Source organism: Pseudomonas sp. 31 R 17, from assembly GCF_900004915.1.
In the GTDB taxonomy this organism is placed as follows: domain Bacteria; phylum Pseudomonadota; class Gammaproteobacteria; order Pseudomonadales; family Pseudomonadaceae; genus Aquipseudomonas; species Aquipseudomonas orientalis_A.
This window is the reverse complement of the sequence record NZ_CVTN01000065.1, coordinates 638,096-735,813: the sequence shown is the minus strand read 5'-3', so window position 1 is coordinate 735,813 and position 97,718 is coordinate 638,096. Positions and strand designations below refer to the sequence as shown.

General features: G+C 58.5%; 98 protein-coding genes and 1 pseudogene (1 of these 99 cut by a window edge). 38 read left to right on the top strand and 61 right to left on the bottom strand.

All coding sequences use genetic code 11. The features are described 5' to 3' along the window. Nucleotides 1-355: 355 nt before the first annotated feature. Entirely contained in the window at nt 356-2,122 is a 1,767-nt protein-coding gene (locus BFP89_RS15595) for an ABC transporter transmembrane domain-containing protein (protein WP_065886330.1), read from the bottom strand. 245 nt (nt 2,123-2,367) lie between these two features. Here BFP89_RS15595 and BFP89_RS28955 point away from each other — a divergent pair, with 245 nt between their 5' ends. Further along, a complete protein-coding gene (locus BFP89_RS28955; RefSeq protein ID WP_057722992.1) occupies nt 2,368-2,541 on the top strand; it encodes a PA1571 family protein in 174 nt (57 codons plus the stop codon). 54 nt (nt 2,542-2,595) lie between these two features. Here the strand turns inward: BFP89_RS28955 and pdxB are convergent, their stop codons facing one another. Beyond that, nucleotides 2,596-3,738 carry a 4-phosphoerythronate dehydrogenase PdxB gene (gene pdxB / locus BFP89_RS15590; protein WP_065886329.1) on the bottom strand — a complete coding sequence of 381 codons (1,143 nt, stop codon included), beginning with the start codon at nt 3,736-3,738 and terminating at the stop codon, nt 2,596-2,598. Between the two features lie 177 nt (nt 3,739-3,915). Between pdxB and BFP89_RS15585 the strand changes: the two genes are divergently transcribed. Further along, nucleotides 3,916-5,319, top strand: coding sequence for an MATE family efflux transporter (locus tag BFP89_RS15585; RefSeq protein ID WP_065886328.1), 1,404 nt, complete (start codon nt 3,916-3,918; stop codon nt 5,317-5,319). Nucleotides 5,320-5,409: 90 nt separating this feature from the next. On the opposite strand, the gene tusA is transcribed toward BFP89_RS15585, so the two are convergent. Further along, nucleotides 5,410-5,664: a sulfurtransferase TusA gene (tusA, locus tag BFP89_RS15580; RefSeq protein ID WP_065886327.1), complete on the bottom strand. Its 255-nt coding sequence runs from the start codon at nt 5,662-5,664 to the stop codon at nt 5,410-5,412. A gap of 126 nt (nt 5,665-5,790) precedes the next feature. Then, nucleotides 5,791-6,867 carry a 23S rRNA (cytidine(2498)-2'-O)-methyltransferase RlmM gene (gene rlmM, locus BFP89_RS15575; RefSeq protein ID WP_065886326.1) on the bottom strand — a complete coding sequence of 359 codons (1,077 nt, stop codon included), beginning with the start codon at nt 6,865-6,867 and terminating at the stop codon, nt 5,791-5,793. Between the two features lie 191 nt (nt 6,868-7,058). On the opposite strand from rlmM, the gene acnA reads away from it, so the two are divergent. Continuing rightward, nucleotides 7,059-9,800, top strand: a complete 2,742-nt coding sequence (gene acnA / locus BFP89_RS15570) for an aconitate hydratase AcnA (RefSeq protein WP_065886325.1) — start codon at nt 7,059-7,061, stop codon at nt 9,798-9,800. Nucleotides 9,801-9,930: 130 nt separating this feature from the next. Here acnA and BFP89_RS15565 read toward each other — a convergent pair whose 3' ends face one another. Both BFP89_RS15565 and cysK read right to left on the bottom strand, forming a co-directional pair. Next, complete coding sequence (locus BFP89_RS15565; RefSeq protein ID WP_065886324.1) at nt 9,931-10,869, bottom strand: aspartyl/asparaginyl beta-hydroxylase domain-containing protein; 939 nt, start codon at nt 10,867-10,869, stop codon at nt 9,931-9,933. Between the two features lie 250 nt (nt 10,870-11,119). Next, a complete protein-coding gene (gene cysK, locus BFP89_RS15560) occupies nt 11,120-12,094 on the bottom strand; it encodes a cysteine synthase A (protein ID WP_065886323.1) in 975 nt (324 codons plus the stop codon). A gap of 125 nt (nt 12,095-12,219) precedes the next feature. Between cysK and BFP89_RS15555 the strand changes: the two genes are divergently transcribed. The 3 genes from BFP89_RS15555 (at nt 12,220) to BFP89_RS15545 (ending at nt 15,469) form a co-directional block, all read left to right on the top strand. Continuing rightward, entirely contained in the window at nt 12,220-13,296 is a 1,077-nt protein-coding gene (locus tag BFP89_RS15555) for a DUF748 domain-containing protein (RefSeq protein ID WP_065886322.1), read from the top strand. Between the two features lie 149 nt (nt 13,297-13,445). Then, nucleotides 13,446-14,291 carry an AAA family ATPase gene (locus BFP89_RS15550; RefSeq protein ID WP_003189627.1) on the top strand — a complete coding sequence of 282 codons (846 nt, stop codon included), beginning with the start codon at nt 13,446-13,448 and terminating at the stop codon, nt 14,289-14,291. Next, the gene (locus BFP89_RS15545) at nt 14,291-15,469 is read left to right on the top strand and encodes a vWA domain-containing protein (RefSeq protein WP_065886321.1); all 1,179 of its coding nucleotides are present in this window, start codon (nt 14,291-14,293) and stop codon (nt 15,467-15,469) included. Before BFP89_RS15550 ends, BFP89_RS15545 begins: the two co-directional genes overlap by 1 nt. A 32-nt stretch (nt 15,470-15,501) precedes the next feature. Here BFP89_RS15545 and BFP89_RS15540 read toward each other — a convergent pair whose 3' ends face one another. From BFP89_RS15540 to BFP89_RS15525, 4 genes are all read right to left on the bottom strand, one after another. Further along, entirely contained in the window at nt 15,502-16,041 is a 540-nt protein-coding gene (locus tag BFP89_RS15540) for a hypothetical protein (RefSeq protein WP_065886320.1), read from the bottom strand. Between the two features lie 123 nt (nt 16,042-16,164). Next, on the bottom strand, nt 16,165-17,073 hold the full coding sequence (locus tag BFP89_RS15535; protein ID WP_065886319.1) for a 5-oxoprolinase subunit C family protein: 909 nt from the start codon (nt 17,071-17,073) through the stop codon (nt 16,165-16,167). Beyond that, complete coding sequence (locus tag BFP89_RS15530) at nt 17,070-17,774, bottom strand: 5-oxoprolinase subunit B family protein (protein WP_065886318.1); 705 nt, start codon at nt 17,772-17,774, stop codon at nt 17,070-17,072. The genes BFP89_RS15535 and BFP89_RS15530 overlap by 4 nt, the downstream gene beginning before the upstream one ends. Further along, nucleotides 17,771-18,511, bottom strand: a complete 741-nt coding sequence (locus tag BFP89_RS15525; RefSeq protein WP_065886317.1) for a 5-oxoprolinase subunit PxpA — start codon at nt 18,509-18,511, stop codon at nt 17,771-17,773. Before BFP89_RS15525 ends, BFP89_RS15530 begins: the two co-directional genes overlap by 4 nt. A gap of 177 nt (nt 18,512-18,688) precedes the next feature. On the opposite strand from BFP89_RS15525, the gene BFP89_RS15520 reads away from it, so the two are divergent. Beyond that, nucleotides 18,689-19,603: a LysR family transcriptional regulator gene (locus tag BFP89_RS15520; RefSeq protein ID WP_065886316.1), complete on the top strand. Its 915-nt coding sequence runs from the start codon at nt 18,689-18,691 to the stop codon at nt 19,601-19,603. A 123-nt stretch (nt 19,604-19,726) separates the two neighbouring features. Here BFP89_RS15520 and BFP89_RS15515 read toward each other — a convergent pair whose 3' ends face one another. From BFP89_RS15515 to BFP89_RS15505, 3 genes are read right to left on the bottom strand one after another with little or no spacing between them, the layout of a single operon-like run. Beyond that, nucleotides 19,727-20,269, bottom strand: coding sequence for a DUF2937 family protein (locus BFP89_RS15515; RefSeq protein ID WP_065886315.1), 543 nt, complete (start codon nt 20,267-20,269; stop codon nt 19,727-19,729). A gap of 10 nt (nt 20,270-20,279) precedes the next feature. Further along, nucleotides 20,280-21,056, bottom strand: a complete 777-nt coding sequence (locus BFP89_RS15510) for a class II glutamine amidotransferase (RefSeq protein ID WP_065886314.1) — start codon at nt 21,054-21,056, stop codon at nt 20,280-20,282. Between the two features lie 30 nt (nt 21,057-21,086). Further along, nucleotides 21,087-21,614, bottom strand: a complete 528-nt coding sequence (locus BFP89_RS15505; protein ID WP_065886313.1) for an MFS transporter — start codon at nt 21,612-21,614, stop codon at nt 21,087-21,089. A 24-nt stretch (nt 21,615-21,638) separates the two neighbouring features. Here BFP89_RS15505 and BFP89_RS15500 point away from each other — a divergent pair, with 24 nt between their 5' ends. Continuing rightward, nucleotides 21,639-23,681: a S9 family peptidase gene (locus BFP89_RS15500; RefSeq protein ID WP_065886312.1), complete on the top strand. Its 2,043-nt coding sequence runs from the start codon at nt 21,639-21,641 to the stop codon at nt 23,679-23,681. A gap of 65 nt (nt 23,682-23,746) precedes the next feature. Here the strand turns inward: BFP89_RS15500 and BFP89_RS15495 are convergent, their stop codons facing one another. Next, the gene (locus BFP89_RS15495) at nt 23,747-24,025 is read right to left on the bottom strand and encodes a hypothetical protein (protein WP_065886311.1); all 279 of its coding nucleotides are present in this window, start codon (nt 24,023-24,025) and stop codon (nt 23,747-23,749) included. 78 nt (nt 24,026-24,103) lie between these two features. Here BFP89_RS15495 and BFP89_RS15490 point away from each other — a divergent pair, with 78 nt between their 5' ends. The 4 genes from BFP89_RS15490 (at nt 24,104) to BFP89_RS15475 (ending at nt 26,299) form a co-directional block, all read left to right on the top strand. Next, nucleotides 24,104-24,790, top strand: coding sequence for a spermidine synthase (locus BFP89_RS15490; protein ID WP_065886310.1), 687 nt, complete (start codon nt 24,104-24,106; stop codon nt 24,788-24,790). Nucleotides 24,791-24,849: 59 nt separating this feature from the next. Continuing rightward, nucleotides 24,850-25,224, top strand: a complete 375-nt coding sequence (locus BFP89_RS15485; RefSeq protein WP_003210675.1) for a YajD family HNH nuclease — start codon at nt 24,850-24,852, stop codon at nt 25,222-25,224. A 175-nt stretch (nt 25,225-25,399) separates the two neighbouring features. Beyond that, nucleotides 25,400-25,867 carry an RNA methyltransferase gene (locus tag BFP89_RS15480; RefSeq protein WP_003189607.1) on the top strand — a complete coding sequence of 156 codons (468 nt, stop codon included), beginning with the start codon at nt 25,400-25,402 and terminating at the stop codon, nt 25,865-25,867. A gap of 81 nt (nt 25,868-25,948) precedes the next feature. Then, nucleotides 25,949-26,299, top strand: a complete 351-nt coding sequence (locus BFP89_RS15475) for a YgaP family membrane protein (protein ID WP_065886309.1) — start codon at nt 25,949-25,951, stop codon at nt 26,297-26,299. Nucleotides 26,300-26,442: 143 nt separating this feature from the next. On the opposite strand, the gene BFP89_RS15470 is transcribed toward BFP89_RS15475, so the two are convergent. Beyond that, a complete protein-coding gene (locus BFP89_RS15470; protein WP_065886308.1) occupies nt 26,443-27,663 on the bottom strand; it encodes a hypothetical protein in 1,221 nt (406 codons plus the stop codon). 12 nt (nt 27,664-27,675) lie between these two features. Beyond that, nucleotides 27,676-28,125 (bottom strand): YcgN family cysteine cluster protein, encoded by a 450-nt coding sequence (locus BFP89_RS15465; RefSeq protein ID WP_003172524.1) that lies wholly within the window; start codon nt 28,123-28,125, stop codon nt 27,676-27,678. 153 nt (nt 28,126-28,278) lie between these two features. Between BFP89_RS15465 and BFP89_RS15460 the strand changes: the two genes are divergently transcribed. Then, complete coding sequence (locus BFP89_RS15460; RefSeq protein ID WP_065886307.1) at nt 28,279-28,863, top strand: nitroreductase family protein; 585 nt, start codon at nt 28,279-28,281, stop codon at nt 28,861-28,863. 175 nt (nt 28,864-29,038) lie between these two features. On the opposite strand, the gene BFP89_RS15455 is transcribed toward BFP89_RS15460, so the two are convergent. The 4 genes from BFP89_RS15455 to BFP89_RS15440 all read right to left on the bottom strand — a co-directional run bounded on the left by BFP89_RS15455 (nt 29,039) and on the right by BFP89_RS15440 (nt 32,239). Further along, nucleotides 29,039-29,971: a D-2-hydroxyacid dehydrogenase gene (locus BFP89_RS15455; protein WP_065886306.1), complete on the bottom strand. Its 933-nt coding sequence runs from the start codon at nt 29,969-29,971 to the stop codon at nt 29,039-29,041. Between the two features lie 107 nt (nt 29,972-30,078). Further along, nucleotides 30,079-30,372, bottom strand: coding sequence for a YcgL domain-containing protein (locus tag BFP89_RS15450; protein ID WP_065886305.1), 294 nt, complete (start codon nt 30,370-30,372; stop codon nt 30,079-30,081). Further along, a complete protein-coding gene (gene rnd, locus BFP89_RS15445; protein WP_065886304.1) occupies nt 30,369-31,502 on the bottom strand; it encodes a ribonuclease D in 1,134 nt (377 codons plus the stop codon). The genes BFP89_RS15450 and rnd overlap by 4 nt, the downstream gene beginning before the upstream one ends. A 137-nt stretch (nt 31,503-31,639) precedes the next feature. Then, nucleotides 31,640-32,239, bottom strand: a complete 600-nt coding sequence (locus BFP89_RS15440; RefSeq protein WP_065886303.1) for a class I SAM-dependent methyltransferase — start codon at nt 32,237-32,239, stop codon at nt 31,640-31,642. Nucleotides 32,240-32,407: 168 nt separating this feature from the next. Here BFP89_RS15440 and BFP89_RS15435 point away from each other — a divergent pair, with 168 nt between their 5' ends. Continuing rightward, nucleotides 32,408-33,181 carry a transporter substrate-binding domain-containing protein gene (locus BFP89_RS15435; RefSeq protein WP_065886302.1) on the top strand — a complete coding sequence of 258 codons (774 nt, stop codon included), beginning with the start codon at nt 32,408-32,410 and terminating at the stop codon, nt 33,179-33,181. Here BFP89_RS15435 and cynR read toward each other — a convergent pair. Then, nucleotides 33,156-34,022, bottom strand: a complete 867-nt coding sequence (cynR, locus tag BFP89_RS15430) for a transcriptional regulator CynR (protein WP_065886301.1) — start codon at nt 34,020-34,022, stop codon at nt 33,156-33,158. The two genes, BFP89_RS15435 and cynR, sit on opposite strands and share 26 nt — an antisense overlap. A 113-nt stretch (nt 34,023-34,135) precedes the next feature. Here cynR and BFP89_RS15425 point away from each other — a divergent pair, with 113 nt between their 5' ends. The 3 genes from BFP89_RS15425 to BFP89_RS15415 are packed head-to-tail and all read left to right on the top strand — an operon-like array spanning nt 34,136 to nt 36,171. Continuing rightward, complete coding sequence (locus BFP89_RS15425) at nt 34,136-34,777, top strand: carbonic anhydrase (RefSeq protein ID WP_065886300.1); 642 nt, start codon at nt 34,136-34,138, stop codon at nt 34,775-34,777. A 27-nt stretch (nt 34,778-34,804) separates the two neighbouring features. Next, complete coding sequence (gene cynS / locus BFP89_RS15420) at nt 34,805-35,275, top strand: cyanase (protein ID WP_065886299.1); 471 nt, start codon at nt 34,805-34,807, stop codon at nt 35,273-35,275. 56 nt (nt 35,276-35,331) lie between these two features. After that, on the top strand, nt 35,332-36,171 hold the full coding sequence (locus BFP89_RS15415) for a cache domain-containing protein (RefSeq protein WP_065886298.1): 840 nt from the start codon (nt 35,332-35,334) through the stop codon (nt 36,169-36,171). Between the two features lie 429 nt (nt 36,172-36,600). Here the strand turns inward: BFP89_RS15415 and BFP89_RS15410 are convergent, their stop codons facing one another. Both BFP89_RS15410 and pobA read right to left on the bottom strand, forming a co-directional pair. Further along, nucleotides 36,601-38,103, bottom strand: coding sequence for an MDR family MFS transporter (locus BFP89_RS15410; protein WP_065886297.1), 1,503 nt, complete (start codon nt 38,101-38,103; stop codon nt 36,601-36,603). Nucleotides 38,104-38,169: 66 nt separating this feature from the next. After that, nucleotides 38,170-39,363, bottom strand: a complete 1,194-nt coding sequence (gene pobA / locus BFP89_RS15405; protein WP_065886296.1) for a 4-hydroxybenzoate 3-monooxygenase — start codon at nt 39,361-39,363, stop codon at nt 38,170-38,172. 180 nt (nt 39,364-39,543) lie between these two features. Here pobA and BFP89_RS15400 point away from each other — a divergent pair, with 180 nt between their 5' ends. Next, nucleotides 39,544-40,410 (top strand): helix-turn-helix domain-containing protein, encoded by an 867-nt coding sequence (locus BFP89_RS15400; RefSeq protein ID WP_065886295.1) that lies wholly within the window; start codon nt 39,544-39,546, stop codon nt 40,408-40,410. A 169-nt stretch (nt 40,411-40,579) separates the two neighbouring features. On the opposite strand, the gene BFP89_RS15395 is transcribed toward BFP89_RS15400, so the two are convergent. Both BFP89_RS15395 and BFP89_RS15390 read right to left on the bottom strand, forming a co-directional pair. Next, entirely contained in the window at nt 40,580-40,759 is a 180-nt protein-coding gene (locus tag BFP89_RS15395; protein ID WP_057723028.1) for a hypothetical protein, read from the bottom strand. Nucleotides 40,760-40,859: 100 nt separating this feature from the next. Next, nucleotides 40,860-41,765 (bottom strand): LysR family transcriptional regulator, encoded by a 906-nt coding sequence (locus tag BFP89_RS15390; RefSeq protein ID WP_065886294.1) that lies wholly within the window; start codon nt 41,763-41,765, stop codon nt 40,860-40,862. A gap of 106 nt (nt 41,766-41,871) precedes the next feature. Between BFP89_RS15390 and BFP89_RS15385 the strand changes: the two genes are divergently transcribed. From BFP89_RS15385 to BFP89_RS15370, 4 genes are all read left to right on the top strand, one after another. Beyond that, complete coding sequence (locus BFP89_RS15385) at nt 41,872-42,738, top strand: MBL fold metallo-hydrolase (RefSeq protein WP_065886293.1); 867 nt, start codon at nt 41,872-41,874, stop codon at nt 42,736-42,738. 35 nt (nt 42,739-42,773) lie between these two features. After that, nucleotides 42,774-43,388 (top strand): NAD(P)-dependent oxidoreductase, encoded by a 615-nt coding sequence (locus BFP89_RS15380; protein ID WP_065886292.1) that lies wholly within the window; start codon nt 42,774-42,776, stop codon nt 43,386-43,388. 283 nt (nt 43,389-43,671) lie between these two features. After that, nucleotides 43,672-44,859 (top strand): cyanate transporter, encoded by a 1,188-nt coding sequence (locus tag BFP89_RS15375; RefSeq protein ID WP_065886291.1) that lies wholly within the window; start codon nt 43,672-43,674, stop codon nt 44,857-44,859. A gap of 137 nt (nt 44,860-44,996) precedes the next feature. Beyond that, nucleotides 44,997-45,953, top strand: a complete 957-nt coding sequence (locus tag BFP89_RS15370) for a LysR family transcriptional regulator (RefSeq protein WP_065886290.1) — start codon at nt 44,997-44,999, stop codon at nt 45,951-45,953. A gap of 68 nt (nt 45,954-46,021) precedes the next feature. On the opposite strand, the gene BFP89_RS15365 is transcribed toward BFP89_RS15370, so the two are convergent. Then, nucleotides 46,022-46,945, bottom strand: a complete 924-nt coding sequence (locus BFP89_RS15365) for a LysR substrate-binding domain-containing protein (protein ID WP_065886289.1) — start codon at nt 46,943-46,945, stop codon at nt 46,022-46,024. 255 nt (nt 46,946-47,200) lie between these two features. On the opposite strand from BFP89_RS15365, the gene BFP89_RS15360 reads away from it, so the two are divergent. Then, nucleotides 47,201-48,508 (top strand): MFS transporter, encoded by a 1,308-nt coding sequence (locus BFP89_RS15360; RefSeq protein ID WP_065886288.1) that lies wholly within the window; start codon nt 47,201-47,203, stop codon nt 48,506-48,508. Beyond that, nucleotides 48,505-49,263, top strand: a complete 759-nt coding sequence (locus BFP89_RS15355) for a substrate-binding domain-containing protein (protein WP_065886287.1) — start codon at nt 48,505-48,507, stop codon at nt 49,261-49,263. The genes BFP89_RS15360 and BFP89_RS15355 overlap by 4 nt, the downstream gene beginning before the upstream one ends. On the opposite strand, the gene BFP89_RS15350 is transcribed toward BFP89_RS15355, so the two are convergent. Continuing rightward, complete coding sequence (locus BFP89_RS15350) at nt 49,255-50,157, bottom strand: LysR family transcriptional regulator (protein WP_065886461.1); 903 nt, start codon at nt 50,155-50,157, stop codon at nt 49,255-49,257. The genes BFP89_RS15355 and BFP89_RS15350 overlap by 9 nt on opposite strands. Before the next feature lie 471 nt (nt 50,158-50,628). Here BFP89_RS15350 and BFP89_RS15345 point away from each other — a divergent pair, with 471 nt between their 5' ends. The 10 genes and pseudogenes from BFP89_RS15345 (at nt 50,629) to BFP89_RS15300 (ending at nt 61,355) form a co-directional block, all read left to right on the top strand. Continuing rightward, on the top strand, nt 50,629-51,480 hold the full coding sequence (locus tag BFP89_RS15345; protein ID WP_065886286.1) for an STAS domain-containing protein: 852 nt from the start codon (nt 50,629-50,631) through the stop codon (nt 51,478-51,480). A gap of 2 nt (nt 51,481-51,482) precedes the next feature. Next, a complete protein-coding gene (locus BFP89_RS15340) occupies nt 51,483-51,845 on the top strand; it encodes an STAS domain-containing protein (RefSeq protein ID WP_017254285.1) in 363 nt (120 codons plus the stop codon). Further along, entirely contained in the window at nt 51,842-52,246 is a 405-nt protein-coding gene (locus tag BFP89_RS15335) for an anti-sigma regulatory factor (RefSeq protein ID WP_065886285.1), read from the top strand. Before BFP89_RS15340 ends, BFP89_RS15335 begins: the two co-directional genes overlap by 4 nt. Continuing rightward, nucleotides 52,237-53,244, top strand: a complete 1,008-nt coding sequence (locus BFP89_RS15330; protein ID WP_083208069.1) for an ATP-binding protein — start codon at nt 52,237-52,239, stop codon at nt 53,242-53,244. Before BFP89_RS15335 ends, BFP89_RS15330 begins: the two co-directional genes overlap by 10 nt. Beyond that, entirely contained in the window at nt 53,237-54,100 is an 864-nt protein-coding gene (locus tag BFP89_RS15325) for a sensor histidine kinase (RefSeq protein ID WP_065886284.1), read from the top strand. Before BFP89_RS15330 ends, BFP89_RS15325 begins: the two co-directional genes overlap by 8 nt. Then, entirely contained in the window at nt 54,090-56,015 is a 1,926-nt protein-coding gene (locus tag BFP89_RS15320; RefSeq protein ID WP_065886283.1) for a response regulator, read from the top strand. The genes BFP89_RS15325 and BFP89_RS15320 overlap by 11 nt, the downstream gene beginning before the upstream one ends. Before the next feature lie 245 nt (nt 56,016-56,260). Further along, nucleotides 56,261-57,487 (top strand): MFS transporter, encoded by a 1,227-nt coding sequence (locus BFP89_RS15315; RefSeq protein WP_065886282.1) that lies wholly within the window; start codon nt 56,261-56,263, stop codon nt 57,485-57,487. A gap of 519 nt (nt 57,488-58,006) precedes the next feature. Further along, nucleotides 58,007-58,246, top strand: coding sequence for a type II toxin-antitoxin system RelB/DinJ family antitoxin (locus BFP89_RS15310; RefSeq protein WP_065886281.1), 240 nt, complete (start codon nt 58,007-58,009; stop codon nt 58,244-58,246). Next, a pseudogene (locus tag BFP89_RS15305) lies at nt 58,236-58,522 on the top strand (type II toxin-antitoxin system RelE/ParE family toxin). The gene BFP89_RS15310 and the pseudogene BFP89_RS15305 overlap by 11 nt, the downstream one beginning before the upstream one ends. A gap of 409 nt (nt 58,523-58,931) precedes the next feature. Beyond that, entirely contained in the window at nt 58,932-61,355 is a 2,424-nt protein-coding gene (locus tag BFP89_RS15300; RefSeq protein ID WP_065886280.1) for an AAA family ATPase, read from the top strand. Between the two features lie 718 nt (nt 61,356-62,073). Here BFP89_RS15300 and BFP89_RS28580 read toward each other — a convergent pair. Genes BFP89_RS28580 through BFP89_RS15290 form a run of 3 tightly spaced genes read right to left on the bottom strand, consistent with a single transcriptional unit; the run spans nt 62,074 to nt 65,813 of the window. Next, on the bottom strand, nt 62,074-63,363 hold the full coding sequence (locus tag BFP89_RS28580) for a hypothetical protein (protein WP_141689093.1): 1,290 nt from the start codon (nt 63,361-63,363) through the stop codon (nt 62,074-62,076). Next, nucleotides 63,350-64,486, bottom strand: coding sequence for a UvrD-helicase domain-containing protein (locus BFP89_RS15295; protein ID WP_065886279.1), 1,137 nt, complete (start codon nt 64,484-64,486; stop codon nt 63,350-63,352). Before BFP89_RS15295 ends, BFP89_RS28580 begins: the two co-directional genes overlap by 14 nt. 10 nt (nt 64,487-64,496) lie before the next feature. Further along, nucleotides 64,497-65,813 carry a serine/threonine protein kinase gene (locus BFP89_RS15290; protein ID WP_065886278.1) on the bottom strand — a complete coding sequence of 439 codons (1,317 nt, stop codon included), beginning with the start codon at nt 65,811-65,813 and terminating at the stop codon, nt 64,497-64,499. Between the two features lie 858 nt (nt 65,814-66,671). On the opposite strand from BFP89_RS15290, the gene BFP89_RS15285 reads away from it, so the two are divergent. Then, entirely contained in the window at nt 66,672-66,920 is a 249-nt protein-coding gene (locus BFP89_RS15285; protein WP_065886277.1) for a DUF6124 family protein, read from the top strand. A gap of 59 nt (nt 66,921-66,979) precedes the next feature. Here BFP89_RS15285 and BFP89_RS15280 read toward each other — a convergent pair whose 3' ends face one another. After that, complete coding sequence (locus BFP89_RS15280) at nt 66,980-67,774, bottom strand: DNA adenine methylase (protein WP_065886276.1); 795 nt, start codon at nt 67,772-67,774, stop codon at nt 66,980-66,982. 270 nt (nt 67,775-68,044) lie between these two features. Here BFP89_RS15280 and BFP89_RS27545 point away from each other — a divergent pair, with 270 nt between their 5' ends. Further along, nucleotides 68,045-70,489, top strand: coding sequence for a nuclease-related domain-containing DEAD/DEAH box helicase (locus BFP89_RS27545; protein WP_083208068.1), 2,445 nt, complete (start codon nt 68,045-68,047; stop codon nt 70,487-70,489). A gap of 4 nt (nt 70,490-70,493) precedes the next feature. Here BFP89_RS27545 and BFP89_RS15270 read toward each other — a convergent pair whose 3' ends face one another. From BFP89_RS15270 to BFP89_RS15175, 20 genes are all read right to left on the bottom strand, one after another. Next, nucleotides 70,494-71,003, bottom strand: a complete 510-nt coding sequence (locus tag BFP89_RS15270; RefSeq protein ID WP_083208080.1) for a lysis system i-spanin subunit Rz — start codon at nt 71,001-71,003, stop codon at nt 70,494-70,496. Beyond that, nucleotides 71,000-71,551 (bottom strand): glycoside hydrolase family 19 protein, encoded by a 552-nt coding sequence (locus BFP89_RS15265; protein WP_065886274.1) that lies wholly within the window; start codon nt 71,549-71,551, stop codon nt 71,000-71,002. The genes BFP89_RS15270 and BFP89_RS15265 overlap by 4 nt, the downstream gene beginning before the upstream one ends. A gap of 11 nt (nt 71,552-71,562) precedes the next feature. Further along, nucleotides 71,563-72,237 (bottom strand): hypothetical protein, encoded by a 675-nt coding sequence (locus BFP89_RS15260; RefSeq protein ID WP_065886273.1) that lies wholly within the window; start codon nt 72,235-72,237, stop codon nt 71,563-71,565. Further along, the gene (locus tag BFP89_RS15255) at nt 72,237-72,530 is read right to left on the bottom strand and encodes a hypothetical protein (protein ID WP_065886272.1); all 294 of its coding nucleotides are present in this window, start codon (nt 72,528-72,530) and stop codon (nt 72,237-72,239) included. Before BFP89_RS15255 ends, BFP89_RS15260 begins: the two co-directional genes overlap by 1 nt. Before the next feature lie 3 nt (nt 72,531-72,533). After that, nucleotides 72,534-75,884, bottom strand: coding sequence for a host specificity protein J (locus BFP89_RS15250; protein WP_065886271.1), 3,351 nt, complete (start codon nt 75,882-75,884; stop codon nt 72,534-72,536). Between the two features lie 7 nt (nt 75,885-75,891). Further along, nucleotides 75,892-76,476, bottom strand: coding sequence for a tail assembly protein (locus BFP89_RS15245; RefSeq protein ID WP_065886270.1), 585 nt, complete (start codon nt 76,474-76,476; stop codon nt 75,892-75,894). After that, nucleotides 76,473-77,243 carry a C40 family peptidase gene (locus BFP89_RS15240; RefSeq protein WP_065886269.1) on the bottom strand — a complete coding sequence of 257 codons (771 nt, stop codon included), beginning with the start codon at nt 77,241-77,243 and terminating at the stop codon, nt 76,473-76,475. Before BFP89_RS15240 ends, BFP89_RS15245 begins: the two co-directional genes overlap by 4 nt. Before the next feature lie 2 nt (nt 77,244-77,245). Next, nucleotides 77,246-77,944, bottom strand: coding sequence for a phage minor tail protein L (locus tag BFP89_RS15235; RefSeq protein ID WP_065886268.1), 699 nt, complete (start codon nt 77,942-77,944; stop codon nt 77,246-77,248). 6 nt (nt 77,945-77,950) lie between these two features. Further along, a complete protein-coding gene (locus tag BFP89_RS15230) occupies nt 77,951-78,283 on the bottom strand; it encodes a phage tail protein (protein ID WP_065886267.1) in 333 nt (110 codons plus the stop codon). Next, a complete protein-coding gene (locus BFP89_RS15225; RefSeq protein ID WP_065886266.1) occupies nt 78,284-81,526 on the bottom strand; it encodes a tape measure protein in 3,243 nt (1,080 codons plus the stop codon). 46 nt (nt 81,527-81,572) lie between these two features. Further along, complete coding sequence (locus tag BFP89_RS15220; protein ID WP_065886265.1) at nt 81,573-81,896, bottom strand: hypothetical protein; 324 nt, start codon at nt 81,894-81,896, stop codon at nt 81,573-81,575. Between the two features lie 105 nt (nt 81,897-82,001). Beyond that, nucleotides 82,002-82,604 (bottom strand): hypothetical protein, encoded by a 603-nt coding sequence (locus BFP89_RS29370; protein WP_065886264.1) that lies wholly within the window; start codon nt 82,602-82,604, stop codon nt 82,002-82,004. Between the two features lie 43 nt (nt 82,605-82,647). Next, nucleotides 82,648-82,941, bottom strand: coding sequence for a phage tail assembly protein T (locus BFP89_RS15210; protein WP_065886263.1), 294 nt, complete (start codon nt 82,939-82,941; stop codon nt 82,648-82,650). Between the two features lie 26 nt (nt 82,942-82,967). Next, complete coding sequence (locus BFP89_RS15205) at nt 82,968-83,435, bottom strand: phage tail assembly chaperone (protein WP_065886262.1); 468 nt, start codon at nt 83,433-83,435, stop codon at nt 82,968-82,970. Continuing rightward, nucleotides 83,435-83,905, bottom strand: a complete 471-nt coding sequence (locus BFP89_RS15200; RefSeq protein ID WP_065886261.1) for a phage tail tube protein — start codon at nt 83,903-83,905, stop codon at nt 83,435-83,437. The genes BFP89_RS15205 and BFP89_RS15200 overlap by 1 nt, the downstream gene beginning before the upstream one ends. An 8-nt stretch (nt 83,906-83,913) precedes the next feature. Beyond that, on the bottom strand, nt 83,914-84,261 hold the full coding sequence (locus tag BFP89_RS15195) for a tail completion protein gp17 (RefSeq protein ID WP_065886260.1): 348 nt from the start codon (nt 84,259-84,261) through the stop codon (nt 83,914-83,916). Continuing rightward, nucleotides 84,258-84,674: an HK97-gp10 family putative phage morphogenesis protein gene (locus BFP89_RS15190; protein WP_065886259.1), complete on the bottom strand. Its 417-nt coding sequence runs from the start codon at nt 84,672-84,674 to the stop codon at nt 84,258-84,260. The genes BFP89_RS15195 and BFP89_RS15190 overlap by 4 nt, the downstream gene beginning before the upstream one ends. Next, nucleotides 84,667-84,990 (bottom strand): phage head closure protein, encoded by a 324-nt coding sequence (locus tag BFP89_RS15185; RefSeq protein WP_065886258.1) that lies wholly within the window; start codon nt 84,988-84,990, stop codon nt 84,667-84,669. The genes BFP89_RS15190 and BFP89_RS15185 overlap by 8 nt, the downstream gene beginning before the upstream one ends. Then, a complete protein-coding gene (locus tag BFP89_RS15180) occupies nt 84,990-85,331 on the bottom strand; it encodes a head-tail connector protein (RefSeq protein WP_065886257.1) in 342 nt (113 codons plus the stop codon). Before BFP89_RS15180 ends, BFP89_RS15185 begins: the two co-directional genes overlap by 1 nt. Nucleotides 85,332-85,333: 2 nt before the next feature. Next, complete coding sequence (locus BFP89_RS15175; protein WP_065886256.1) at nt 85,334-86,578, bottom strand: phage major capsid protein; 1,245 nt, start codon at nt 86,576-86,578, stop codon at nt 85,334-85,336. Nucleotides 86,579-86,762: 184 nt separating this feature from the next. Here BFP89_RS15175 and BFP89_RS27535 point away from each other — a divergent pair, with 184 nt between their 5' ends. Then, nucleotides 86,763-87,596: a DUF6216 family protein gene (locus tag BFP89_RS27535; RefSeq protein ID WP_083208067.1), complete on the top strand. Its 834-nt coding sequence runs from the start codon at nt 86,763-86,765 to the stop codon at nt 87,594-87,596. A gap of 17 nt (nt 87,597-87,613) precedes the next feature. On the opposite strand, the gene BFP89_RS15170 is transcribed toward BFP89_RS27535, so the two are convergent. After that, nucleotides 87,614-88,414 carry a head maturation protease, ClpP-related gene (locus BFP89_RS15170; RefSeq protein WP_256097355.1) on the bottom strand — a complete coding sequence of 267 codons (801 nt, stop codon included), beginning with the start codon at nt 88,412-88,414 and terminating at the stop codon, nt 87,614-87,616. 106 nt (nt 88,415-88,520) lie between these two features. Between BFP89_RS15170 and BFP89_RS15165 the strand changes: the two genes are divergently transcribed. After that, the gene (locus tag BFP89_RS15165) at nt 88,521-90,059 is read left to right on the top strand and encodes a protein kinase domain-containing protein (protein WP_065886255.1); all 1,539 of its coding nucleotides are present in this window, start codon (nt 88,521-88,523) and stop codon (nt 90,057-90,059) included. A gap of 35 nt (nt 90,060-90,094) precedes the next feature. On the opposite strand, the gene BFP89_RS15160 is transcribed toward BFP89_RS15165, so the two are convergent. From BFP89_RS15160 to BFP89_RS15130, 9 genes are all read right to left on the bottom strand, one after another. Further along, the gene (locus tag BFP89_RS15160; RefSeq protein WP_083208065.1) at nt 90,095-91,339 is read right to left on the bottom strand and encodes a phage portal protein; all 1,245 of its coding nucleotides are present in this window, start codon (nt 91,337-91,339) and stop codon (nt 90,095-90,097) included. Nucleotides 91,340-91,478: 139 nt separating this feature from the next. After that, complete coding sequence (locus BFP89_RS15155; protein ID WP_065886254.1) at nt 91,479-91,850, bottom strand: helix-turn-helix domain-containing protein; 372 nt, start codon at nt 91,848-91,850, stop codon at nt 91,479-91,481. Between the two features lie 3 nt (nt 91,851-91,853). Further along, entirely contained in the window at nt 91,854-92,156 is a 303-nt protein-coding gene (locus BFP89_RS15150) for a type II toxin-antitoxin system HigB family toxin (RefSeq protein ID WP_057701155.1), read from the bottom strand. A 116-nt stretch (nt 92,157-92,272) separates the two neighbouring features. Beyond that, nucleotides 92,273-94,033: a terminase large subunit gene (locus BFP89_RS15145; RefSeq protein WP_065886253.1), complete on the bottom strand. Its 1,761-nt coding sequence runs from the start codon at nt 94,031-94,033 to the stop codon at nt 92,273-92,275. Beyond that, a complete protein-coding gene (locus BFP89_RS15140; RefSeq protein WP_065886252.1) occupies nt 93,999-94,520 on the bottom strand; it encodes a phage terminase small subunit P27 family in 522 nt (173 codons plus the stop codon). The genes BFP89_RS15145 and BFP89_RS15140 overlap by 35 nt, the downstream gene beginning before the upstream one ends. 117 nt (nt 94,521-94,637) lie before the next feature. Continuing rightward, the gene (locus BFP89_RS27530) at nt 94,638-94,952 is read right to left on the bottom strand and encodes an HNH endonuclease (protein WP_083208064.1); all 315 of its coding nucleotides are present in this window, start codon (nt 94,950-94,952) and stop codon (nt 94,638-94,640) included. Further along, nucleotides 94,949-95,278: a phage holin, lambda family gene (locus tag BFP89_RS27525; RefSeq protein WP_083208079.1), complete on the bottom strand. Its 330-nt coding sequence runs from the start codon at nt 95,276-95,278 to the stop codon at nt 94,949-94,951. Before BFP89_RS27525 ends, BFP89_RS27530 begins: the two co-directional genes overlap by 4 nt. Nucleotides 95,279-96,018: 740 nt before the next feature. Continuing rightward, entirely contained in the window at nt 96,019-96,429 is a 411-nt protein-coding gene (locus tag BFP89_RS15135) for a hypothetical protein (protein WP_065886251.1), read from the bottom strand. Between the two features lie 255 nt (nt 96,430-96,684). Beyond that, nucleotides 96,685-97,718, bottom strand: the final stretch of a protein-coding gene (locus BFP89_RS15130; protein WP_065886250.1) for a VapE domain-containing protein. The gene runs 1,309 nt beyond the window's last position; the window shows 1,034 of its 2,343 coding nt (coding positions 1,310-2,343); the start codon falls outside the window, past its right edge — the gene reads right to left on this strand; its stop codon occupies nt 96,685-96,687.

Here is a 97,718-nt window from a genome sequence, read left to right as displayed (position 1 = left end):
GCAAGAGCGTTTTGCTTACTTTTGCGCTTTTCAAAAGTGAGCCGCTGTAAAAGCGGAACCCTAAGTAGCCGTTACCGCAGAAACGGATATGTACCCGGTCTGATCCAACATCCCGGCCAGCCTAGAGACCGCCATCGGGGGCAAGTCGAATCGTCGCACCGCCCCTCCCACATTTGGATTGTGGAGCACCAGTAAGATACCTATAGGCTGCAGGGCCGCCACGGGAGCCAGCTCCCTCGCCACAGGTGCGGTGTCGCACCAAATTTGTGTAGATACCTATGCCCCGATAGCAGAATGTCAGTCAGCAGTTTCGTTGCTGACCCACCGCTATCGGGGGCAAGCCCCCTCCCACATGCTATTGGCGCGAGTGATCTGCACTGAACTGCAACGCCGCCAACCGCGCATACAGCGGATTGCTCGCAATCAACTGCTGATGCGTGCCCACGGCCACCAGTTTGCCCTGGTCCATCACCGCAATCCGGTCGGCGTTTTTCACCGTGGCCAGGCGATGCGCGATCACCAGGGTGGTACGGCCCTGCATCAATTGCGGCAGGGCTTGCTGGATCAGGTGTTCGCTCTGGGCATCGAGGGCGCTGGTGGCTTCGTCGAGCAGCAGGATAGGCGCATCCACCAGCAAGGCCCGGGCGATGGCCAGGCGTTGCCGCTGACCACCGGAGAGGCCCAGGCCACCGTCGCCCAGGTGGGTCTGGTAGCCGTCGGGCATTTGCAGGATGAAGTCATGGGCATGGGCGATACGCGCAGCGGCCTCGACCTGTTCGCGGGTGGCGGTGGGGTTGCCGTAGCGGAGGTTGTCTTCGATGCTGCCAAAAAACAGCGCCGGGCTCTGGGAGACCAGGGCAAAGTGGCGGCGCAGGTCCAGCGGGTCGAGTTCGGTCAGCGGCCTGCCTTCGAGCAGGATGCGGCCTTGCTGGGGGTCGTAGAAGCGCAGCAGCAGGTCAAAGAGCGTCGATTTGCCCGCGCCGGAAGGGCCCACCAGCGCGAGAGTTTCGCCGGGGTTGATCGTCAGGTTCAGGCCATCGATGGCGTAGCTGTCTGGCCGCGACGGGTAGCAAAAGCGCAGGTCCTCAAGCGTCATGCGCCCGCTGACACGCTCCGGCAAGCGTACGCTGCCGCTGGCCGGCGCCTGGATGTCGTTGCTCGACTGCAACAGCTCGCCAATTCGCTCCGCCGCACCGGCGGCCCGCTGCAATTCGCCAAGCACTTCGCTCAAGGTGCCGACGGCGCTGCCGACGATCAGGCTGTAGAACACGAACGCCGCCAGCTCACCGCCGGAAATGCGCCCGCTGATCACGTCCATGCCGCCCACCCACAACATCACGCCCACGGCGCCGAGCACCAGCATGATCACCAGGGTAATCAGCCAGGACCGCTGCAGGATGCGTTTGCGCGCGGTGGCAAACGCCTCTTCCACGGTCAGGGCAAAACGCTGTTCGTCCTGCGCCTGATGGTTATAGGCCTGCACGGTCTTGATCTGGCCAAGGGTCTCGGCCACGTAGCTGCCGACATCGGCGATGCGGTCCTGGCTCTGCCGCGACAGGCTGCGCACACGCCGGCCGAAGATCAGGATCGGCGCCAGCACCAGCGGCAACGCCACCACCACAATGCTGGTGAGCTTGGGGTTGGTGATGAACAGCAGCACGATACCGCCAATGACCATCAAGGCATTGCGCAGGAACAACGACAGCGATGAGCCGATCACCGATTGCAGCAAGGTGGTGTCGGTGGTCAGGCGTGACTGGATTTCCGAGCTGCGGTTGTTCTCGTAGAAACCGGGATGCAGGTAGATCAGGTGGTTGAACACTTGCCGGCGAATGTCCGCCACTACGCGCTCGCCGATCCACGACACCAGGTAGAAGCGCGTGAATGTGCCCACCGCCAGGCCCAGCACCAGCAGCATGAACAGGCCGATGGACTGGTTGAGCAGATGCGGTGACTGGGTCATGAAACCCTGGTCGACCAGCAGGCGAATGCCTTGCCCCATGGACAAGGTAATACCGGCGGTGACGATCAGCGCCAACAGGGCGCCCAGCGCCTGCCAGCGGTAGGGCGCGATAAAGCGGCTGGCCAGGCGGATCGCGCGGCGTTGACGGGTTGAGAACATACGGGCTTCACCACTGACGGAGTCTAACCCTCAACATTGGGGGAACTTGCGCAAATAACAATGAGTCAGGTTAATTATGCCCGCCGACAGAGGCCGCTAGAGGCTATCGGTCTAAGACTGATCTGGAAATATGTGCCGGTTTCTGGTGGACTGGGTGTCCGAACCGGTGAACGTGTATGGAGTTGTAACAGCTCGGTCACGCGGGGGAATTAAAGTAGGTACACAACCTGATGAGGAGACAGGCCATGACCTTGCAAAACAGCAGCAATGCCAAGATTGAAGTGATCCGCCAACCGCAGGAGCTGCCTTGCTCTTACATCGATGCCAAGGGCCGCGAAGTGCAGATTACCGAAGAAATGATCCAGCAAGCATGCAGCGAACTGGAACAGCGCCTGGTCAAGCCTGCGCAGCAAGGCTGAAACGCCCATGCTCTTTCAAACCCGGCCCAGGTGGCCGGGTTTTTTATCGGCTGTCTAAACGCAGACCGCTCCCAGTGCGGTCATGATGTTGGACAACACGGCCGACTCGCCGTTGATGCGCACCTTCAGGCCATCAATCTCGCGGCGCTCCGGGTAGTGCTTGCGCAATAAGTCAAAGGCCTTGCGCTGCTCGTCCACCGTTCCCACAAGGCTGCGACGCAAATCCGCATCATCGCGGCGCGGGTCGTACACGCTGCGGCACAGGGTCGCCAACGCCCAGGCCGGGTCGGTCGACGCGTTCAGGTGCACCTCGGCCAGCCACGGTTGCGGCAGCAGGTCGCTCAAGTGGATGCTCGGCTCCTGGCCCAGGTGGGCACAGAACGCCTGATAGACCTGCGCCGTGCCGCGCTGCTTGCCGTCGAGGCTGTAGCCGGCGATATGCGGGGTGGCCAGTACGCACAGGTCAGCCAGGTCGGCATCCACCTGCGGCTCGCCCTCCCACACATCCAGCACCGCTTGCAGATCTTCGCGCTCAAGTAATACGTCGCGCAGGGCGGCGTTATCCACCACCGCGCCTCGACTGGCGTTGATCAGCCAAGTGCCGGGCTTGAGTTGTTCCAGGCGCTGGCGATCAAACAGATGCCAGGTGGCGCCATTGCCGGACTTGATCAGCGGCGTGTGCAGGCTGATCACGTCGCATTGCTCGATGATCTGTTGCAGGCTCACGTAGTCGCCGTCTTCGGCGATCTGTCGTGGCGGGTCGCAGACCAGCACGTTCCAACCCAGGCCCTTGAGCACCTGGACCAGCCGCCCGCCGACCTCACCGGCGCCCACGATGCCATAGGTACGCCGGGTGAGGTCGGCTCCTTCGATTTCGGCCAGGGTCTGCAAGCTGCCCAGTACATAATCCACCACGCCCCGCGCATTGCAGCCGGGTGCGCTGGACCACTGGATACCGGCCTGGCGGAAATAATCAAGGTCCAGGTGATCGGTGCCGATGGTGCAGGTGCCGACAAAACCCACCTTCGAGCCCTCAAGCAGGGCGCGGTTGACGTTGGTCACCGAACGCACCAGCAGCACATCGGCCTGCTCCACTGTGGCGCGGTCAATCGAACGGCCGGGTACGCGGCGAATCTCGCCAAATCCCTGGAAAAATGCATCGAGCAGCGGAATATTTTCGTCGGCAACAATCAGCATGGCGGGCTCCTTTGGCGGATCAGCAGTGTACAGGCATGGGATTGAAGTGACACATGGGTTATGGGGGTGCCTGTGTAGTCGCATTACAAATCAGCAACACAGGTTTTTTCCTGACCGTTGCGTCAAGGCGTAGAATCCGCCGCCCTTGCGACTGCCTTTTTGATTGGACACCTGTACGTGAACACCGTGACCGCTACCCTCACCCGCCCCGCCCGCATCCGTCGGGAAGTGCGCGGCCTGCTGACACTGGCCCTGCCGATCATGATCGGCCAACTGGCAACCACCGCGATGAGCTTTGTCGACGCGGTGATGGCCGGTCGGGTCAGCCCCAAGGACCTGGCGGCAGTGGGCCTGGGTAACTCGATCTGGATCCCGGTGTACCTGCTGATGACTGGCACCCTGCTGGCCACCACGCCGAAAGTCGCGCAGCGCTACGGCGCGGGCAAGCTCAACGAAATCGGGCCTTTGGTGCGTCAGTCATTGTGGCTGGCCGTGGTGGTCGGCCTGTGCGGCGGCCTGTTGTTGCTGTGCGCCGAGCCGATACTGCATGCGATGAAGGTCGAGCCCGACCTGATCGAGCCGTCCATGGGCTATCTGCATGGCATCGCGGCCGGGATGCCGGCCATTGCGCTGTATTACGTGTTTCGCTGCTTCAGTGACGGCCTGGGCCGTACGCGGCCGAGCATGGTCATGGGCCTGATTGGCCTGGCGCTGAACATTCCGCTGAACTACATCTTCATCTACGGCCATCTCGGCCTGCCGGCCATGGGCGGCGTGGGGTGCGGCTGGGCCACGGCGATTGCAATGTGGGTAATGATGCTCGGCCTGGCCGGATGGACGCGCTGGGGCGCGGCGTATCAGAGCAGCGAATTGTTCAAGCGCTTCGACTGGCCACAATGGGCGGTGATCAAGCGCGTACTGGGGATCGGCCTGCCGATTGGCGTGGCGATCTTTGCCGAATCGAGCATCTTCGCGGTCATCGCCCTGCTGCTGGGCAACCTGGGCGCCACGGTGGTCTCCGGCCATCAGATCGCGCTGAATGTCAGCTCCCTGGTGTTCATGATTCCCTACTCCCTGAGCATGGCCGTCACCGTGCGCGTCGGCCAGGCCCTGGGCCGTGGCGAACCGCGTGAAGCACGCTTTGCCGCAGGCGTCGGCATGGGTACGGCGCTGGCCTATGCCTGCCTGTCCTGCAGCCTGATGCTGGTGTTTCGCGAACAGATTGCGGCGATCTACACCCCCGACCCGGTGGTGATCCACCTGGCATCGATGCTGATCGTGTTCTCGGCGCTGTTCCAGTTCTCCGACTCGATCCAGGTCACCGCCGCCGGTGCGCTGCGCGGCTATCAGGACACGCGGGTGACCATGCTGCTGACCTTGCTCGCCTACTGGGGCGTGGGGTTGCCGGTGGGTTACGCCCTGGGGCTGACCGACTGGCTGGGCGAACCCAGCGGCCCAAGCGGTTTGTGGCAGGGCCTGATCGTGGGCCTGAGTTGCGCGGCGGGCATGCTGCTGGTGCGCCTGGCGCGCAGTGCACGCCGACGCATCCGGGCAGGCAACGCGCTCACGCGCGCCCTGTAGGAGCGAGCTTGCTCGCGAAAAACCTGAGAACGCCGCGTTAAACCAGAAGCGCTGCGTGATCGTCAGCGTTTTTCGCGAGCAAGCTCGCTCCTACAGGGGTTCGGCGGCTTTCTTGCGGATCCAGTACAGGTACGTGCCGGCCTCTTCTTGTTGACTGACCAGTTCATGGTCAAGGAACACACAGAACTTGGGAATATCGCGGCGGGTCGACGGGTCGGTCGCGATCACCTTGAGCAAGCCGCCAGGCGGCAGGTCACGGATGTGCTGGTGCAGCATCATCACCGGCTCCGGGCAGTTGAGGCCGGTGGCGTCGAGGGTGCCGTCGACGGGCAATTCAAGACTCATACTTCACTCCTAAAACCAACCCGATCTCCTGTGGGAGGGGGCTTGCCCCCGATGACGGGGGCACATTCAACATCAATTTCGACAGTGATACCACTATCGCTGGCAAGCCAGTTCCCACATTGGATATCAGTGTCTCTTGGGTTTCTTTACGTCCACAAACCGGCGCAAGTGGCACGTCACTTCCTCACGGTCGTGGTACAGCTGCTTGCAGCCGATTTCCACACGAATGCCGCGGGCCTTGAAGCCCTCTTCGATGCGCTCAAGCAAACGCTTCACTTCGGCATAACGCTGCTTCATCGGCAACTTCAAGTTGACCACCGCCTCGCGGCAATGTCCCTCGCCGATCCAGGTTTCCAGCAACGCGGCGTTGCGCGCGGGCTTCTCGACGATGTCGCACACCATCCAGTCCACCGGCTGCTTGGGCACGAAGGTGAAGCCGTCGGCCATCAAGTGCTGCACCAGGCCAGTGTCCATCAGGCTTTCGGCCATGGGGCCGTTGTCGATGGCGGTCACCAGCATGCCCCGGTTGACCAGCTGCCAGGTCCAGCCGCCGGGGGCCGCGCCGAGGTCGACACCGGTCATGTCGCCGTGCAGGCGTTCGTCCCATTGCTCGCGGGGGATGAAGTGGTGCCAGGCCTCTTCCAGCTTCAAGGTCGAGCGGCTGGGCGCGTCACGCGGGAATTTCAAGCGCGGGATGCCCATGGGCCACATAGCCGAGTTGTTCGACTCGGCCAGGCCCATGAACACTTCGCGGCCGCTCTTGAACGTCAGCAGCAGGCGCGGCTTGCTCGGGTCGTCCACCAGCCGGCCGGCGTTAAGCAAGGCTTTGCGCAGGTGCACTTCGAATTTCTTGCAGAAGTTCGACAGTTCCTTGCCATCGTTGGTATCGACCATCTCCAGCCACAGGCTGCCGCACACCGGAAACGCGCGCAGGTGGGCGAGGATCACGCTGATGCGGTCGGTTTCCGGCAGGTCGATAAACACCCCGCGCGCCCACTGCCTTGGGAAGATCAGCTCGGCGAAGCGCTGGCCGTGCATCAGGCGCTGCGCGCCGTCTTCTTCAGTGCAGACAAATTCGGCGCAAGCGCTGCCGGTCTTGGCCTTGGCGTAGCCGGACACGTTCAGGCGCGCGGCGTGTTCCGCGATCTCGGAACAGACTTCGCCTTCAAAACCCGGGCGGCAGTGCATAAAAAGGGTGTTCAATTGAATCTCCTGGCAACTGGATTGCTCTATCGCAATACCTGTCATGAAAACGCGCGCATGATAGCCGAGTTCGGAACCTTGGACTCAGCGATAGAGTCCAGTTATTAGCCTGCTAATGAAAACAGCGCTAAGTTGAACGCTCTGTTCGTCCCGTCAGGTCCGTGGCCGTGCGGATCAAAAGGAGTCATGTAATGTCATCCCTCGATAGCCTGAGAACCCTTAAGACACTGCAAATAGACAGCAAGACCTACCACTACTTCAGCCTGCCCGAAGCCGCCAAGAGCCTGGGTGACCTGGACAAGCTGCCGATGTCGCTCAAAGTGCTGCTGGAAAACCTGCTGCGCTGGGAGGACAACAAAACCGTCACCGGCACCGACCTCAAGGCCATCGCGGCCTGGCTCAAGGAACGCCAGTCCGACCGCGAAATCCAATACCGCCCCGCCCGCGTGCTGATGCAGGACTTCACCGGCGTGCCCGCCGTGGTCGACCTGGCCGCCATGCGCGCCGCCGTAGCCAAGGCCGGGGGCGATCCGCAGCGCATCAACCCGCTGTCGCCGGTGGACCTGGTGATCGACCACTCAGTGATGGTCGACAAGTTCGGCAACGCCGACGCCTTCGAGCAGAACGTCGATATCGAAATGCAGCGTAACGGCGAACGCTACGCCTTCCTGCGCTGGGGCCAGAGCGCCTTCGATAACTTCAGCGTGGTGCCACCGGGCACCGGCATCTGCCATCAGGTCAACCTGGAATACCTGGGCCGCACCGTGTGGACCAAGGAGGAAGATGGCCGCACCTACGCCTTCCCCGATACCCTGGTAGGCACCGATTCCCACACCACCATGATCAACGGCCTCGGCGTACTCGGCTGGGGCGTGGGCGGGATCGAAGCGGAAGCGGCGATGCTCGGCCAGCCGGTGTCGATGCTGATCCCGGAAGTGATCGGTTTCAAGCTCACCGGCAAATTGAAGGAAGGTATCACCGCCACCGACCTGGTGCTGACCGTGACCCAGATGCTGCGCAAAAAAGGCGTGGTCGGTAAATTCGTCGAATTCTATGGCGACGGCCTGGCCGATCTGCCCCTGGCCGACCGTGCCACCATCGCCAATATGGCGCCGGAATACGGCGCCACCTGCGGCTTTTTCCCGGTCGACGAGGTAACGCTGGACTACCTGCGCCTGTCCGGTCGCCCCGCGGAAACCGTCAAGCTGGTCGAGGCCTACACCAAGGCCCAGGGTCTGTGGCGCAACGCCGGCCAGGAGCCGATCTTCACCGACACCCTGGCCCTGGACATGGGCAGCGTCGAAGCCAGCCTCGCCGGGCCGAAACGCCCGCAGGACCGCGTCGCCCTGCCCAATGTGGGCCAGGCGTTCAGTGATTTCCTCGACCTGCAATTCAAACCCACCAGCAAGGAAGAAGGCCGCCTGGAAAGTGAAGGCGGCGGTGGCGTCGCCGTGGGCAATGCCGACCTGGTGGGCGAAGCCGACTACGAATATGAAGGCAACACCTATCGCCTGAAAAACGGTGCCGTGGTCATCGCCGCCATTACGTCGTGCACCAACACCTCCAACCCCAGCGTGATGATGGCGGCCGGGCTGCTCGCGAAGAAGGCCGTGGAAAAAGGCCTGACGCGCAAACCGTGGGTCAAGAGTTCGCTGGCGCCGGGCTCGAAAGTGGTCACCGACTACTACAACGCGGCCGGCCTCACTCACTACCTGGACACACTCGGTTTCGACCTGGTGGGCTACGGCTGCACCACCTGCATCGGCAACTCCGGGCCGCTGCCCGAGCCGATTGAAAAAGCCATCCAGAAAGCCGACCTCACCGTGGCATCGGTGCTGTCCGGCAACCGCAACTTCGAAGGCCGTGTGCATCCGCTGGTGAAAACCAACTGGCTGGCCTCGCCGCCCCTGGTGGTGGCCTACGCGCTGGCCGGTACAGTGCGTATCGACATCAGCAGCGAACCACTGGGTAACGACCGGCAGGGCAACCCGGTGTACCTGAGGGACATCTGGCCCAGCAGCCAGGAGATCGCCGACGCGGTGGCCCAGGTCACCACGGGGATGTTTCACAAGGAATACGCCGAAGTCTTTGCCGGCGACGAACAGTGGCAGGCGATCGAGGTACCGCAGGCGGCGACCTACGTGTGGCAAGCGGATTCCACCTATATCCAGCACCCGCCGTTCTTCGACGATATTGCCGGCCCGCTGCCGGTGATCGAGGACGTCAAGGGCGCCAACGTGCTGGCCCTGCTCGGCGACTCGGTGACCACCGACCACATCTCCCCCGCCGGCAACATCAAGACCGACAGCCCGGCCGGGCGCTACCTGCGCGAGCAAGGCGTGGAGCCACGGGACTTCAACTCCTACGGCTCACGTCGCGGCAACCATGAAGTGATGATGCGCGGCACCTTTGCCAACATCCGTATCCGCAATGAAATGCTCGGTGGTGAAGAAGGCGGCAACACGCTGTATATCCCCACCGGCGAGAAGATGGCGATCTACGATGCCGCCATGAAGTACCAGGCATCGGGCACACCGTTGGTGGTGATCGCCGGCCAGGAATACGGCACCGGTTCGAGCCGCGACTGGGCGGCCAAGGGCACCAACCTGCTGGGGGTCAAGGCGGTGATCGCCGAGAGCTTCGAACGTATCCACCGCTCCAACCTGGTGGGCATGGGCGTGCTGCCGCTGCAGTTCAAGCTGGACCAGAACCGCAAGGCGCTCAAGCTTACCGGCAAGGAGAAGATCGATATCCTCGGGCTGACCGATGCCGAGATCGAGCCACGGATGAGCCTGACGCTGGTGATTACTCGGGAGGATGGCAGCAGCGAGAAGGTTGAGGTGCTGTGCCGGATTGATACCTTGAATGAAGTGGAATACTTCAAGGCGGGTGGGATTCTGCACTATGTATTGCGCCAGTTGATCGCCAGCTGAAGATCGCTGCAGATCAAATGTGGGAGGGGGCTTGCCCCCGATGGCAGTGGGTCAGCCAAAGATAAGCTGACTGATACACCGCTATCGGGGGCAAGCCCCCTCCCACATTGATGGCATTCCAGATTTCAGATCAGCCGAACAGCCACTTCCACAGCAGTACCAGAACAACCACCGCCAGCACCGGCCGCGCAATGCGGTAGGCCTTGGGATGCTTGCGCTTCCACTGCTTGACCTGGCCGCTGAACTTGTCGCTGAAGGTCTTGCTCCAGGCATACGCCTGGTTGATCCCGCCCACGCGCTCGTCGTCGAGATTCTGCGGCGCGGTCGCGCGTCCCAGTTGCTTGCTGACCCAACGGTTGATGCGGGTCATCAGGCGATTGCTCAACGGTCGCTCGATGTCACAGAACAGGATCACACGGGTCTTTTCAGTCTCGTTCTTCACCCAGTGCACGTAGGTTTCGTCGAACATCACGTCTTCGCCGTCGCGCCAGGCATACACCTGGCCGTCGACAAAGATGCGGCAGTCGTCGGAGTTCGGCGTGGACAGCCCCAGGTGATAACGCAAGGAGCCGGCGAAGGGGTCGCGGTGCGGGTTCAGGTGGCTGCCGCCCGGCAACAACGCGAACATTGCGCCCTTGACGTTGGGGATGCTGCTGACCAGCGCCACGGTTTTCGGGCACAGGGCCTCGGCCGATGGCAGCGGTTTGTCGTACCACTTGAGGTAGAAACGCTTCCAGCCCTTCTTGAAGAACGAACCGAAACCGGCATCGTTGTTCTTTTCGGCGGCGCGGATGTAGCCCTCGTCGAACAGGTGCATGGCCTCTTCGCGGATCACTTCCCAGTTGTCCTTGAGCACGTCCAGTTCCGGGAACTTGCTGCGGTCCAGGTAGGGCTTGGACGGCACTGCGGAAAACAGGTACATCAAGGCGTTATACGGGGCGAACAGCGCCGAATGGTTGACGAACTGACGCAACATCGGCAAACGGGCCTTGCCGCGCAGGTGCACATACAGCGTACTGCCGATAAACAGCAGCAACACCGACAGTTTGGCGGCCAAAGAAAAGGTCATGCAGCAACTCCTGAAAATAAGCGCCTGGCCAACAGCTTCCCGTCGCGGGGAAACCAGACGTAGCAGCCGGCCATGATAAACACTTGGCGCATTATGCAGAAGGCCCCTGCCGACCGGCTGACCTGGATCAACACGCCTTCCCCCTGTAGGAGCGAGCTTGCTCGCGAAGAACCTGAGAACGCCACGTTGAATCAGTAAACCCGCGTTATCGTTGACGTTCTTCGCGAGCAAGCTCGCTCCTACAGCCGATTCACGCCTGGTTTTCCTGGTCGGTGAACAGGTCACTGAACAGCATGCTCGACAGGTAACGCTCGCCCGAGTCCGGCAGAATCACCACGATGGTCTTGCCCTGCATTTCCGGTTTCTCGGCCAGGCGCACCGCCACGGCCATGGCGGCGCCGCAGGAAATGCCGCACAAAATGCCCTCTTCCTGCATCAAGCGCCGGGCCATGGCCTTGGATTCGTCGTCGGTGACCAGTTCCACACGGTCGACCATCGACAAATCGAGGTTTTTCGGCACAAAACCGGCGCCAATGCCCTGGATCTTGTGCGGGCTGGGCTTGATCTCTTCACCGGCCAGCGCCTGGGTAATCACCGGCGACACGGCGGGTTCCACCGCCACCGACAGGATCGGCTTGCCTGCGGTGTGCTTGATATAGCGCGACACACCGGTGATCGTGCCGCCGGTGCCCACGCCCGCCACCAGCACGTCCACGGCGCCGTCGGTGTCGTTCCAGATTTCCGGGCCGGTGGTTTTCTCGTGAATGGCAGGGTTGGCCGGGTTTTCGAACTGGGCCGGCATAAAGTAGGTGCTCGGGTCGCCGGCGACGATTTCGCCCGCTTTGTCGATGGCGCCCTTCATGCCCTTGGCCGGTTCAGTCAACACCAGCTCGGCGCCGAGGGCCTTGAGCACTTTACGGCGCTCGATGCTCATGGACGCGGGCATGGTCAGCAGCAGTTTGTAGCCCCGTGCCGCCGCCACGAACGCCAGGCCGATGCCGGTGTTGCCGGAAGTGGGTTCGACAATGGTCATGCCCGGCTTGAGCTTGCCGCTGCTTTCCGCGTCCCAGATCATGTTGGCGCCAATGCGGCACTTGACCGAGTAGCCGGGGTTACGCCCCTCGATCTTGGCCAGGATGGTGACCCCGCGCGGTGCGATGCGGTTGATCTGCACCAGGGGCGTATTACCGATGGAGTGCGCGTTGTCTGCAAAAATGCGGCTCATGACGGGTCCTGTTTGGCAATGTCGGAAAGGCCCCAAGGGTATGCCTCGTGCCACTATGCGTCCAGTCGCAGGAACGTTGCGCCGCTTGCAGCAGTCCATCTCCTACGAGCAAGGAGAACTGCCCCATGAAACGTCGCTACAGTTGGCCGCTCTGGACCGTCGCCGGGCTGGTGCTGGTCCTGGTTGCCGCAAACATCGCGCTGCCTTACCTGGTGCGCAACTACCTGAATGAAAAGCTCGCCGACATGGGCGATTACCGTGGCGAAATTGCCGATGTGGACCTGGCCTTGTGGCGAGGCGCCTACCGGATCAACGGGCTGCAAATCGTCAAGGTGGACGGCAAGGTGCCGGTGCCGTTCGTCAAGGCACCGCTGATCGAGTTCGCGGTGAGCTGGCATTCACTGTGGTACGACCATGCCGTCGTAGCCGAAGGGCATTTCGTACGCCCGGAAATCAACTTCGTCGACGGCGGCGCCAACAAGCAGGCGTCCCAGACCGGTAAGGGCACCGACTGGCAGGAACAACTGAGCAAGTTGTTGCCGATCACCCTCAACGAAGTGCGCATCGAAGACGGCAAGATCGCCTTTCATAACTTCAGTTCCAAGCCTGAGGTGAATATCAACGCCACCGGGGTCAATGCCAGTCTCTACAACCTGACCAACGTGGTGGACGTTGAGGGCAAGCGCGACGCGCGCTTCGAGGGCAAGGCGCTGCTGCAAGGCCAGGCGCCGCTGGAAGCCAGCGCGACCTTTGATCCGCTGAGTGATTTCGAAGAGTTCGAGTTCCGCTTTCGTGCCCGCGACCTGCAACTCAAGCGCATGAATGACTTCGCCTCGGCTTACGGCAAATTCGACTTCAAGGCCGGTACCGGCGACGTGGTCATCGAAGCCCAGGCCGAAAAAGGCCAATTGCGCGGCTACATCAAGCCACTGCTGCGCGATGTCGAAGTCTTCGACTGGCAGCAGGATGTGGAAAACAAAGACAAGAACATCTTCCGCTCGATCTGGGAGGCTGTGGTCGGCGCCAGCGAGACGGTATTGAAGAACCAGCGCAAGAACCAGTTCGCGACCCGGGTTGAACTGAGCGGCAGCGTGCACCAGCAGAATGTCAGTGCGTTTTCAGCAGTTATTGCCATTCTGCGCAACGGCTTTATCCAGGCCTTCAATGCCCGCTATGAACAACCCAAGCCCAGTGCCGATTAGAACTGTGGGAGCAAGCCCCCTCCCACATTTACCCCATTGGCCGGGAGATTGAAGTGACCGGCCATTCAGAGACTGAATAACCCGTCTGCGTTCACAGTCGCCGGGGCTGCGCGGTATAGTCGGGCATTGATGAATTCGAGGAATGACCGATGAAGTTCGAAGGCACCCAGGCCTATGTGGCTACCGATGACCTGAAACTGGCCGTCAACGCCGCCATCACCCTGGAGCGGCCGCTGCTGGTCAAGGGCGAACCGGGCACCGGCAAGACCATGCTTGCCGAGCAACTGGCCGAGTCCTTCGGCGCCAGGTTGATCACCTGGCACATCAAGTCCACCACCAAGGCCCACCAGGGTCTCTACGAGTACGACGCGGTCAGCCGCCTGCGCGACTCGCAACTGGGCGTGGACAAAGTGCATGACGTGCGCAACTACCTGAAAAAGGGCAAGCTCTGGGAGGCTTTCGAGTCCGAAGAGCGAGTGATCCTGCTGATCGATGAAATCGACAAGGCCGACATCGAGTTCCCCAACGACCTGTTGCAGGAACTCGACAAGATGGAGTTCTACGTCTACGAAATCGACGAGACCATCAAGGCCAAAAAACGCCCGATCATCATCATTACCTCCAACAACGAGAAAGAGCTGCCGGACGCCTTCCTGCGCCGCTGCTTCTTCCATTACATCGCCTTTCCCGACCGCACGACCCTGCAGAAAATCGTCGATGTGCACTATCCGGACATCAAGAAAGACCTGGTCAGCGAAGCGCTGGATGTGTTCTTTGACGTGCGCAAGGTGCCGGGCCTGAAGAAAAAGCCCTCCACGTCCGAACTGGTCGACTGGCTGAAGCTGCTGATGGCCGACAACATCGGCGAAGCGGTGCTGCGCGAACGCGACCCGACCAAGGCCATCCCGCCGCTGGCCGGTGCGCTGGTGAAGAACGAGCAGGACGTGCAGTTGCTGGAACGTCTGGCATTCATGAGCCGTCGCGGTAATCGATAATGTTGCTCAACCTGTTCAATGAAATGCGTGCCGCCAAGGTGCCCGTGTCGGTGCGAGAGCTGCTCGACCTGATCAATGCGCTCAAACAGCGCGTGACCTTCGCCGACATGGACGAGTTCTACTACCTGGCCCGGGCGATCCTGGTCAAGGACGAGCGGCATTTCGACAAGTTCGACCGGGCCTTCGGTGCGTACTTCAACGGCCTGGAAAAGCTCGATGACCACTTGCAGGCGCTGATCCCCGAAGACTGGCTGCGCAAGGAGTTCGAACGCTCGCTGAGCGATGAGGAGCGCGCGCATATCCAGTCCCTCGGCGGCCTCGACAAACTGATCGAGGAATTCAAAAAGCGCCTGGAAGAACAGAAGGAACGTCACGCCGGCGGCAACAAGTGGATTGGCACCGGCGGCACCAGCCCCTTCGGTTCCGGTGGCTACAACCCCGAAGGCATCCGCGTGGGCGATGCCGGCAAGCGCCAGGGCAAGGCGGTCAAGGTCTGGGACCAGCGCGAGTACAAGAACCTCGACGACCAGGTTGAGTTGGGCACGCGCAATATCAAGATCGCCCTGCGCCGCCTGCGCAAGTTTGCCCGCCAGGGCGCGGCCGAAGAGCTGGACATCGACGGCACCATCGACCACACCGCACGCGACGCCGGGCTGCTGAATATCCAGATGCGTCCTGAGCGGCGCAATACCATCAAGCTGTTGTTGCTGTTCGACATCGGCGGCTCGATGGACGCCCACGTGAAAATCTGCGAAGAACTGTTCTCGGCGTGCAAAACCGAGTTCAAGCACCTGGAGTACTTCTACTTCCACAACTTCGTCTACGAGTCGGTGTGGAAGAACAACCAGCGGCGCACCTCGGAACGCACCTCCACCCAGGATGTGCTGCACAAATACGGCGCCGATTACAAAGTGATTTTCATCGGCGATGCGTCCATGGCGCCCTATGAGATCACCCAGGCCGGCGGCAGCGTCGAGCACTGGAACGAGGAGCCTGGGTATGTGTGGATGCAGCGGTTCATGGCCAAGTACAAGAAACTGATCTGGATAAACCCCTATCCCAAGGATACTTGGGGCTACACGGCATCGACGGCGATTGTGCGGGAGTTGGTGGAGGATCAGATGTATCCGCTGACACTTCGCGGGTTGGAAGAAGGCATGCGCTTTCTGTCGAAGTAGCTTGTAGCCGCACAGCGGCTACAGGCTCGCCATCAGCAGCGCCCGGCGTCGATCCAGCCGAACTTCAGAAACAGCGCGCAGAACTGTTTGACCAACTCAGCGTCCTGCCTGTTGGTCTTACCGTCGTTATTGACGTCCTGATTGATCACACTCCCGCCAAGGCCATTACCATCGGCATAAATGGCTGCGGTGTAGGCGATGCTTTCATCGGTCGGTGCCCCCTCGCCTTGATGAAAATGCAGCCGCACGGTGTCAGGCACGCCGTTGTCATCAAAATCCTGGGCAAATACCTTCAAATATTTATCGAACGGTGCATCGAGACTGAACCAGTTGAACGCAAGGAACAGCTGGGCCAACTCAATCGCCTGTGCACGGTCGAGAGCATCGACGACGCCGTCCTGGTTCACATCATCGGCGATCACCCAGTCCAACTTCCCATCATCGGTGATATCGAATGTCGTGGCCTGATGAACGAGTGTCGGCGCGCGGGTATCGTCGTGAAACTCAAGCGTCACCACATCAGGCACGTCGTTATCGTATACGTCCTGTGCGTAGATCTTCATGTAGCGCATGTTGAATCCTGATAGCAAATGAACCACCAAGCCTTTCATGCGCCTGCTTGTGAACCAATACGGCGATGGATTTAAGTCACGTGGGATAAATCCTGTACTGTCGTTGCCGCACGGCCTCAGCGATCAACTGAGCCGGCGTAGAAAGTCGAGGTGCTGGCGATGCGCCGTCTCTTGCACCACGGGCGCCAACCGTACCTTCTCGCCTGGAAGACACTGCGCCAGTCGTGCCAGCGCCAAGGGCGTCAACGCCCCCAGACGCGGATAGCCGCCAATGGTCTGCCGATCATTGAGCAACACAATCGGCTGCCCGTCCGGCGGTACCTGGATGGCGCCCAAGGGAATACCTTCGGAAATCAACGATGGCCCCTGGTACTGCAGCGGCGTGCCCAGCAAGCGCATGCCCATGCGGTCGGCGCGGCTGTCCAGGGCCCATTCGGTGTTGAACGCATCGAACAGGCTTTGGCCGCTGAACCGACCGATCTGAGCGCCGACGATCACGTCCAGTGATGCACCGGATTGCAAATCCGGCTTGGCCAGCACCTTCATTGCGCCGCCCGTACCGGAATAAGCCAGGCGCCCGCCTTCAGCCAACGCCTTGCCGAAACCGTCTACGCCACCCAGTTCCTCACGTACTACGGTGGCGCAACTGCCCAACACATCCGGCGCGTCGAACCCGCCCGGTGCCGCCAGGTAAGCCCGCGCGCCTTTGAACGGCTGGGTGAAGCGCAGCCGCTGGCCCTTTTGCAGGATAAAGCTGCGCCCCGGGCTGATCGCACGTTCATCAATGAAGGCGCCCAGGTCCGCACCGGCCAGGGCCAACAAACAGTAGTCCTCGGCCTGCACGGTAAAACCGCCCAGGGTAATTTCTATTACCGGCGCATCCAGGGCATTGTCCAGCAGCCAATTGGCCCATGACATCGACACCCAATCCAGCGCCCCGCCCTGGGTCACGCCAAGGTGGCGTACGCCGAAACGACCGGCGTCCTGCAACAGGCACAGCGGTGTGCTGGCCTCAATGATCAAGCGGCTCATGCGTGCGCCTCCAGAGGCGTGTCATCGCCGCCCAGGTTGACGAACTCAGCGTGGCCGACCGCCTCGAAACGCACCGTATCGCCGGGCTGCATCAGGCTGTAGCCGTCGCGTTCGCGGTCGAACAGTGTGACCGGGGTGCGCCCGATCAGGTTCCAGCCGCCGGGGGATACGACCGGATAGGCGGCGGTTTGCCGCTCGGCGATGCCCACGCTGCCGGCTGACACGCGTTTGCGCGGGGTGTTGAGACGCGGCGTGGCGAGGATCTCGTCCACCAGTCCCATAAAGGCAAAACCGGGGGCGAAACCCAGGGCGAACACTTGATACAGGTGGTCGCTGTGGCGACGAATCACCTCATCCACAGCCAGTCCGCTGCGCCGGGACAGCAAGGTCAACTCCGGGCCGACACTGAGGTCGTACCACACCGGCAGCACATGGCACCGGCCAGCGCCCTGCGCCTGGGGTTGCAGGTCGGTCAGGGCATGCTCGATCAACGCCCGGGCCTGGGTCGGGGTCAACGCCGTGAGGTCGTAATGCACCATCAAGGTGGTGTAGGACGGCACCAGGTCCACCAACGCTGCGCCGAACCCGCTGCGCAGACGCTCGGTGGCGGCGAGCATCCACGGCATGTTGGCTTCGGCAATCGCGTCAAACAGGCGCACCATCAGGCAGTCGATGGCCACCACTTCAATCCGTGGTTTCATGCTGGCTTCAACGCTTGGCGAATACGCTGCACCGCCGCGACCGAGCTGGCGTTGTCGCCATGCACGCATAAGGTATTGGCCTGCAGCACCAACGCGCTGCCATCGCTGGCGACCAGCGGCTCACCACGGGAAAGGGTCAGGGCCTGCCGGACGATGGTCTCGGCGTCATGATGCACCGCGCCCGGCAACTGGCGCGAAACCAGATGGCCCCGGCTGTCATAGGCGCGGTCGGCGAAGGCCTCGAACCACAGGGTCACGCCGTATTCATCGCCCAGGGCCTGGGCCGCGCTGTTGTCGCGCGTGGCCAGCAGCATCAGCGGCAGGTCGCCATAGGCCGCCACGGCCTGGATCACCGCACGCAGTTGGGCGGGGTTGGCCATCATGTCGTTGTACATCGCACCATGGGGTTTCACGTAGCTGACGCGCCCGCCTTGTGCGCGGCAGATGCCGTCCAGCGCACCGATCTGGTAGTGCATCAGGTCCTGGATTTCCTGGGGGGTGTACTGCATGGAGCGGCGGCCGAAACCTTGCAGGTCCTGATAGGCCGGGTGCGCGCCCACTTGCACGCCATGCTTGAGTGCCAGGCGGACGGTCTTGCGCATGATGCTCGGGTCGCCGGCATGGAAGCCGCACGCCACGTTGGCGCAGTCGATGAACGGCATGACTTGGGCGTCCAGACCCAGGGTCCAGTTGCCGAAGCTTTCGCCGATGTCGCAATTCAATAGCAGGCGGCTCACGGGGTCGCTCCTGTAGGCTTTGTTTTTTTGTAGTGTGGGATCTTTTACCAACATCTCGCAACGATGTTGTCCTGAACCCCAACGACGCTTATCGTGGAACGGCTCGATTTTTGGCGCCGGCACGCCGCGGCGTCCAACTAATAAAAACCGATCCATGCATAAGAAAAAGTTGATCCCATGAATTTGAAGTTCCTCGAAACCTTCGTCTGGGTGGCCAAGCTCAAGAGTTTCCGCCTGACCGCCGAAAAGCTGTTCACCACCCAGGCGTCGATCTCCAGCCGCATTGCGGTGCTGGAGAGCGAGTTGGGGGTGAAGCTGTTTCTGCGCGATTCGCGAGGCGTGAGCCTGACCCCGGAAGGCTTGAAGGTGCTCGATTATGCCGAGCAGATGATGGTGACCCTGCAGGGCTTGAAGCAGTCCCTGGAAACCACCAGCAGCAAGGTCGGACGGATTCGGATCGGCGCAATGGACACCGTGATCCACACCTGGCTCAGCCCGTTGGTCGCTGAACTGATGACCCTGTTCCCGCGGGTTGAAATCGAATTGGTCGCCGATACTGCGCTGAACCTTAGCGATCAGCTGCAAAAAGGCTTCCTGGACCTGATCCTGCAAACCGACCTGCTGCGCCTTGAGAGCGTGCGCAGCCTGGAACTGGGCAGCCACCCCATGGCCTGGATTGTCGCCAGCCAGTCGATCTATAACCGCGATTACGCCTCCCTCGCCGAACTGGCCCAGGAACGCATCATCACCTACTCGAAAAACTCCTGTCCCCATCAGGATGTATTGAGTTTGATGCAGGCCAACGGCGTCGCCGCACCGCGCATGAACTGCGTCAACTCGGTATCAGCCATTACCCGGCTACTACGCGATGGCTTCGGCATTGGCGCGCTGCCGCCGGTGCTGGTCAGCGAAGAGCTGGCACGGGGGGAACTGGTAATGCTGGCGATGGCGCAGCAACTGCCGAACCTGCAGGTGGTGGTGTCGTGGCGCGTGGGGGTGGAGTTGGTGGAGGAGATTGTGGGGTTGTGCCAGAAGGTCGTCGCCCGCTATGCCGAGGAAGTCGGTAAAGAGCGGATGGTACTGAGCAACTGACTGAACCGGGTCCAAATGTGGGAGGGGGCTTGCCCCCGATCGCGGTGAGTCAGCTAAACATATGTTGGCTGACACACTGCCATCGGGGGCAAGCCCCCTCCCACACTGGATTTTTGTCAGGACTTAGAGCCCTTTCAAATCCCGCTCTTCAATCGGCCGGCTCTGGCGCAGGCGCCGGCCGCCCAGCACCACCCAGTCGATCAGGCGATACAGACATTCGATACCGAACGACAGCAGCATCGCCCCGCCCAGGCCCCAGCCCATGGCCTCGGGCGTCAGCAGGATCTGGTAGCTGTAGCCATTCCAGGTTTCCAGGCGAATATCCGGATCAGCCGCCACCGCCACCTGCAGGGCGCGGATGTACCAGGGGCCCTGCATGGCCTGGAATTGCTTGTCCAACGCCAACTGACGGTCAAGCATCGCGCCCAGGCTGCTGGCGTCGCTTTGGAAGACCGGGTCATCGCTGGCACGGTAATGCGCCACCAGGGCTTGCATGTCACCGTTGAAGAACTGCTGCGCGGTGGACTCGAACCCGCGCAGGCCCGTCTGGGCCTCGATCAGGTGGGCTTCGACGCGCTTGGCGTAATCGTTGATGAACCCCGGCACTTGCACGCCGACCAACAAGCCTATGGCAAACAGCACCAACCGCAGATAGCTGAGCAACATGGTCGATTCCTTATTCGGTAACGCCCTGGCTGACGCATTCTCCGCGTCGCCACAGGCTCCATTGGCCCGGTTCGTAGCGGGTCCAGTTTTCGTTGTCGGTCAGCGGTTCGGTGGCGATGACCGTTACCACGTCGTTGGGGGTGGTTTCGGCCTGAAAATCGACGATCACGTCGACATCTTTCAAGCGAGCCGGGCCGAAGGGCGCGCGCCGGGTAATCTGCGCCAGTTTGGTCGAGCAATAGCAAAACAGCCAGTCGCCATCGCTGAGCAGGCAGTTGAACACGCCTTTGCTGCGGTATTCGGCGCAGGCGGCGATCAGGTCCGGCAGCATCTGCTCGATATCCACCGGCTCCGGGAAGGCTTCGCGCACGCGGTTGAGCAAGTCGCAGAACGCCGCTTCACTGTCGGTGTCGCCCACCGGCCGGTAGAAGGTGGCGCGGGGGCTGAAGTCGGCCAGTTGGCCATTGTGCGCAAAACACCAGTTGCGCCCCCACAGTTCGCGCACGAACGGGTGGGTATTGGCCAGGCTCACCTTGCCCACATTGGCCTGGCGGATATGGCCGATCACCACTTCGCTCTTGATGGGATAGCGCTGCACCAGCAGGGCGACTTCCGACTCGCTGCTCGCGGCCGGGTCCTGGAACAGCCGCAGGCCACGGCCTTCGTAGAAGGCGATGCCCCAACCGTCGCGGTGCGGGCCGGTTCGCCCGCCCCGCTGCATCAGCCCGGTGAAGCTGAACACGATATCGGTGGGGACGTTGGCACTCATGCCCAATAATTCACACATGCCGGGGCTCTCGCTGCAGGGCGGACAACGTTAAAGGCGCGGTTCGACCCGCATGCCGGGGGCGGGAGCCGGGCGACGGAACGGTTCGTCTTCCTCCGGCTCCGCGGCCAGCGCGGCATCCGTGGCGGCCTTGCGCTCACGGCGGGCGTTGGCGGCGCGCTCGATGGGCCAGCGGATCAGCACGAACACGATGTACAGCGCAAACACGATCATGGTGTACATGAACAGGTCGGAGATGGCGCGCCAGGCGTTATTGCCGACCTTGAGCAGCAGGTCCAGGGCAGTGATCGCCACGGCCGGGGCGAACTGGGTCTTGATCGGGTCGACGATGGTGGGGCTGAGCAACAGCACTGCCATCAGTAACTGCAACGGCTCACGCAACCAGCGCCAGATCCAGCGGGTCATGCGCCACCACACCAACAGGCAGCCCAAAGCGGCGAAGGCGTAAAGGCCCCAAGCGGTCAGATAGTCGTTCTCGGTCATGGTGTCCATGGCAAGGCTGGCAAAGAGGCGGCTATGATAACGGCTTTTGCGTGTCGCGGCTGCAATGCCGGCCACCGTCCGCCCGATAGAGAATTATCCATGCCTATTTCGACCGCACCGATTGCCCGCAAAGCCCCAGGTTCAGACCCGTACGCCTGGCTGCAGGAACGTGACAGCCCTGAGGTGCTCGATTACCTCAAGGCGGAAAACGCCTGGCAGGAGACCCAACTGGCCGACCAGCAGGCACTGCGCGACACTCTGTTCGAAGAGATCAAGGGCCGTATCCTGGAAACCGACTTGTCCCTGCCCTCCCCTTGGGGCCCGTACCTGTACTACACGCGCACCACCGCCGGTGACGAATACGCGCGTCACTACCGCTGCCGGCGCCCGGCCGATGACAGCAACCAGGTGGATGAGCGCAGCGAAGAACTGCTGCTGGACCCGAACGTGCTGGCCAATGGCGGCTTTTTCTCCCTCGGCGCGTTCAGCATCAGCCCCGACCATCAGCGCCTGGCCTACAGCCTCGACACCACCGGTGAAGAGATCTACACCCTGTACGTGAAGGAATTGGCGACCGACAAGGTCAGTGAGCTGGCATTCGACGACTGCGACGGCAGCATGACCTGGGCCAACGACAGCATCACGCTGTTTTTCGGCGAACTGGACGACACTCATCGGCCGCACAAGCTTTACCGCTACCGCCTGGACGGCACTGCGGCGCAGGAAGTGTTCCACGAACCCGACGGACGCTTCTTCTTGCATTGCTACCGCTCCAGCTCCGAGCGCCAGTTGCTGTTGGCCCTGGGCAGCAAGACCACCAGCGAGATCTGGGCCCTCGACGCCGACCAGCCGCACCTGGACTTCACCTGCCTGGCGCCGCGGGTGGAAGATCACGAATACGATGTCGACCACGGCCAGTTGAACGGCCAGTGGACCTGGTTTATCCGCAGCAACCGCGACGGTATCAACTACGCGCTGTTCGTCGCGCCTGACACCGGCACGCCCCCGACCGAAGCCGACTGGCAGAACCTGATCCCCCACAGCGACGAGGTAATGCTCGACGGCGTCAGCCTCAACGCCAGCGCCATGACCCTGAGCCTGCGCATCGGCGGCCTGCCGGTGATCGAAGTGCACCCCGAGGGCGTACCGGCCTATCGCGTGGAACTGCCTGACGCGGCTTACAGCCTTTACGTACAGAACAGCCTGGAATTTGCCAGCGACAGGATTCGCCTGCGCTATGAAGCGCTGAACCGTCCGGCCCAGGTGCGCCAGTTGGAACTGGCCAGCGGGGCACAGCAGGTGCTCAAGGAAACCCCGGTACTCGGTGAGTTCAACGCCGACGATTACGTCAGCCAGCGTCTGTGGGCCACGTCCGCCGACGGTACCCAGGTGCCGATCAGCCTGGTGGTCAAGCGTGACCAGCTCGGCCAGCCGACGCCGCTGTACCTGTATGGCTACGGCGCGTATGGATCAAGCCTGGACCCATGGTTCTCCCATGCACGCCTGAGCCTGCTGGACCGAGGCGTGGCGTTTGCCATCGCGCATGTGCGCGGCGGTGGCGAGCTGGGTGAAGCCTGGTACCGCAACGGCAAGCAGGAACACAAACAGAACACCTTCAGCGATTTCATCGCCTGCGCCGAACACCTCATCGCCCAGGGCCTGACCACCTCCAGGCAATTGGCGATCAGCGGCGGCAGCGCCGGCGGCCTGTTGATCGGTGCGGTGCTCAACCAACGCCCGGAGCTGTTCCAGGCGGCGATCGCCGAAGTGCCGTTTGTCGATGTGCTCAACACCATGCTCGACCCGGAACTGCCGCTGACCGTCACCGAGTACGACGAATGGGGCAACCCGCAGGAGCCCGAGGTGTATGCGCGCATCAAGGCCTATGCGCCGTACGAAAACGTGCGTGCCCAGGCCTACCCGCACATGCTGGTGATTGCCGGTTACAACGACAGTCGCGTGCAGTACTGGGAAGCGGCCAAGTGGGTGGCCAAACTGCGCGACACGAAGACGGACGACAACCTGCTGCTGCTCAAGACCGAGCTGGGCGCCGGTCACGGCGGCATGAGCGGTCGTTACCAGGGATTACGTGACGTAGCGCTCGAATATGCCTTCGTGTTCAAGGCCCTCGAGCTGATTTAGGAACGTATGATTGAAGAGCTTGGTCGGGCGGCCCTGTCTGAACACAGGACGCCCTCGCAACAGTTTTAACCGCCGGGCGTCTTCGGCTTGCTGTCGTTCTGCTGCAGGCCCGGGACCGTCTGGTCCTTGGGCGGCGCCGGCAGCACGATCGGCGCCAGGGGCGGCGATCCGTTGGTTTTCGGCACGGCGGGCGGCGTGACCTGCGGGTACAACGTGGGCGTTGGCGTGCCCGGCGCGCCAGGGGTTGGCGCGGGTGCGACCGGTACGGTTTGCAACTCCTGCGCCTGCGCCGTACCCAATGTGAGCGCGCCAAGCACAATGACCGTTAGAATGCTGCACTTCATCGATGGCTCCATGGCCTGACCGGAATGTCACAAGGCTACTCCCAACCGCGCAAGAATGCCCTTCCCAATGAGATTTCCATGAAACGTTTCGTTCTGCTGGACACCACTCCGATCCCCGACAACGGCGGTGCCTTGTGCCTGTTCGAATACGGTGAGGACTTCGTCATCAAGATCCAGGGCGGTGACGGCGGCCAGTTGATGAACACGCGCATGCACGGTTCCGAAGATGCCCTGGCGGAAATTCCGTGCCGCAAGGTCGCCGGTCGTCCGGGTTCACGGGTGCTGATCGGTGGCCTGGGCATGGGGTTTACCCTGGCTTCGGCGCTCAAGCACCTGGGCAAGAGCGCCGAAGTGGTGGTGGCCGAATTAGTGCCGGGCGTGGTGGAGTGGAACCGTGGGCCGCTCGGCGAAAAGTCCGGCCGCCCTTTGCTTGACCCGCGCACGGTGGTGCGCATGGAAGACGTGGCCAAGGTGCTGCAGGCCGAGCCCCAGGGGTTTGATGCGATCATGCTTGACGTCGATAACGGCCCTGAAGGCCTCACGCAAAAAGCCAACAGCTGGCTGTATTCCGCCGGTGGCCTGGCCGCCTGCGCCAAGGCCCTGCGCCCCAAGGGCGTGCTTGCCGTGTGGTCGGCCAGCGCCGACAGACTGTTCAGCGACAAACTGCGCAAGGCCGGTTTCAAGGCCGAAGAAGTGCAGGTGTTTGCCCATGGCAACAAAGGCACGCGACACACCATCTGGATTGCGGAAAAGCTCAAGGGCTAATTGCGCTGTGATTAGCTAGAATCAACCTGTCCGTGACCACCCAATAGCCAGGAGCCATGATGAGCTCGACCAACCCGCCCTCCCACACCGCCAAGCTGGACCGCATCCTCGCCGATGCCCAGCGCGACCGGGAAATGGGCTACCGCGACAAAGCCCTGAAAATGTACCCCCACGTGTGCGGCCGCTGCGCCCGTGAATTCGCCGGCAAGCGCCTGAGCGAACTGACCGTGCACCACCGCAACCACAATCATGACGACAATCCCCAGGACGGCTCCAATTGGGAACTGCTGTGCCTGTACTGCCATGACAACGAGCACTCGCGCTACACCGACCAGCAGTACTTCGGCGAAGGCTCCACCAGCAGCCCGACGATTGCCAAGGCGACGCACAACCCGTTTGCGGCGTTGGCGGGGTTGATGAAGAAAGACGACTGAGATCATCGTTGGCTGTACCGGCCTCATCGGGGGCAAGTCGAATCGTCGCACCGCCCCTCCCACATTTTGGAATGCATTCCCCTGTGGGAGGGGCTTGCCGCCGATAGCGATCGCCCAAGCACCACACTGCCCAAGACCGTATAATCGCGGTTTTTCCTGCAAGGCACCCTTCCCCGTGGGCAATAAACGCTACAGCTGCATCGGTCTGTATAACCCCAAATCCCCGGAAAATGTCGGCTCGGTGATGCGCGCCGCCGGCTGCTACGGCGTGGCTTCGGTGTTCTATACCGGCGTGCGTTACGAGCGCGCGCGGGATTTCATCACCGACACCAAGAAGGTGCATCACGACATTCCGCTGATCGGCATCGATGACCTGAAGAAGATCCTGCCTCTGGGCTGCATCCCCGTCGCCGTGGAGTTGGTGGAAGGCGCCCGACCGCTGCCCGAATACACCCACCCCGACCGCGCGCTGTACATCTTCGGCCCCGAAGACGGCTCGCTGGACAAAGAGATTCGCGACTGGTGCGAGGACGTGGTCTACATCCCGACCACCGGCTGCATGAACCTCGCCGCCACCGTCAACGTGGTGCTCTACGACCGCCTGGCCAAGGGCAATAACACCCGCTCGGGACCCAAATACTGAAAGCCGGCGACGCAAATAGCGGGAACATCCGGCCATCGCCAACAGTCAGCTAATGACACTTATCTTTGTTGGAGACGGATCATGAGCGACAGCAAAACCCTGCGACCTGTGATTGAACACCTGCAGCCGGACGAGCAGCGCCCCCAGAATGTGCACGGCTGGGAACGCATCGGCTCGGTAGCCGGTGGCGTGATGTTGGTCGGCAAAGGCCTGCGCCGTGGCGGGCTCTTCGGGCTGATCCAGGTGGCGATTGGCGGCGTGGCGCTGGCACGCGGTTTCACCGGCCACAGTTCGCTCAAGGACAAGCTCGAGCAAGGCCGCCAGGAAATGAACAGCGTACGTACCAAGATCGAGCGAGCGGGCGCGGAGCTGAAGAACCTGAAGACCAAGGCTGAAGTGGCGGCTGAAAAAGCGGTGAAAACCACGGGCTGAGCCGAGTAATCGGGCCGCTGGAGATTTAAATGTGGGAGGGGGCTTGCCCCCGATAGCGGTGGGTCAGCGGAAGAGTTGCTGGCTGACACTCTGCTATCGGGGGCAAGCCCCCTCCCACATTTGTTTTGTGCAGGATTTTAAGATTACTCCAGCAGCTTGCTGTCGAGTACGGCGGATGAACCGTCGATGATGCGCTCGGCCAGTTGCACAAACTCCTTCGTGGTCACGCTGCCCGCGCGCATCACCGCTTGCGCCAGGTCATCCAGCGAGCGCTTGTTATGGGTTTTCACGCGGATCTCGCGGTCCAGTTCCTGCAACACCACCACCGCCCGTGACACTGTTGCGCCACTGACGTGTTCGCCACGCAGGCTGGTCACAGCCTTGCCCTCCTTCGTCAGGCGCGTCTGTATCGCCTGATACCGCTCATCGGTGATTCCCCCGGCGCGACGGACCAGTTCAATGGCGTAGTACCCGGCCAGGCCTTCGCTGATCCAGTCACTGCTGTCGTGGTCATTGAAACGGGCGATGGCCTGCACCACTTCGCGGACCAACGGGCTGCTGCCGTCTTCACTGATCAGCGGCGTGCGGCTGTTGAGGTAGACCGAGTCACGCGCCGAAAAGGCGCCACGGCGCATCGGGTCGCTGGCGCCCACCACCAACAGTTTGGCCGGATGGCGCGGGAACGCGGCTTCCACTTGCGGCCACACGAAGGTCAGCAGCGTCAGCACATCCATGCGCCGCATGCCCTGCCTCTTGGGCGACGTCACGGTGACGTCGGTCTGCCCCAGGCGCATGCGCCGGCTGCCCAGGCTACCGGCGAGCATCCAGCCGGTGGGGCGGTCGAACAGGCGGGACACGTTGTCGATGCGAAACCTGTTCTTGCCGATACGCGGCCAGGCGGTCTCGATGCTGTTCCAACCCGGCGGCAGGTCGAAGATCAGGCGCGCGACCAGCTCGACACCCTCCTGCTGGTCCAGCCGTGCGGCGGGCACCAGGTCGTCGCCGCGAAACAGCGCCCAGGCCGGCGTCATGCGCGCTTCGTAGGTGCCGGGTTTGTGCGCGTGGCCCAGACGTACGCGGTAGGTCAGGCTGGCCTTGTCGGCGCTGGGTTGCCAGTGACCCCGACGACCATCGACCTTCCATTGCCCATCGGCCTTGAAATCGCTGTAGTCGCCGTCGCGGCCAAGGTCGAAATCCAGGCTGCGCACCGCAGAGCCCTGGGACAGGCTCACGCGCACCTCGGCCTGATCGCTCTGGGGCAGAAGTTTGACGTGGTAATCCAGGTCGACTTTTTTGGCGCACCACGCCGGCATGCTCAGCGCCAGCAACAGCGCCACTGTCGCCAGCTTGAATCCCACCTTCATACGCACTCCTGGTTAACCCGCGCGGAAGATCAGGTAATCCTCCCAGTCGTCCTCTGGCACGCTGCCTTCGCTGAGCATGCGCCCGGACTGGGAAATGCGCTCGTGGTGCACGGCGTCGCGGTCGCCGCAGACCAGGTGGTGCCACAATGGCAAATCCTTGCGCTCGCTGACCAGGCGATAACCGCAGGTGGGCGGCAGCCACTTGAACTGGTCGGCCTGCCCGGGCGTGAGCTGGATGCAATCCGGCACCGACGCCCGACGATTGGGATAGTCGGTGCACTGGCAGGTTTTCAGGTCCAGCAGTTTGCAGGCGATGCGCGTGTAATAGACGCTGTTGTCGTCTTCATCCTCAAGCTTTTGCAGGCAGCACAGGCCACAGCCGTCGCACAGCGATTCCCATTCCTCCTGGTCGAGGTGTTCGAGGGTTTTGCGTATCCAGAAAGGTTCGACTTTGGCGGCCATGGCTCTGCATCAGTATCGGTAGGTTCAAAGGCCGCCAGTCTAGTGCCCAAGCCCCTCGGGGCCAAGCGCTTGCGACTGGCGGTGTAACAACACTTGTCAGTCTAGTGGCCGCGCAGTAGTTTTGAGCGCCGAATTGACGATCAGGAACTGCTCATGACCCGTGTTGCCGACTATCCGATCCACACCCAGTTCACCGAACGCTGGTCGCCTCGCGCCTTTACCGGCGAGAGCATCTCCAAAGAAACCCTGCTGAGCTTCTTCGAGGCGGCGCGCTGGGCACCTTCGGCCTACAACTCGCAGCCCTGGCGCTTTCTCTACGCCCGCCGCGACACGCCGGACTGGGAGCGCTTCCTGGGTTTGCTCAACGAGTTCAACCGGGGCTGGGCGCAGCATGCGTCGGCACTGGTGATCATCGCCTCGAAGACCGACTTCATCGCCCCCGGCGCCACGGAAGAAACCCCGGCCCTGTGGCACACCTTCGACACCGGCGCCGCCTGGGCTCACCTGGCCTTGCAAGCCAGCCTCGCCGGCTGGCACACCCATGGAATGGCCGGCTTCGATCAGGAACTGACCCGCCAGGCGCTGAAGATCCCCGCAGGCTATGCGCTGCACGCCGCCGTGGCAGTGGGCAAGCTGGGCGACAAGTCGAGCCTGCCCGAGTACCTGCAAGGCCGCGAAGCGCCGAGCCCGCGCAAGCCGCTGAGCGAGCTGGTTTCGGAAGGTGACTTCACTCTCTGAGTTATGCGCAGAACCCATGAATGCCAGTTTGTAGGAGCGAGCTTGCTCGCGAAAAACGTCAACGATAACGCGTGCTTTCTGCATGAACGCGGTGCCTATGAGTTTTTCGCGAGCAAGCTCGCTCCTACAGGCTGGCATTAGGGCTTGCCCCTCCCACATTTTTTACCGTGTCGTATCAGTAGCCGCGCTCGAAATCCACTTCCCCGCGCAGGGCTTGTTTAGCCTGGTACGCACGCACGTTCTGCACGAACAACTCCACCATCATTGCCGGCGAGGTCGGGGCCGAGCTGTGCCCGGTCAACAGCAAGCCCCACGCCGTCCAGAACGGGTGTCGTTGCGGCAGCGGCTCCTGGCGACAGACGTCGATCACCGCTCCGGCAAGATGGCCCTCCTTGAGGGCTTCGACCAGATCGGCATCCACCACCGCCACACCGCGCCCGACGTTGATGAACAAGGCGGTCGGCTTGAATTGCTTGAACAGTGCGGCGTCGTACAGGTCATGGGTGTCAGGGGTGTTGGGCAGCAGGTTGATCACATAATCCACCTCCCCCACCAGCTGGCCCAATTGATCGAGCCCGGCGACTTCGATAAACGGCGCCTGCTCGCGGGCCTGGCTGGCGATGCCATACAGCTTGACGCCAAATGGCAGCAGGAACTGCGCCACACGCTGGCCAATGTCGCCGGTGCCGACCACCAGCACCTTGCGCCCGGCCAGGCTCTGGCCCTGGCGGCTGTCCCACTTGCGCTCGACCTGGCTGACCAGCCGCGCCAGCACTTCACGCTCGTGGCCGAGCATGTAGGTCAGGACGAATTCAGCCATGACCTGGCCAAAGACGCCGACCGCGCGGGTCAGGCGATAATCACGCGGCAGGCCTTCGGCCAACAGGGGCGTAATGCCGGCCCAGGTCGACTGCAACCATTGCGGATGGTGGCCCTGGCGCAACAGCGTCGCCAGCAGGTCCGGCTGGCCCAGCCATACCGGGGAATCGGCGGCCAGGCGCGAGAGTTCGGCCGAGTTGCCGCTGGTCAGCACCTCAAGGTCCGGCGCGGCTTCGCGAAGCAATTGGGCGTAGAGCGGGTGATCCTGTTCAGCAATCAGAACACGCATGGTTCAAACCTTTCAAAAACAGTGCTGACGGCCGCCCGCATCCTTACGGCCACCGTCCTCTAATACAATTCCATTCAAGCCTGCGCCCTGAGACGGGCGCTGATCGATCACATCGGGTCGTTGCGGCGCAGCAGCTCTTCAGGCAGGTGCTCGATGTACTCGTCCTCGGCGGGCGGCATTTGCAGGTGATAGCCCTGCTGGTCGAGGTTTTCCAGGACCACGGCGATGTCCTCGCGCGACAGTTTGCGCTCGGGCGTCAGCACCATGTCGAAGGCGTGATGCGGCTTGCCGAAGGCGACCATCAATGGCTCCGGCACCCGCTCCAGGGCGTCGCTCTTGAGGACATAAAGGTACATGCCGTCTTTTTTCAGGCTGCGATAAATCGAGCAAATACGTTTCAAGGCTGTTCTCCGGCATTGGCCAGGCTGTCGAGCAGCGCCTGGCCCATCAATTCGCGACGCCAGCCACGCAGCGAATCGGGTAATTGGTAAGGCCCATCGGGATAGCCACTTTTAACCAGGGCTTCGAGGGTTTTCTTGCGCAGCATCAGTTCCGGCGCCATGTCCAGGCGCTCGGCGAACGCCTGGCCCAGGGCGCGCAGTTGCTTGATCAGCGCGGCGGCGTCGACCGGCAGCGGTTCAGGCACGGCAGGCGGCCATTGGTCCATGGGCACGCTGCCCGCACGTTTGATCAGGTCGAGCAGGAACTGGCCGTCCTGACGCACGGTGCGCGGGTGCATGTCTTCGATCTTGCCCAGGGCGGCGAGGTTATCCGGCTGGGATTTGGCCAGGGGCCATAACGAGTGCTCACGCACGATGCGATTGCGCGGCAGGTCACGGGCGCGGGCTTGCTGCTCGCGCCAGGCGCACAGTTCACGCAATACGGCGAGCTGGGCGCGGGACAGTTTCCACGCCAGCTTGGCGTCGCGGTACACCTCGTACGGGTCGACTTCGCGGCGCAGGTTGGCCACCAGTTCGGCGCCGTCTTCCAGTACCCAGGCGTATTTGTCATCGCTCAATCGCGGACGCAGGCGGATGTAGACTTCGGCCAGGTGCACGGCGTCTTCGGCGGCATAGCTCACCTGGGTTTCGGACAAGGGCCGCTGCAGCCAGTCCGAGCGCGTCTCGCCCTTGGGCAGGTCGATATCGAGCACCGCCTGCACCAGCCGCGAGTACCCCATGGAGAACCCGAGGTTCAGGTAAGCCGCAGCCAACTGGGTGTCGAACAACGGCGCCGGCAGGCTGCCGGTCAGGCGCAACAGCACTTCCAGGTCTTCGCTGCAGGCATGTACCACCTTGATCACGCCCGGGTTTTCCAGCAAGGCGGCCAAGGGTTGCCAGTTGTCGATGGTCAGGGGATCGATCAGATACGCGCGCACGCCATCACCGATCTGGATCAGCCCGGCAATGGGGTAGAAGGTGTCGACCCGCATGAATTCGGTGTCGAGGGCGACGAATGGCAACTGCTGCCATTGGGCGCAATGCTGGCCGAGGCTATCGTTGTCGCAGATCCAGTGAATATCGATGGCCACACGGCTCTCCCTTGAAGAATGGCGCGCAGTATATATCGCGAAAGGGACTTGCGAGCATCCGCAGTGCACAGGCAACCGCGAAAACTCAGACAGAAGAGGAAGAATAATCCGACAGGCGGAAGCTATCACCTCTGAAGCTATCCCCTCTTACGCAGGACGTAGACACACCAGAGTTTGGAGCCGGGCAGGAACTCCCGCTGATTCAAGACTTTGAAGCCGGCCTGGCGAAACTCCTCCTCAACCGGGATACGCGCGTCCACGGAGACAATCACCGTATCGCGGCTGACTCGGTGGAATTCCCGCAGCAAGGCCAGGCGCACCTCGGTATCGGGCGCATGGCGAAACAACTCCAGGCAGAAGATGCAATCCACCGCATTCGCCGACAGACCAATGGAAAACGCTGAGCCCGGGAATGTCTTGACGCGTTTGAGCAACGCCGCCGAGTGATGGGTGCGGGCGTGGTCGAGCATGTCCTGGGAAGGGTCCGACGCCAGGATCACCCGATTGACGTGCTCAGCCAGCACCGGCCAGAACCGCCCGGAGCCGCAGGCCAGGTCGAGGATCAACCCGGGCTCCCCGGCGACCTTCAACGCATGGCGCACCAACCGTGCATCGCGCCACGCGGCCAGACGCTGCAACAGCCCGGGCGGATCGGTATCACCACAGACCCTGGCATGCTCACGGTCATAGCGCTCGGTGAATTCGGTCTCGATGGAGGATGGAGGTTGTGGCGACATCGCGGGCTCATGGTGGACAAAACGGAAGTAAAACGACCTTGATCGGCAGCTTAACCACTGCAACGTGAAAAAAAGGTCGAAAGCCGCAACGCCGTCAATCCCGCACCTTGCCACCCTGCCCCGCGCTGGAAATAATGTGCGCCCGACCTGCCCCAAGGACTCGACCGCATGAAAGCTCCTCTAGCCCTGTGTGTACTGGCGAGCGTGGCCACCACCGCCCTGGCCGATACCAGCCCGTCACGCCTGGACGAGGTCATCGAGCGTGGCACGCTGACGGTGTGCACCACCGGCGACTACATGCCCTACACCTCGTTGCGTGCCGATGGCCGCTACCAGGGCATTGATATCGCCATGGCCGAGTCCCTGGCCAAGAGCCTCAACGCGACGGTCACCTGGGTGCCGACCACCTGGAAAACCCTGATGCCGGACTTTCTGGCGCAACGGTGCGACATCGCCGTCGGCGGGATTTCGGTGTCACTGGAGCGCCAGAAAAAAGCCTTCTTCAGCCAGCCGCTCGGTGTCGACGGCAAAATCCCCCTGGTACGTTGCGCCGACGTGCAGCGCTACCAGAGCGTCGAGCAAATCAACCAGCCCCAGGTGCGCGTGATCGAACCGGCGGGCGGCACCAATGAAGCGTTTGCCCGCGCCCGGCTGGGCAAGGCGCAGATACGCCTGCACGACAACGTGAGCATTTTTGACGAACTGCTGGCGGGCAAGGCCGACGTGATGATCACCGACGCCAGCGAAGCGCGTTACCAGCAAAAACAAAAACCGGGACTGTGCGCGGTCAACCCCGATCGGCAGATGCAATACAGCCAGAAAGCCTTCCTGCTGCCGCGCGACGATGTGGCCTGGAAAAGCTACGTCGACCAATGGTTGCACTTGAGCGTGGCGACCGGCGTGTATGACGGCATTGTCAGTCAGTGGCTGGCGGCGCCTTGATCAACTCGACAAAAGCCGCGCACGCGGCGCTGCGATAGGCGCCCCTGCGGCTGAGCAGCCCTACGGTGCGGTGCGGCAACGGCGGCTCGATGGCCACGGCGTGCAACCCGGCCTGGGCCAGGGCCAGTGCGCGGGGCAGGATGGTCGCCAGTGAAGTGTTACGCACGATTTCAATGATCGCGCCGATGGAGTTGGCCTCCATGACGATGCGCGGTGTCACGCCCTGCCGGCGGCAGTAGTCATCGATATAACGGCGCGTGGCAAACCCCGCATCGAGCAGGACCAGCGGCTGCTCGAACCCTGCCGACCGATTCACCGCGGGCGAATCCGCCCGCACCACCAGGCTCAAGGCCTCGGCAAACAATGCCTCACACTCGATATCCGGCCCGTGCTCGCCGGCAAAGCCGATGCCGATATCCAGCAAATCCTCGCCCAGCGCGGCTTCGATGCGGTCCTGGGTCAACTCTTCGACGCTCAAGGTGATGCCTGGGTACAGCCCATGGAACCGCGCCAGCAACGGGCCGATCAGGTAAGCGGTAAAGGTCGGCGTCATCGCCAGGCGCAGATGCCCGCGGCTCAAGTCCTGTACGTCATGCATCGCACGGGTGCCGGCCTCCAGGTCCTGCAAGGCCAGCCGGGCAAAGCGTACATAAGCCTGCCCCGCATCCGTCAGGCTGACGCTGCGCCCGGAACGATCGAGCAGCGGCGCGCCCAGGGTGTCTTCAAGTTGCTTGATCTGTTGCGACAAGGTCGGCTGCGACACATGCAGTGCCTGTGCCGCGCGGGTGAAATTGCGATGCTCGGCAACGGCCAGCAAGTAACGGATATGGCGCAACAGCATCAACGACGCTCCAACTATAGGCAGGGCTTATAGAAACTATAATAAGCCGGTCTTGGACGCTATAGACGAAAACTTCCATCCTTGCCCCATCAGTCACGCAAGGAGAACCCCTCATGCAGCACCTCATCGACGGCTTTCGCAAATTCCAGCGCGAAGCCTTTGCCCAACGCAGCGACCTGTTCAAACACCTGGCCACCACGCAAAACCCCGGCACGCTGTTCGTGTCGTGCTCCGACAGCCGTGTCGTCCCGGAACTGCTGACCCAGCAGGAACCCGGCGACCTGTTCGTCATCCGCAACGCCGGCAATATCGTGCCGTCCTACGGGCCGGAACCGGGCGGCGTATCGGCCACGGTCGAATATGCGGTGGCGGTACTGGGCGTAAGCGACATCGTGATCTGCGGCCACTCCGACTGCGGCGCAATGACCGCCATCTCCACCTGCACCTGCCTGGACCACCTGCCTGCGGTAGCCAACTGGTTGCGCCATGCCGAGTCGGCCAAGGTGATCAACGCCGCCCGCCAGCACGTCTCGGACGCGGCGCGCCTGGATGCGCTGGTGCGTGAAAACGTGGTCGCTCAATTGGCTAACCTCAAGACTCACCCATCCGTCGCCCTGGCGCTGGAGCAAGGCCGGCTGAACCTGCACGGCTGGGTATACGACATCGAAACCGGTGGCATCGACGCACTGGACGGACGCAGCGCACGCTTCGTGTCCCTGCTCGAACACCCGACCACCCGCGCTCACGCCGCCTGAACCTATTCAACCCAAGAGGACTTCATCATGCTGCAATCGAACTTTTCCCAAACCCCTCGCCTGGCCCTGGCCGACACCGTCATCGACCTCAAGGCGCGCAAGGACCTGTCCTGGCAGGACCTCGCCGACGGCACCGGCCTGAGCCTGGCCTTCGTCACCGCCGCCCTGCTCGGCCAGCATCCGCTGCCCAGGGACGCCGCCAACGTGGTGTGCGCGAAACTCGGCCTGGACGAGGACGCCAGCCGCCTGCTGCAAAGCGTGCCCCTGCGCGGCAGCTTCCCCGGCGGCGTGCCGACCGATCCGACGATGTACCGGTTCTACGAAATGCTGCAGGTCTACGGCTCCACCCTCAAGGCCCTGGTGCATGAGCAGTTTGGCGACGGCATCATCAGCGCGATCAACTTCAAGCTCGACATCAAGAAAGTCGAAGACCCGGACGGAGGTTCGCGCGCGGTGATCACCCTGGACGGTAAATATCTGCCAACCAAACCCTTCTGATCGTTCGCCGAACCGTCTACGCTCTTGTCATTCCAACAAGACCGAGGGACGGGTAGATGAACGCACTGCTACGACTCGCCTGGCTGCTGCTGTTGTGCGGCAGCCAGGTGCACGCCGACACGGCCAATGACGCCGACGCTCAAGCGGCCAAGGCGTTGCTGGACAAGGCCCTGGTTTACTACCAGAACAATGGCGACAAGGCGTTGGCCGCTTTCAGCCGCCAGGGCGAATTCATCGACCAGGACCGCTACGTCTTCGTGGTCGACACCAAAGGCGTGCTGCTGGCCAGCGGCGGCCCCTCCTCGGCCTTGATCGGTCGCGACGTGTCCGAAGTCCTCGGGCCTGACCTGCAAGCCTCGTTCAAACACGCCATCAGCGCACCCGAAGGCCAGGGTATCCAGCAGGCCGATTATCGCTGGCAGAACTGGAATGACGGCAAGGTCGAACACAAGCACGTGTTTTACCAGCGGGTGGGCGAGCGCATCCTGGCGGTCGGCTATTACCTGCCACGGGCCACGCCGGAGCAGGCGCGGGCGCTGCGCAACAAGGCGGTGAACGCGCTGGTGAAGGACGAAGCGGGGACGCTCAAGGCGATCAACTCATTGCAGGGTGGTTTCCTGCAGGATGATCTCTACGTGTTCGTGGTTGACCTGGATACCCGGCGCTATGTGGCGCACGGCACCAACCTGCGTTTGATCAATACCGATTTCGCCAAGGTCAACGACCCGGATGGCCGGCCTGTCGGGGAGCCGATCCTTGCGTTGATGGGGGAACAGGATCAGGGCGAATATAAATACCGCTGGAAGAACCCGGTGACCGGGAAGATTGAGAATAAGCACGCTTATGTGCGCAAGGCCGGGCATTTGATGGTGGCGGTGGGATATTACAGTCCCTGATGCGTCTGGCGAGTACCTATCCTGCCGCGGTAACGGATATGTACGCTGTTGGCTTTGTGTGGGAGGGGGCTTGCCCCCGATGAGCATAGGTATCTACACAACTCAGCAGCGCCCAACCGCAACCACGATGCGAAGCGAGCCGCTCTTGATCTTGATCTGCTTTTGATCTTAGGCGCCCCGTTAAACCACGCTGGCCGAACGCAGGCGAGGTGCCGAGTGGTGGGGCAAGAGCGTTTTGCTTACTTTTGCGCTTTTCAAAAGTGAGCCGCTGTAAAAGCGGAACCATTAGCAGCCGTTACCACAGAAACGGATATGTACTCGCCCTGATCCGAATCCTGGTCGGCTTTCAGACCGCCATCGGGGGCAAGCCCCCTCCCACATTTGGATCGCGATCGGCACAAAATACCGGTCGGCTCCAAGGCCGCCGCGCTAACGCCCCCGCAACACCCGATCAGGCATCGCAATAGCCGCCGCCAACCCCAACACCGACACCCCCGCACTCACCATCAGCAAATGCCGAAACGTCATCGCCAACTCCCCCCGCAATGCATCCCGTGCCTCACCCGGCGCAGCATTGAGCCCATCGAGCAGCACATTACCGGAGCTGCCCTCGGTCAGCAGCGCGCCACTGGCCAAGTGGGCAAAACTGGCATCGCGCAAAAACGCCAACAGCAATGCCGACATACACGCCACCCCCACCGCCCCGCCCAGGGAGCGGAACAGGTTGGTGGTGCTGGTCGCCACACCAATATCGCGCTGCTCCACCGAGTTCTGCGTGCCCACCAGCGAGGTCGGGAACTGCATGCCCGCCGCGATGCCGCACAACAGCATGAACAGCGATGTCAGCCCGACCGCCTGGGGCGCGCTGAAGGCCATGCCGAGAATCGCCAGCGGGCTCAACACGGCGCCACTGAGGATCATCGGTTTATATCGGCCGGTCACTGAGGTCATGCGCCCGGCGAAATAAGCGCCCATCGGCAAGCCCATCGCCAGGGGCAGCAGGTGCAAGGCCGCGCTGTCGGCGCCGGCACCGGTCACGGTCTGGTAACGCAGGGGCATCAGCACGGTCAGGGAAATCGCCTGGAAGCTGGTGATGAAAATCGTGCACCAGCACAACACCGCGCTGCGGTTGACGAACAGGTGCATGGGCAACAACGGCTCGCGCGCGCGGCGTTCATGCCAGACGAACACGCTCAACGCCAACAACGCACAGACCAGCAGCCCGAGCACTTGATCGTCACGCCACGCACGACCCTGGCCGATTTGGGTGATGCCGAGCAACAAGGCGCTCAGGCCGATGATCATCAGCACGGTGCCGAGGTAATCGATAACCGGCTTGCGCTGCGGCACCGGCAACCCCACCAGGGTGCGATGGGCCACATACCAGGCGAGCGCGCCCAACGGCAGGTTGATCAAAAATACCCAGCGCCAGGACAGGAACTCGGTCATGTAGCCGCCCAGCACCGGCCCGGCGACGCTGGCCACCGCGTACATGCTGCTGAAGTAGCCCTGGTAACGCCCGCGTTCACGGGGCGCGATGATGTCGCCGATGATCGCCTGGCTCACCGAAATCATGCCGCCGGCACCGATGCCCTGGATAATCCGCGCCAGCACCAGTTGCTCCATGTTCTGCGCCAGGCCGCAGAACAGCGAGGCGACGGTGAACACACCCATGCCGATCAGCATCATGGGGCGTCGCCCATACAGGTCACCGAGCTTGCCGTAGATCGGCACCGCCACCGTCATCGCCACCATGTAGCCGGAGATCACCCAGGCCAGCAGGTTGACGTCATGGAACTGCGCGGAAATGGCCGGCATCGATACGGCGACAATGGTCTGGTCCAGGGCGCCAAGAAAGATCGCCAGCATCAGCGCGGCAAGAATGCTGCGCACGGCGGGAACAGCGGGAGCGGACTGATTGAGAGGGGTCACGGCACAACCTTCGAGCAAGGCACGCAGGCAACGGCAGCCTGCGCAAATGCTGAATACGATAGCAGGCTATTCGATAGCCTCGTAAGGAAGCCCGACGTAATTTTCAGCGATGGTTGTGCGCCCGGCCTCGGAGTTCATGAAGTAGTCCAGCTCACTCTCGGCAATGCGCCGGGTGAAGTCATCCGCCTGGGGAAACTGATGCAGCATCGACGTCATCCACCAGGAAAACCGTTCGGCCTTCCACACCCGCCGCAGGCAGATGGCGGAGTAGCGCTCAAGCAATTCCACACGCCCCTCGCCATACACCTTGAGCAGGATGCGAAACAATGTGCTCACATCACTGGCCGCCAGGTTCAAGCCCTTGGCCCCGGTAGGCGGCACAATATGCGCAGCATCGCCGAGCAGGAACAGGCGCCCGTACTGCATCGGCTCCACCACGAAACTGCGCAGCGGCGCGATGCTTTTTTCAATCGACGGGCCGGTGACCAGTTGTTCAGCCAGGTCGACCGGCAGACGGGTTTTGAGCTCGGCCCAGAAGCGCTCATCCGACCAGTCGGCCAACGGCTCCTGTGCCGGAACCTGCAAGTAGTAACGGCTGCGGGTCAGCGAACGCATGCTGCACAGCGCAAAGCCACGCGGGTGCGTGGCGTACACCAGTTCCGGGTGCACCGGCGGCGTATCGGCAAGCATGCCCAGCCAGCCGAAGGGGTAGACGCGCTCGAACACCTGCAACGCCTCCGGCGGAATCGACTGACGGGCCACACCGTGAAAGCCGTCACAGCCCGCGACATAATCACATTCCAGGCGAAAGGCCTGGCCTTGATGCTCGAAGGTCAGCCAGGGCTGATCACTTTTGAGGTCATGGGGCTGTACGTTCGAGGCTTCATAGAAGGTCGTGGCGCCGACAGCCGCACGGGCCGCCATCAGGTCGCGGGTGACTTCAGTCTGGCCGTAGATCATCACCGACTGGCCACCGGTGAGGGTCTTGAGGTCGATGTGGGTGAGCCGGCCATCGCGCGCCAGGGCGAAACCGTCATGCACCAGGCCCTCGGTGTCCATGCGTCGGCTGACGCCCGCCTCGCGCAGCAGGTCGACCATGCCTGGCTCCAGCACCCCGGCGCGGATGCGGCCCTGCACGTGGTCGGCGCTCTGGCGCTCCAGGACGAGGGTCTGAATGCCAGCGTTGTGCAGCAATTGTCCGAGCAGCAATCCTGACGGACCGGCGCCAATAATGGCGACTTGGGTTTTCAGCGTTTTCATTATTTTTATGGCCTGCTGGCTTCACCCGAACCGAACGAGTGAAAGAGTTGTCATTGGACGTGTAGCTGACATTTTTCACCTGAGCGAGCAGCATAAGAAGGTGAAAACTGCTTTAAAGCCTGCGCTTTTTGCCAATCGGGGCGATTACCGCACCACTATCCTGAGTATCGGATTGAAAACATGACCAACACCGCGATTCCGGTCTTCAAGCTTTACGGGGAAAGCCAACAGTGGCCGACGCCCGATTTGTTGCACTGTGAAACCATTTCCCGGCGCAGCCGGGAATACCAGTGGGAGATCCAGCCCCACCGGCACGCGGACCTGTGCCAGCTGCTCTACGTGCATAAAGGCCAGGCACACCTGGAAATCGAAGGCCAGCGCACCACACTCGACGAAGCCAGCCTGCAAGTGCTGCCGCCGCTGTGTGTGCACGGTTTTCGCTTTTGCGAAGATGTCGAAGGTTATGTGGTGACCCTGTCGGCGCCCCTGGTCAGCCATTTACAAGCGCAACTGGGCAGCACGGTCGATGGCCTGCACACCCTCGGCAGTTACCCCGCGGGCAAGGACAGCGACTACCTCAATAGCCTGTTCGTGCGTTTGCAGGACGAATACGCCGGCGAACAACCGGCACGGGACATGATGATGCACGCCCTGGTCAGCGTGCTGCTGGTGTGGGTCAGCCGCCAGGCGATCCAGCGCCGCCACCCCAGGACACCGCGTAACCGTGAGTATTTCCGACGTTTCACCCAACTGGTCGAACAGCATTACCGCGAGCACCCCAAGATTGAAGACCTGGCCCACAAACTGGGCATCTCGGTCTCCCATCTCAATGGCACATGTCGGGAGTTGGGCGGGCAGCCGGCCCTGCAGATCATGCATGACCGCCAGTTGCTGGAAGCCAAGCGCTTACTGACCTACACCAGCATGACCATCAATGAAATGTCCGAGGTGCTGGGGTTTTCCGACCCGACCAACTTTTCGCGACTGTTTCGCCGCCGGGTGGGATTTTCGCCAAAGGCTTTTCGCGAGCAGTTGAAGCAGAGCTGAATGTGCGAGGGAGCAAGCCCTGATGCTGTAGGAGCGAGCTTGCTCGCGAAAAATGGCAACGATAACGCGTGCTTCCTGAATGAACGCGGTGCCTGTGAGTTTTTCGCGAGCAAGCTCGCTCCTACAGGCGTTGGCCCACTCACACAGTGGATTTGCAGTGCTTTGAGAATCAACGCAGGGCGCTGAAACTGCCGGTGTGCGGGACACATTGGTTTTGGTGGCAACTGATGGCAAACGCCGCCGGCTGCATTCGCGTCTGCTCGACGCGGTAGGCGGCTGTGCCATACAGCGCAGTAGCCAAGGCGCACAGGCTGAAAATCGTCAGGTACTTTCTGGTTTTAATGCTCATGGCACAGACCTCTGCACGGATCTACAAGGTGCTGTTTAAAGCATAGGTCACTCAGGGCAAGTTGCCATGATTGCAGGCCATTCAGCGCGCTTATGCCGCTTCAGAGACCGACATCCCACTCAGGCTCTTCGGGAAACCGCTGCACCAGGAAATCCAACAGGCTGCGCAACGCCAAGGGCATGTGTTTGCGCGAGGCGTATACCGCGTAGATATTCATCTGCCGTGGCTGCGCATCCGGCAGCAGGCGCACCAGTTTGCCGCTGCGAATCAACTCACCGGCCTCATAGCTGGGAAGCATCGCCACCCCGGCGCCGGCCAGAGTGATGCGCAATAACGTGCCGGCCTCGTTGGCGGTGATATTGCCGTGCACCGCCACCGACACATGTTCACCACGCTCTTCGAAATGCCACAGGCTCTTGCCAAAGTAGGAATGGGTCAGGCAGTTGTGCCGGGCCAGGTCTTCGACTTTCTGCGGTGCCGGATGCTCGCGCAAATAGGCTGGCGTGGCGCACACCACCGAGCGGCATACGGTCAAACGCCGGGCGATCAGGTTCGGGTCCAGGTCGTTACTGGTGCGGATCGCCAGGTCGATGCGCTCGTCCACCAGGTTCACCGTGCGGTCGAGCATTTGCAGGTCGACTGTCACCAGCGGGTAGCGTCTGACGTACTCGGCAATCGCGGCGCCCAACTGCGCCTGGCCGAACGAGGTGCTGACACTCAAGCGCAACAGCCCACGCGGGGCATCATCGGGCTCGCTGACGGCAGCCTGCATATCGCCACAGAGTTCCAGCAATTGCCGGCAACGCGGCAGGGTTTCACTGCCGGCAGCGGTGAGGCTGAGCTTGCGCGTGGTGCGGTGCAGCAGGCGTGCGCCGACCCAATCCTCCAGCTCGGCCAGGTAACGCGAGACCACTGGGCGCGACAGGTCCAGGTGGTCGGCGGCGGCGGATTGGCTGCCCAGGTCCACCACGGTGACAAACACGCGCATTGCTTGAAGACGATCCATGATTTGCCCGATTTCAGAAACAAACTATGTTCCAGCATCGCATTTTTTGTGGTGTTTTATGCAACTAAGCTCTGTTCACCCCTTACCGAAGGCAGGAGCTGCCCCGATGTTCTCGACGTTCAAACGCTTGACCCTGGCGACTGCCGCCCTGGCCTTCACTGCTCATGCCATGGCGGCAGACTTGAAACTTGACGTGTACAACCCGGGCGAAGCCGCCATCTTCCCGGTCAGCTCGGTACTGGTCAGCGGCGCCCGGGACGCGATCCTGGTGGACGCGCAATTCGGCAAGGGCCAGGCCGAGCAACTGGTGCAGAAAATCCGCGCCAGCGGCAAGCACCTGACCACCATCTACATCAGCCACGGCGACCCGGACTACTACTTCGGCCTCGACACCCTGACCGCCGCCTTTCCCGACGCGAAAGTGCTGGCGCCACAGCCGGTGGTCGACCATATCAACGCCACCGTCGCCGGCAAGCTGGCGTTCTGGGGCCCGAAAATGGGCGCCGACAAACCGGCCAGGACCCTCGTACCGCAAGTGCTCGAGGGCCACAGCCTGACGCTGGAAGGGCAGCAACTGGACGTCATCGGCCTGGACGGCCCGCAGCCGGACCGCAGCTTTGTGTGGATTCCGTCGATCAAGGCCGTGGTCGGGGGCGTGGTGGTCGCGCAAAACATCCACGTCTGGATGGCCGATACCCAGACTGCACAGTCCCACAAGGATTGGCTGGCCACCCTGCAACGCATTGAAGACTTGAAGCCGACCACCGTGATCCCGGGCCACTACCTGGGCACCCCATCGCCCGCTTCGGTCACGTTCACCGCCGACTACATCAAGGCCTTCGACATCGAAACCGCCCAGGCCAAGGATTCCGCCGCCCTGATCGCGGCCATGAAAAAGCGTTACCCGAACCTCGCCGACGAGAGCTCGCTGGAATTGAGCGCCAAAGTCGCCAAGGGCGAAATGAAGTGGTGACTGGTTTTAAACCCTGACCTTTACTGGAGAACCTCATGAGCAAGATCGCAATCATTGGTGCCACCGGCCGTGCCGGTAGCCAACTGCTGGAAGAAGCGCTGCGCCGTGGGCATACCGTCACCGCCATCGCACGCAATACCGACAAACTGGCCGCACGCCCAGGTGTCACGGTCAAACAAGTGGACGCTTTGGAGGCCGATGCCCTGCAACAGGCCGTGAGCGGCAGCGACGTGGTGATCAGTGCCGCACACTTCGCCACTTTGCCCGCCAGCGCCGTGCTCGGCCCGGTGAAAAAAGCCGGAGTGAAACGCCTGTTGGTGGTGGGTGGCGCCGGTTCGTTGCTGTTGCCCGACGGCAGCCGCGTGATCGACAGCCCGGGCTTCCCGGCGGAATACAAAACTGAAGCCAGCGCAGGCGCGGCGTTTCTCGACGTGCTGCGTCAAGAGCAGGAACTGGATTGGACCTTCCTGTCGCCGTCGGCCCTGTTCGATGGCACCGAGCGCACCGGTCAATTCCGCCTGGGCCAGGATCATTTGCTGGTGAGCGACGACGGTCAAAGCTCGATCAGTTTCGCCGACTTCGCCATCGCCATGATCGATGAAGTGGAAACGCCGAAGCACTCGCGTCAGCGCTTCACGGTGGGCTACTGATACACCGGATCTGCACTGTGGGAGCGTACACCGCCGTCTGTAGGAGCGAGCTTGCTCGCGAAAAACTCACAGGCACCGCGTTCATTCAGAAAGTACGCGTTATCGTTGACGTTTTTCGCGAGCAAGCTCGCTCCTACAAAAAGCCTTAGGCAAGCCCCCTTCCTACATTCGAACGGTGGCATATCCGGCGCCTGCAATTTTTCAATAGGGCCAGTGACTTTCTCATTTGCCCAGCCTCCCCCACCCGTGGCCTGATTCGCCCTTGTTCACCCAAGGCAGGCCCATGCAAAACGTTCAGGCAAAACCCACCACCGCCGTGTGGCTGATGATCAGTGTGGTGCTGGTCGCCCTTAACCTGCGCCCGTCGATGGCGGCCGTGGGGCCCTTGTTGTCGTCGATCCGCGCTGATGTGCCGCTCAATTTCAGCAGCGCCGCATTGCTGACCATGTTGCCCGTGATGAGCATGGGCCTGGCGATGTTCTTTGGCATGGGCCTGGCCCGGCGCTTTGGCGAATACCGCAGTATCGTGGTGTCGCTGCTGGTGATTGGCGCAGCGACACTGTCGCGGTTGTGGCTGGATTCGGCGTTCGAGCTGATTGTCAGCGCCATGGCGGCAGGCGTTGGGATTGCGCTGATCCAGGCGTTGCTGCCGGCGCTGATCAAGTCGCGCCCCGGTGACAACGTTTCAGTGTTCATGGGCCTGTATGTCACCGCGATCATGGGCGGCGCCGCACTGGCCGCATCGTTTGCGCCGTTTGTGCAAGTACACACCGGCAGTTGGCGCATCGGCCTGGCGATGTGGGCCGGGCTGGCGCTGCCGGCGCTGGTGTTCTGGTACGCCCAGCGCTCGGCGTTACCCGCTTTGCCTCAGGTCGACAGCGGCCCGCAGGCATCGTTTTTCGGCAATCGCCGGGCCTGGTTGCTCGCCCTGTTCTTCGGCTTCGGCACGGCGTGCTACACCTGCGTGCTGGCGTGGCTGGCGCCGTATTACGTCGAGCAGGGCTTGCGTGAGCAGCATGCCGGTTTGCTGCTGGGTTTGCTCACCGCCATGGAAGTGGTCTCCGGCCTGGTAACGCCCGCCATCGCCAATCGCCGCCGGGACAAGCGCGGCGTGGTGGCGGTATTGCTGGTGCTGATCCTGATCGGCTTCGCCGGCCTGATCCTCAGCCCCCGGCACCTGAGCCTGCTGTGGCCGTGCCTGCTCGGCCTGGGTATCGGCGGCTTGTTTCCCATGAGCCTGATCCTGTCCCTGGACCATCTCGATAACCCGCGCCGCGCCGGTGGCCTGACCGCGTTCGTGCAGGGTATCGGCTACCTGATCGCGGGCCTGTCGCCGCTGATTGCCGGGATGATCCGCGACCGGTTGGGCAGCTTCGAGGGGGCCTGGTGGTCATTGGCGGCGGTAGTGGCAGTGATGCTGCTGATGGTCATGCGTTTTAATCCGGCGCATTACGCGCGACATATCCGCTGAGGTCGTGTTGTAAACAGTATTTGTCTCACCCAAAACATAGAAGAGTCCTACAGAGCTTTCTATTGGTACGAGCGTTCCGTTAACATTTTGCTCAGTCTTGTACTGAATTCGGTACAAAGGGTTTACGGACGAAACCGATGCTAAACAGCAACTTGCTCAGAAAGCTCGATATGCAGGACTTGATGGTGTTTATCGCTGTCTACGACCAGAGCAGCGTTACCGACGTGTCTGAAACGCTGTTCGTCAGTCAGTCCACCGTCAGCTACAGCCTGAAGAAACTGCGCACCAGTTTCGAAGACGAGTTGTTTATCAACACGCGAGCGGGCATGCGTCCTACGTACAAGGCCACCACGATGTACGGCCACGTCCAGAAAATCCTCGAAAGCATCAACCTGTGCCACGCCGGAGGCCAGGCCTTCGACCCGACCCGCGAGGCCGTGACTTTCAATGTGTGCGCCCCGGAATACTTCGAACACCTGATCCTGCCGCGCCTGCTGAAAAACTTCGACCGCGCCGACCTGCCGGTGATCGTCAATGTGCAAAAGCTGGAAGCCGACATTCCCGCCGACGACTTGCGCGAAGGCCGCCTGGACCTGGTGATCGGCTTCGGCCCGAACTTTCACCGCGTCCATAAAGACTTCAAGCGCCAAATGCTGCTCGAAGACGACCTGGTGTGCGTCTTCGACAAACGCTCGGCGCCGCGGGAAGCGACGTTCAGCCTGCAAGCCTTCGTCGAGCGGCGCCACGTGTTTCCCACGCCGTGGACCTCCGCCACCAACATGATCGACGGCTGGCTGGCGCGCCAGGCGCACAAACGCCAGGTGATCGCGCGGGCCAACAGCTACAGCGCGGCGTTGAAGATGATCAGCGGCACCGACTTTATCGTGACCCTGCCACGCCGCGTGCAAAAGCTGCTGGCGCCGACCTCGGCGTACGGGTGTTGCGAAGCCCCGCAGGGTTTGCCGGGCTTCACCCTGGACATGCAATGGAACCAGGCCAGCGAACAGGACAGCGCCAATACCTGGTTTCGCGAGCAGGTGGTCAAGGTGTGTGAGGATGAAGCGGCAAGCGGCAAGCTGAAAGCGGCAAGCTGAAAAAGCGGCAAGCGGTGCGGTCGCCTTGACTTGGCGCTTGCAGCTTGCCGCTGCTTCTTTCCTGCGCGTTACCCCGGGAGCGCAAGCCCGCGATCACTCATGAACGCCTCCAGCCGTGAGCGCATCCAGCGCTCCGCCGGGTCGGTGTCGACGTGGCTGAGCCAGACCATCGACAAGTCCAGGGTCGGCGTTTCAAACGGAAACGCCTCGCAGAACAGATTCCCGCCGGCGGCCATGGCCTGGGCCGCGTAGTCCGGCAGGCTGGCAATCATATCAGTGCCGGCAAGCAATGCCGGCAGCGAACTGTATTGCGGCACCGACAGCACCACGTGCCGCTTGCGACCGATTTCGGCCAGCCACTCATCGGCAAACCCGGCGACGTTGGCGGTGTGGGACACCAGCACATGGGGCCGTGCGCAATATTCGTCCAGGGTCAGCGGTGTGTCGGACGCATCGGCGCGCAACAGGCACGGGCGGATATGCCGCAGCAGCTTGCGCTTGGCATTCGCCGGCAGGCCGCGGGTCTGGGTGATGCCGACAGTGATATCGCCGGAGGCCAGCAGGTCGGGAATGCGCCAGTAATCCACATGCTGCACCACGAACACCACCTGCGGCGCTTCATGGCGCAGCGCTCGCAGCAACGGCGGCAACAGGCCGAACTCGACGTCATCGGACAAGCCGATACGAAAGGTCATGGTGCTGATGGACGGGTCAAAATCGTGGGTCAGGCTCAAGGCCGACGACAGTGAGTCCAGGGCCGGCGACAAGTGCTGAATGATCTGCTCGGCGCGCGCGGTGGGCTCCATGCGGTGGCCGACGCGAATGAACAAGGGGTCATTGAACAACGTACGCAGACGGTTCAGGGCCGAACTGATGGTCGGCTGGCCGAGAAACAGCTTCTCCGCCACCCGCGTCACGTTGCGCTCGAGCATCAGCGCTTCGAAGACCACCATCAGGTTGATATCGGCCTTGCGTAATTCATTGCGATTCATCGGCGCCTGCCCCTTCCCCACGACAAGCCGCAGTTTAGAAAGGCAACGGGGCGGCGTCTATGTCGGTCGATGCATCGGTTTCTATGGGGGTCGTATCGCAGAACAGGACCAACCCTCCAGACGATCGGTTGAATTGATAGCCCACGCGCATCAATCTATCCAAATTTGTCACTTATCATTTCTAAATGTGTCAGCCACTATCCCTAGTCTTAAGCGAAACAAGCACTTTAAAAAGAACGCTGGAGACACAAAACCATGACTAGCCCTTCCCGGCCTGCGGCTGCCCCTTCGAAAGTAGGCGCCGTACTGCGCGTTACTTCGGGCAACTTCCTCGAACAGTTCGATTTTTTCCTGTTCGGGTTCTATGCCACCTACATCGCTGCCGCCTTCTTCCCTGCCGCGAATGAATTCGCATCATTAATGATGACCTTTGCCGTGTTCGGCGCAGGTTTCCTGATGCGGCCCCTGGGGGCGATCATTCTGGGTGCCTATATCGATGACGTGGGCCGCCGCAAAGGCTTGATCGTGACGCTGTCGATCATGGCCAGCGGCACATTGTTGATCGTGCTGGTGCCGGGTTATCACACCATTGGCCTGTGGGCACCGTTGCTGGTGCTGCTGGGTCGTCTGCTGCAAGGCTTTTCGGCCGGTGCGGAGCTGGGTGGTGTGTCGGTGTACCTTTCCGAGATGGCCACACCGGGCCGCAAGGGTTTCTACACCAGCTGGCAGTCGGGCAGCCAGCAGATCTCCATCGTGGTTGCCGCCGCGCTGGGCTATGGCTTGAACGTGTGGATGGAGCCGGCGGTGGTTGCAGACTGGGGCTGGCGCATTCCGTTCGCCGTCGGTTGCGTGATCATTCCGTTTATCTTCGTGCTGCGGCGTAACCTGCAGGAAACCGAAGAGTTCGCCAAGCGCAAGCACCGCCCGACCATGCGTGAAGTGATGGCCACCCTGGTGAAAAACTGGACCGTGGTGATTGGCGGCATGCTGATGGTGGCCATGACCACCACCGCGTTCTACCTGATTACCGTATACGCGCCGACCTTCGGCAAGACCGTGCTGCAATTGAGCACCTCCGACGCGCTGCTGGTGACGTTGCTGGTGGCGGTGTCGAACTTTTTCTGGCTACCGATCGGCGGCACTCTGAGCGACCGTTTTGGCCGCAAGCCGGTACTGCTCGCCATGACTGTGCTGACCGTTCTGACGGCTTATCCAGCGCTGTCCTACGTGGTCAACGCACCAAGCTTTGCACACATGCTGGAAACCCTGCTGTGGTTCTCCTTCCTCTACGGTATGTACAACGGCGCAATGATCCCGGCGCTGACTGAAATCATGCCGGTGGAAGTGCGCGTGGCAGGTTTCTCCCTGGCCTACAGCCTGGCAACCGCCGTCTTCGGCGGCTTCACTCCCGCCATCTCGACCTGGTTCATCCACATCACCGCAGACAAGGCTTCGCCCGCCTACTGGATGATGTTCGCTGCACTGTGCGCCCTGTGTTCCACCCTGGCGCTGTATCGCCGCGCCAACACCCGTGGCCAGGTCATGCAGGGGGCTGCGCAATGAAGCCGCTGTTCAACACCCTCACAGCCCTGGTCCTCGCCGCTCTGGCGCTGTCAGCCCAGGCTGAAGAACTCAAAGTGATGACCTCCGGCGGCTTCACGGCCGCCTATAAACTGCTCGGCCCGCAATACGCCAAGCAAAGCGGTGACACCCTGGACACGGTCCTGGGACCGTCCATGGGCAAGGCGCCGGAAGCGATTCCCAACCGCCTGGCCCGTGGCGAACACGCTGATGTCGTGATCATGGTCGGCTACGCCCTGGATGAGCTGATCAAACAAGGCAAGGTCGACCCTGCGTCCCGCGTGGAACTGGCCGACTCACGGATCGGGTTGGTGGTGAAGGAAGGCGCGGCAAAACCTGCGATCAATACTGACGCCGAGCTCAAGGCCGTGCTGAGCAAGGCCAAATCCGTTGCCTATTCGGACAGCGCCAGCGGCGTGTATGTCGAGAAGGAACTGTTCAAGAAGCTCGGCATGCCGGCCAAGGGCACCATGATCGAACGCGTACCGGTGGGCGAACAGGTGGCCAAGGGTGACTACGAAGTCGGCTTGCAGCAGGTGGCGGAATTGTTGCCGGTCAAGGGCGTGACGTTTGTCGGCAAGATCCCGGAAGACGTGCAGTCCGTCACGCGTTTTGCGGCGGGCATCCCGGTCAACGCCGAACACCCGGAAGAGGCCAAGGCATTGCTGCAGTTCATGGCATCGCCCGAGGCACAACCGGTGGTGCGATCCACCGGACTGGACTCGGTGTCACGCTGACCGAAACGGCATCTCCCGCACCAACCGCTCCAACTCCAGTGCCGCCGGCGGCAATGTCCGCCCGCGGCGCTTGATCAAGCCCACATTGCGCATCACCTGCGGTTCCACCAGCGGCACACTCACCAGAATCGGGTGCTCACACGCCGGCATCGCAATCGACGGCACCATCGCCACGCCCAGCCCCGCCTCCACCAGCCCGATCATCGTGGTCACGTGGTGGGTCTCGCAGATACTCGGCTTTTTCACCCGCACACCGCGCAGGGCCTGGTCCAGCAGGAAGCGGTTGCCCGAGGTTTTGTCCACGGTGATGTAGTCATGCTCGTAGGCTTCGGTCCAGGTCACGCTTTCACGCGCGGCCAACGGATGATCACGACGACAGGCCAGCACATAGCGCTCCTGCAGCAACAGCTCGAACTCCACTTCATCGGCCAGGCTGCCGCTGAAACTCACGCCAAAATCCGCCTCGCCACTTTCCACCGCATTGCACACTTCACCGGCACTGGCATCCAGCACCCGCAGGCGAATCTTCGGATACAGCTTGTGGAATTCGGAGATGACGTGGGGCATGAAGTAATACGCGGTGGACGGCACACAGGCGATGGTGACATTGCCCATACGCGTGGACGCGACGTTACTGATACCCATCAAGGCGATGTCCAGGTCGTCGAGCATGCGTTCGACCTGAGGCAGGAATGCACGGCCAACCATGGTCAGGCTGACCCGCCGCGTGGTGCGTTCGAACAGCTTTACATCCAGGGCCGACTCGAGCTTTTCGATGCGCCGGCTGAGCGCGGGTTGCGAGATTCGGATGGCCTCGGCGGCCCCCCGGAAACTGCCCTTGTCTACCACGGCGCGGAAGGCTTGGAGGTCATTGAGGTCGAAGTTGATGATCACGGAAGGCAAGCCAGGATGGACGATGTGGCGGGCATTATCGTATGGGAGCGGGCAGGACGCCATGCGGACCGTGGCGGGTCTGCGGACATATTCCAGTTACACATATGACGTTATACATATCAGCAGGTTATCGACTGCCTGCCGCCACGCAATTGCCGAAACGGGTCAATACTTGCTGCCTGCCGGCGACTCGTCGTCTGCCCAAAAGTGATAGGTTTGCGACACAGCACCGTCATTGCCTTTACGGTAAACACCGCGAACAAAACAGTGTCGATCCTCGGCGTGTTTTATGGAGGGCAACGCTATGCAGGGTTGCTTTAGCTTCGGCAGGGTTGATGTCCACGGGTCCAATGCGTTCGGAATAGGCGAAACCTGCGCAACTTCGATACGAAAGCACTCGAAATACTTCTAAATCCTGCGGTTTAGTATAAATTGCGTGCAGCTTATTCAAGGCACTCAAGGAGGTTACCCGTGGCAACTCTGCAAACGAACACAATCCAGGCGCTGCATGAAAACCGTAACGCTCTCCTTGACGAATGGAACACCAGCCTTGAGGCTTCGGGTGCCACGCGTAACGTAAAGGGTGACGATGTCAAACAGCAGACCCGCGAATTCCTCGAACTGCTGAGCGCCGCCTTGCACCAGGGCGGCTCGCAAAATACCAACCACGAAAACTGGGCGCAAACGCGAGTATTCCTGGAGAAGCTGTCCCACAGCCGTGCCCTGGCCGGGCAGGACTCGCAACAGACCGCCAGCTTCATTTTCGCCCTCAAGGGCCCCCTGTTTGCGTTGCTGCAACGCGAGTACGCCGAACAACCGGCGCAACTGGGCGAACAACTCTGGGAAATGTCCGAGCTGCTCGATGCACTGGGCATGCACACCATCCGCACCTTCCAGAAATCCCGTGAGTCGGTGATCAAGCGCCAGCAGGAAGAACTGCTGGAACTCTCCACTCCGGTGGTCAAGCTGTGGGATGGCGTACTCGCCCTGCCGATGATCGGCACCCTGGATTCGCAACGCACCCAGGTCGTAATGGAATCGCTGCTGCAGCGGATCGTCGACACCGGCGCGGAGATCGCCATTATCGACATCACCGGCGTGCCAACCGTGGATACCCTGGTGGCCCAGCATCTGTTGAAAACCGTTACCGCCATCCGCTTGATGGGTGCCGATTGCATTATCAGCGGCGTGCGTCCGCAGATCGCCCAGACCATCGTGCACCTGGGCCTGGACCTTCAGGGTGTGGTGACCAAAGCCAACCTCGCCGATGCATTGGCCCTGGCGCTCAAACGCCTGGGTGTCAATATCACCAAGGCTGTTTAAGCATGGAACGCATCCCTATTTTGCAGATGGGCGAGTTTTTGCTCGTGACCATCCAGGTGGACATGCACGACCAACTCGCGCTGACCTTGCAGGACGACCTGTCCGAGCGTATCAGCCGCACCTCGGCGCGCGGCGTGCTTATCGATATCTCGGCGCTGGACATGGTCGACTCCTTCATCGGCCGCATGATCGGCACCATCTCCGGGTTGTCCCGGATCATGGATGCACAAACCGTACTGGTCGGCATGCAGCCTGCGGTCGCCATTACCCTGGTGGAGTTAGGCATGACCCTGCCCGGCGTCGCGACCGCACTCAACGTCGAGCGCGGCATGAAGCTGTTGCGCGACCGGGTAGAACACTCATGAACCAAGCCAGCAGCGGCACACACCCTGTGCTGATAGAACAGGACGTTGTGCTGGCTCGACAATTGGTACGCAGACTGGCCCAGGACTGCGGCATGCGCTTGATCGACCTGACCAAACTGGTCACGGCGGTCAGCGAGTTGGCGCGTAACACCGTGGTCTATGGCGGTGGTGGCTACATGGACTGGGCAGTGCTCGAGAAAGACCACCGCCCCGGCGTACGCCTCACGTTTCGCGACGAAGGGCCGGGCATTCCCGACCTCAAGCTGGCGATGACCGACGGCTGGACCTCCGGCGGCGGCCTGGGCCTTGGGCTCACCGGAGCCAAGCGCCTGGTGGACGAGTTCGAACTGGACACCGAGCCTGGCAAGGGTACCCGCGTGACGATCACCCGATGGGCCTGAATATTCCCAGCGCGCTCACGCACGTGCTGTTGATTGAAGATACCAGCCAGATCGGCCACGCCCGGCGCACGGCCCAGCACTTATCCGAGTCGCTGGGCTTCGATGAGACCGATGCGGGGCGCGTAGCGCTGGTCGCCACCGAGCTTGCCAGCAATATCCTCAAACATGCCACGCACGGTGAGTTGCACCTGCGCGCCACCGGCAACGGCGGCGTCGAAATGATCGCCATCGACCGTGGGCAGGGCTTTGATATCGACAGCGGGCTGGTGGACGGTTTTTCCACCGGGGGCACCCAGGGAATCGGGCTGGGGGCAATATCGCGCCTGGCGCAGGTGTTCGATGCCCATGCCGATCAGCGTGGCGCAGCGATACTGGCCAGGCTGATGCCGCGTGCCGCAACGACCCGCGATATTCGCTATGGCGTCAGCCAGCACTCGCTGCATAACGACCCCCATTGCGGTGATGCCTGGCACCTGGCGATCGAGCCTGGGCGGTTCAGCGTAATGATGGCCGACGGGCTCGGCCATGGCGAATACGCCGAGCAGGCAGCCCGAGCGGGAGAGGAGGTGTTTGCACAGAATGCCTTCATGGATTCGACGGTATTGATGAGCGATATGCACATCGGCATGAACGGCACCCGTGGCGCCGCCATGGCGGTGGCCCAGTACGATGCCGTGGCCGAGACGCTCAGGTTTACCGGCATCGGCAATATCGGCGGCAGCCTGATCGGGCCTGGCAAGCCGCGCGGCCTGGCCTCCCACCCGGGTATCATCGGCGTGCAGTTTCGCAAGGCCCAACCCTTCGACTATGCTCAGGTGGCCGATCAGTTGCTGATCCTGTACAGCGACGGCCTGCAATCACGCTGGAATCTTTCGGACTATCCGGGGCTCGTCCATCGCCACCCCGCCCTGATTGCCGCCATCCTGCACCGTGACTTCTGCCGCGGCCGGGACGACGTTACTGTCTTCGTGATTGCCCTGGAGGCCATCGATGGCTGAAACCACCGCCTCGCTCGCCGCTGAAATCCAACGTCTGCGCCAGGAAGCGGATGCCCTGCGCGCGGAGTTGGACGAAACCAACCAGGGCGTGCTGGCACTGTATGCCGAACTGGACATGCAAGCCGACCAACTGCGAGAGGCGTCAGACCTCAAGAGCCGTTTCCTGTCGTACATGAGCCATGAGTTCCGCACGCCCCTGGGCTCGATCCTGAGTATCACCAGCCTGCTTGCCGACGAACTGGACGGCCCGTTGAGCCCGGAGCAACACACCCAGGTCGGGTTTATCGCCAGCTCGGCGCGCGAATTGCGCGAGATGGTCGACGACTTGCTTGACCTGGCCAAGATCGAGGCCGGGCGCATCACTATTTCTCCCGCCTGGTTCGATATGTTCGACATGTTCTCGGCGCTGCGCGGAATGTTTCGCCCCATCGTGGACGCATCATCGGTCGACCTGATCTTCGAGAAGCCTTCCGGCCTGCCCAAGCTCTATACCGATGACAAAAAACTTGCGCAAATACTGCGCAATTTCATTTCCAACGCCCTGAAATTCACCCTGCAGGGCGAAGTGCGGGTCTCGGCGCGCATGGAGAGCGAACACGAGATCCGTTTTGCGGTGCAGGACACCGGCCTGGGCATACCCGCCGAGTTGCACAACAACCTGTTCGAAGACTTTTCCCAGATCGACTCTCCGCTGCAGAAACGCCTGCGCGGCACCGGCCTGGGCCTGTCACTGTGCAAGCGTTTTGCCCAGTTGCTGGGCGGCAGGGTCGGTGTTGAAAGCACGCCCGGCGTAGGCTCGCTGTTCTTTGTAGTTATCCCTCTCTCCATTGCCAGCGAGAACGTCGATGAAACGTGACATCCAGCTGCTGATCGTCGACGACAATGCCGCCACGCGCTACGCCCTGCGCCGACGTCTCGAGCGCCATCACTACCTGGTGCTTGAAGCCGGCACGGGCCAGGAGGGGCTGGACCTGATCGCCACGGGAAAAATCGATGCGCTGATTCTCGACGTCAACCTGCCGGACATGAGTGGCTTCGACATCGTGCGCCGTTTGCGTACCGACCCGAACACCGCCTTGCTGCCGGTGGTGCACGTGTCGGCGGCGTCCATCGAGACCGGCGACATCATCACCGGCCTGGACGCCGGGGCCGACGCCTACCTGATCCACCCGATCGACCCCGAGGTCCTGCTGGCGACGCTGCGCACCCTTTTGCGCGTGCGCGACACCGAATACGCGTTAAGGCAAAGCGAGGCACGCTTTCGAGAAATCTTCTTTAATATCAGCGCGCCGATTGCGGTGCTGGATGCGCAACTGAAGGTTCACGAGTGCAACCACGCGTTCGCCCAGTTGATTCACGACAACCTCAACCCCGATGCCCTGCTTGAATGCTTCGCCGGCGACCAGTATGCAGTGATCCAGGAGCTGTGCCTGCGCCTCGCGGCCGGCGAACGCTGGAAAGGCACGTTGCAGATGAAAGTCGACGGCCAACTGCGCGAAACCGAATGGCAGATCTCGCCCTATGACCGTGCCGAGCTGAGCCTGGTATTTGTCGAGGACGTGACTGAATACCGCCATCGCGAGCGTCATCAACAGGCCGAACTCGCCAACGCGGCGACCCGTCTGGCACGCACCGAGGCGCAACTGCTCCAGGCCCAGAAAATGGACGCCCTGGGCAAACTCACCGGCGGCATCGCCCACGATTTCAACAACCTGCTCACCGGTATCATCACCAGCCTGGAGTTGATCAAGAAGCGTATCGAAAGCCAGCGCACCGATAAGGTCCTGGGCTATGCCGACGCCGCACTCAGTTCAGCCCTGAGCGCCGCCGGCCTGACCAACCGCCTGCTCGCCTTCGCCCGCCAGCAGCCGTTGGACACGCGGCCCATCGATATCAACGCGCATATCCGCTCCCTGGAAGAGTTGCTGGTGCGCACCATCGGCGAACACATCACCTTGAAACTGGAGCTGACCAACAACGCTGCCGTGGCGATGGTCGACCCGATCCAGCTGGAAAGTGCAGTGCTGAACCTGGTAATCAACGCCCGCGATGCGCTGCCCAAAGGCGGCAACATCTGGGTGACCACCTACCCTGCCTACTCCAACGGCAACCTCAAGCTGGAAGACGGTCCCTACATTGCGCTGTCGGTACGCGATAACGGCGTGGGCATCGAGCACAGCGTCATCGACAAGGTGTTCGATCCCTTCTTCACCACCAAGCCAGTGGGCCAGGGCACCGGCCTGGGCCTGTCGACCATCTACGGTTTCGCCCGCCAGTCCGGCGGCGATGCGCAGATCCGCAGCGTCACCCGCCAGGGCACTGAAGTGACGATCATGCTTCCGGCCGCAGAAGGTCCTGCCTCGGTGACCACCAGGACGTTGGCAAAACCGGGCAAGAGCAACGGTGAACACATACTCATCGTCGAAGACATGCCTTCAGTGCGCAGCTTTGTCGCCGAAGTACTGGCAGACGCCGGTTACCGCTGCAGCCTGGCCGCCGACGGTGACGAAGCGCTTGCCCGCTTGAAGACTGACCTGACAATCAATCTGCTGCTCACCGATGTCGGCCTGCCCTACATGACCGGCCGCGAACTGGCTGACTTCGCCCGTGGCCTGCGCAACGATTTGCCGATCCTGTTCATGACCGGCTACGCCGAGAATGCAGCCAATCGGCAAAACTTCCTGGGTGAGCGCATGGACCTGATAACCAAGCCGTTTCATATCGATGAACTGCTCGAGAAGATTCGCCAGGGCCTGGAGGCAAAGCCTTAGCGCTGCTGACTGCACCTGAAACGCGCCATTACTTGGTTCAGCGAAACCGCCAACTGCACCAGCTCGCGACTGCCAGCTGGCTTTCGCTGTTTTCGCAGCGCCTCCCAGAGCGACGCATCGATTGCACTGATGATTACTATCGAACCGAGCGCCTGCTCAATTACCACAACTGGTTTCTATAATCGGCTCCAAATTCCCTCCCCCTCGCCTGACTTCAGGCGACGCTCACCCCGGAACTGAACGCCATGCCAAATGCCAGCCAGGCCCCTCGCGGCCTTCCCGAACATAATCAACAGAGTGTCAAACAGCAGTGGTTGGCGATTCTTTCGGTCGCCGTGGGCGCGTTCGCCCTGGTAACCAGCGAGTTCCTGCCGGTGGGCGTGCTCAACGACGTTGCCAGCGACCTCGGCATCAGCGCCGGCCACGCGGGCCTGATGGTGACCCTGCCGGGCATCATGGCCGCCCTCGCGGCGCCGCTGCTGTCGGTGATCATTGGCAAGATGGATCGCCGCTACCTGCTGATCGGCCTGACATTGGTCATGATCATCGCCAACCTGGTGGTGTCCCTGGCCAGTGACTTCAGTTTGCTGCTGTTCGGCCGTGTGTTGCTGGGCATCAGCATCGGTGGTTTCTGGGCGACGGCCATCGCCCTCAGCGGCCGCCTGGCCCCCAGGGGAGTGGACGTCGCGAAAGCCACCTCAATCATCATGATGGGCGTGACCCTGGCCACCGTACTGGGCGTGCCGGTCGGTACCTGGTTGAGTGGCCTGATGGGCTGGCGCATGACCTTCCTGGTCACCGCGCTGCTGGGCGTACCGGTACTGCTGGCGCAGGTCTTCCTGTTGCCTCGACTCTACCCGGAGAAGGCCATCCTCGTGCGTGACTTGCCGGCGTTGTTTATCAACCCGCGTGCCCGAGTCGGACTGATCGCCGTGTTGCTGATCGGCCTCGCGCACTTTGCCGCCTACACCTATGTCGCGCCGTTTTTCAAGAACAGCGCCGGCTTCGACGGGCCGACGATCGGTTCGCTGTTGCTGATGTTTGGCGTGGCCGGTGTGGCAGGTAACATTTTTGCCGGTTTCGCCGCCAATCGCAGCGTGCGTCACACCCTGCTGCTGGTCGCGCTGATGATCGGCACCAGCACCGCCCTGTTCCCCTTCTTCGCCACCGGCATGATCGGCGCCACGATGCTTATCGCACTGTGGGGCTTCGCCTTCGGCGCCTTCCCGGCATGCGCCAGTATCTGGATGTTCGTGGTCGCGCCCAAGGACGTGGAACGTGGCATGCCGCTATTCGTTGCGCTGTTCCAGGTGATCATTGCGCTGGGGTCCTTCTTCGGTGGACAGATCGTTGACCACCTGGGCACTTCGGTGTTGTTGAGCCTGGCCACAGCCTTGGTGGGAGTAGGCTTCGTCACCGTGTTGGTGCTGGGGCGTAACATCAGCAATCGTCTGGCGGCGCAACCGGCCTGACCAGACCACACACTGAAAAGCCTGCTGAGCATTGAGCTTGGCAGGCTTTTTTTGTTTCAGTGTCCCGTCCTGAATAAGGTGTAAGCCTTATGACCTATCTTCAGGAGGACTCAATGGATACGGGAAAAGACGTAGTCGGCGTGATTACACGCTCGCTTTTAAAGTCGTAAGCGGCTATTTCGGAAAGGCTTGGTAACGAGAATTCCCGCAGTGAGACTTGAGCATCCAGGCCGCTAAGCTAGCCTCAAAAGAGTCGCCGGTTTGGCGACGTACTTGCCAGGGAGCTTATATGCCAACGAGATATCGCGACGCGGTCACAGGAGAATACGTGACAGAAGGTGAGGCAAAAAAAAGGCCACGGGAGACGGTCAAGGAAACGGATAAAAAGCCGCCAGCCAAACCGAAGGGTAAAAAGTAGGATCAAAGAATGAGAGCGATTGCCGTATGTCCAGACAGACTTGCCAAAGGGACGCACCTGATCCAATGTAATGACCAACGTCATTACAGGAGACTTTTCCCATGGCTTCTATCAACGTTCGTATTGATGACGACCTGAAAGCGCGCGCCTATCTCGAATTGGAGAAGCTCGGCGTCACGCCCTCCGAGCTGATGCGTCAGGCGCTGCAGTACGTCGCCGAGCGTGGTCAGCTGCCATTCAAGCCCGTGCTGATGACGCAGGAGGATGAGGCCTTGATGGCCACGGTACGTGAACGCTTGGCATCTCCCCAGCGAGTGAAGGTTTCGTTGGATGACCTATAGCCTTGATTTTGATGCACGCGCATTGAAGGAATGGCAAAACTCGGCGACACCCTCCGTCAGCAATTCAAGAAGAAGCTGGCGGAGATTCTTAACAATCCCCGCAACGAAGCCAATCGCCTGCATGGACTCCCTGACTGCTACAAGATCAAATTACGCAGTAGCGGCTACAGACTGATCTATCAAGTGATCGATCAGGAAATTACAGTCGTCGTGGTGGCCGTGGATAAGCGGGAGCACGATCAGGCCTATCGCAAGGCGAATGAGCGCTTGAGCTAACCGTGGGTTGATAGCCCAAGAGACACCCCAAACGGAAAAGCCCCGTAGCTTATGCAGCTACGGGGCTTTTTCATGTAATGGCGGAGAGATAGGGATTCGAACGCTTTGAAGCGGCCCCCGAGGCCGCTTCAGGCCGTCTATCTCGGTGGTTTTGGATTTTAGCATGGCGTGGGAATGCCTAGAAAGGCCTTGGGTTTGCCCTAGAAATGCCCTAAGGCTTCGTTGGCACGACTGTCTTTCAATTAATGGGGACATGCCGCCTGAACGGCCCCGTTTCTTGTAAATGGCTGGCAGCAAAATTTACGGCCAGCAGCGGCCACGTGCAAAATCTGGTATAGAACGCTCTTCGGAAAATGAAGCATCAATCTGTCGTACGCATCTGAAAGTCCACCGAGGTAGGAATGGATCAATGATCAATCAGATAGACATCGCAAACTTTGGCAGCTTTTCCGGACTTGAGTGGAAGAAAGCCGTTAGGGACAACGGGAAGAACGTGAAGATCTTCCAGCGTCTGAATATTCTCTACGGGCGCAACTACTCGGGAAAGACGACCCTTTCTCGTGTCTTTCGCGCACTGGAGACTCATAGACTGCCATTGAACTACGTTGGCTCGTCCTTCACCGTTACGGGCGACAAAGGCGTAGTCACATGCTCGGACCTACTGACTCACAACTACGACGTAAGAGTCTACAACCGCGATTTTGTGACTGATAACCTCAGCTTTTTGGTCAATCAGGATGGCGGCGAGATCAAGACCTTCGCCATAGTCGGTGAGCAGAACAAAGAGATCGACGATACCATTGCTGCCATCGAGGCTAAGCTGGGAAGCGTTGAATCCAAGACTGGTCTTTACTTCGACCTTGAGGCAACGAGAAAACAGCGCGACCTCACCAAGATCAACCACGACACCACTGTCACTGCATTGGAAGGCAAGCTGCGCACGCATGCGGCTGACAAAATCAAGAAGAACTTCCAGTACGGGGTTCCCGTTTACAACATCGACCACATCAGACGTGACATTGCTGCCACTAAAAAAACTGAATTCGTTCCGCTGACGCTTCAGGAGCAAGCTGGAAAGCTTGCGCTGCTCAAGCAAGAAGCTTTGCCTGACATTACTGACACACTTGGCATTGCCCTACAGTTTGATTCCCTGAGAGGCCAAGCCGAGCCAATTCTGTCCAAAGTGATCACGCCGACCAAACCCATTCAAGAACTCCTCAACGACAGTGTATTGCAACTCTGGGTCAAAGAAGGTATCGCCCACCATCGCGATAAACGCGAAACCTGCGCCTTCTGCCGCCAGAGCTTGCCTCATGACGTCTGGCAGAAGCTCGACGAGCATTTCAGCAAAGAATCCAGTGTTCTTGAAACCGCGTTGGAAAAGGCCATCGTCTCGGTCAATGGCGAGATTACCGCCATCTATGCTTTCGTCTCGTTGAGAAGCGATCAATTTTACACCGAGGAACGTTCTGCGTTTAACGTGAGCAACCAGGCGCTTGCCGAAGCATTGAGTGTCTATAAGAGTGACGTGGAAGCGCTCAAGAGATCGCTGGAATCACGTAAAAACAATCCATTCCTTTCTGTGAAGCTGCCTCAGTCACTGCACGACCCGAAAGAAATCCAGAAACATGTGGATGCCATCAATATTTTGATTGCAACAAACAATGGCAAAACAAAGACACTGGAAAAAGACAAGGCTGCCGCGAGAGATGCACTTCGGCTAACGGACGTATTTGCATTTGCGGACGCGATAACCTATGAACAGGAACTCACCCGTATAGCGACCTTCAAGGCAAAAGCTGATACTGCAAGCACAGCATATACATCCGCAGAAAAAGAGATTCGTGACGCCCAGGCAGAAGTTCAAATATTAAGAGCCAAGCAGAAAGATGAGCGAAAAGGGGCAGAGCGAGTCAACTCCCTGCTCAACAACTTCTTCGGCCATGACGGCCTCAAGCTCGAACCCCGTGACCATGCTGACAAGGTAACCGTTAAATTTGAGATTACACGCGACGGCAAAGCTGCGTACAACTTAAGCGAAGGCGAGTGCAGCTTGATTGCATTCTGCTATTTTATTGCAAAACTAGACGAACCAGAAAGCAAGGGCAAAGAACTAATAATTTACATTGACGACCCAATCTCAAGCTTGGACAGCAACCATATATTTTTCATGTTCAGCCTAATTGAAAGCTTGATCACCAAGCCAATAAAAAAGGCAGACAGCTCGAACAGCTATCGTTATAAGCAACTTTTTATTTCTACGCACAACTTAGACTTTTTAAAATATCTTAAGCGACTATCCATTCCAACAAAGAAAATACCTGCGGGCGAAGGTAAGACCAAGAGCGTCTCCGATCATGAGCACTTCATGATCGAGCGCAACGGCGCAGCAAGCAATATCCTTCTCATGCCCTCTTACCTCAAAGACTATATTACTGAGTTTCATTACTTATTTCACCAGATCTATAAGTGCAAAGACCAAGCCGCCGCGCAAACTAGCCATGAACCGTTTTTTGGCTTCGCCAATAATTTGCGAAAATTTCTTGAAGCTTTCCTATTCTTCAAGTACCCGCATCATGACGATAGAAGCGACGCATTTGAGCGGATAAGGAAATTTTTTGGGGAGGATGAAGATACAGCTATTGCTCTTGTCAATCGATTAAACAATGAGTTCTCTCACTTGGAAGCTGTTCCAGACAGAAGCTTTAAGCCAGTAGAAATCCCCGAGATTGCCAAAGTGGCAACCTATGTATTGGATAAGATATATTCCGCCGATGCCGTTCAATACAACGCCCTATTGAAAAGCATTGGTGAACCGGAGCGAGTAGTCTGATTTAAACATTTCAGAGCACCCGCCACTTTAGGAGTGGCAGATCCTCTGAAATATTAGACCGCGGTCAGTCATCGGCTCAAAAGTCATACTGGATGACGCGAAATTTCCAACATTGACAAAAAGTAGAAACTCATAAAAAAGTGCCTGACCAAATCGAAAACCTCGCCCAAGGTTCCCCCCATAAAAACCTTCCAAACAACCTTATCATACAAATAATTACCAGCGATCACTGATGCAGCTGAGCGATGCAATTAGTTGGAATGCACACATAAGACTCACAAAACAGCATTACCTCATGCCCCGAATGATAGGCCTCCTCAATGCCGTCTTCTTTATAGCTAGAACATTTAAGATCATCTTTAAACGTATCAATATCGGGTCTACACATGCAGAGCTGAAGTAGATCACTAAGTTGACTCGACCAGCAATATCGATATGTGCCTACAGGGATGATCCTAACGATATGATTCGGTGTTGCAGCATAAGCTGCTGCAACATTGATATTAGAAGACAAGAATATTGACTGACTCCGATAACGCACTCCAAAGCTCTCGTAAAACCAATCATCGGCCGTATTGTGCAAGTCAACACTCATATCTCTTGGGCACCTATTTTTTCGCGTAGCATGCAATGTCGGATGAGCTATCTCATAATGCTCAGATAGCCCTCTGTAAAATGCAAACGTCTCAAATGAAGACACTGATAAAATCCTTGTTTCTTATTTAGGGTTTCTTCCAGAACGACTATCTGGGCGGCTGGTGCCATTCAAAATATCAATTGCTTCAAAAAGAAGCGACTTTAACTTTTTATTACTTATAAAATCAGCATCCGGCAGGGATACTTTTTTTACTGGCGCGATAACACCTAGACGCAACTCAACATCTACCCCAGGCAAAAGAGATACTACCAATACTCTCGACCTTTTAGGCTTCAACGTTGAAGCCTTCATTGAAACACGGGATATAACTTCTAGCTCATCAATAGAGACATCACAGGTAGGCCGCTCCTCAACCGAAAAGGGCCTAACGATATCCCTTATCAGCTTATAACATATTCCAGACATCGAGTTTTTCACATCAAACTCTGATGACAAACAGGCAAATGCCATATACCAAAATACGATGTCATAGTACTTTGATAGATAGGGCTTTAGTGAAGCCACGTGGCTCATCGACCCAGGAAGGATCTTGTTGCAAAAGAAAGCAATGCACGCAGACTTAATTTCTGCTGACCCCGTTGAAGCTTCCACCTTTCCTACAATACTGTTGAATACAGACATTCTCGAATTGTAAGTTTCTTTGAGCTTTGTTGCGTCATCCTGAAGGCCAAATAAATGTGTCAATTCAAAGAAAAGCTCGTTCTCTGAAACCTGACCGTTCAAAAAAAGACTTGTAAATGATAAATCATTTTCTTTTATCTCGATTTTACTTAAAAAAGCCAAAACAGCCTCTGAGGACACAACACTATCCTCTTGGTTAGTAAGTTTCCGTGCGAGCTCCCATCGCTCGAATATAATTTTTGAATTCAACTTTGGGTAAAGGTTCGCTGCCCGAGTAATAGACGCAGCTAACGTTTGAGTACACGCTGCATATCCGACATTCGCCGTTAGGAGATCCTTCTGAGCAAGAAATGCACCGGTTACGGCTTCGCCGAGAATCAAGGCTACATTGAGCCGTAATTTTCTATCATCCGCTTTCGCTTTCGTTCTAACCTTCTTTTGCTCTAAAAATAGTTGCTCAGCGACTATTTCATGACATATGTGTGCATATGCAGACAAGGGAGAAATACTTTGATGGAAAGTAGATACATCTGCAAACAACGTATCTATCTCACGTGCATCCGGCACTATAAATATCGGCAGATTAATAAAGTCATCTTGCTTCTGCCAAAAGCATTTATACATTGGATTTTGTTTGCTTATCGTTGATGAAAATAAATCACCAGAAGTAGCATGCTTCTTTTCTGAGGATAGCATCTCATCCAAAGATTGATTTTTAAGAATCAGCATTTTGATCTCCAAAAAGGCTACTAAAATTTGGTTCTGAGGCTGGTGGAGATAATACTCTCAGGGCGCTCTCTACATAACCAGGAATATTGCCAGTGTGATAAATATTTACTGAAGTCTTTCCTCGCAATATCCCCGTGTATAATAAACGCTTCTGTACAGGGCCCATCTTCGAAATCGCTTCGCACCCACCAATGTGCACGGACGTAAACTCCCACCCCTTACTTGCATGTAAAGTAAAGCTGTGGATATTATCTCGTTGAGTTTCGCTTAACGACGATGCCGCTAGCGTGTTCTGAAACTCCGCCACCTGTAAATTTTTGGGAAACAATACGCCAAGTCTTTCGCCGGGGTAAAGTTCAAGTTCGCCTTCCAAATTCTCAAGAATTGCAGATATTTGCTCCTGCAAACTGGAGTACGGATTAGCCTCCACAGACGAAGGTTTTGATCTCTCATTATACTTAGACGAATCACTGATGCGCGGATATGTAACTTTATCCATGAGAAGGGCGTCAGCCACACGACAGATTTTATATCCACTTCTATAATGATATTTTAGATCAATCCGATTATCCCCAGTCAACTGCTCAATTAAACCTTGCGTTTGCGAAACTCGATAAATGGACTGCCTAGAATCACACGCCAATATAAGCCGCTCAGCGAGCGATCTAAAAATATGAAGCTCAGTATCAGAATAGTCCTGGGCTTCATCTATAAGCAATGCTTCATAGATTGGACCAATATGCTTTTCCGCAAGCAGCGAACTTATTGTCGCAGCGAGCATAGCTCTATCCTCTTCGAAACTACCATTAACCTCAAAGGGAACATCATACTCCTGTAGAAAGCTTTTAAATAACTGCATTGCTGTACATGAGTTTTCAACAGGCAAATCGTACTGCTCGCTGCCAATCTTTATAAAATCTCTAAGCGAAGATGTAAACGAAACTATCTTTATGTTGCTTATTTTTTTAAAAATCAACCATTTTGATCTTAAAAGAAGAATATTTGTTTTACCTGATCCAGCCGGGCCAGTGAGCATGAAACTCAAGTTCTCAGGAATCCCCCTAACCGCGTCAACTTGAAATTCGTCGAGATCCTCTTCACCTATCCAAAATGCGCTCGCCATAAATTGCTCCTTAATTAGACGAAATGATTTTTTCTGCAGCGGCGTAAAATGAACGCACACATATATTGCATGCGAGTTCAGTGCTCATAGATTCCGTCCAAAGTCCCTCAACCAAACTAGCCGTATCTGTAGTGGCCGAGACCCCTATTAATAGCGAATGCTGCGTATCATTTTCGCACTTTAAGTTTATTGAAAACTTTAGTCTCTCATTGAATGCACGCGCCGGATCCAACTCAAAAATGAATTCAAGCTGATATTCAGAATTTGAAATTGGATGTTGGTTGCTTCTAAAGCGAGGAAAAATGGTTTCAGCCATTAAAAAACTCCGAATCTCGGAGAAAATTTCTTCCTGAAGATTCCAGAGTAAACTTATATTATTCTCATGAGGAGTTGCTGTGTGCTGCGACAGCTTCTGTGCCTCTTCTACATGAATCTGTTTCAATCTTATTGAAGTCCGCATATCGCCTAGGTTTAATATACTCGGCGGCCCCTTAAAACTCTCCCAACTAACCAACAACAAGCGCTCTCGCCAAGACTTAACTAAGCATGCCCTCGCCAGGTTTGCGATCCACGCGTCCACATCTACGAAATCAAACGTCGGTGTTTTATATTTCACGCAATCATACAACCTTGCACGCGGGCTATCCATACCTGAAAAGATATTCTTCCCTGCTATCATTTCATATAGCGTCGCCCCTATTTGATAAAAAGTTATAGCCCTCCAAGCATTTGTATCCGAGCTAACTTCTTCACGCCATACAAACTCGGGAGGACTATATCTAAGAGACGCAACGAAATCCTCTCCTGATATTCTGCGATCGTCATCTGTCACGTCAGGGGATTGATGAATTATTCCAAGATCAAGCAAACACAGATGCGTAAAATCTTCGCTCACGACAATATTTGCAGGCTTTATATCTCGATGAAATAAGTTACGCTGCTCTAAAAATTCGGCTGCGTCTGCAAGCTGAGAAATTAACGGAAATACTGAGTGCGCAGGAATTTTCCCAACCAATCTATCCAAACTTACTCCTGGCACATACTCCATAAACAAATATATTGTGTTGTGATCTTCTAAATACCCACCTTCAAAAATTTCAACAAGATTTCGTTGGTGCTTTTCGCCTATTAAGGCGAGCTGTAAATCAAGCCGCTCTAACTGCTCCTCTAACCCATTTTTTGATATGATTTCTGGATAAAAAAGTTTCAGAGCTCTTAGCTCATCATTTTTCTCGACTAAATAGACGATTCCGTCCGCCCCGGCTCCAATAGAGTTCTTTACGGCCCAGCCGCGAAAGACAGCTCCTTCCAACGTTCGTACGTCCATGATCCCGATTCGTCTCCATCCGTTAGTTTGAGCTTACTAACCGCGTTTTTCACCTCTCAATTTACCGTGTTTTCGGGTGAAAGATAGACAAAGGTCGTAACGGCTTAGTCGTAGTCTGACGCGAGCAGGACGGTCCCACCGTCTTTTCGTATCAGGTTCCCAGGAGCATCGCCGCCGATATTGAAATACCCGCCCTTGGCCCAAAACGTGTCAGTAGAACGTCGACGACGACGTTGAAAACGTCGCTTATTCCAGAATGTCCGTATACTGACCGCAGAAAACGTTTTTTGCGCGCCGCTACGCGAAATTTGAGCCCCTACCCCTCCGCTCAATGTACAGATTTCAGTTTCAAACTCGTGCTTTTCTAACGTGTAGACCGTAAGCAGTCTTTTCAACAGAATCGGTCGAAATCAGCCAGCCGTCACCCCACTTGATCCAATCCTTCTCACCACGGTACGCTTTCCAACGTCACAGCCATCCTGTGACCGGGAGTCAGAACCCCGAACGTCCGAAGCGCGGTAACGCCCTTCTCTAGCAGTCAGGTGCATAAGCATCTTGCCGCTGCATTGCTATGGCGGGCCGTGCGGGGCAGGCTTCGGCCTGGCCGGTTCCCTCGGACGCCGGTTTTCTGACCCCCGTACGGTCTGCCACCCATCCCGTGTCAGAACGGCGGGTGACAGGGTTATCACTGTCCGAGGGTATGGAGATGACTTATCCCCCTTTCACGCCAGGGCACCGCCCATTACGTCCAATCAATACCTCGTTACACATATCGGAATTTTCCGTCGGCCTATTCAGCCGACTGAAATACCCACCCGCCCGCGTTAAAAACCGCCACCCGCAACGGGAGGTTCGCGTATGAACACCAACGACAACAACGCAGATACCTCACAGGGCCTTTTCAACGTCCGCTCGGATATCACCACCGAAAAAGCGCTCGTTCACGCCAGTGAGTTTCTCCAATCAGCAACCGCGCTCGCCTATGAATGCGTCTTCAAGCTGGATGAAGTGCAGCGTCAGCAAGCCTTCGGTGTCGTTCAACTGGTTGAGAACGCTCGGCTCCTGATCGACATGGTGCTGGAGCGAGAAAGCCCATCTGCAAACTGACAGCAACCCAACCCGGATAGCCGTGTCGCCACAGAGCGGCTATCCGTTTTGTGCTTGGTTCAAAACAAGCCACCCAGCACCTCAGGCTCCCAGCTCATGATCACCAGCTCACCGGTCGGTTCTGTCGTCGCCTGGCGCTGGTTAGCTGAGGTGTATCGAACATCCAGCGTCTCAAAGTGAAAGCAATCAAACACCCGCCGGATGTCGGGGTGGTCGTTGATACTGACCATCACCCTCCCCTCGCACCGACGCATGAACTCGGCCATTTGCTCGTATTGATCAAAGGGAAACTCGACACCGTAGCCCGCGACCTGCCAATACGGTGGGTCCATGTAGTGGAAGGTGTGTGGCCGGTCGTAGCGTTTGGCGCAGTCGAGCCATGGCAGGTTTTCCACGTAGGTTCCGGCGAGCCGCTGCCATGCGGCGGAAAGGTTCTCCTCGATCCGTAACAGATTGATCGGCGTCGCTGTTGTCGCCGTACCGAAGGTCTGGCCGGAGACTTTGGCAGCGAACGCATGGTGTTGGAGGTAGAAGAATCGGGCCGCACGTTGGATATCGGTGAGGGTGTCCGGGCGGGTCATCTTTTGCCATTCGAATACCTGCCGTGAACTGAGTGCCCACTTGAATTGGCGGACGAACTCTTCCAGGTGGTTCTGTACGACGCGGTACAAGCACACGAGATCGCCGTTGATGTCGTTGAGGACTTCAACAGGTGCGGGTTGGGGGCGGAGGAAGAATAAGGCAGCGCTGCCGGCGAAGACTTCGACGTAACACTCGTGGGGTGGGAACAGCGGGATGAGGCGGTCGGCCAAGCGGCGTTTGCCGCCCATCCAGGGGATGATGGGGGTGGTCATAAGCGGAAGCTCAGAAATACAGCGTGGCTATACGAGTTACAATTGTTAATAACAACGCCTCTGACTAGACGACTAAAACTGAGCCCCATAGAATCCCTCCTCAAGCGAATTGATTCATGATGAGAGCCGAGCAGTTTACGATCCAACAAAAGCAGATGAGACACCGAAGTAATCGTAGCGAGAATCTGGACTCAGGGAAAAAACGATAATATCTACCCAGCACCAACCAAACAGACCTGACATTGTATTTTTATTGATACGGATATTTACATGGCAATAATGCACCCACCTCACGGACCAAAATACAATGACAGCCACGTTGCAGAGCCGATTGTTTACCGATTACTGAAAGAACAGTTAGATGATAATTTCCAAATCATCCATAGCATCCCATGGTTATCTTCATTCATACATGAGTTACACAACAATAAAAGTCCCATTGGAGAAATTGACTTTCTCATACTGCATCCTGACCTTGGAGTTCTTGCGCTTGAGGTAAAAGGCGGAATACTCGGACATAACTCATCGGGATTTTACTATAGCAATACAAGCGTCGATCCCGTTGCTCAGTTGAACCGTGGCATATTTGCCATTCAAGAATGGTTAAGAAACAACGGTGTGCGGATTCAAATAGGACGCGCCTATTTTTTTCCTGGCTCAGAAATGAATATTTCAGAGTTACCCCCTAGCGTGGTTGACAACTATCATTTATCACCCGTAAAGCTAATACTAGACATTAATGATCTAGATCGAGTTGACGAAAAAATACGCTCAATAATGAGCTACTTTAAGAACTCTCTGCAATCTGTCTCTATCAGCAAATTCGCGATTGAAACCATAATCGGAATGTTGATTCCAAGTGTTAGCTACGCCCCTTGCTGGCACTCAAGAATAAACAGCGACAATAAATTATGGCTTCGATTGACATCTGAACAACAAGAGTGCATAGATTGGACGTTAAAAAGTAATAGGTTTTTAATTAGTGGCTGGCCAGGCACAGGAAAAACCGTTATTGCAGTAGAAACCGCGCGCAGGCTTTCTACTGCAGGAGACTCTGTACTCTGCATTACGTTCAACTCACTTCTCGCTCAAAAACTATCAAAGGAATTAGCGCAGCACCCCAATGCTCAAGTAACGACAATTTACTCACTTTGCTCAAAAGCGTCTTCATACAATGGAGAAAAAGCAGACTTCACATCAGAGTGGTTTGAAAAACAAGCTGCAACTAGCCTAAAAAAAGCCTGTCACAAAGGGTTTATAAGCAAATATTCAACTCTTATTATTGACGAGGGCCAAGTAATCAGAAAAGAGTTCTGGGAAATATTGGTTGAGCATTTCTCTACAAAAAAAATTATCGTCATGTGTGACGCGGCTCAAGCATTCCCATACGAGAAACCCGTGAGCCTAACGGAGATAGAAGGCTATCTTCAGCAACCAGCATTTTTTCTCACCGAAAGTCTTCGCATGCCAAAACGCGTTTGCGAACGCTTAAAGACCTTCCAACAACCAACTCACTCCATCACAAACTCAAGACAAAACGATGAAGATACTCTCACAGAGATTATTACTGGAAACCAAAAAAATACGTTACGCCAAATAATTGCTCAAATACTATCTCAGGGGCTGCTACCAGCTCACATAATTGTGCTGACGCCCTCTAATATGGCTGTTCACCAAAGTTTAGTACCTCAAGGAGTGAAAGTAGAATCCATAGGACGATTTAGAGGCTTAGAGAGCCCAATCATCGTTATATTAGCAGCTACAGACATGTCAAACACTGAGTTCTTTTGTGCTTACTCACGCGCCACATCACGATGCATTGTAATTCTAGATGCGCACGATGTAAAAAAAGGAAAATATGAAAATCTAGGAAGGCTACTTTATTCACAAAACAAGGATCACGTAGACTCAGAAGCTTCCAAATCATTAATACAAACATTGGTTGAAGGCCAATCAGTTACTGAAATCACACCACAAAACGATATTTTCTTCATCGCCTGGTTTGAAGCTTGGCACGCGTATATATTACCCGTTCAAAAATGCGAAGCCACAAGACTATTACTCGAAGCTTATTTAATTAACTCAAACACACCAGCGATTTACACTTGGGCACCAGATTCAAGAAATTCAATTATGATGATAGGTGCAGAAGAGAACACTTACGCACAACACTTAGAATTAAAATATTGTGACACATGCTCAGCATTAACACCTCACACCATTGGAGCGTTAACCGCCGGCACATGCAACGCCTGTACGAAATTTGACGATAAACGGGATTTAGAGTTCGAACACCAGGCATCTGAAATACTAAACATACTAACCAAGAGAAACCAATATCCTTCGGATATCATTGAGAAACTGCCGATCCAAATATATTCAATTGGTGCTCTTCAAAAAAGCAAATATGAGACAACCCAAGACGAACTGGTTTCAGCTTTTACTCAGTTAAGCCTTGAAGGTAGAGTCGCCATGGCACTGGTGATCAGAGAACTAACCATCGGCTTTAAAAATAGTCGAACCGAATTCAAAGTCGGTGAGGTTTCAAAAAAAACGTACACATGGAATAAAAACCTTTTAGTTTTTTCGTTTCCCCAATGGCAAGGTTTTATCAACGATGCTTTTGCAAAATTGGAGAATACCGGGATCATTACTAAAGGTGCGAAAGGCATTAGAGTTATACAAAGTAAAAACTTCAAAACGAAATCAAGCTAAAATATTAGCGCCCCTTATTATGAATGGCACGCACATACCCCTGACACCCCGCCAACGCAATCAATCCCTCATCCCCTTCTTGGGCGATGCGGACAATTCGTTGAGCAAACGCTCGGTCAAGTTCGGCTCTCTCGCCTCCATAAACCACGCCGCCGGTGCCGGTGGTGGCAGGCACTGCATCACCTCCGGCAAAGGGCGGCTGGGCGAGGATGACTGACAGCCGCAAATCAGCGGTAGCCAGGCGATCCATAAGGCGTGCTTGGCGTTGTTTGGCATCGGTCAAAGCCCTCTGGTGAGTTTGGTCGCTAGCTTGCAGGCGCCGCTCCAGGGAATAGCGTTTGTCGACCTCGCTACGCTGTTGCGACGATGAGGCGAAGGCCAGTTCTTTGAGCGTTTCAGCATGGAGCCGGGCCTGATCGGCCAATTGCCGCTCATACCGCCAAGCCTGGATTTGCCAACCACCAGCAGCGCCGACGACAAACAAAACGACCAGAACCGCGACACGCACATTCAACACAACACCGCTCTCGCCCAGATCCACAGTTCGATACGCGCCTCCAATCCATTCGTACCTCCATTGATACGCCGAGTAATCCCAGTGAAGTCATCCTGATCCGCCAGCGCATTCAACCCATTCGCCCACCAATACCAAGCCGCCGACTCCGCCGCCCATTGCGGCTGTTCCAGCAACTCCGGCTGCTTGAGCAAACGCAGATCCTCAAACAACGCCAAGCTGCATTTGAGGTAATTCCGTCGGCCCGTTATCTGAATCAACCCTCGCCCCCGATACCGCTGACCATCACCATCCGCCTCCGGCGTATTCCCCAGCAGCCTAGCCAACGCCCCGGTGTCATACCGACTCAGATACCGATCACTCCCCCGCTCCCGCACATACCGCAGCTGCCCCGACTCATGCCCAATCTGCGCCAGGAACGCCGCCTGCCGTTGCCGCGTATTAATCTCTCGCCGCCCCATGGCGTCATTCAGCACCGACACAAAAACGCCCGCTTGTTCGCGGGCGTTGGGGAAGATTTGCTGCAGCTGTTGCTCGGTGATGTTCATGTCGATAGCCCTCAGTAGTGCGTTACGTCCGCCACCAGTAGGGTTGGGGGTGTCAGCCGTAGGGGCGTGACCTCGGTGTAGGTGAAGAAGCGGAACAGGTTCTGGCCCCAGAGGTTGATGTCCATCAACGCGCCGCGTCGTACGTAGCCGGGGCCGATGCTGGCGGAGTCGTAGGTGGTGCCGTCGATGTTGTCGTTGAACTCGTTGTAGAAGTGCACGCGGGAGTAGGTCAGCGCGGCGGCGTATGCCCGGCCGTTGCCCACGGGCAGCGGGTATTCAGGCGAGAGCATGGTGTTGGCATGGATCGGTCGTAGGATTTTGTGTGATGAGTCGAACAGCAATCGCTGGTCGCTGCCGAACACTTGCAATCCCGCCGTGGACGCAACGACTGGGGCGGCGGCGAACAGGTAGAGCGTCACCGTGACGCCCGCGTGGCTGGTGAGTTGCACGTAGGAGCCGTCGTATCGTGGGTCGAAAAAGACGTTGACGTAGGCGCCGCTGGTGTCGCCCATCAGCATCACTGCGTCCAGCGGCACCGTGAGGTTAACGGCGAAGTAGAGCTGCTGGCCGCTGGTGTAGCGCGGGGTCAGGGTGACGGCGAATTTGTTGATGAGGCTGAGGCAGATTTCTTCGCCGGTGATCTGGGCGGTGCCGTAGTCATTAAAGGCTTGAAGACCGGCAGGCATCAGTAGAAACCATAAAAAATTCTCACAGCCACGTTGGCTTGGTAAGGGTTGAATGGCGGCGGGTAGACCCAGCTGAGTACCCCACCTGCGATCGAGACATTCGGGAAGATGTACACGGTGTAGAGCGGGAAGCTCAGTTGCTTGACGAAGAACAGCGGCTCGCCGATCAGCGACACGGCTATCGCGCCATTGACCGCGCCGGTGTTAACGCTGCCGATCAGGGTGCCGACGCGGGTGGAGGTGTCCAGAATCAATGCGCCGTTGGCGTCCCAGACTTGTAATCCGGCAGGCATGCTTTAGCCCCAGATCCCCAGGCGTACCCGCAAGGTGCCGTTGATGTCGTACACCTGCACCACGCGGTTGTTGATGCTCAGGCGGCCGCCTCCAGCCACTGGGCCGTTGAATTCGATCACGCCGGTCTTGTCGAGTCGCCAGCCCTGGGTGCCAGCGATGTAGTCGCTGGATTGCAGGTAGTCGCCGATTTTGAGGTTGGTGATGGAGCCGTCCTGGATCAGCGCCTGGTTGATAAACATCTGCCCGTTTTGCACCACAAACGGCGTGAACACCTGCCCACCAGCGAGGGTGGTCACCATGGCGAAGCGGTCAGCACTGACCAGAAACTGGCTCTGCAACCCGGCGCCTGTGTTCTCGATGCCTAAGCCAAACCCGGCAGCCACATACTGCCCGTCCTGATTCAGCTCCATCTTCACCGCCCACATGGCCTGGAGCTTGTCATCGGTACTGGCCAGGGCTTGGCTGACCTGCTGCACCGAAGCCACCGCATCATCCACCGAGGCAACGACGGTATTCAGTTGATGGGCTTGGGCAATGAGTTGTTCGCCCTGCTGTTCGATGCTGCTGGAGTTCGCCTCGACCTGATAGGCCAGTGCATCAGCGGTCTCGGCAACGGTGCCGATGTCCAGCCAGTATTCGGGATCGGGTGGGGCCACGCCTTGAACCGGTTCTCTGGCTTGGAACAGGCGGCTACCCAGGCGAACAATCTCCCCCGCCGAATAGGCCTTGGTTTCGTCATACGCCAAGGCATCGCTCACCTCGCTGAAGAGTTCTTTCAGTTCTTCTCGGGTCTTCTCCAGCCGGTCGTTCACCGAGCCAGGCCCATCGCCAGTGATCAGGCCAATCTCACCCAGCAACTCCTGACCAAGCTGGCTGGACCCAATCTGCCCCGCGATCAAATCCAGAATCGGCCCGGCCTCGGCGCTGGCTTGCCCGGCCAGACCATTACCGACGGGATACCAAGGCCCGACATTCCCCGTGCGATCCACCAGCCGCGCCCAGAAGTAGAATTGCGCACCCGCCGCCAGCCCCTGCAAGTCATGTGCGGCCTGCGGATAAGCGAAGTCACCGAGTTTCTGTGCACTTTCAAACGCGGGCACCTGCGAGGACCAAACCTCTGTGCGCTGTGTATCCTCAGCCCCGGCAGGAAAGCCCCACTGCAGGCCAATCCCAAATAACTTGTCTTGGGTACGCAAAAACGCCACCGAAGGCGGCGGCGTGATCTTGCCCTCAATGGTGGTCAACACCGAGCTGGCCGGTATGGAGGCCACATCCAGCACATTCACCGCCCGCACCCGCGCCAGGTACTGGCCGGAGTACACGCCCACTACATCCACCAACAGTTCGCCGGTGCGCGGAATCCGTACCCAATCCCCGGCGCCGCGCCGCCACTCAACGTCATAGCCCACCGCATACTCAGCGGCGTGCCAGGCGATGGTCATGGTGGTCACCGCCAGCCCTTGTTGGGTGGAGATGCTCTGCGTGATCAGCACGGAACTGGGTGGTGCCTGCACGCCGGGCGGGATCACGGTCACCGGTGGTGGGTCGATCTTGCTCGCGTAATCCACCGCATCGTATTTGCCCGGCTCATGCTGGATCAGCGTGATCTGGAACTGCTGCCACTCCGGTCGCGTGATGCTCAGCACTTTGAATTGCAGGGTCGCCAGGTCATCAGCGTCGATCACCCAGCCGCACTCCGGCAGCAGCGGCTCGCTGTACTCGGCGGCAACCGTCACCGCACGCCCCTCTACCCGCGCAATCAACCGCGACTCGGACGCACCACTGGGCAAGTTGCAGATCAAGCGCGATCCAGACGGAATCTCCGTATCGCGGTCCAAGGTAACCACCCGCCCCGCCACCGCCGACACCCGCCCACCATTGGCCCGGCCCGCCAGCAGCTCATCACTCAAGCGAATCAACTGCCCCGGTCGCGGTATCTGCCCATCCAGGCCGACGCGCATCGTCGCTGGCCGCGTCTGCGTTTGCTCACTGACCAACGCAAACATCCCCGCCCGCTGCGCCTGTCCGCGACTGGTGCAACCCACCGCACCGAGCGGCAAATCCTGAATCCCGAACTTGGCGATGCCATCTTCGACAAACACCGGCTCCTGCTCGGTCTCAAAGCTGTTGTCGGGATTGTCCCAACTGACCACCGCCCGCGTGTGCCGGTCGCGTTTGCGCACGCCCTGGTATTTGAGGCTGATGATGTTGCCGCGATGAAAGTTGTAGACCGGGTCTTGCGGCATGTCGGCGTTGACCACCATCTGGCTACCGTCCCAATAGGCCATGCCGTGGAAGATCGAGGCGATGTCTTCGAGGACGATGTACGCCTCTTCCTGGGTTTGCAGGTAGAGGTTGCAGGTGAAGCGCGGCTCGGTACCGCCCTTGCCGTCCGGGACCATTTGGTCGCACCACTGGGCGATGCGGTACAGGGAGTAGCGATTGACCATCGCCGCGTTGAGGCGCTCGCCGAGGCCGTAATAGGGATGCAGCGCCAGGTCGTACCAGACCCAGGCGGGGTTGTTGCTGTAGGCGAGTTTGAAAGTGCCGTCCCAGATGCCGATGTAGGTGTGAGTTTCAGGGTCGTAGTTGCTGGGCACACGCAGGATACGGCCACGCATCAGCGCCGAGAGTTTGGGCACGTTGTTGAATTGCTCGGCGTCGAATTCGATGCCGCCCACGGCGGTGAGGGGGTAAGTCAGTTCGGCGTCGATGATTTCGGTGATCGACTCGACGCGCATCATGTCGGCGATCAGGCTGCTGTTTTGGTTGGGGGTCAGCCTGCGGACGCGCAGGGTCCACTCGCTACCGGTGGGTAGTTCCAGGCGGTGGGAGCGCTCGTACTTGGTGGTGTTTTTGCGTGCGACGAAGGCGGTCAACACTGGCAAATAAGCGCCGCCGTCGGTGGCGATATCGACCGCGTAGTCGATGCGGTAGCCGTTGATATTGCCGTTGGCGTCCTGGGCTTGAAGCTGGGGCCAAGACAGTCGCAAACGCACGGCATTGATCTCGTCATTGCTGACCGAACGCACCCAAGGCGCCTCGGACCGCAGCTCGACGCCGATGGCGATCTCGTTGTTGATTTCGGGGAAGCCAACCAGGCGATCCTGATTCAAGGTGCCCGAACGAAACTGCCAACGTGCCCGTGGAAAGTTCACGGTGCCATCTGAGGCTTGGAGGGGTGTGCCGTCCAGCTTGATGGATTTCAGCCCCTCTACCGGACCGACGATTTCGCCCCAGCTAAAGGCGTACAACAGTTTCGCGGTGGCGATGGAGGGTGCGCTGTCGCTGGCGATATAGGGACGATTGGGCTTGCTGCTGCCAGCCTTGGCGCCGACGACATAACTGCCCATGGCCGCGTCAGACCTGATCCTGGGCGTAGATGCCGCCACTTAACACCGCGCCGCCAATCTCGCGCTCACCATACAAAACCGGCCACGGATTGCCCTGCGCGACGGTGGTGACGGCGCCGCCGAACGCGTAGCTGGCGCGATTGCCCTCCTCGTCTCGACCCAGACCCGGCTTGGGTATCGGTGCGAGCATCTGCATCACACCGCCGACAGCCGCGCCGGTACCCGCTGCGATCAGGCCCATGCCCCAAGGTGACGTGGTGCCGAAGCTGAAATACCCCAACGCCACCAACGCGACGCCGAGGATGGTCTGGAACAACCCCGCACTTTTGCTGCCGACCACCAACGGCACGATGCGGATCACGCTGTCGTCGCGGGTAATGAGGGGCAGTTCCTGTTCGCTCAGATTGCGTTGGCCAGCGAACACCGAAAACACCAACCCTCGCGACTCGGCATCCCGCAGAAAGCGCTCAAAGCCCGGCAGCAAATAGCACAACGCACTGATGCCTTCGGCCGGGCTGGACAGCTCCAATGGAAAGTCCCGCCCAAAGTGCTTACGCAACACGCCATACAACCGCACCGTGCGCTGGCTCATAAGCGTGCCTCGCGATGCCGCAGGGTCAACCGCGTGCGCTGCGCCCAATCCGGCCCATATACCTCGCGGGTAGAGCTGCGCCCGTACAGGTGATGAATAAAAAACGGACCACTGCCACCCAAATCGGGCGCCCGTTCGCTGGAGAGCGAACCGTCCGTGCCTAAAAATATCGCGGCATGGTTGGGGTGATAGGTGCGGCCGATTTCCATGATCAGCACGTCTCCGCGCTGAGGGCTATCGACCTGCACAAACCCGGCGTCGGCAAAGTGATGTTGGTAGAGGCTCGGGCCGTGTTTGTCCTCCCACCAACGATCATTACGCGGGTAATCGGGCAAGGTCAGCCCCCACTCGCGCTCGTACCAATCGCGAATCAGCGTGTAGCAATCCAGCACGCCATGGGTGAAGTCGCGCCCCAACAGCGGCGCGGTATAGCCCTCGGGTTTGAGCCAACCGATCTCCCCACCCGGCCAGGCCACAATCGCCCAAGGCAGCTCATGCAACTCACAACTCACCCGATCCGCCTGACTGGGCCGCGCACTGCCGTTGTTATGGCTATGCACCACCGCCAGCACCTGGCCCTGATCCTCCGCCTCGCACCAGGCATTGCGGCTGATCACAAAATGCTCCGAGGCACTGGCGGCAGCGTTGAGACACGGCCAATACACTCGCCCGCTGTCGGTGCGGATCAACAACCCACACGCCTCCTCCGGATACCTTGCCTCGGCGTGCTGCCGCATCTGCGCCTCCAGGGCGCGGCTGATTCGCATGGCTACCTCCGAATAATCAAACTCGAACCCGGCGCCCCGCCAAACCGCGCGGTGTTGCCGCGCACCTTGCAACTGCGCCAGCGTCCGGCGCAGCGGTCTTGTGCGGGGTCATCAGTGGGTTCGTCGTGCTTGGTGAACAGCGCCGTGCCGATGTACGCACAGGCCTCGCCTCGGTACTGGTTCATGCAGGCCCAGCGGCACAGGCTGGTGATTTGTTGCGTGGGGACTTTGATGCCCTGCAAATCCGCCGGGCTGGAGAGTTGGAACTCCAGCTGCATCTCGTCTTCATCGGTTTTCTGTTCGATAAACCAGCTCATCACCCGCTGCTGGTCACTGGCCTGCGGGTTGCCCTCGGGGAAGTTGGCGGCATCGAGGTAATGGCGGAAGGTTTCGCGGATAGTCACCTTGGCGCCCGCCAGGTCGTCCAGATGCAGGCACAGCGCTGAGAGTGCACCGCGTACACCCGCGATTTCGTTGCCGACTGTCAGCGTTGGCAGTGCGGGGCGACCGTCGCCGTTGAGGTCCAGGCCTTTTGCTTCGATGCTGATCGGCTCATAGGCCTGGCCCTGCCAGATAATCGTGCCGTCCTGCATGTGGCCGTGAAAGCGCATCAGGTCGCCGCCCAGGTGGGTGGCGTCGACTTCGTACAGGCGAACGGCGTCGCCCGGCTCTAGCAACTGGACGTCGGTGTTGATGGCCATGGTGAGTCAGGGATAGAAGACTTGTTGGAAGGTCCAGCTCAGGGTGTAGATGCCTTTGCCGTGGGGCAGCAGGCGATAACCGGTTGCACGGAAACGCGCTGCGTTGCCGCTTGGTGGCGTCCATTGAAATGAGCGTGAACCGCGATGCTGATCCAGAAACGCCCGCACCGGCTGGATCTTGGTCAGTACACCGGTCACTGATACGTCCCAGGCTTCGGATTGATTGTTCAGGCCAACGCCGATCACCTGTACGTAGCCGTCGCCAAATTCATTGGTTTGTACGCGCTGCTCAATCTGCCCGGATGAGCCGAGGCGCACCGGCCAAACGAAGGTCTCCACTTAGCGCCTCCCAGTTGAATCCAGCAAACCGTTTTGCCGTTGTTCCTGGCGGATGACTTGCCGGACGGCCTCCTCAATCGCCTGTCCCATCTGCTGCGCGAACTGCTGGGCGCCCGCTTGGGAGGTGACGGACATTGCACTGTTGCCTCGCGCATCGACGTTGATCTGCACACTGACGGGCGGCATTGGCTGCGCACTGCCGGGCGGCGCCTGGGCCAGGAATTGTTTGAGGTCGCGATTGGTGCGACCGTCCACCACCCGCTCGCCCTGCTGCAATAACCAGGTGCCGGTCTTCGGAATCGTGTCGATGCCTTCGTGGGCCATGCCGACCAAGGTAGTCGCGGCGATCATACCCACCGAGGCATAGCCCAACGCCCGAACCAGCGCCGCCGCTGCTGGACCGGCTGGACCGAGCTCCAGAGCCTTGGTCGCCGCCACTTCAGTGTTGATGATCGCCTGGGCCATGGCCGCTGCTTTGCTGGCGAAGAACAGCAGTTTGTACGCCGCTGAACCTTCACCCGCGAGCTGTTTGAACAGGTCGGCGGCGTTGCCGGTGAGTTCGCTGAACACGCCAAGCGTGGCCGAGCGGTAGGCGTCTTGAATCGCGGCGAGACGGTCATTGTTCTGTTGGTTTATCTCGGCAACGCGGTCCAAGTACTGCTGCTCGCTGGTGAGTTTCTGGTCGAAGAACAGTTGCTGCCGCTCCAGCTCTTTGTCGCGCCATTTCTGCAGTTCTCGCTCCACTTCGGTGAGGCGAATCAGCTCAGCACTTGGGCCACCGACGAAGCTGTCCAGCCCCATAAAGGCCGGTGCTTTGCCGACCGATGCGCCAGAGATTGCATCGGCTGCGGTCCGGTATTGATCCGCCGATAAGTCGCCCTGTTTCTGCAGCCGGTCCAGTTCAGCGAAGCGCTTGCGTGTGCTGACCAACAGGTTGTCTTCTTGCTGCTGAATCTCCATCAGCAGTTCCTGATAGCCGCGTTGGGTATTGAGGTGATCAACCGCCAACGCCGCCCGTTGCAGCTCGACTTTCTTCAATTGATCGAGCTGAGCCAGTGAGCCTTGATTGATCTCGTACTCGATGCGGGCGCGCTCGGTTTTCTGGTCGCTGAGCTGGAGCTGCTCACGCAATGAACGCAGGGTTCGCTCGTAACCGTCCTGAAGCTTTTGCGCTTCACGCTGGGCGGCTTCAGCGGCTTGGCGAGCTTGGCGGTTCGCCTCTTCCTGGGCCCGGTTAGCTGCCTCTTGCGCGTCCTTGAGTTGAGCGACGGCCTGAGCACGGGCGAGTAATGCGCGACCGGCTTCGGTTTGATTAAGCTGATCACGCTCGGCCTGTCGATTGATCTCGCCAAGGGCCGAGCTATCCCGCAGGCGGGCCATCTGCTCAAGCAAGTTGTTGATGCGCCGCTCCCACGCAGCGGTAAGCTCAGCATCTGGTGGCTTGATGCTTTGCAGCCCCGAGCTGACCCCTTCGGCGGCGCTCTGGGCGTTCCGCAATATGCCGTCCAGCGCGTCGATGCGCTTGCCTGCCTCATCGGCCTGCTGCTGACTGCGGGCATAGGCACCCGCCAGGCCTTCGATTTGATCACGCAGTTTTTGACTCGGCCCAATGGCCTTGATCAGCGCCTGAGTCGCTGCGTCGATATCCTGGCCGCCAGCCAGCGCCCGCCGAAATGCCGCCACCGCACGGTCTCTGGCAAAGGGATTGGCGCTGTAGCTATCGCCCCATTTATCCAACAACTGGGCGCGCTGGCGAATATCGCGGAGTGTCTGCTCAGCAGCCTTGCGCGCTTCGTTCTGCTGGTCGAGCAACTGTTTGAGAATCGGACGCCGCTGGGCATTGCTCAGGGCCTCCCACTCCTTGCGCAGCTCGGCCAAAGGACGCTGCAAATCCACCGCTGAAACACGGGCCTTGTCCGCATTGTCACTGAACAATAGAAAACTGGTGGCCGTGGTCCCTACCAGAAACGCCAACCCCATCGGCCCACCCAACAGCGCCGCAATACCCGACATCGCCCGCGCCGACAACGAACTCGCCGCCGCATACGCTGCCTGCGCCGCTGCCGCAGCGCGTGAAGCCTCCAGATCCGCCAGCTTCGCCGCCGTCAGCGCCCGCGTTGCCGTATTAAGTTGCTGCGCCGTCACCGCCGCCGCCACACGCCGCTCGGCCAGCAACACCTCGGCCTGAGTAACACGCGCGATCATCGCCGAAGTATCCAACGCCGCCCGCGCACGGCCCAACTCAGCCGAATACGCCGCCCGCGCCGCATCTACCTGCTCATACAGCGCCTTGATGCTTTCCGCCGCCGTCTCGGTGATCCAGCCCAAGCCGGTGCCGACGGCAATGGCCGACAGTACACCCAGGTTATCCGCCACATAATTGATCGCCTGCGCCAACTTCGCCGTGGCCTGGGAGCCGCTGTCGGCGGTGCCGATGTACTGCATAAAGGCATCACGCAGACGCAGACCCGCATCCGCTACCGAGGTCGCCATGCCGTCGGTTTGCTTACGCATGCGACCGATCTGACTGACCCAGGCCTTGGCGACAACATCTACCGTCAACTTGCCCTCGGTCGCCATCAACCGCAGCTCATCACGGTTCTTGCCGAGGGCATCCTGCAACGCCTGCAACAAACGCGGCGCCTGGGTGACCACCGCATTGAAACCGTCGCCCTGCAACTTGCCGCGCTCCAGGGACTTGCTGACCTGATCGATCACCGATGCGGTGGCCTGGGCCTTGGTGCCACTGACCGTCAGGCCCAGCGATAGGGCTTCGGTCATGTTCAGCGCGTCTTCGGCGGTACCGCCATAGTCCTTGAGCACGCCAGCGGTGCGGATGAAAAGCTCGGCGTTTTCGGAGAAGGCTTTGAAGGTGACCCGGCCGATGTCCATCAGGCGGGTTTGGGCTTCGGCAAAGTCGGCCTGGGAGTCGGTTGCGAGTTGAAGGCGCGAGGCGATTTGGCCCCATTGATCGGCCATGGCGATCAGGTTGCCGACGGCCAGAGCTCCGGCCATTACGCGGACATAACTGCCAACGGTGCCGGAGAGTGAACCGAGGGCTCGCTCCTGGGCACGGATTGCAGCTTCCTGAGCGCGCCAGCCTATGGAGGCTTCACGGTTGCCGGCAGTGACGGCGCGCAGGTAGTCGCGCCCTACCCGACCGGCGCGGGCCATTTCGCGTTGGTAGGCGCTGGTTTCGGCGGAGACGCTGACGATTAGGGAGCGTAAGGTCTGACCATTCATGGCATTCCAAGGCCCCCCCGATGTTTAGGTCAACCTACAAGGGCAGTTAGCTGGAACTGCATTGCTCAATTACTTTGTCCGCCTTGCCCTTGGCTTTCGCTGCGCTGCTCACCAACGGCCCGTTTTCCGGTGTCATGGTCTTATCACGCATGTGTACATCGTAGTAGCCAGGCAACCCTTCCGGCAGCAAAGCCTTGCTGTAACGCTGAAACGCCACGCACTCTGCCGTGCGCTCACAGCGCTGAGCCCGTTGTGAAGACGCAACGCAACTGTCAGCTCGGGCCTTTAACTGGCTCATCTCCGTTTCGACGGATTGCGCGACTGCCTGCGTGGCAATCAACGAGAAAATCAACCCCAACACTTTTTTCATAAAACACCTGCTCGATTGAGTAAGAGATCGACTGTAATTACTTTGGATTAGAGTTATTACTCAATTCGATGCACTTGAATTCATCTTCGAGCAGCCCGAGGAAAATCATGTGTTATCGAGACTCACCACCTTGATTTTCCGATCAAAGAAATGCCGCCAGTGTTCAGTCCAGGCGAACTCATCAATGCTGACCACATCAATGATCCCGAGCTTCGCCCACTCCGCGAATTTCGCATTGTTGTAAACGAAGGGATTTCGCAAAACCCCGGCGCCAAGATCCAAGGTCATCAAGCGCAAGCTGAGCAAGGCGCCATTCTTGTATTCCACGCCACCATAGCGACACAGCACGGTATCGACCTGCTTTACCCCAAAGGAGTTGAGCGACTCAATTTCCAGATTGACCGCCGGATAGAAAAAGCGCCCATCGCCACGGGCAACCACTTCGGCATAGGCGGTGCTGCTTTTAAAAGCACGCTGGTCGTCATCGCTGATGCTCAGGTTGCCGCCTTCGTAGATCCGGGCGTTGAGTAGAGTCATTGCGGACGGCGTCTTCACTAGTCGCAGAACGGCGGCTTCGCAGTTTTCGAGCAGGACGTATGTAAGGCGCGGAGTGTTGCCGAAACGGTAGAAACCCAAGGCAACGATGAGGATGGCAATGAACAACACCAGCACCAAACTGATCAGGGAACGCTTGATGATAGGTCTCACATGATTTCTCCTGGAGAGAAAAATGCGAAGGTATCATCGGTTTTCAATCGAGTCTGTCAGCTCGGTCTGTCAGGTATTGCCGTAGCTGCACCTCGCCATCCTCTTCTCCATCCGGAAGCTCATCGTCAGGTCGCCACCTTGGTAATAGATCCAAAGGGGCAACCTTCGCGCCCTGCGCCTGAAACACGGCAGCCGCAAGGATCGCCGTCTGCACATCCCCTCTCACATCACTGATGGGTGATTCGCGGTTGTAGGCTTGCCACAAGAACAGCTCTTCGGCGCTCAGTTGCTCGATCAGTTCGCGCAAGGTCTTGCCGAACCGCAGAGCCAGGGCCATGAGAAACCCAAGCTCCGGCTCAGCGTTTAGGCGTTTCCCGCCATGTCGACTGGATCAGGTGAATCAGCCTCAGCGCTGACACCGCTCAGCTCAAACGCTTTGGCCACCAACCGGTCATGCACCGGGCTAAACGCCTCCGCCAACTCATCCACATCGTCATCGCCAAACAACCTGCGACCCGACAACTCGAACAAAGTCCGAGCCAGGACAAACGCGTACAGCGGCACACTGAACACCTCAATCAGCGGCTCCTCGGGCTGACCCTCTCCGTCAACAACGGGCGGCTGAGTACTCAACCCCGCCGCCACACGCGCCTGTCGAACCTGATCCAACGCCCGCCGTCGGTACTCCAACCAATCCTCCGCGCTCAGCGCACGAATCACCACCGTAGCGCCCTCCCACTCCTCCACCTGCACGCTCTCATGTTTGAAATTACGCAACGGGTCGAGGATTTTGTCGCGCAGGTCGCTATCGCTGGTTCTTGCACGCGGCATCACGCACCTCCATTGCCGGTATCAAAGCTAACCGCCCCGGTGATCCGCACATTGAACGTGCCATTCACCGTGCTATTCGGCGCGGCGTCCCAGGTGAACTGGGTCACCAGCCCAAGAAACAAAGAGCTGGTTTTGTCCTTGAACACCACTTTGAACGCACGCGGCTCGCCGTCATCCCGCGCTTCGCGCAGTACGGTCTGCGCCTCGTCATCCGCCTTCCAGTTGCCAGACATGCTGAAGGTGCCGTTGTCCGCCAAACCGGTGGTGAATTCCTTGGCGTCGCTGGCCAGGGTGGTGGTTTCGATCTCGTCGGACTGCCCGCCCTGGAACTGGGGCTGTTTGATGGTCACCGAGAGGTCGGCGAATTCCAAGGTGTCGTCCGTCGGGTCGGTGGTGCTGGTTTTCGACACGCTGACCTGCGTGCCTTGGGATTTGACGTACTTGGACTTGGTCGGCGTCTGGCTGGCCATGGTGCCTCCTAGGGTTGCAGGGTGTACTCCCAGCTCACGCGAAACAGGCGCGTGTCGGGCTCGTAGTCATCGGGTAAACGCATCGCCTCGCTGACGCAAAAATCGGGGCCGCTGGCGGACATCAGGTCGAAGGCCTGTTCGGCCAGGAGGATCGCTTCGCGTTTGCTTAGCGCCCAGGCGTCGATCTGGATTTGCGCGTCGGTTGAGCCGTCCCAACCGGAAAGTGTCCAGCCTGCACCACCGCTGATCAGAGTCCAGGTGATGCGGGGTGACGCGGCGTCGGCTGGGGCGATTTCCGGGTAGACGCGACCGTCTGCCAGCGTGCCAATGCGGGCGGCGATGGCGGCTTCGATCATCGGGCTAACAGCGCCTGATCGATGGCCTGGGCGAGTTTGCTACGCACTGCGCCCTCGATATCAGGAAGACTGCGGTCCCAGGTTGGACGGATGAAGGGTTTGGCGGTCATCTTTGACGTGCCGAGTTCCAGAAAGCGCCAGTAGAAAGGCACCCGGAAATTCTTCGGGCGCCTCACGCTTACACCCGCCACGGCGGCGCCCGGTGTGTCCCGCTGACGCAGGCGTTTAGCAACGATATGTTTTTGCAGTTTGCCGCTGCGGATGGGCGCGCTCTTGCGGGTGCGGTCCTGGGCTACGCGGGCTCCGGCCAATGTGGCATCGCGCACCACTTTGTTGGAGGTGGCTTTGGCCAGGCGTTGGAAGTCGGCTTCCAGCTCTGCGAGGCCCATGACGCGTAGCGAAGTATCAAGCATTGGCCTTCACCGTTTTGCACATCAGCTTGAGTTCGCATCGGGCGTAATCCAGCAAGGCCGCTTCGATCAGGTAGAAGGTGTCGCCCTTCACCACGCGCATGCCGGAGACGATGCCCTGGCGTGGGCGGATCAACACTTCCGCCGTGACTTCGCGTTGCTCCTGCGCAGCTGCCATCCAGGCTCTGCCGGAGACTGGGCGGATCTCAGCCCAGGTTTCGCCGACGTCCAGCCAGACTTCGATCCATCCGCCGATATCGTCTTGCACCCGGGTCAGGCGTTGGAGCGTCACCCGATGGCGCAAGCGACCGGCACGCATCACACACCCAAATTGCGACGGAACGGTGCGAGCAAGGATCGCGAGCCAGTGGGTAAATCGGTGCGGCCGGTTTCGCTGAACAGGTCGACACGGCTGTCGTAAAAGTGCCCGAGGATCAGCAGGCAGGCGGCGAGAATCGACGGGGTGATCAGCAGAGGATCGTGCCCAGTGTCACCCGCGAAAACGGCCTGTTCCAAGTCTGATGTGTTGGCGTAGAAGCGCCGCTGCAAGTACTGCATCGCGGCGTCTTCCGCTGCATCCAGATAGCGTTGCACAAGCGGCTGATCAACCGGTTCGGCTCGTAGGTGGAGCATCGCGGTTTCAATGTCGATCACGCTCATGATCAGGCAGTCTTGGCTCGGCGACCTTCTGGTTCAGGCGGCGCAGGCACGGTGAATGGGCCATGGATAAAGGCCTCGGGGCGCTTCACGGCCAGGGCGACGCGTTCTTCACAGCGGATGGAGATCAGGTTCTTCTCGAAGTCGTCCGCGTTCTCGGTGCTGATCACCACGTTGGCGTCTTCCCGCTCGAACAACTGCGCGCCGGTGCGGAAGGCACCGGTCAGGAACTTGCCTTCAAACCCACTGGCCTCGGTCGCCACCACCGGCAGGCCCCACAACACAGGCCCGGCGAGGCCGAGAGGATTGGCGAGGATGTAGCGACCCAAAGTGTCTTTGGTCAGTTCGATCTTGGCCCAGTCGATGAAGTGCAGAACGTGCCCGCTGGAGGGCAGTCGCGCGAGTTGGGCTTGCAGCATTGCCAGGCGCAGGTCATCGATACCGGATTGCTCTTGCACCGAAAAGGCCGGGGCGAATGCCGAGGCCTGGGGCACTATGCCGTGGAGGTGGACACCGGTGCCGTCGCCGAACAGGATCTCATCCTCCTCCACGTACTTGAGGCCGTAGCGCATCTCGATGTCGATGGTGGATTGCAGTTGGGTGAAGTCATCGAGGATTTGCTTGGCGGCTTTGAACATGTGCGCGAGGGTGGAGACGGCGGTGATTTTGATGCCGAACTGGATGTCCGAATAGGGTTTGGATTGCCCCTCCGGTACAACGGCGGCGGCGTTGGTGAAACCGGTTTGTTGGACCCAGAAAATCGCAGGCGCGGTGGTTCGGCCTGGGGCAATCAAGTCGCGGATGAACAGGCGTTGTTTGGGTAAAGCGTCGATGCCGGGAAGGCGCATAGGCTCAATCACACCGGCGGGAATATCCGTCGACAGAAGCGCTGCGTTCACCGGAATACTGATGCGCTTGCCACCTTCGACGCTGGCGGCGAAGGCTTTGAGGGCTTCACTTTTGACCACGCAGGTGCCGAGGCTGTCCTGAGTGGCGATTGCCGTTGGGCTGGGCAGCCGGGCGAATTCCTGCTCAATCTCGCCGAGGCGGGTTTTCAGCTGGATTTCGGCTTCGGTGAGGCTGTTGAATTTCAGCGCCAGTTCATCGACGGTGGCCTTTGTTTGCTCCGATAGACCGCCAGCCTTGCGCGCTTCGTTCATGGCCTCCTCGGCCTGTTTGCTGAAAGCGCTGGAGGCACGCTCCAGCTCGGCGGAGACCTGTTTTAGTAGGTCGTGGGTGGTGTCTGACATAACTTACCCTCCTGTCACGTATGAAACTTCGCCAAAACAAAATCAACATTTAACGCCGCAAATAATTGCGGAGAGTCAACTACGAAGATTCAAAACCTTAAAAACTTGCAAAACCTAAAATGCAATGCCAGCCTACTCAAGCAACACCCATCCCCCAAAAAAATCAAGAGTCGAAGCTCACTACATGTCGCAATCAAAACTAAATGAAAACCTGATCACCTGGACATTTGAAAACTACGCTACCGCTGTAAGCCTACTTAGTGGACTAGCAATATGCGCACTGATTTATTACATATACTCGCGCTCTGGCTCTTTGATACTTCTGCGAGACCTTATGTGGAGATTTTTCGGCGGAACCATAGAGTTTGAAAACACCCAATACGAGAAATCCCGCAAGAAACTCCGAGAAACTGAGCACTATAGATTTGAGTTCAACATTCCTGTAAGCACGTTAGAGGAAGCTGACCTAGCAGAAAAATGGATTGCTGAAAACAACTTCTCTCACAGAGACATAGCAAGAATAACAAAATACATTCATTGGGGAAAATTTGAGGATCTGCGTTTTAAAACAAAGCTATTTTCAAAAAAATCAGAGAATATAGTATTTTACTCAATGGTGTTTTTTCTAGCCCTAATAGTATCTATCACGCCATTTATATCTACAAACTACCTTAGAGTATCGCTGAAAAACGCACCTGACGCGCCCTCATTCTATCTGTCGGAAAGTAACATCAAGTTCGAGCTATTTCCTGACAACCTTCTTACAACATCCGAATGCAGTTCCTCTGCAACGCTAGAAAAATTTATACAACCCAATCTGCCTGAGGAAAAGCTAGATATCATCTGCTCATTATTTCTTGACCCTAAATATGTCGAACACGTGAAAGGTGAATTAAGAATACAGACAGGACTAATACTCTTCGTAATTCTTTGCGCAGTCTTTGCAGTATTTTGCCTTTTGATAAGACTTACAAGATTAGATATCGCAAGAAACCTTCACAATAAAACACTGAGCTAATTGAGTAGCCCACTCATCTACCAGTGCTTATTCTGTGGGATCGCTTCGCGCAATCGGGCTAGAGCAAGCTCTAACTCGGCTATAGGTTCCCGCTGCCGTGCCCGCAGTCTACTAATGCAACGGCGCGCCAGCAGACCAGCAGGTTGCGCACCTTGTCGGATGGCGTCAGAAGCAAGCAAGCCATCGGCGAAACCCTGCTCGACGGCGGCGCTGCCGGCGATCCAGCTGTCCGCGTTCATCAGTTTTTGCATCGCGTCTTGGGGGTCGCCGGTGCGGGCGGCGTAGATATCAGCCATGGCCTGGTCGAACGGCGCCAACCTCTCGGCCATCTCCATCAGGTCATAGCGATTGCCCATGGCAACGACCCAGCAGTTGTGGATGTTCAAGAACCCGGCGCGGGCGATGCGTACCTCGTCTCCGGCCATCGCAATAATCGACGCTGCCGATGCGGCCAGTCCCAGTACCTTGACTACAACCTTGCCGGAGTACTCACGCAGGAGGTTGTAGATCGCCAAACCTTCGAACATGTCGCCGCCCGGTGAGTTGATATTCACGGTGACGTCGGCGCCGTCGATAGTGCGTAAGGCTGCGGCGATGCGTTTGGCGGTGACGCCCCCGCCTGTCCAGGGATCGAAGCCGATAGGGTCGAAGATTGAGACACTGTGATCATCCTCGTTAGCGGCGCATATCGAGGGGTTCCAACGCTCCACAGCCATGGGCCGCAATTCACTCAACGCACCTGCGGTGAGCGGCAGCGCAGGGGAGAATGGCAGACTTTTAATCGTCATATAGGTAACCAACGTCACGTTGAAAGACATCGGGCCACGCAATTTTGAAGTTCCATTCGCAGCAATTGTGGGGCTCGGACTAGCTCAAAAAAATCAAAGTGCTACCATGGCGGCTTATTCAGAAGGAACTGTCAAAATGTCCGTTAGCAGTTTGGTTAAACACTTTAAGTCTTCACCAGTATTAAAAACTGATGTAAGCGACTTCACCTATGTGAAACTTCTAGGAAACGGCGGAAACAGCTCCGTATTACTATTTGAAAAATCAACTAAACAGTACGCCGTGAAATTCCTGGAAATATCAGAGATAAAGAAGGTCGACCGATTCAAAGATGAATACTTTTGCGCATCCCAAATACCATACCACAACAATATCTCAAGGCTTTACCACTTCGACAAAATAGATATCGCAGGTATTTCATACTTCATCATTATCATGAAAGCATATGCGGGCACTTTAAAAGAGCTTGAGCAAACCTCAGAAGAACAGTTGACAGCGAGCCTTTGGAAAATACTAACAGAATTATGTAAAGGCCTTAAGCACTTGCACACCAACGGCATCACACATCGAGATATAAAGCCGCAAAATATTTTCTATGACGCCACAATTGAAGAATACGTAATTGGTGATCTTGGCATTGCTCACTTTGATGAAACAACTTTCATCAAAGATGCAAAGACAGAAAAAAATGAGCGCATGGCAAATTATTTATTTAGCGCTCCCGAACAAGTAAACAACAAGGACAAAGCAACCTCATCAAGTGACATATTCGCACTAGGCCAAGTAATGCACTGGTTAGTGACAGGACGCGCTCATAGGGGTGTAGATCGACAGCACTTCTCGAATGAAAAATCGCCTAAGAAATTAAAACTTGTAGATTTAATCGTCGACAACTGTCTTAAGAACGATCCAAATGAACGCTTTCAAAATATTGATGAATTAGAACAATTTATAAAATCTTACGATTCTAGCCCTATACGAAATAAACGTGATCGCATGAGGGATCTTGACTTATGTATTCGAAAATCTTTCCCTGACATAAAAGAACTGCATACCACGGAAAATTCTGTGGAAATAGAACGTTTTCTTGAAAACTTTAGTTCAACGTGTAAACCAGATGAGTTTTGGTTCCATTCCTCAGATAGCGGCAACGGTGACCTTCTATCTATAAAACATCTAAACGAAAATCAATGGCTATTAAACCACTACAACGAGATACAAATAAAAAAAATAATAGTCTATAAAGACCCGAATAGACTTTACAGAAGTTTTTTCGTATTGATACTGCAACCTTCAGACCCATTCGTAACAGTTGATAACAATGGAGAAATCGCAGAACGAAATATTAGATACGACCAATACAAAGATCAAGCAGTACTTTGGAATAACCAATATATACCTTATGAAAAAACTCAAAATGGATTTTACAACACCGGCAGCGAAATAATAGAAGCGAAGGAGCCAGAGTTCTTTGTTCGCCTGCGCAACATCAAAAAGCCATTTGCCTACATGATTGCTCCAACTGGCAGCGGCACTTCCGAAATCTCGGACAGAGAACCTACCACACGACTATTAACATCAGCCCTAAGCTATTCAGCACTTAGAGACTATGATTTAAAAAGCTATTTGATGAAAATGGAAGATCATCATTCTCATGAATTAACAATGTATGACTAAACCAAAACTCATATAACAATCCAAGTTCTCTTGAGCTACATAGATATTTTTTGTTCTAGATGTTCAAGAGCGACCATCGCGGCCTGGACTGTGAATATCTCGCCGCCAGGGATCGGCGGTAGGTTTTCGAAGCGGCGGACCTCGTTGCGATTGATCCAGCCGTGAGTCAGACCACTGATGTAGAAACTGGCGCGACCGGCGCTGTCAGCACGAAGCAGACCCTCTACCGCGAACTCGACGAAGATCTGTTCTGCGTCGTTTTCGTCGATCAGGCAGCGATTGATTTCCTGCTCGATATTCACCAACAACGGACGCAGGCTGTTGGTAAGGAAATGCAGATTTTGTGCTTCGACACTCGCGGCCCAACTGCTCTGTTTGGTCATATGCCCGACCATAAACGGCGGCACACGAAACCAGCGGCAGATCTCTTCGACATTGAACGCGCGGGTCTCCAGCATCTGCGCGGCTTCGGGGTTCATGGTGATGCCTTGGTACTTCAGGCCCGCTTCCAGCACCATGGTCTTACCGGCGTTTTTCGAGCTGCTGAATTCCTCCAGGCTCTTGCGCAACAGTTCGCGTTGTTCTTTGGTCAGGGTGCCTGCGCCTTGTGCAGCGCCGCCTTCAACGGTGAGGAAACCCGAGGCCTGCAGGCCGTTGGCGAAGACCTTGGCTGCGGCCTCTTCTGCCGACATCGAGGCGCCGAAAATATCTCGCCCGGTGGTGATCGGTAGCATGCCGCAGATGCCGTCAAGTCCGAAACCACGGATGTGCACCAGGTGCTTTTCCAGGATCTCGCGTTGGCCTTGGGCCTCGTTGTAGAGATACTGCAGCCGACCATTGTCCAGACGTTTGACAGTCATGCATTGCGGCAGCAACGGCACCAGCGCCACCAAACGCGAGCCGATGACCTTCTTCTCGATGAAGGCGTTACCGCGTAGGCAGAGGCTAGCGACCACCATCAGCATGAAGCGCTGCGGCGTCATCTCGATGTTGGGTGAGCGACACAGCACTCGGTACAACGGATGGTCCGTGGCGGGTTCGCGGGAGCCATCGGGTAGTCGACGGTAGAGCTTCAGCGGTAAGGTGGAAACCGATTCGGAGAGCAAACGCACGCAGGCCCAGACTGTCGACAGGCGCATGGCGGAATCGACCGATACGGCTTTTCCGCTGCTGGAGGTGCCGAACCACTCTTGCCAGAACGCGTGTTCAGTCAAGCCGATGGGCACGCCGAGCCACTGCTGCAAGGCGGCACGTAGTCGTCCGGGTTTCCAGAGTTTCACGGTCAGACGCCCACCATGATCGGGTTGTTGAAGAAGCCGTTGCGGGCGCCGACGCCGGTCAGCCAGAAACGGCAGGCATAAAAAATCCGGCGCTCTTATGCGGAGCCCGGACTTTTCAGCGAATCAAACTAGCTCAGCGCTACAGAGCTTTTACCGGCTTAATCAAACTTTCAGCCGGAATCCCAAACATCTCATGCAGCTTCCAAATCATCGGCAGCGTGAGAGCCCGCTTCCCGTTCAACACCTCATAAACCCGATTCTTCCGACCGATGGCAGGCACAAGGTCCGTCGCTGACAAACCGGACTGCTCCATCCTGAAACGTATGGCATCTACCGGATTGGGCAGGTCGACCGGAAAGTGCTTCGCTTCGTAAGCCTCGATCAGCGTGATCATCACCTCAAGGTAATCCCCTTCAGGAGTCCCTGGTTCTGGTTCGTTATCGAACAGCGGCGAGACGGCCTTCAGCGCTTCTTTGTAATCCTGCTCGGTATGAATGGGTCGAATGTTCATGGGTTACTCCATTTCAACAGTATCGGCGTCAACGGCGTCGTACTGCTTATGCGTGCCGACAAATTTGATATAGAGAGCGCCGTAGCGATAAGCCACAGCAACCACTAGCCGGTAGTCGTTGCCTTTGATGTTGAACACGACCCGGCGGCTCTTGAGAACGCTCGCGTGGCGAAATTGGCCCTTGATATCTGCGGGCGTCTGCCAGTTCGCTTTCTTGACCTCGTCAATCCAGGCAAGCAGGGATTGCTCTGAATCCGGGTATTTCTGCCAAAACGTCTTGAGCTGGCTGATCGCGATGATTCTCATGGAATAATCCTAGTCCCAACATGGGACTCATACAAGTGCGTTTCATCTGTTTGCCGTGTTCTGATACTCCCCCGTCTTCAGAAAGGCCAAACCGAAATCATTAAAAAATTTTACAGTCAGACACCCACCATGATCGGGTTGTTGAAGAAACCGTCACGGTCACCTGCCTCTGCCAGTTGCAGCTCGGAGGCACCGATACTCATAGCCAGCGCTACAACACCGTCAATGCGGCCAGTGCTTTTACGTTTAGCGAAGATGCGATTGTCCTTCTGATCAGCGTCGAGCACGGCGCTGGCGGCGTTCCAGCGTAATACCGGGTTGGTTTTGATCTGGATGCGTTGCTCGGTGAGCAGGGTTTCCGTCAGCTCGATGGAGCGCGGCATCCAGAGGCCGGAGTCCTTGGCGACGGTGTAGCCCTGACCATGGGCGAACAGCGGGACGTCGATGCCCTGTGCTTCCAGTTCCGGCAGGAAGTACTTGATGCGGTAGGCATCAAATGCCACACCGACGATGTTGAACCATGCGGCCAGTTCGCCGAGACGTGTGGCTACTGCGCCGTAGTCCACTGCGCTGCCGGGTGGTGCGTGCAAGTAGCCTTCGCGTAGCCAGACGTCATAGGGCACGCGGTCGGTGCGGGCGCGTTCGTTCAGAGTATCTTTTGGGGTCCAGAACTCAACCAGGGCCTTACGCAATCGCGGAAAGTAAAACGCTAGAGCAGTGAGGTCGCGGGTACCGGACAAGTCCAGACCGCCATAGCAGGGCTCGTTCTGGGGGATGTCTTCAAGGGTGAAATCGGCTTCGCAAGCCAGCCAGACATCAGCGGAGAGCCAAGGGTTTTCAGCATCCACCCACTGACAGAAATTCAGCCGTCGAACGCTCGATTCCTTGGCCGGCATACCCCGCGCTTCGGTAACTTGTTCGCGCAGGTACTTCAAGCCCGGCAGGCCACCGTTGGCATCACCGGGTCGGCCAAACGCCAGGCTCGGGTTGGACTTGTACCAGCAGGCCTCGCTTTTGAACGGGTCTTCGCCTTCGTCCAGGGAGCAGATGAAGGCGAAGAAACTGTCGTCGTGTTGCTGGCCGGAGCAGATCGCTCGGCCGTACTCGTGGTACTCGTAGCAGACCGAAGTGCGGTCATGGCCGCTGTTGGTGATCATCACGATCAGTGCTTGGCGACGGCTCTTGGTGCCGGCGCGGATCATGTCCACCACGACACGGGTTTTGTGTTCGTGGATCTCGTCGAGCAGCGCGATGTGTGGGCGCGGGCCGGATTGGCCGTCGTCAGCGCTGATTGGGCGGAAGAAGCTGCCTGAGGCGAAGTGGGCCAGGTTCCAGACCTTTTCGCCGCGACCGGATTTTTCCAAACGTTCGGCCAGCAAAGCAGATTGATCGACCATCGAGACCGCGTCGCGGAACAGGATCATCGCCTGGTCTTTTTTTGTCGCGGCTGCGTAGATCTCAGCGCGGGCTTCGGCGTCCGATGTCATTCCGTACAGACCGATGCCAGCGGCCAGCGGTGACTTGCCTGAGCCTTTGGCGGTTTCGATGTAGGCGGTGCGGAAGCGGCGGAAACCGTCCGAGCCCTTCCAGCCAAACAGGCTGCCGACGATGAAGGACTGCCAGGGCAGGAGCAAAAATGGCAGGCCTTCGTACTCGCCACCGTTCAGGCAGAGGACGTCTTCGAAGTAGCCGATGGCGCGGTTGGCTGCGTCCTGATCCCAGCGTAGACCTCGTTGGACACCGTTTTCCAGGTCGTTCAGGTGGCGCTGGCACGAGTGACGAACATCCGGTCCGGCGACGATACGACCCTGGATAACCTCCAGGGCAAAGGCGCTGACGCGATCAGAAATACCTGTCCGCGATGCGCTTTTGCTCATTGGGGAATAGCTCGCCTTGAGGCGTTGGTGCTTTCAGGGAACGGCGGGCCAAGGGCGACAGGCCGAACCTGGCGCCTGCCTCATTCGCACGGCGCTCGGCGTCGTTGCGCAGCTTGCGCCACACCGACAGATCCTGGGCGCCGCTGCGGTAGGTTTGCACGTCGCCGCGTAGGGATTGGCCCTGGCTCAGCTCGCGGATTTTCAGGGTCCAGAAGCGGTACTCGGCGACGGCTTCGCAGTAGTGAGCCATGGCTTGGCGGTCCAGGCGGGAGATCAGGCCCAGGGACTCCAGGTCGGGCACGATGCGCTCCCATTCGGAGCAGGCCTCCTCGCAGAGCCAATCGGGTTTCGCTGGGGCTTCTACTGGCGCCAGTGGCTTGGCCTGTTCGCGCAGCAGTTCTTCGCGGTTGCGCTTGCTGGGGTTGCCGTTTAGCAGGTGGACGATGGCGGGCTTGGTTGGGCGTCCAGAGTTTTGATTACCAGCCATTGTTCACCTCAGATTTCACCAGGGAGCGCCTAGTGCGTGAAAGGGGCACCCCTCATTTTTCCCGCCGCTGCATAAAAACCGGGGGGCGGGGTCTTGAAGCTGGAGGCTGCGCAACTTTCACCCCACCCTCCCCTGGTTCCATGGGTGGTTGGGGTCGATGGGTTGACCGTCGGTTGTGCAGCCGAGGACTACACCGGATTTTTCGAAGCGTTGTTTGTGGGCGTCGTGGCAGTGTTTGCAGAGGGATTGCCAGTTGGAGTGGTCCCAGAAGAGGTGGGTGTCGCCGTGGTGGGGATGGATGTGGTCGACGACTGAAGCAGATGTAATTCGACCATATTTCTCGCATTCAATGCATAAAGGGTGATGTCGTAACCAACCGAGTCGAGCCAATTGCCAACGGTAGCTATAGCCATGTTGTGCAGGTGAGTTCATCCGTCACCGTCCCGTTGGGAGAGATTGGCATCGGCGAAACGTTCAGCAAGATTGCGGATCTTGTCGACCCCTAGTAACCCGATCATCCCTCCGACAAATGCAGCAGCTGCTTGTGGTAAACCAAAGAGGCTCAGACCAGATAGCATCGCTAGCGTAATACACCCACATAAAACAGACTCTAGAAACATCGCTTTTTTCGTACCGCCGCGATATATGATTCTAAGCGCTGAAATCAACACCGAAAGACCGGTAGCGAAAACTACCGGTGAGTACTGAAGAAACCAAGCTAGCACCGCAGTCCATATTGAAGAATCTTTATTAGACATCGAATACTCCAGCATCAGAGATAAAAGCTCCTCTAATGCCGCCACTCAAACCGAAGAACGACCACTAGACAGAGCAAAGACAAAGTAGTAGCGTTACGAGAAAACAAAATCCAATTTACCAAGCAAAACTTAGGAATGCATTATGGTTTTCTCATTACACACCGTGCTTGAAGGCACGCGTGGTCTCGACACAGAAACTAACCTAACCCTCGAAATAAACCGTGCAACCAAGCCGCAACTCCTATCAGATTTTGCAGGTGGGTTCGGTTACATTTACGATGGCTACTCATTACAAACATCAGAATTTACCATTGAACTTGACAGCGACCCTCGCCGACTACACTTAAAGTTCAAAGACAATAATACTGCGACACTTAACCCTGATTTTGTACGCGCATTTAACCCTAAAGACCCATTTAATCAGCTACAAGTCCTCCCCTTAAAATCAGGGCAGACGCTAATTCTACACCGCCACCACAATGACACCCCTTACGATTACGTAGTGACTAGAGTCAACTGAAACAATAATTAACATAGCAACGTCAACCACCCCACCTGTAAAACCTGCGTCGCTTACAAATTAGTTTAAAAAATTTAAATCTAGTGACGCAGGGCTATTAGCTTAAATACTTCTTACCCCAAATCGGAAAATCCTCAAGGGGAATATTTGAGTTAACCATCCAAAAGTTAAGATTACGCATAGCCAGCGCACAGTTAACGCACCCTGCCCTGACAAACGGTCAGGCAACACGACATCCCGCACGCCGTGAAAGCTCGGCCATGACACGCTGGTGCAACCGCTGCACCCAATTTCTATAAGTTCTATCTGCGGAAACCTCCAGCCCCAGCAAACGCATCTGTTCAGCAACAGACAGCTCCCGCTCCGGCAAGTAACGCAGGCTCGCCAACTTGGCTAACCGCTGGCCCTGCTCGCCTTGATGCTGCAACCAGGCCAATGCCGCTTCGACTTCCCTCGCTATGTGATCGGGACCAGCTCCAACGAGCAAATCGCGCGCGCCCGGCGTGCCACGAGGCATCAGCCCACCAAAGCGCATCAGCGTGCCCAGCGGGCTACCAAGACTGCGTTCCGCATTGCAGCGTCGCGTCTGTTCTCCCCAATGGCGCATCAGGGTTTCGATTTCAGGAATCATCGTTTAAACCTCGCTTATTGATCTGGTGACATTGGTGACGCACTGGTGACGTAAAAACGCCTTTAAATTCAAAACTGTCACCAGTGTCACAACTGTCACCAGTTAAAAAGGATTTACACGGTACACAGCCGATGACGGGAGTTCGGTGTACGCGTGCGCGAGCAGCAGTGACACTGGTGACATTGGTGACACCGTTGATCTCCAACGCTTTTTCGGAGCATCAGCTGGTGACACAGCCGGTGACGCCAGTGACATCTACGCAGCTCGATCCTCCGCCATTGGCCGGACATAGGGGCGAATCCGCTCCAGGGTTCCGGCGACGCGTTTTTGCTTTTCCTTCACCCAACCCAACCGTCGCAGGATGTCTGCTACGCGCCTCTGCTCCGGTTTGTTCATCCTCGCTAGGTCCATTTGCAGGGCGTGTTTGAGCAGCCCCATGACCGTCACTTCATTGATCGGCCCAAACAATCCGTCAGGGTAATGAAGCTGCGGCGCATGCCCTTCCAAGTATTTGATAATTGGCTCCTCCCACGGATCTTCCACATAGCGGGAATCCTGCTCTTCGCGGGCCAGATCTTGCGGGTAGTCCCACCATTGAAAGCCGGTGCAGTACAGGTGCAACGCCTCAGCCCAAAGCTGATCCCGCCATTGCCGGATATAGGCGACATCAGCCTTGCGGCACAACACCGGTAGGAATCGTCGCGCCCCGGTTGGGTCGCTGAGGTAGGCGTCGGCATTGGTGGTGCCCATGAAAATGCACTGCCGTGGATGGCTGCGCGCATGGCGATCATAAGGTGCACGGTATTTGTCATCGCGCCGGGTGATCGCCATTTTCACTTGGTTGATATCGGCCTTGGAGAAGCTCTGCATCTCGCCAATCTCGACCACAGAATTGCCCTGCATGGTGACGTAGAAGTCTTTGTTGGTCGGTGGCTCGCTGGTTTCCAGATACCACTCGAAACCAAACAGCTCAGCGATACAAGAGGACTTGCCCTGCCCTTGCCCGCCTTCCAGCACCACCATTTCGTCGACTTTGCAGCCTGGAATGAAGATTCGCGCAATCGATGACACAGGGATGGATTGGCCGATGTGCGCGGTGTAGGGGTTGATGTCGGCGCCGAACACCGTGGGCAACAGCATCTCCAGGCGGGGCTGATCATCCCAAGGCGGTAGGGATTCAAGCCAATTGCGTACGGGGTGATAGCGATGCTCCCAGGCAACCATCCGCACGGCCTCGTCGGCGACGGCACTGCTACGCAGGTGCAGGCTCCACACCATCTGCAGCCACA

Bases quoted from the DNA above. Each gene is read 5' to 3' on its own strand.
- BFP89_RS15595 (WP_065886330.1), bottom strand. From the start codon at position 2,122: ATGTTCTCAACCCGTCAACGCCGCGCGATCCGCCTGGCCAGCCGCTTT.
- BFP89_RS28955 (WP_057722992.1), top strand. From the start codon at position 2,368: ATGACCTTGCAAAACAGCAGCAATGCCAAGATTGAAGTGATCCGCCAA.
- pdxB (WP_065886329.1), bottom strand. From the start codon at position 3,738: ATGCTGATTGTTGCCGACGAAAATATTCCGCTGCTCGATGCATTTTTC.
- tusA (WP_065886327.1), bottom strand. From the start codon at position 5,664: ATGAGTCTTGAATTGCCCGTCGACGGCACCCTCGACGCCACCGGCCTC.
- acnA (WP_065886325.1), top strand. From the start codon at position 7,059: ATGTCATCCCTCGATAGCCTGAGAACCCTTAAGACACTGCAAATAGAC.
- BFP89_RS15565 (WP_065886324.1), bottom strand. From the start codon at position 10,869: ATGACCTTTTCTTTGGCCGCCAAACTGTCGGTGTTGCTGCTGTTTATC.
- cysK (WP_065886323.1), bottom strand. From the start codon at position 12,094: ATGAGCCGCATTTTTGCAGACAACGCGCACTCCATCGGTAATACGCCC.
- BFP89_RS15555 (WP_065886322.1), top strand. From the start codon at position 12,220: ATGAAACGTCGCTACAGTTGGCCGCTCTGGACCGTCGCCGGGCTGGTG.
- BFP89_RS15550 (WP_003189627.1), top strand. From the start codon at position 13,446: ATGAAGTTCGAAGGCACCCAGGCCTATGTGGCTACCGATGACCTGAAA.
- BFP89_RS15545 (WP_065886321.1), top strand. From the start codon at position 14,291: ATGTTGCTCAACCTGTTCAATGAAATGCGTGCCGCCAAGGTGCCCGTG.
- BFP89_RS15540 (WP_065886320.1), bottom strand. From the start codon at position 16,041: ATGCGCTACATGAAGATCTACGCACAGGACGTATACGATAACGACGTG.
- BFP89_RS15535 (WP_065886319.1), bottom strand. From the start codon at position 17,073: ATGAGCCGCTTGATCATTGAGGCCAGCACACCGCTGTGCCTGTTGCAG.
- BFP89_RS15530 (WP_065886318.1), bottom strand. From the start codon at position 17,774: ATGAAACCACGGATTGAAGTGGTGGCCATCGACTGCCTGATGGTGCGC.
- BFP89_RS15520 (WP_065886316.1), top strand. From the start codon at position 18,689: ATGAATTTGAAGTTCCTCGAAACCTTCGTCTGGGTGGCCAAGCTCAAG.
- BFP89_RS15515 (WP_065886315.1), bottom strand. From the start codon at position 20,269: ATGTTGCTCAGCTATCTGCGGTTGGTGCTGTTTGCCATAGGCTTGTTG.
- BFP89_RS15510 (WP_065886314.1), bottom strand. From the start codon at position 21,056: ATGTGTGAATTATTGGGCATGAGTGCCAACGTCCCCACCGATATCGTG.
- BFP89_RS15500 (WP_065886312.1), top strand. From the start codon at position 21,639: ATGCCTATTTCGACCGCACCGATTGCCCGCAAAGCCCCAGGTTCAGAC.
- BFP89_RS15495 (WP_065886311.1), bottom strand. From the start codon at position 24,025: ATGAAGTGCAGCATTCTAACGGTCATTGTGCTTGGCGCGCTCACATTG.
- BFP89_RS15490 (WP_065886310.1), top strand. From the start codon at position 24,104: ATGAAACGTTTCGTTCTGCTGGACACCACTCCGATCCCCGACAACGGC.
- BFP89_RS15485 (WP_003210675.1), top strand. From the start codon at position 24,850: ATGAGCTCGACCAACCCGCCCTCCCACACCGCCAAGCTGGACCGCATC.
- BFP89_RS15475 (WP_065886309.1), top strand. From the start codon at position 25,949: ATGAGCGACAGCAAAACCCTGCGACCTGTGATTGAACACCTGCAGCCG.
- BFP89_RS15470 (WP_065886308.1), bottom strand. From the start codon at position 27,663: ATGAAGGTGGGATTCAAGCTGGCGACAGTGGCGCTGTTGCTGGCGCTG.
- BFP89_RS15465 (WP_003172524.1), bottom strand. From the start codon at position 28,125: ATGGCCGCCAAAGTCGAACCTTTCTGGATACGCAAAACCCTCGAACAC.
- BFP89_RS15460 (WP_065886307.1), top strand. From the start codon at position 28,279: ATGACCCGTGTTGCCGACTATCCGATCCACACCCAGTTCACCGAACGC.
- BFP89_RS15455 (WP_065886306.1), bottom strand. From the start codon at position 29,971: ATGCGTGTTCTGATTGCTGAACAGGATCACCCGCTCTACGCCCAATTG.
- BFP89_RS15440 (WP_065886303.1), bottom strand. From the start codon at position 32,239: ATGTCGCCACAACCTCCATCCTCCATCGAGACCGAATTCACCGAGCGC.
- BFP89_RS15435 (WP_065886302.1), top strand. From the start codon at position 32,408: ATGAAAGCTCCTCTAGCCCTGTGTGTACTGGCGAGCGTGGCCACCACC.
- cynR (WP_065886301.1), bottom strand. From the start codon at position 34,022: ATGCTGTTGCGCCATATCCGTTACTTGCTGGCCGTTGCCGAGCATCGC.
- BFP89_RS15425 (WP_065886300.1), top strand. From the start codon at position 34,136: ATGCAGCACCTCATCGACGGCTTTCGCAAATTCCAGCGCGAAGCCTTT.
- cynS (WP_065886299.1), top strand. From the start codon at position 34,805: ATGCTGCAATCGAACTTTTCCCAAACCCCTCGCCTGGCCCTGGCCGAC.
- BFP89_RS15415 (WP_065886298.1), top strand. From the start codon at position 35,332: ATGAACGCACTGCTACGACTCGCCTGGCTGCTGCTGTTGTGCGGCAGC.
- pobA (WP_065886296.1), bottom strand. From the start codon at position 39,363: ATGAAAACGCTGAAAACCCAAGTCGCCATTATTGGCGCCGGTCCGTCA.
- BFP89_RS15400 (WP_065886295.1), top strand. From the start codon at position 39,544: ATGACCAACACCGCGATTCCGGTCTTCAAGCTTTACGGGGAAAGCCAA.
- BFP89_RS15395 (WP_057723028.1), bottom strand. From the start codon at position 40,759: ATGAGCATTAAAACCAGAAAGTACCTGACGATTTTCAGCCTGTGCGCC.
- BFP89_RS15390 (WP_065886294.1), bottom strand. From the start codon at position 41,765: ATGGATCGTCTTCAAGCAATGCGCGTGTTTGTCACCGTGGTGGACCTG.
- BFP89_RS15385 (WP_065886293.1), top strand. From the start codon at position 41,872: ATGTTCTCGACGTTCAAACGCTTGACCCTGGCGACTGCCGCCCTGGCC.
- BFP89_RS15380 (WP_065886292.1), top strand. From the start codon at position 42,774: ATGAGCAAGATCGCAATCATTGGTGCCACCGGCCGTGCCGGTAGCCAA.
- BFP89_RS15375 (WP_065886291.1), top strand. From the start codon at position 43,672: ATGCAAAACGTTCAGGCAAAACCCACCACCGCCGTGTGGCTGATGATC.
- BFP89_RS15370 (WP_065886290.1), top strand. From the start codon at position 44,997: ATGCTAAACAGCAACTTGCTCAGAAAGCTCGATATGCAGGACTTGATG.
- BFP89_RS15365 (WP_065886289.1), bottom strand. From the start codon at position 46,945: ATGAATCGCAATGAATTACGCAAGGCCGATATCAACCTGATGGTGGTC.
- BFP89_RS15360 (WP_065886288.1), top strand. From the start codon at position 47,201: ATGACTAGCCCTTCCCGGCCTGCGGCTGCCCCTTCGAAAGTAGGCGCC.
- BFP89_RS15355 (WP_065886287.1), top strand. From the start codon at position 48,505: ATGAAGCCGCTGTTCAACACCCTCACAGCCCTGGTCCTCGCCGCTCTG.
- BFP89_RS15340 (WP_017254285.1), top strand. From the start codon at position 51,483: ATGGAACGCATCCCTATTTTGCAGATGGGCGAGTTTTTGCTCGTGACC.
- BFP89_RS15335 (WP_065886285.1), top strand. From the start codon at position 51,842: ATGAACCAAGCCAGCAGCGGCACACACCCTGTGCTGATAGAACAGGAC.
- BFP89_RS15330 (WP_083208069.1), top strand. From the start codon at position 52,237: ATGGGCCTGAATATTCCCAGCGCGCTCACGCACGTGCTGTTGATTGAA.
- BFP89_RS15325 (WP_065886284.1), top strand. From the start codon at position 53,237: ATGGCTGAAACCACCGCCTCGCTCGCCGCTGAAATCCAACGTCTGCGC.
- BFP89_RS15320 (WP_065886283.1), top strand. From the start codon at position 54,090: ATGAAACGTGACATCCAGCTGCTGATCGTCGACGACAATGCCGCCACG.
- BFP89_RS15315 (WP_065886282.1), top strand. From the start codon at position 56,261: ATGCCAAATGCCAGCCAGGCCCCTCGCGGCCTTCCCGAACATAATCAA.
- BFP89_RS15310 (WP_065886281.1), top strand. From the start codon at position 58,007: ATGGCTTCTATCAACGTTCGTATTGATGACGACCTGAAAGCGCGCGCC.
- BFP89_RS15300 (WP_065886280.1), top strand. From the start codon at position 58,932: ATGATCAATCAGATAGACATCGCAAACTTTGGCAGCTTTTCCGGACTT.
- BFP89_RS28580 (WP_141689093.1), bottom strand. From the start codon at position 63,363: ATGCTGATTCTTAAAAATCAATCTTTGGATGAGATGCTATCCTCAGAA.
- BFP89_RS15295 (WP_065886279.1), bottom strand. From the start codon at position 64,486: ATGGCGAGCGCATTTTGGATAGGTGAAGAGGATCTCGACGAATTTCAA.
- BFP89_RS15290 (WP_065886278.1), bottom strand. From the start codon at position 65,813: ATGGACGTACGAACGTTGGAAGGAGCTGTCTTTCGCGGCTGGGCCGTA.
- BFP89_RS15285 (WP_065886277.1), top strand. From the start codon at position 66,672: ATGAACACCAACGACAACAACGCAGATACCTCACAGGGCCTTTTCAAC.
- BFP89_RS15280 (WP_065886276.1), bottom strand. From the start codon at position 67,774: ATGACCACCCCCATCATCCCCTGGATGGGCGGCAAACGCCGCTTGGCC.
- BFP89_RS27545 (WP_083208068.1), top strand. From the start codon at position 68,045: ATGGCAATAATGCACCCACCTCACGGACCAAAATACAATGACAGCCAC.
- BFP89_RS15265 (WP_065886274.1), bottom strand. From the start codon at position 71,551: ATGAACATCACCGAGCAACAGCTGCAGCAAATCTTCCCCAACGCCCGC.
- BFP89_RS15260 (WP_065886273.1), bottom strand. From the start codon at position 72,237: ATGCCTGCCGGTCTTCAAGCCTTTAATGACTACGGCACCGCCCAGATC.
- BFP89_RS15255 (WP_065886272.1), bottom strand. From the start codon at position 72,530: ATGCCTGCCGGATTACAAGTCTGGGACGCCAACGGCGCATTGATTCTG.
- BFP89_RS15250 (WP_065886271.1), bottom strand. From the start codon at position 75,884: ATGGGCAGTTATGTCGTCGGCGCCAAGGCTGGCAGCAGCAAGCCCAAT.
- BFP89_RS15245 (WP_065886270.1), bottom strand. From the start codon at position 76,476: ATGAGCCAGCGCACGGTGCGGTTGTATGGCGTGTTGCGTAAGCACTTT.
- BFP89_RS15240 (WP_065886269.1), bottom strand. From the start codon at position 77,243: ATGCGAATCAGCCGCGCCCTGGAGGCGCAGATGCGGCAGCACGCCGAG.
- BFP89_RS15235 (WP_065886268.1), bottom strand. From the start codon at position 77,944: ATGGCCATCAACACCGACGTCCAGTTGCTAGAGCCGGGCGACGCCGTT.
- BFP89_RS15225 (WP_065886266.1), bottom strand. From the start codon at position 81,526: ATGAATGGTCAGACCTTACGCTCCCTAATCGTCAGCGTCTCCGCCGAA.
- BFP89_RS15220 (WP_065886265.1), bottom strand. From the start codon at position 81,896: ATGAAAAAAGTGTTGGGGTTGATTTTCTCGTTGATTGCCACGCAGGCA.
- BFP89_RS15210 (WP_065886263.1), bottom strand. From the start codon at position 82,941: ATGGCCCTGGCTCTGCGGTTCGGCAAGACCTTGCGCGAACTGATCGAG.
- BFP89_RS15205 (WP_065886262.1), bottom strand. From the start codon at position 83,435: ATGCCGCGTGCAAGAACCAGCGATAGCGACCTGCGCGACAAAATCCTC.
- BFP89_RS15200 (WP_065886261.1), bottom strand. From the start codon at position 83,905: ATGGCCAGCCAGACGCCGACCAAGTCCAAGTACGTCAAATCCCAAGGC.
- BFP89_RS15195 (WP_065886260.1), bottom strand. From the start codon at position 84,261: ATGATCGAAGCCGCCATCGCCGCCCGCATTGGCACGCTGGCAGACGGT.
- BFP89_RS15190 (WP_065886259.1), bottom strand. From the start codon at position 84,674: ATGCTTGATACTTCGCTACGCGTCATGGGCCTCGCAGAGCTGGAAGCC.
- BFP89_RS15185 (WP_065886258.1), bottom strand. From the start codon at position 84,990: ATGCGTGCCGGTCGCTTGCGCCATCGGGTGACGCTCCAACGCCTGACC.
- BFP89_RS15180 (WP_065886257.1), bottom strand. From the start codon at position 85,331: ATGAGCGTGATCGACATTGAAACCGCGATGCTCCACCTACGAGCCGAA.
- BFP89_RS15175 (WP_065886256.1), bottom strand. From the start codon at position 86,578: ATGTCAGACACCACCCACGACCTACTAAAACAGGTCTCCGCCGAGCTG.
- BFP89_RS27535 (WP_083208067.1), top strand. From the start codon at position 86,763: ATGTCGCAATCAAAACTAAATGAAAACCTGATCACCTGGACATTTGAA.
- BFP89_RS15170 (WP_256097355.1), bottom strand. From the start codon at position 88,414: ATGTCTTTCAACGTGACGTTGGTTACCTATATGACGATTAAAAGTCTG.
- BFP89_RS15165 (WP_065886255.1), top strand. From the start codon at position 88,521: ATGTCCGTTAGCAGTTTGGTTAAACACTTTAAGTCTTCACCAGTATTA.
- BFP89_RS15155 (WP_065886254.1), bottom strand. From the start codon at position 91,850: ATGAACATTCGACCCATTCATACCGAGCAGGATTACAAAGAAGCGCTG.
- BFP89_RS15150 (WP_057701155.1), bottom strand. From the start codon at position 92,156: ATGAGAATCATCGCGATCAGCCAGCTCAAGACGTTTTGGCAGAAATAC.
- BFP89_RS15145 (WP_065886253.1), bottom strand. From the start codon at position 94,033: ATGAGCAAAAGCGCATCGCGGACAGGTATTTCTGATCGCGTCAGCGCC.
- BFP89_RS15140 (WP_065886252.1), bottom strand. From the start codon at position 94,520: ATGGCTGGTAATCAAAACTCTGGACGCCCAACCAAGCCCGCCATCGTC.
- BFP89_RS27530 (WP_083208064.1), bottom strand. From the start codon at position 94,952: ATGAACTCACCTGCACAACATGGCTATAGCTACCGTTGGCAATTGGCT.
- BFP89_RS27525 (WP_083208079.1), bottom strand. From the start codon at position 95,278: ATGTCTAATAAAGATTCTTCAATATGGACTGCGGTGCTAGCTTGGTTT.
- BFP89_RS15135 (WP_065886251.1), bottom strand. From the start codon at position 96,429: ATGATTCCTGAAATCGAAACCCTGATGCGCCATTGGGGAGAACAGACG.